We start from the raw sequence: 111,312 nt of genomic DNA on the forward strand, positions 1-111,312 counted from the left end.
CCCTTGGGGCCGAGGGTCACCTTGACGGCGTCGGCGAGCTGGTTCATACCGCGCTCGAGACCGCGCCGGGCGTCCTCGTCAAACGCGATCATCTTCGAGGTCATTGCTGCTCCTGCTCTGGTCGAAGTGTCTTTCGAGCTCTGGTCGAGCTCCTGTCGGGTACGGGTACGCCAAGGAACGCTTCTGCTGCGCTGCGTGCCGCGGACGCTTCTGCTGCGCTGCTCCGTCTGCCGCGCCGCTTCTGCCGCGCCGCTTCTGCCGCGCCGCTTCTGCCGCGCCGTTTCCGCCGCGCCGTTTCCGCCGCGCCGCTTCCGCCGCGCCGCGTGCCACGACGCTCTTGCCGGGGTGCGGCCGGGACGGAGCCCGCGACGGATGGCCCGCAGTGCGGGCATGAGAGCCTGCCTGCGGGGCCTCGCCGCCCCGGCGCACGCCAGATGGTCGGCACTCCGCTGGGGAAGTGCCAGGCGCTGCATCGCACTCTACCCACAACTTGCGTGTCGCGCACAAGTTGCGTGGTGCGCATCTCGGGGTAAGCTTCCAGCCATGAACGACGACGCCATGGATCTGCGAGCCCGCAACAAGCAGGCCACCCGGGAGGCGATCGGTCATGCCGCGCTGCGGCTGGCCATCGAGCAGGGCCCGAACGGGCTGGCGCTCGTCCGCGTCCATGACATCGCCACGGCCGCGGGCGTCTCGCCGCGTACGTACAACAACTACTTCTCCAGCAGGGAGGAGGCGATCTGTGCCTTCCAGGCCGACCAGTCGCGGCGCGTGGGGCAGGCGCTGCGTTCCAGGCCCGCCGGTGAGCCGCTGGAGGAGGCCGTGCTCGCGGCCGTGATCGAGCTCTACACCGATCCCGAGCCCGACCGGGCCGGCCTCGCCATGATCATGTCGACGCCCGCGCTGGAGGGCGAGGCGCTCAAGGCGTTCAGCATGGCCGAGGGTCCGCTCGCCGAGGCCATCGCGGAGCGCACCGGCACCGACCCCCGCCGCGACCTGTTCCCCTCCGTCACGGCCGCCGCGGTCGCGGGCGCCATCCGCGTGGCGGGGCGCCACTGGCTCCAGCCCGGCGTCACGGCCTCCTTCGCCGCGACCCTCCGCAACGCGCTGTCGTGCGTCTTCACTCCTGCGCCGTTGGCCGACTCGGGGAAGGACGCTGGGAACGGCGGCGACTCCTGACGCGTAGCTTCCCGGGCCTGCACGGCTTCGGATCTTCCGATGGATTGGAGCTTCGGACCCGAAGACGGCGCTCCGAAGGTGAAGGCCTGCGAGGTGGGTTCCGAGAGTCTTGCCGAAGTGGAAGGACGGCGTGCGCCATCCCTCGATCCGATCGATGCAGCGTTCCGCTCCGGCGATGCGCTTGTGGCCACCGGCGGGCACGCTACGCCGTCCCCCCTCGAGAGAGCCCGGTGCGGCGGTGGCCGGGGTCGACCTCGCCAGGCCGACCACCGCCGGAACGTGCGGATGGCAGTCCATTTCTGCGCAATGCGATGACCCGTCGCGCGGGAAGCTGAGCCGAAAAGCGCGTCCGGCGGGCCGATAATCGCTTTTCGACGCCCCGAATTATCGAGCACCCGAGGAGTCGCCGCAGCCGGGGCCGAGCTGCTGGGTTGCGCGCCCGGCCTGCGGGATTCACGAGAGCGCTTCGGGCCGATGTGCCGCTGCAAAGAATACGGGCATGATGAATATGAGCCCCTCTTGCCTTTTCTTCCCGCAAGACGCATTATTTCGATCATCGGCTGGGGCGCCCACGAAGCCGCGAAAACCTTTGTGCTGTTCAGTACTCAGGAAGGACCGTCGATGATCCGTCGTGCGCTCCTCGCCGCAGCTCTGGCCGCCGCCACCCTCGCGGTCCTGCCGGTCGGCGCGGCCAACGCCAGGGCCTGCAAGATCGACCACTACTGCACCACCACCTACTACTCCGACCCCGCCCTCACCAACGCCGTCGGCGGCAAGCAGGAGGACTGCGACGGAACCACCCGCACCTGGGGAGTCCGTGGCCCTTACCAGACCTGGTACGAGAGCCCCTGCTTCTGATCGGAGACTTGGCGCGTGCGCCCTGCCCGCGAGGGATCGAGGTGTGCGCCCTGCCCGCGAGGGGCCGAGGCGTGCGCATGGTCTGCGAAGGGCTGAGGTGTGCGCCCTGCCCGCGAAGGGCCGAGGCGTGCGCATGGTCTGCGAAGGGCCGGGATGTGCGCATGGTCTGCGAAGGGCCGAGGTGTGCGTATGGTCTGGGGGCCGAGGTGTACGCATGGCCTGCAAGGGGTTGAGGCGTGCGCCACCGTCCGTCGAAGACCGAATCGAACGCCTGCGGCCGACCCCGCCGTTCCCCGCGCTCAGGAAGGACGATTCATGATCCGCCGTGTGCTGGCCGTCGCCGCTCTGGCGAGTGCCGCGCTCGCCACCGTACCGGCCGCCGCTCAGGCGGCCCCCAGTTGCCGGGCCGGCTACCTGTGCAACACGCAGTACTTCTCCGATCCCGCCCGCACCAACCTGGTCGGAGTCAAGACTGAATTCTGTGACGGTGAGGTCTCGACCTGGGGCAGGGTCACCGGCTACATCACGTGGTCCGCGAGCCCCTGCGCCTGACGAAAGGCAGCCGGCAGGGCACGCAGTCGCGGCTCTGCCGGCTTCCTGGCGACGGCGACCCGATGCCTGAGCGTGGGTAAGTGGTCGCCTTGATGCGCGAGGCTCAGTGAGACGCGAGCCCGACAGCGCTGTTCGGCAGCACGTGTCGCGTCCTCAACGTGCGAGGGCGCTCAACGTGTGAGGGCGCTCAACGTGTGAGGGCGCTCAACGTGCGAGGGCGCTCAACGTGCGAGGGCGCGGGCGATGGGCCAGGCGCCGGGGGAGGTGTTGGAGAGCACGGTGCAGGTGGTGCCGGTGTGCGGGTCGTGCGTGGACTTGAACGACGCGCCGGCGTCGTACCCGACCAGCATCACCGTGTCGGTGCTCTCGTGCAGCCAGAAGCCGAGACCGTAGCGCATCGACTCCTGGGGTACGGCGCAGCGCGGCCGTACCACCTCCTCGACGGAATCCACGATGTCGCCGGCGAAGAACGCACGCCAGAAGGTGGAGATGTCGGCGGCGGCGGTGTGGATGCCGCCATCGCCGGTGGCCAGCACCGGCAGGTGGAAGACGTTGGAGCGGTTCACCCCGTCCAAGGGCAGGTAACCCACGGCCGCATCGGCGGGCAGCTCGTCGGAGCGGAGGAAGTCGGTCCTGGTCATGCCGGCCGGGCGGAGGACCCGTTCCCGGACCAGGTCGTGGTAGCCGGCGCCGCCGGCCCGCTCCGCCAGCAGGGCGAGGACCACGAAACCGCCGTTGCAGTAGCCGAACCGCTCACCGGCGCGGAACTTGGTGGGATGCCCGTCCAGCAGCGGCAGGAACGCCTCGGTGGTGGTCAGCTCGTGCGCGGCGCCGATGAAGTAGTCGGTGATCTCGGTGTCGACCTCTTCGTCCAGGTAGTCACCGATGCCGGAGGTGTGGGTGAGCAGATGTTCGACGGTCACGTCGTCCGCGATCAGCGGCAGATCCCTGCCGAGCAGGGAACGGGCGGTGGTGTCCAGCCCCAGCGCGCCGTCACGGACCAGCGAGAGCACGGCCAGGGCGGTGAACCCCTTGCTGCCGCTGGCGATGCCGAATCTGGTGTCCACGGTGTTGGGGACGCCGTAGGTGCGGTTGGCCAGCCCGTAGGCCTTCGCGAACTCGATCTGCCCGGCCCGGTCGATCCAGACCACACCGGAGAAGCCGGTCTCCTCGGCGATCTTGTCGATGTCTCCCTGCGGCATTGGCGCAGCCTAACCCAGGCCCGCCCCCAGGCTGAACCTATTTAAGGCGACCCGAAGCTGCCTGGGCGGCAGGGCGTGACGGTGCGGAACCGGGTCGGGGGCCCGGGTGTGGTGTGGGTCAGCGCGGCAGGGGCGTGACGGTGCGGAACCGCGTCGGGGACCTGCGCACGGCATGAGTCCGCACCGCAGGTCCTCGACGTGTCAGAACGTGCTCACATCTCCAGTCCGGCCGTGTCCATCAGCGGCCGCACCTCCACACCCCAGGCATGGCCGCCGGCCATGAGCCCGGCCAGCTCGACGGCGCGCTCACGGCTCTCGCAGTCGAGCAGGTACTGGCCCGCGACATGGTGAAGCGCCTGCCGGTACGGGCCCTCGCTCACCTCCACCACACCGTCGCGGACGCGTACGAAGGCGCTGATCGAGGGGTCGGCCAGGGCGTGGCCGCTGATGAGCTCCCCCGACCGTGCCGCCGTGGCCAGGATCCGCTCGTGGTCGAGGCCTTCCCCCGGCTGCGCGGCAGCGGTCACGTAGACGTTCAGCAGGAACTTCACCGTGCTCAGCCGTCGGCCGTGCCCGCGAAGACGACCGGCCGCACCTCGATGCCGAGACCTTCGACGCCGGCGTCCGGGATGAGCGCGGCCAGCTCCAGGGCGCGTTCCCGGCTGTCGCACTCCACCAGGTAGTAGCCGCCGAGGAACTCCTTGGCCTCCAGGTACGGCCCATCCGTCACGACGGGGGCACCACGCCGGACCCGCACCACGGCGCTCTGCGACGGGTCGGCCAGCGCCGTGGTGCTGATCATCTCGCCGGACTTGGTGATGGTCTCCATGAACGCGCCGTGGCCGCTCATCACCTCGTTGCGCTGCTCCTCGGTCAGCGCGTCCCACACCTGCGGGTTCGAGTGCATGATCAACAGGAATTTCATGTCGTCTCCTCAAGGGCCGGGCGGCACCCTCCGTGGGCGCCGTTCACCATGGGGTCGGAGCCGGTATCGGATTCTTGCGCCGCTGCCGTGAAATATTTCCTTCCGCCGCGAACTCCCAGCGGAAGGGTGCCTGACCTCGTCGAACGGCCAGGACTGGAGTATAGGGATGAAGCCTGTCCCGTAGGCCGGCCCTTCACCCTCGCAGGCCTGCGGTTCCCGAGTCCCTCCGAGGAAGCCGGGCGGAGAACCGCCGTGGATAGGGTTGCGCAATGATCGAATCATCGAGGTACGACGCCGCCGTCGAGGTGGGGATCGCCGCGTTCTGCGGGGGTGAGGAGGCCCCGAGTGACGAGGAGGTGTGGCAGCGGCTGGTCGATGCCGGTGTCGAGCCTTGGCTTGCCGAGCGGCTGCTGATTTTCCTGCCGATGGCGTACACGCGGCGGTTACTGCCGGACCTGTCGTACCCGGACGGGGTGGCGACCCCCAGCGGGCGGGTGAGCCTTCCGGCCGAACCGGTGTTCGTGGCCGCGCTGGATCGCGCGCAGCGCGCCGGGCGCGGCGAGATCGAGCGGATCGCGCTGCGCAGCGCCGAGTTCAACGCGATCAACAACGCGCTGAACGCCGGGTCGCAGCTGCATGATCTGATGCTCGGTGAGGCAAGGCTGATGAACGACCTGGAGCCGGCCGGGCAGGGCGACGGCGGCGTGCCCTCGCCGAGAGCCGTGTTCGAGGGCTTGCTGCGCGGGCACGGCGTAGCACTCGACGGCGAGACGAAGGCCGGCGCGGAGCTGTTCGTGCACCCCGCCTCGGCCGGCGCGGTGATGGCCCAGGTCGACTTCGCCGTGTCACACCCGGCGCTGGCCAGGCCATGGCTGGTGGAGAGCTTCGCCGGGTACGGCGCCACCTGGCGCGAGGCGATCGGCGAGGCGGTGAACCGGTTCAGCCTCGGCGCGCTGCACCCGATCCTCGACGGCCTGCTCCTGCCCGGCGCCGCCCCTGGACAGGTCGAGCGGGAGCGTTACGACCATCCGAGCGGCGCGTACGAGCTGGTGCTGGGCGCCCAGCTCAACCTGTTCGCCGACCGGCCGGTGCCGTCCGCCGGATCCCTGCTCGACCGGCTGCTGCAGGCGCTGCGCGCCGAGCCGCTCACCCGGAAGGTGCACGGGCTGCGCCTGTTCACCTCCCACCACGACGGCCGGTTGCAGATCAACGAGGTGCTGCTTGACAGCGAGCCGTGGCCGGGTGGCGAGCAGGTGGTCGCGGACAGCCGGGCACTGCTGCCCGACGGGAGGGTCGCGGTGCGGATCTTCGGCCTGCTCGTGCCTGTCGAGGACGCGTAGCGTTCGCAAAACGTGAAACCTGTCCGATCCAGCAGGCCGCGGTACCTTTGCGGAAGGGTCGCACTCGGTTCCCCACCCTGAGGCGGCCGTATACCGATCACCGCGCGCCGAACCCGGCGGCACCGCCTTCTCGATCTCGGCGAGATCGTCCGCGGTGAGGGGCAGTCCCAGCGCGGGCAACGCCGTGGCCCGCCGCTCCCGGGTGCGCGCCGACCAGCGGCACGATGTCCTCGCCCCTGCGCGGCCACTCGGACTCCATGAATATCGACTGGGGTGACGCCCCTGCCTGGGCTGCAACAGCCGTATCCGGGCCCTTGGCTCTGGCCGCGCTCATCGTGTCCATCAAGGCGCTCCGATCGCAGCGCCGCAACGCGGCTGCAGCCGAAGTCTCGGCAGACGCCACCATCCGCTCGGCCAACGCAGCAGAGCGACCGGAGCTGGTCGGGCTTGCGGACACTGTTCGGCATGGTTCGGCGCCAGCTTGATGGGGCCGCCCGTTCGGGTTGAGGGCGCGGGTGATGCCCGAGCGGGGACCGGTCGATGGCCTGCTCAGGGCGGTCTCGCGGCCGTTTGCACGCCGTGACCTTCTGGAGCACGACCGTGGCGTGACCTTCCGCGGACCCCGGTTGAAAATGACAATGGTTTTCATTGTAGAGTCCTGTCCATGGACTGGTTGTTTGATCCCTTTCAGGTGTCGTTTGTCCGGCAAGCGCTATGGGCGGGCATCCTCGTGTCGTTGCTCTGCGCGCTCGCCGGGACATGGGTGGTGCTGCGCGGCATGGCCTTCCTGGGCGACGCGATGTCGCACGGGATGCTCCTCGGAGTGGCGCTCGCCTCGATGGCCGGGGTGAACATCCTGATCGGCGCGCTGCTCAGCGCGGGCGGCATGGCGTACGGGGTGAGCGTGCTCAGCCGGTCCGCCCGGCTGTCGCAGGACACCAGCATCGGCCTGCTGTTCGCGGGGATGTTGTCCCTGGGCGTGATCGTGGTCTCGCACTCCCGGTCCTTCGCGGTGGACCTGACCGCGTTCCTGTTCGGCGATGTGCTCGCGGTCACCGGGCAGGACCTGGCAGGGCTGGGCGTGGCGCTCGCGGTCACGGCCGCGGTCGCGGTGCTCGGCCACCGGCTGTTCGTCGCGCTCGTCTTCGATCCGCGCAAGGCCCACACGCTGGGGATGCGGCCCCGGCTGGCGCACGTCCTGCTGCTCGGGCTGGTCACGGTGGCGATCGTGGCGTCGTTCCACATCGTCGGGACGCTGCTGGTGTTCGGCCTGCTGATCGGGCCGCCGGCCGCCGCCGCACTGTGGGCCCGCCGCATCCCGACGATCATGCTCGGGGCGGCGCTGCTCGGGATCGTCTCGACCGTGGCGGGACTGATCGTGTCCTGGCACGCGGCGACGGCGGCCGGCGCGACCATCGCGGCCGTGGCCGTGGGCCTGTTCTTCCTGTCGGCACTGGGCGACGCCCTGCGGCGCCGGCCCGCGCGGGTGGCGGGGGTGGCGAGTTGAACAGGGCGATCCTCGCGATCCTCGCGACAGGGGTCCTGCTGGCGGGCTGCGCCTCGGAGGGTCGTGCGCCGGTATCGGGTACCGCGGGCCCGGAGGCGTCCCCGCCGGGTCCGGGGGCGTCTGCGGCGGTTCCGGGCGCGTCGGAACCGGTGCCGCACGGGTACGTCGAGGGCGCGGAGGAGATGGCCGAGCCGCAGCTCCGCCTCGTCGTGTCCGACGGCGAGACGGACAAGGCGCACGTGCTCGACCTGCTCACCGGACAGGCCACCGAGGTACCCGCCGCCGCGGCGGCCGCGGCGGCACGCGACAACCCGCCACGTGGTGATGCGCCGGGCGGCGCGTCGCGTGGTGATGCGCCGGGCGGCGCGTCGCGTGGTGATGCGCCGGGCGGCACGTCACCTGCCGGCGTGCGCGAGATCGTCGGGGACGGCCGCCACGCCTTCCTCACCACGGGCTCGGGCGCGCTGCGCGTGATCGACAGCGGCGGCTGGACCGTCGATCACGGCGACCACGTGCACTACTACCGGGCCGCCACGCGCGACCTCGGCACGATCGCCGGGCGCCCGCCGTACGACGTGACAGGCGATGCGGCGATCACCGCCGTCCGGTCGGGTGACGGCACGGTCAGGCTGTTCGACCGCGCCCGCATGGACGAGGGCGAGCTCGCCGAGACGGGCCGGCTGAGGGCCGAGGCCGTCGTGCCGTACGGGGAGCGGCTGCTGGTCGCGCAGGACGGCGCCGTACAGGTCAGGGCCAGGACGGGCGAGCCCGGCACCACCGTCGGGAGCTGCGCGGACGCCGCGGGAACGGCGGTCACCCGGCGCGGCGCGGTGTTCGGCTGCGCCGACGGGGCGCTCCTGGTCACCGGGAAGGACGGCGCGTTCGAGAGCGTGAAGATCCGCTACCCGCGCAGGACGCCGGAGGGCGAGCGCGCGCGGGCGTTCCGGCACCGTCCCGGCAGCGCGACGCTGGCCGCCGAGGCGGGCGAGAGCGGGATCTGGGTGCTCGACGTGGTCGGCAGGACGTGGCGGCTGCTGAAGACCGGCCCCGCCGTGGCGGTGAACGCCACCGGCGACGACACGCCGGTCCTGTCCCTCACCGCGGACGGCGTCCTGCACGCCTACGACCCGCTCACCGGCAAGGAGACGGCGAAGACCGAGCTGCTCGCCGGCCCGCCGGCCGGCGCGGTCCGCATCCAGGTGGACACCGCCCGCGCCTACGTCAACGACCCGGCGGGCAAGGCCGTCCACGAGATCGACTACAACGACGGCCTCCGGCGCGCCAGGACGCTCCGGCCGGGGCCGGCACCCGCGTACATGACGGAGACCGGCCGGTGAGCGCGCTGTTCAGGATCCTCGCGGCGCTCGTGCTCGCGACGGCGGCGGCAGGCTGCACGGCCCCCGGCGGCTCCGCGCCCGGCGTCGTGGTCACCACCGACATCCTCGGCGACGTCACCCGGGCCGTGGTCGGCGGCGAGGCCGAGGTGACCGTGCTGATGAAGCCGGACTCCGATCCGCACTCGTTCGGCGTCTCCGCCCAGGAGGCCGCGCGGATCGAGGCCGCCGACCTCATCGTCTACAACGGGCTCGGCCTGGAGGAAGGCGTGCTGCGCAACGTCGAGGCCGCCCGGCGGGCCGGCGTGCCCGCGCTGGCGGTGGGGGAGCGGGCCGACCCGATCACGTTCACCGCCGACGAGACGGCGGGGCAGCCCGACCCGCACTTCTGGACCGACCCGGCGCGCATGGCCAGGGCCGTGGACGTCATCGCCGAGCAGGTCGTCGCGCACGTGGACGGCGTGGACGCCGCCGCCGTCAGGGCGGCCGCCGCGGCGTACCGGAGGCAGGTCGAGCAGTTGGACGCCTGGGTCGGGCAGCAGGTCGCCACCGTCCCGGCCGAGGCCCGCCGCCTGGTGACCAACCACCACGTCTTCGGCTACTTCGCCCGGCGCTACGGCTTCGAGGTCGTCGGCGCCGTCATCCCCAGCGGCACCACGCTGGCCTCGCCGAGCGCCTCGGACCTGAAGTCGCTCAGGGACGCGATCCGGCGCACCGGCGTCAAGGCGATCTTCGCCGACTCCTCGCAGCCCGACCGGCTCGCCCAGGTGCTCGCCTCGGAGGTGGGCGTGGACGTCGAGGTCGTCCCCCTGTTCTCGGAGTCGCTGAGCCGCAGGATGCCGGGCGCGGCCACCTACCTCGAGATGGTCCGCAGCAACACGAAAGCCATCATCGACGGTCTCCACGGCCGCTGACACCCCCTCCAACAGAAAGGTGCACCACCCATGACCCGGACCGCCGCCCCGGCGACGCTGCTCGCCGGAGCCCTCCTGCTCACCGCCTGCGGTTCCGCCCAGGAGCCCGCGACCGAGGCCGCCGCGCCCGCCGCCGCCACCCAGCCGCGGACGACTGCCCCTCAGCGGACGGTGACGGACCCCGTCGTGCTGACCTACGACGGCGGCCTGTACGTCCTGGACGGGCAGAGCCTGGAGCTGGTCAAGGACATCCCGCTCGCCGGGTACAACCGCGTCAACCCCGCCGGGGACGCCCGGCACGTGCTCGTCTCCACCGCGACCGGCTTCCGGGTGCTCGACGCCGCCTCGGCGACGCTGAAGGACGACGAGTTCAAGGCCGCCAAGCCGGGGCACGTGGTGCGGCACGCCGGCACCACCGTCCTGTTCGCCGACGGCACCGGCGAGGTCACCCTCTTCGACCCGGCCGAGCTGGCCGCCGGCCTGCCGGAGGGCGAGGTGTACAAGGCCGCGACGGCCCATCACGGCGTCGCGATCGAGCTGGAGAACGGCGAGCTCGTCGTCACCCTCGGCACCGAGGAGAAGCGCACCGGCATCGCCGTCCTGGACAAGGAGCGCAAGGAGATCACCCGCAGCGAGGACTGCCCCGGCGTGCACGGCGAGGCCACCGCCCAGGACGAGGCCGTCGTGCTCGGCTGCGAGGACGGCGTCCTGCTGTACAAGGACGGGAAGATCAGCAAGATCGACAGTCCCGACGAGTACGGCAGGATCGGCAACCAGTCCGGCTCGGACCTGTCCCCGGTCGTCCTCGGCGACTACAAGAAGGACCCGGACGCCGAGCTGGAACGCCCCACCCAGGTCTCCCTCATCGACACCACGACCGGCACGCTGAAGCTGGTGGACCTCGGCACGAGCTACACCTTCCGGTCCCTGGCGCGCGGGCCGCGCGGCGAGGCCCTCGTCCTCGGCACCGACGGCGCCGTCCACGTCATCGACCCGGCGGCGGGCAAGGTCGTCAGGACCGTCAAGGTGCTCGACGAGTGGAAGGAGCCCCTGGAGTGGCAGCGGCCCAGGCCGAACATCTTCGTGCGTGACCAGGTCGTCTACGTGAGCGACCCGGCGGGCAGGCGGCTGCACGCGGTGGACCTCGCCTCCGGCAAGGTCACCAGGAGCACGCCCCTGCCGCAGCCGCCGAACGAGCTGACCGGCGTCGTGAGCTGAGACCGGTCACCCGTGGCTCAGCGGCGCCAGCGGGCCGGTCAGGTGCTCGGGACGGATGCCCAGCCCCACGACCCGGCCGAGCAGGTGGGGGAGGCCGCGCCAGTGCCGCAGCGTCCGCAGCGGTTGCGGCAGGCGCAGCGGGGCGCCCCCGGCCTCCTCGGTGATCGAGGCGGCCACGAAGCGGTCCTGCGCCGTGCGCTGGAGGGCCTGGGTGATCACGGTGGGCCACTGGCGCCGCCGCTGCACCCGGGCCAGCTCCCGCTCGCTCACCCGGCCGCGCCGCAGCGCGGGCACCAGGACGCGGGCCGCCGCGACCGCGTCCTGGACGGCCAGGTTGACGCCCACGCCGGCGATCGGGGACATGGCGTGCGCGGCGTCGCCGATGAGCAGCGCCCCTGGCGTCCACCAGCGGGCGAGCCGGTCGATGCGGATCTGCAGGACGGCGATGTCCGCCGCGCCGATCGCGGCCATCCGCGCGGCGGTGTACGGGGCCAGCCGGCTGATCGTCCGGCGGGTCCACGCGCCGTCGTCGGCCCGCGCGGCCTCCGCCATGCCCTTGGCGATCAGCAGGGCCCCCTGCCAGTAGTCGCCCCGGTTGATCATGATGAGGCCGCCGGTGGCGGAGAAGCGCAGGAACGTGCCGTCGGGGTCGCCGGGCAGGCGGGGGATGCGTACGTAGAGGCAGTCGTGCGGCGCGGCCGAGGCGCGCGGGCGCAGGCCGAGCAGGTCGCGCACGGTCGAGTGCCGCCCGTCGGCCGCCACCACCAGCGGCGCCCTCAGCTCGTGCGTCCGGCCGGTGTCCTTGTCGGTGTACCGCACCCCGCACACCCGCCCGCCGTCGCGCAGCAGGCCGTCGACCTCGGCGCTCTGCGCGAGGTGGAAGTGCGGCGACTCCCTGCCCGCCGCGGCGAGCAGGTCGAGGAAGTCCCACTGCGGCACCAGCGCGATGTGCTGGTGGGCGCCCGGCAGGCGGCTGAAGTCCTCGATGATGGCGCCGTCGTCGAACGCCATCGTCAGCCGCCGCTCCCGCTGCTGCGGCAGCGCCGCGAACCGCTCGCCGAGCCCCAGCTCGTCCAGCAGCCCCAGCGTGGAGGCGTGCACCGTGTCGCCGCGGAAGTCCCGCAGGAAGTCGGGGTACTTCTCCAGCACCGCCACCTCGACGCCCGACCGGGCCAGCAGCAGGCCGAGCACCATCCCGGCGGGCCCGCCACCGGCGACGACACAGGCGACCGAGGTCCTCGTGATCGATCCCATCCGATCCCTCCCATGGAGATAAGCGGGGAGAAACTCCCCATTTGCTCGGCACACTAACATAACCGGGGAAAGTGTCCACGGTTATGTCTGGAGAGGTCCTGTGAAAGAGCTGCGCGCCGATGCCCGCCGCAACCGCGAGCAGATCCTGCACGCGGCGCATCTGGCCTTCCTCGACCAGGGGCCCGACGCGCCGCTCGACCAGATCGCCACCCGTGCGGGCATCGGCAACGCCACGCTCTACCGCCACTTCCCTACCCGGGCCGACCTCATCCGTTCCGTGGTGGTGGACAACATGGCGCAGGTGGGCGCGCTCGCCACCGAGGTCCTGGCCGCCGGGCAGGCGGCCGGTGAGGCGCTGGCGGCGTTCGCGGCGGGCGTCGTCGAGCGGCGGATCGTCGCGATGCTGCCGATCCTCGGCGACCACGTCGAGCCGGGCCCCGAGTTCCACGAGGCGCGCGCACGCCTCCTGACCGCGCTCGACGCCCTGGTCGGCGCCGCCCGCGCGGAGGGCGCGCTGCGTGCCGACGTGAGCGCCGCCGACCTCGTCATGTTCCTCACCGTGCTGACCCGGCCGCTGCCGTCGGTGCCGCCCGCGCTCGACGACGCCGTACGCGCCCGCCTGCTGGCCACGCTCCTGGACGGCCTGCGCCCCGCCGCCGCCACCCCGCTGCCGGGCGTGCCGCTCAGCGCCGACCGCATCACCGCCGACCTGACCGCGGGCGGCCCCGGCCCGGACGCGTAGGCCGCGGGGCCTCGTCGAGGGGTGGCCTGTACGTGCTCATCGGCGGCGCGGGCTGCCTGCACGTGCTCATCGGGAGCGGGGGCTGCCTGTACGTGCTCATCGGGAGCGGGGGCTGCGTGCACGTGCTCATCGGGAGCGGGGGCTGCGTGCACGTGCTCATCGGGAGGCGGGGGCGACCTGCACGCGCCAGGTCCCCCGGTGGTCGAGGAAGGAGGCCAGGGACGAGGCGAGTTGCCTGGCATGCGCGGGGAAGCCGGCCTCCGCCGCCCGCCGTGCCGCCGCGAGCAGCACCAGGTGCTCGGCGGTGAACCACGTCCTGGCCTCGCTCCTGCCGGCCGGCGCCTCCGGCGTCACCAGCGGCAGGGCGGGGTCGAGGCCGGCGTCGGCGCCCTGGCCCGGCTTCAGCACCCGGCCGGCCTGGTGGGCGCTGTGCAGGTAGTGGTCGAGCAGGCGGTGCAGGGTCGTCCGCCGCTCGTCGCGGGTGTCCTGCGCGTCGCTCAGCTCGCACGCGTACGCGCGGAGCAGGCCGTGGAAGGCGAACCGGCCGGGGACGCGCTCGCTCAGCATGTTCGTCCTGGCCAGCTCGGCCACCAGCGGCCGGACGTCATGCGGCGGCAGACCGGCCAGGCTGGCGGCGGCGGCCTGGCTGAAGTCCGGGCCCGGATGCAGCCCCAGCAGCCGGAACAGGCGGGCGGCCGGTGGGGTGAGCCGGCCGTAGGAGCAGGAGAACACCGCCCGCACGTTCGTGGCCTGCTCGCCGCCGTCGAACGGGTCCAGGCGCGCACGCGCGCCGCGCAGCTCCGCGGCCAGGGCGGCGAACGGCAGGCGCGGGCTGGTGAGGGCGCGGGCGATGGCGATGGACAGGGCGAGCGGCAGGCGGCCGCAGTACGCGACGATCTCGTCCACGGCCGCGGTCTCGCCGGCTGATCGGTGTTCGTCCACGGGCACGGTCTCGCCGGCTGATCCGTGCTCGTCCCCGGCCGTGGCCTCGCCGGCTGATCGGTGCTCGGCCCCGTTCGCGGTGCCGTCCGGCGCCGTGGTCGCGGCCGGGCCTCGAACCGCCGCGCGGCGGGCGCCGGATCGAGGGCTGCGGGGCTGGAGGATGCCCGGTTGGAACGTTCCGGGCAGGCGGATCCCGGAGCGGCGGGTCAGCAGGAGACGCGCCGCCTCCTTCGGCAGCAGGTCCACTGTGAACGCGTGCGCTCCCTCGGCCGCCACCAGGCCGGTGAGCTGGTCCCGGCTGGTCACGACGACGAGACAGCCGGGCGCGCCGGGCAGCAGGGGGCGGACCTGCTCGGCGTCCCGGGCGTTGTCGAGCACGATCAGCATCCGGCGGCCCGCGAGCAGGCTGCGCATGAGCGCGGCCCGCGCGTGCAAACCCCCGGGGACCTGGTCCGGCCTGACCGCGAACGCGTGGAGGACCTCCTGGATCGCCTCCGCCGCCTCCATCGCCGTCCCCGTCGGGTCGAATCCCCGCAGGTTCACGTACAACTGACCGTCGGGGAACCGGTCCCGGATCCGGTGCGCCCAGTGGATCGCCAGGGCGGTCTTCCCCACGCCCGCCATGCCGGTGAGCACCACGGCCGCGCTCAGGTTCCGGTCATCGGCCAGCAGCGCATCGAGCCGCTCCAGCTCCGCCTCCCGGCCGACGAACTGCGGCACCCCGTGGGGGAGCTGCGCCGGCGTCGGCCAGTGCCGCAGCGCACCCGCCGCGGCCCGCCGCCCCCGCCCGGCCGCCGAGCCGCCAGCCGCCGCTGAGCCGCCTGCCTTCGCGCTGCCCGCCGCCGCCCGGCCACGTGCCGCCTCGCCACGTGCCGCCTCGCCACGCGCCGCCGAGCGGCGTGATGCCGCCGGGCCGCCCGCTGCGGCGTCGCGTGGTCCGCAACCGTCCGGTTCCTCATCCTTCGCTGGTGAGGCGTGTGCGGGTGGTGGTGAGGCCGGGCGGGGCGGCGTGAGGGAGGGGAAGGACGCCGGTGCGGAGGGGCAGGTCATGAGGTCGGGGTCGGCGGCGAGGATGCGCTGGTGGAGGGTTTGGAGCTGGGCCGATGGCTCGACGCCGAGCTCCTCGCGCAGCCGCCCCCGGGCGTCACGGAAGGCGGCCAGCGCCTCCGCCTGGCGCCCGGACCGGTACAGGGCCAGCATGAGCAGGGCGTGCAGCCGCTCGCGCAGCGGATGGTGGGCCACGAGCCAGCGCAGCTCGGCGACGAGGTCGGCATGACCGCCCAGAGTCATGTCCCCGTTCATGTCCACCTCCATGCTCTCCTCGATCGCGCCGATCCGCCGCTCGGCGAGCTGATCCCGCACCATGTCGAGGAACGGGCTGCCCAGACCGTCGCAGACCGGTCCCCGCCACAGGCGCAGTGCCGTGTGGAACGCCTGCGAGGCCCCCTTCAGATCTCCGGCGGCGTGCGCCTCCCTGGCACGGCGGACCTCCCGCTCGAACACCTCCAGGTCCAGCCCTCCCGGGGACACACGCAGCACGTACCCGGCCTCCGTCCAGGTCAGCGGGCCGGACGGCACGCCACCGCGCCGCCGACCCGGCTCCAGCCCCGCGCGCAGGCTGGACACGTGCTTCTGCAGCAGGTTCACGGCGTACGCGGGCACGTTCGCGCCCCACAGCTCGTCGATCAGCTTGTCGCGGCTCACCGGGCGGTTGGCGTGCAGCAGCAGGACCGCCAGAAGGGTCCGCCGCCGCCCCGAGCCCAGGGCCAGGCCGGTCCGCGCACGCCACGCGCGCAGCGGCCCCAGCACCTCGAACCGGACATCCTCTCCATGCTCTTCGGGCATCCCGCCTCCTCAGAAGTAACACGAGTGTTGCTGTCCGCGAGGTGTGGCCGGACCGCCCCGGGCTTGATCCGCCGGGGACGCCCCCTCATTCGTCGTCCAGCCGGACAGGGATGACGCGGACGGGTCCGAGTTCATGACAAATCGGGAAATCTCCGTGTCCAGTGTCCCGTTCCAGCGCCCCCTCCAACGATGTCCCAGGCGATCGACCGGCACCAGGTCCAGTACTCGTTCCAGGGCCGCGGCCAGCGTGACGTCCATGGGCAGGTCCAGCGCCCCGTCCAGCCCCCACGACGAAGCTTCGGTGGCAGCGGAACGGATCCAGCCATCACGGCAACGGAGGGGAGCCGGACAGTGTCCAAGGTCGCGAGGTCTTCGGGAGTCATGGACACGGGTTCCGTACCGGCAGCCCGCCCGGCGGCACGGAGGGACGACGTACGGGAACTGCTCGGCGGACGCGAGGTCGCCGACCCGTACCGGTGGCTGGAGGACCCGGACACGCCCGAGACCCGCGACTGGCTGGCGGCGCAGGCCGACCTGTTCGCCAGGGCGAGGGACGGCTGGCCGGCCGGCGGCTGGTTCCGCGAGCTGCGGCACCTGACCTCGTTCGAGCGGCTGTCCGTGCCCCAGTGGCGCGGCGGGCGGGCCTTCTACACCTGCCTGCGGCCCGGCGCGGAGCACCACAGGCTCATGGTCCGCGACGCCGGGGGCGACCGCGCCCTGTTCGAGCCGGACAGCGCGGATCCGGAGCGCCGTACGGTGCTGGGCTACTGGTCCGCCTCCACCGACGGCCGGCTGATGGCCTACCAGACCGCGGTGGGCGGCTCCGAGCGGTTCACGCTGCGGGTGCTCGACGTGGAGACCGGGGCGGACGTGGACGAGCCCATCGCCGGCTGCCGCTACTCCGCGGTCGCGTGGGTGCCGGGCCAGGACGCGTTCTACTACACGCGGTACGACGAGCGGTCCGGCGCGCGGATCCACCTGCACCGGGTGGGGCAGCCCACCGGAGCGGACCCGGTGATCTTCGGCGCGGGCTCCGACCGTACCGCCGAGCTGGACGCGCTGGTGGGGGCGGACGGGCGGCTGCTGGTCGTCCAGGTGGCCTCCGGACTGTCGGCGGCCAACGAGGTGTGGGTGGCCGTCCTGCGCGAGGGCTCGATCGAGCAGCCCGGCCTGCGCAGGCTGCCGCTGCTGGAGGACGGCTGGACCTCCGCCTGGCCGGCGCCCGACGGCCGCCTGTACCTGCTGACCGACGCCGGCGCGCCCCGCGGCCGCCTCCTCGTGGCCGGCCCGTCGGCAGACGGCCCGCCGGAAGACGCCTCGCTGGAAGACGCCTCGCTGGAAGACGCCTCGCCGGCAGACGGCCCGCCGGTAGACGGCGCGCCGGAAGACGGCGTGCTCACCCCGCGCCTGCTGATCCCCGAGGACCCCGAGGCGGTGCTCGACGGGTTCGCGGTGCTCGACGGGCTGCTGCTGGTCCACTGGACGGTCGCCGGGCGCGGCGCCGTGACCCGTCACGACCCGGCCACCGGACGGCTCCTGGGCCAGGTCGAGCTCCCCGGCCCCGGCATCGTCGCCGAGCTGGCCCCCGGCGGGCAGGGCGGCGAGGCCTGGTACGAGTACTCCGACCGCGTCACCCCCGAGACCGTCTACCGCTACGAGGCCCGCACCGGCTCCAGCACGCCATGGCGCCGCCACCCCGCCCCGGTCACCCCGCCGGTGATCGCGTCCGAGACGGTCTGCACCGCTCCCGACGCCACCCCCGTACGGATCCTCCTGCTCGCCCCGGCCTGGCACAGGGCAGGGCCGCTGCCCACGATCCTGGAGGGGTACGGCGCGTTCGGGGAGCCGCGCATCGCCGACTACTACGCCGCGGCCCTGGCCTGGGCAGGGCGGGGCGGCCTGTTTGCGGTCGCCTGCGTGCGCGGCGGCGGCGAGGGCGGCGAGGCCTGGCACCACGCGGGCCGCCGCGAGCACAAGCAGCGCGGCATCGACGACTTCATCGCCGCGGCCGACCATCTGGTCACGGCCGGGCACACCACCCGCGACAGCCTGGGCGCGTTCGGGACCAGCGCGGGCGGCCTGCTCGCGGGCGCCGCGATGACGCAGCGTCCGGACCTGTTCGCCGCCGTCGCCTGCACGGCGCCGCTCCTCGACATGGCCCGCTACGAGCTCACCGGGCTCGGCGAGTACTGGCGCGAGGAGTTCGGCAGCCGCGAGGACCCGGACGAGCTCGGCTGGCTGCTCGGCTACTCGCCCTACCACCGGGTCGTGCCCGGTACCCCGTACCCGGCCGTCCTGCTGTCGGCCTTTGGAGAGGACACCCGCGTCGACCCCCTGCACGCGCGGAAGATGACCGCCGCGCTGCAGTTCGCCACCACCTCGCCGCGCCCGGTGCTGCTGCGCCACGAGGCGGGCGCGGGGCACGGCGAGCGGGGACGCACCGGCCGGTTGTCCTACTTCGCAGACGTGCTCGCGTTCTTCGCCCACCAGCTGGGACTCGCGAGCATCACCCCGACCGAACCGAGAGGAGGTGAACTTCCATGATCAAGAAGTCGACCAAGCGGTACAGCGTCGCCGGTGGTACCCAGAAGGGCTGATTCCGTTGCAGGTGGGGCGTCCTCAGGGGCGCCCCACCCCCGGGGCCGATCATTGAAGGAATGCCATGACACATCCCGTGCTCAAGACGAGCATCCCCTACTTCATCGCCGACGGGTCGGTGCACTTCAGACTGTGCGGCGAACTCACCTCGCTGGAGGATGCCGACGGCCGGGTCAGCAGGCTGCTGTCCTTGCTGGACGGCACGCGGACCCCTGAGGAGGTCCACCGCGACCTGCACGCCGTGCACCCCGACGTGACGGCGGACGACGTCCTGGAGGCGATCGACGAGCTCGACGGGCTCCGGCTGATCCAGAGCGCGGACGACGCCGGCGAGGACTTCGACCGGCTCGCCCGCGAGCGCTGGTCGAACAACCTCGGCTTCTTCGAGACCTACGCCTCGCTGAACGCCTCCAAGTACGACTTCCAGCGCCGCATCCGCGACGCCCGCGTCGCCGTGCTCGGCGTCGGCGGGATCGGCAGCCACGCGCTGATCGACCTGGTCGCCATCGGCTTCGAGGACATCCGGATCGTCGACTTCGACCGGATCGAGCTGTCGAACTTCAACCGGCAGATCCTCTACGGCGAGCCGTACGTGGGCAGGGTCAAGGTGGAGGTGGCCGCCGAGCGGGCGCGCGCCCTCAACAGCGCCGTGCGGATCGACCCGGTGCAGCGCAAGCTGATGTCCGGCGACGACGTGTACGAGGTCGTCCGCGACCGCGACATCGTCATCGCCGTGGTCGACCGCCCCAAGGTGCACATCGCCCACTGGCTCAACGAGGGCTGCGTACGGGCCGGCACGGCGCTCATCATGGGCGGCGTGGACACCCAGCGCGCCCTGCACTACACGATCGTGCCCGGGGTGTCCGGCTGCATCGAATGCTGGTACGAGCAGGTGCGCGGCAACGACCCCACCTCGCTGGCCGTGATGAACGTGCTGGACGACATCGACAGGGAGGGCGGGACGTTCGGCGAGGACACCGCCGCCTTCAACGGCCTGGTGCTGTTCGGCGCGGGTTTCCTGGTCGCCGAGATGGTCCGGATCGCCAGCCGGGTCTGCCCGCCGCTGTCGGTGGGCCGGATGCTGGAGATGACCTTCCACGACCCCCGCCTGCGCGAGGCCGAGACGTGGAAGCGCGACCCGCGCTGCGCGGTGTGCGGCGACGCCCGGCCGAAGCCGAGCCTGGAGTGGCTCGCCGGCGACCTCGGGCCGCTGCCCCTGTGAAACCGCTCGCGCCGCCCGGCCCGCGGCCCGGGGCCGCGAGCCGCCACTCCCAGCGGAACCTGGAAGGAGTTGAACACCATGATCAAGAAGTCGACGAAGCGCTACAGCATCGCCGGTGGCACGCAGAAGGCCTGATTCCGCCACCAGGTGGGGCGCCTCCGGGGCGCCCCACCCTCGCCTGGAGACGTTCCGCGCGGTTACCGTCGCCCGTGAAACCCCTGTCAGCCCGTGGGAGGACCCTGCCATGGCACGCTTGTTGTCACGCACGCCCTCCGGCCCGGGGGGCATCCGGCTGCGCAGCGCGTTCCTCGTCTCGTCGGTCGGCGACTGGATCTACCGGTTCGCCGCGCCCACCCTGATCCTGCAGATCACCGGGTCCGCGCTGTCGGCGGCGCTGGCGTACGTGCTGGAGTTCATCCCCTACATCGTGGTCGGGCTGGTCGCGGGGGTCATCGCGGACCGGTGGGACCGCCGCAGGATCCTCATCATCTGTGACTGCCTGTCCTTCGCGATCGCGCTCGTGATCGTGTTCGTGGCCGCGGCGGACCGGCCGTCGGTGGCGCTGCTCTACCTGTGCGCCTTCCTGCTGGCCAGCGTGCGGCCCTTCTACTTCCCCGCCTTCCAGGGCTTCGTCGTCGACACCGTGCCGAAGGAGCGGCTGTCCAGGATCAACGCCTGGACGCAGACCGTCGACAGCTCGCTCGCCTTCGTCGGGCCCGTCGTGGGCACCGCCTTCATCGCGGCCCTGGGCGTGCCGCTGGCCACGCTGGTCAACGCGCTGACGTTCGCGATCTCGGCGCTGCTCATCCTCCAGATCGCGAACGTGCACACGCGGGTGGCGCCCGCGGGCGGCGTGCGCGCCGAGCTGTCGGGCGTGGGCAGGGACTTCCTGCAGGGCCTGCGCATCCTCCGCTCGATCAGGCCGATCTGGTGGGGCACCCTGCTCATGGCCGCCGCGAACTTCGCCGGCTTCGTCGTCGAAGGCAACCTCGTCTACCTCATCCTCGAGGTCGAACACCTGCCCGGCGTGGCCCTGGGCGTCGTGTTCGGCGCGCAGGGACTGGGCGCGGTGCTCGGCGCGCTGGTGGCGCCCCGGCTCATCGACCGCCATCCGACCGGGAGGCTGCTCGCGTACGGGATGGCGCTGTCGGCGCTGGCCATGGCCCTGCCCGTGGTCCTACCCGCCGTCTGGGTGATCGCGGCCGCCTGGGCCGTGGAGGGCGTGGCCACGTCGGTGATCGTGGTCTCCTGGTTCACCGCCCGCCAGACCGTCGTGCCCGCCGACGCCATCGGCCGCGTCGCCTCGGTGAGCAGGGCGGCGGCGTACGCGACCATCCCGGCCGGCGCCGTGGTCGGCGGGGCGGTCGTCGGCGGCGCGCTGGCCGCGTGGGGCGGGCCCGGGCGGATGCTGTTCCTGTGCGCGGCCCTGGTGCAGACGGCGGTCGCCGTCGGCACCGCCCTGTCACCGCTGCGGGACATCGACCAGGCCGCACCCGCGGCCACCACTTCGGGGGATACATGAGCGTCATCACCGCACCGGCCGCCACCGTCTGCCAGGAGGCGGAGTCGTTCCTGAGCCTGTGCGCCGAGGAGCTCGACTGGGACCGGGAGCGGCACGCGCGCCGCCGCGCGGCCGTCCTGGACGAGCTCGCCCGGACGGGCACCTACCGGCACACGCCCGCCGAACTGCTGCTCGGCGCGAAGCTCGCCTGGCGCAACCACACCCGGTGCATCGGCAAGCTGTACTGGAAGACGCTCATGGTCCGCGACTGCCGCAGGCTGCACCACCCCGACGCCATCGCCGCCGCCCTCACCACCCACCTGGTACGCGCCCACAACGGCGGCGCCGTCCGGCCGATCATCACCGTGTTCCCGCCCGACACGCCCGCCGCTCCCGGCCCGCGGATCGTCAGCCCCCAGCTCGTCCGGTACGCCGGCTACGAGCGGCAGGACGGCACCCGCCGCGGCGACCCCGCCAACGCGGGGCTGACCCGGCTGGCCCGCGAGCTGGGCTGGAGCGGCCAAGGCGGCGACTTCGACCGCCTGCCGGTGCTGATCCGCGACTCGCGCGGCCGTCTGACCCGGCACGACCTGCCCCACGACGCCTGCCCCGACGTGCCCATCACCCACCCGGACCATCCGTGGTTCGCCGAGCTGGGGCTGCGCTGGTACTCCTGCCCCACGGTGTCGGACATGCGTCTCGAGATCGGCGGCGTCACCTATCCCGCCGCGCCGTTCACCGGCTGGTACGTCGGCACCGAGATCGGCACCAGGAACTTCGGCGACTGCGACCGCTACGACCTGCTCCCGGTGGTCGCGCGGCGGCTCGGGCTCGACACGGGCGACGACCGTACGCTGTGGAAGGACCGCGCGCTGACGGAGCTGAACGTCGCGGTGCTCACCTCCTACGAGCGGGCCGGGGTGCGGATGCTCGACCACCACACGATGGCCGACCACTTCCACCGGTACGTGGGGGCGCGGCGGCGGGCGGGGGAGGAGGTGCACGCCGACTGGAGCTGGATCATCCCGCCCACGGCGGCCTCGGCCACGCCGGTCTTCCACGACTCCTACGATCCGGCCGTCGTCTCGCCCAACTTCTACCGTTAGCGGCACAGGGCCCGGTCTTGAAGAACGCTGTTCAGTTGTTTTCTGGCCGGCCGATCTCGTGCGGGGTACGCGATCGTGGCAAGTGACGCTCACTTCGTGACGTGGCCGACGCGGAAGAAGCCGTCCGGGTCGTAGGCGCGCTTGACCTCGCGCAGCCGCCCGTAGTCCGCCCCCGTGTACGCCGCCGCCGTCCGCGACGGGTCCGCCAGGAAGTTCAGGAACGTCCCGCCGTTCGCGTACGGCCGCAGCTCCTCGGCCAGCCCCGGCACCACGGTGTCCACGATCACCGAAAGCCTGGTGGAGCGGTGGCTCACCGGCCCGGCGTCCGGCCTCGGCCGGCTCATCGCGCCGCCCCAGTGCCTGATCTCGATCGTCTGCGCCTGCTCCGAGGCGCGCACCAGCGCGTCGACGACCTCGCCGGGCACGGTGTCGAACATGTCCATGTGCCGGTTCGGCGTCCCGCCCATGGCCGCGGCGGCGTAGGTGGTGGTCAGCGTCTCGTCCAGCAGCGCCGGCCCGGCCGCCAGGAACAGCGGCGCGAGCAGCCGCCGGGCCTCCTCGGCCGTCCCGGCGTGCAGGACCTTGAGCAGCACCACGTGCCTGCCGCGCACCGCCGCCGGCACCTGCTCGTCGTCGGGCATGCGCTTGAGCACGACCGCCGTGCTGATCTCGTCGGGGGCGTCGTCGATCCAGGTCCGGTACGCCTCCAGCGTCCGCGCCGCCGCCTCGATCGGGAAGTACACGAACCCCGCGTACACCTCCGGGACCGGGTAGAGCCGGAACTCCAGCGAGGTCACCACGCCGAACCCGCCACCGCCGCCCCGCAGCGCCCAGAACAGCTCGGGGTGGCTGTCGGGGCTCGCGGTCACGTGCCGGCCGTCCGCCAGCAGCACCTCGGCCCGCAGCACGCTGTCGGCCGCGAAGCCGTGCTTGCGGCCCAGCCACCCGAGGCCGCCGCCGAGCGTGTAACCGGTGACGCCGACCGACGGCGCCGAGCCCGACAGCGGCGCCAGGCCGAACGGCGCGGCGGCGGCGATCACCTCGCTCCAGCGCGCCCCCGCCCCCACGCGGGCGATCCGGCGGGCCGGGTCCACCAGCACCGACGCCATCGCGGAGGTCCTGACCAGGATGCCGCCGTCGCAGGGGGCGTGCGTGCCGTGCCCGGTGGCCTGGACCGCGAACGGGACCCCGTGGGTGCGGGCCGCCAGCAGCGCGATCCGGATGTCGGCGACGCTCTGCGCCTCGGCGATCAGCGCCGGGCGGGAGTCCACGGCCGGGTTCAGCGAGCGGCGGGCCTCGTCGTAGCCGGGCTCGCCCGGCAGGTGCACGGTCCCGGTGAATCCGGGGAGGCGGATCTCGTCCTGGATGCTGTACGGCTGGCTCATCTCTCTGGCCCTTCTCTGCTCTGCTCTGCTCTGTGATCTGAGATCAGAGTGCTGGAGGGCGCTTACGGTCGCGTTCCTGTCGCCTTACCGCCGCCCTTAAGGTCTCCAGGATCTTGCCGCCGGGCCGCTCGCACATCGGCCGGCCGTCGCCGCCCCGGCTACGCCGCCCGTTGTACGGGGCGGGGTCCGTACTCCACCAAGAGGACTTTTTGGTTAGGTAAGGCTAAGCTAATATGCCGACCATAAGGGCAAAGCTTGTCCCATGAGGAGAATCCATGGCCAATGTCCCGCGACGCACCCTTGTCGCCCTTGGTGCCGCCGCTCTGCTCGGCGTCAGTGCCTGTGGCGGGACCGCCTCGCCGTCCGCCTCCTCTCCCGGCGCACAGCCGTCCTCGCAGGCCGCCTCGCAGGGCCCGTGGACCTGGACCGACGACCGCGGCAAGAACATCTCCCTGCCGCAGCGCCCCCAGCGCGTCGTGGCCCAGTCGGCCGCCGCCGCCGCGCTGTGGGACTTCGGCGTGCGGCCGGTCGGGGTGTTCGGCCCGCACAAGCTCAAGGACGGCGGGCGCGACCCGGAGGTGGGCGAGGTCGACATCACGAAGGTGGAGTCGATCGGGAACGTGTGGGGCGAGTTCAACGTCGAGAAGTACGCCTCCCTCCAGCCGGACCTGCTGGTGTCGGGCATGTATCAGAAGGACGTGCTCTGGTACGTCCCCGAGCAGTCGCTCGCGACCGTCGACCAGATCGCCCCGACCGCCGGCGTGCAGCTCAGCGGCAAGCCCCTGGTGCGGATCATCGAGCAGTACGGCCGGCTCGCCGCCGCCCTCGGCGCCGACCTGAACGCGGCGCCCGTGGCCGAGGCCAAGAAGCGCTTCGAGGACGCCGGCGCCGCGCTGAAGGCACTCGCCGCCGCCAAGCCCGGCCTCAGCGTCATGATCGTCACGGGCACGCCCGAGTCGCTGTACGTGGCCTACCTGCCGGACCACCCCGACATCAAGTACTGGGGCGACGACCTGGGCCTCAAGATCGTCTACCCCGAGCGGCCGACGGAGAGCGAGGGCGGCTTCTGGGAGGTTCTGAGCTGGGAGAACGCCGACAAGTACCAGGCCGACGTGATCCTCGTGGACGCGCGCTCCCAGTCCATGAAGATCGAGGAGATGGCCAAGAAGCCCACCTGGGCCAAGCTGCCCGCCGTCAAGGCCGGCCAGCTCTACCCGTGGCACGCGGCCGAGCGCTACAGCTACCTCGGCTACGCCAAGGTCATGGAGGAGCTCAAGGCCAACCTGGACAAGTCGCGGGACGACGTCGTCAAGGAGTGACGGGCACGATCTCGGCCCTCGTCAGGGCGCCGTGCTCGATCGTGAGCAGGCCCAGCGTGCCGTGCGGCTGGCGGCGGCGGTCGGTGGGGGAGCCCGGGTTGAAGATCCGCAGGCCGCCGCCCGACTCGTCGAGCGGGATGTGCGAGTGGCCGAAGACCACCAGGTCCGCATGCGGGAACCGGCGCCGCATGCGGGCCAGCCGGCCCTTGGCCGGGCCGCTGTCGTGGATCATGCCGATCCGCAGCCCGTCCAGGGTCAGCTCCAGCGTCTCCGGAGCCACCACGTCGGGGCCGTCGTTGTTGCCCTTCACGACGTGGACGGGCGCGTACGCGGCCAGTTCGGCCAGCACCGAGGGCACGCAGACGTCTCCGGCGTGCAGGATGACGTCCGCGCCGCGCAGGTGCTCGGCCACCCGGGGCGGGCACGCGCGCCAGCGCCTGGGCGCGTGCGTGTCGGAGATCGCGACGACCTTCACCCGTCACTCATGCCCTCTCGCCGCGCCCCCTCACCTCGGGAGCCGCGCCCCCACACCTCGGCGGTCCCGCCCCCCACACCTCGGGATGCCGCGCCCCCGCACCTAGGCGGTCCCGCCCCCTCGCGTGGGGAGCCGAGCGCTCTCACCTCGGGATCGGCAGTTCCCGCAGCGGATCGCCCCCGTCGATGAACAGCCTGGCCCCTACCCTGGTCGCCAGGGCGACGCGCTGGAGCAGGCGCTGCCCGGCCTCGGGATGCCGGCCGTCGAGCGCGCCGACGCGGACGGCGAACACCAGGTCGTACGGCTCCTCGCCGGGCAGCAGGACGAAGTCCTCGCCCGCGACCTGGCGGACGCTCATCCGGCCGGCGGCGATCTCGCCGGCCGCCGCCGCCCGCGCCTGCGCGATCGCGGTGGCGGACCTGTCGATGGCCAGGATGTGCCCGGCGCCGAGCCGGGCCGCCACCGCCCGGGCGGCGGCCCCCGGACCGCATCCGATCTCCAGGACACGGAAGTGCGGCTCCAGGGGGAGCGCGTCCACGATCGCGGCGAGGCGGGGCGACAGGCGGGTCGGCATGCTCAGCAGGATAGGCCGCGACCGGAGAACCCCGGAATCGCTAGGCTACTGTCATGATCACAGTCGTCGACTACGACCCCGCATGGCCCGAGCGGTTCGAGGCGCTGCGCGAGGAGTACGCCGCCGCGTTACGGGCCGCGGCCGTGCCGGTGATCTCCATCGAACACGTCGGCAGCACCTCGGTGCCCGGCCTGGCCGCCAAGCCCGTCATCGACTGCGACATCGTGGTGGCCGAGCCCGATGTCCAGGCCGCCGGAGACGTCCTGATCGGCCTGGGTTTCTCGCCGCTGGGCGAGCTGGGCATCCCCCTGCGGTGGGCGTTCAGGGAGCCCGCGCGGCTGGCCGCGACCAACACCTATGTCATCGTCGAGGGGTCCCTGTCGCTGCGCAACCACCGCGCTGTCAGGGACACGCTGCGAGCCGATCCGGAGCTTCGCGACCGGTACGCCGCGGTGAAGAAGCGCGTCGGCGCGACGGCCGCCGACTTGCTCGCGTACGGCCGGGGCAAGAACGCGATGGTGCAGGAGATCCTCGCCGCGGCCGGTCTGACGGAGGCCGAACGGGCCTCGATCGACGGCAACCAGGTGCCGTCGGCCGAGGAGGTGCCCAGGTGAGGTTCGCGGGGTGCGCCGCGGCCGGCTGAACGAGCCGGAGCAGGCGATGATCCGTCGGGGCGGGAGCCGGTCCCGCGCCGATCAGCCGGCGTACAGTTCCTCCAGCCACGCCCGCCACCGCGGCCCCTGGTCCGCCCCGCCCTCGAACAGCAGATGCGAGGCGATCATGGACCCGCCGAATCCCTGCAGGAACCGGTACATGCCGTCACCCGATCGGAGGCCGAGCGTCTGGGAGTTGCGGTGGTACACGACCCCCTCGACCCCGCCGGCCCTGGCCCGATCGCCCACCTCGGGCGCCCCGCCGAGCGCGGCGTACAGCCGCTCCCACGCGACCGCCCAGTCGGCGACCGGCGGCCCGAACTCCGTGAGCGGCGTCGCCACCCGCCCCGCGAAGTGGCCGAGGTACTCCACCAGCGTCGCGAAGTACATCTCCAGGCCCTCGGACATGGCCTCGAACTCGTCCTGCCAGTCGTCCCCGGGCAGGAACCCGCTGGTCACCATGCGGACGAGCGTGCTGCCCCGCTCCCGCCCCTCGATCATGAACTCGTAGGCCACGAACCTTCCGTCGCCGGCCTTGTCGCTGGAGTGGGCGAAGCGCCGGAGCGGCTCGGCGGCCGTGACGGCGGACGGCGGCAGCTCGAACCGGCCGAACGCGGTGCGAACGACCCCCTCGGCCACCTCGGTGCGCCCCATGAACCACGAGTCGATGCCCGGCCCCGTCGAGATGGCCTCCCAGACCTCCTCCGGGGTGGCCTCGACCATGGCCTCCAGCGGCATCTCGAAGTCGCGGCCCACCTCAGCGCTCCCTCTTCGCGGTCACGGAGGGGTGGACCGCCACGACCAGCCGGTGATCGCGCCCACCCTCAGCGGACTCGTCATGATATTTGCTGACCAGGGAGGTCACGCACTGGGCCAGCTCCTCGGCGAACGCCGCCCGGTCCGCCGCCGACGCGAAGCGCACCTCGCCGTCGATGGCGAACGTCGCCACCCGCTTCTGCGCCTTCGCGGCCCCGGTGATCAGGGTGCCGACATCCCGTACGAGCTGCGCCGCCAGCGCCAGCAACCAGCGGGCCGACAGCCGGTCGGGCGACCTGGCGGGGTCGGGCTGCACCGAGGCCAGCGCGGTGGGGGAGATCACGAACGAGGCCGCCGTGGCCTGCATCACGCGCTCGGTGACGTTGCCCTTCCTGCGCTCCTCGACCAGCTCCACCAGGCCGTGCCGCTCCAGCGTGCGCAGGTGGTAGTTGACCTTCTGCCTGGCCAGGCCGACCTTGGCCGCCAGCGAGGTCGCCGAGCCCGGCTCCACCAGCTCGGCCAGGAGTCTCGACCGCATGGGGTCGAGCGACGCCTCGGCGGCCGCGGGGTCCTCGATCACCGCCACTTCGTGCATGGTCAAACGATCGCACCGACAAAAATCATTGTCAAGACAGGCGAGTCGCCCGGTCCTCCAGGTAGCGCCGCTCGGGCAGGCTGGTGGTCAGCCTCGCCGCCTCCCGGTACGCGGCCACGGCCCCCTCCGCGTCGCCGTCCATCTCCAGCAGGTGCGCCCGTACGGCCGCCAACCGGTGGTGCCCGGCCATCCGGTCGTCGGCGGCCAGCTCGTCGAGCAGGCCGAGCCCGGCGCGCGGCCCCTGCACCATGGCCGTGGCCACCGCCTGGTTGAGCCTGACCACCGGATTGTCCTCGACGCCGGACAGCACCCCGTACAGCGCCAGGATCTGCGGCCAGTCCGTCTCCCCGGCGGTGGCCGCCTCGTCGTGCACGGCCGCGATGGCCGCCTGGAGCTGGTACGGCCCGAGCGCCGTCGTGGACAGGGCCTTGGTGACCAGCTCCACGCCCTCCGCGATCAGCCGCCGGTCCCACAGGCTCCTGTCCTGCTCGGCCAGCGGGATCAGCCGCCCGTCGCGGTCCGTACGCGCGGGGCGGCGCGCCTCGGTGAGCAGCATGAGCGCCAGCAGCCCCATGATCTCCCCGTCGTCGGGCAGCAGCCGCAGCACCGCCCTGGTCAGCCGGATCGCCTCACCCGTCAGCTCCGCCCTGTGCAGCTCGGGCCCCGAGGTGGCGGTGTAACCCTCGTTGAAGATCAGGTACAGCACGTGCAGCACCACCCGCAGCCGGTCGCCGCGCTCGGCCTCCGGCGGCATCCTGAACTCCGCCCCCTTGGCCTTGATCCGCTGCTTGGCCCGGCTGATGCGCTGCCCCATCGTCGCCTCCGGCACCAGGAACGCGCTGGCGATCTGCGCCGTCGTCAGCCCGCCCACGGCCCGCAGCGTCAGCGCGAGCTGCGAGGCCTCCGACAGCGACGGATGGCAGCACAGGAACAGCAGTGTCAGCGTGTCGTCCCGGTCCCCGGACCGCTCCTCGCCCGGCGCCGGGGCCACGAGCTCGTCGGCCGCCACGGTGACCGCCACGCTCTCCTCGCGGCGCCGGCGCGCGTGCTCGCTGCGAATCTGGTCGATGACCCGGCGCGCGGCCACGGTCACCAGCCAGCCGCGCGGGTTGTCCGGCACGCCGTCCCTCGGCCACTGCACGGAGGCGTCGAGCAGCGCCTCCTGCACGGCGTCCTCGCACATGTCGAACTGCTCGTAGCGCCGCACGAGCGTGCCGAGCACCTGCGGCGCCAGCTCCCGCAGCAGCCCCTCGACGGCGACCGGCATCAGCCCGCCACCTCGTCGGTGTAGATCACCAGCATGTACGTCACCTCCCCCATCCTAGGGGTGCCCCACCATCCGGACATCAGGGAAATACCAGCTCAGCGGCCCGGATGGGCGATCGCCTCCGGCATCCTCGGCAAGGTCCCCTAGGCTCGTACCGTGCGAAACCCTGATCTGCACGCCATCGCCGGCCGGCTGGTCGAGGTGCCCGGCGTGGTGGCCGTCGCTCTAGGAGGCAGCCGCGCCCGCGGCACGCATCGGCCCGACAGCGACATCGACCTCGGCCTCTACTACCGCGGCCGGCTCGACGTGGCCGGGCTGCGCGCGCTCGCGCGGGAGGTGACGGGCGAGGACACCGACGTGACCGAGCCCGGCGGCTGGGGCCCGTGGGTGGACGGCGGCGGCTGGCTCACCGTTGACGGCCTGCGGGTGGACTGGATCTACCGCGACCTCGACCGCGTGCACCGGATCTGGCGGGACTGCCGGGACGGCCGCTACGAGATCGGCGTCCAGGCCGGCCACCCGCTGGGCTTCTACTCCCACGCCTACGCCGGGGAGGTGGCGCTCTGCCAGGTGCTCGCCGATCCGGCCGGCGAGCTCGCCGCGCTGCGGCAGGAGGCCGCGCACTACCCGCCGGCCCTGCGGAAGGCGCTGGTCGCAGGGCTGTGGGAGTGCGACTTCGCGCTGATGACGGCCCGGTACGGGGCAGCCGGACGGGACCCGGCGTACGCGGCGGGGGCGCTGTTCCGCGCGATCGGCGTGGCCTGCCACGCGCTGCACGCCGCCGACGGGGCCTGGTTGATCAACGAGAAGGGCATGGTCGCCGCCGCCGACCGGCTGCCGTCGGCCCCGAAGGGGTTCGGGCAACGGGCGCAGGCGCTGCTCGCGGGCGTAGGGAGCACGCCGGAGGAGATCACCCGCACCATCGACGCGGCGGCCGAGCTGGTCGCCGACGTCCGCGCCGCCTGCGGCGCCTGAAGCCGGCGATCAGGCCGGGCACTCGGGCGGCCACTTGAGCACGGAGAACTCCAGCCGCAGCGAAGCGTCCGCGGGAAGGGCGATCGCCCGGGCCCACGGGTCGGTCGCCCAGCAGGCGGGCAGCAGGAAGTACCGCTGGTTGGAATGGAGCAGCAGGTGCAGGCCGGTGTACCGGTAGCGGTACAGCGCCCCGGGGTCCGGCAGCGGGGTCTCCGCGATCCCGAGCCCCTCCAGATGCAGCCGCCGCGGCGCGTAGATCACCGTGCTGGGCAGCGCTCCCGGATCCGAGCGGTACTCGTGGGCCGCCTCCATTCCCTGCCGCTGTGCGAGCTCGCTGACCGTCCACAGCAGCAGGATCAGGAGGAGCACCACGCAGAGGGTGCGCTGGAGGGCCTGCTCGGCGGGGGAGACGACGGAGCGCGTACTGACCCTCTGGTACAGGGAGAGGCCGTAGACGAGCACGAAGACGCCGAGCCCCAGGCAGAAGGGCACGGCGTAGGACGGCAAGCTCAGCCGGCCGTTCATGGCCGCCAGTCCCGCGACGACGCTCGCGACCCCGAGCACGGCCAGGACCACGATCGCCCGCTGCACGGCGGTACGGTGCCTGCTCGCGGACCGGACCACCCACCCGTGCACCAGCGGCGCGATCATGGCCAGCACCAGGAGCAGGATCAGCGGTTCTATCGTCAGGGTGACGCTGCGCAGCACGTAGTCCTGGAAGGACAGGCCCAGCATGCTCTGGTCCACGCCGAGTTGCCCGTACATGGTGTTGGCGCGCACCGCCCCGAAGTACATCATGATCGCCGCGACGAAGGTGGTCGGCGTCACGACGTGCGCCAGGACGGCCCACGCGCGGGTGAAGTCCTGGCCGGCGCCGCGGCCTTCGTCCGGGGACGTGCTCACGACTCGTCGGGGGCCGGGCCGTCGTCCTCCTGCGGGGTGGAGCCGTCTTCACCGGGTGTCCCGGCGGGGCCGCCGGTGTCCGTGGGGCCGGGGCCGGACCCCGTGGGCTCCACGGGCTGGGACGTGTGCTCGTTCGACGGATGCTCGCCGTCCGACGGGGACCCCTCGCCGGAGGGGGTTCCTCCGTCCGGCGAGGACTCGGTCGTGGCGGGCGGCGACGTGACGGTCGCGCACTCCGGCAGGATGGCCGGATCGGACGCCACCGAGCAGGCGTTCCTGAGGAACTCCGGCGGGATGCCGCCGCGCTTCTCGAGCTCGGCCCAGGCCTGCTTGGCGCTCTCGGCGTCGCCCACGGCCAGGGCGCTGGCCAGTTTCGATTGGCTGAGCATCCTCAGCATCGCCGGGCGCATCGGAGCGGGAATGTCTTCGGGGTGCTCCTCCACCTCGCGAATGGTCCGGCGCGCCCTCCGCCATTGTCCCTGGTTGGCCTGTGCCGCCGCTTGGCACACCTTCGCGACCGCCTTCTCTCCGGCGGTGCCGCCGCCGGTCGCCACCCGGCCCATCCTCTGCTCCGCACCCGCGAAGTCGCGCTCCTTGAGCATCTTCTGGCAGTCCAGCCCCACCTTGGCCGTGGCTTCGGGGAGGTCCCCGCTGCCTTCGGTCGGGAGTTCGTCGTCCGGGGTGATGATCGGCCGTGCCTGTGCCGGTGTCTGTGTCTGTGTCTGTCCGGGAGCGCCTGGTCCCGCCTGTCCTGCCCCGCCCTGGCCGTCCGCGCAGCCGCCCGCCAGTACTGCGGCGGCGGCGAACGCGGTCGCCACGGCCGGCCAGGTCCTCTTCACCGTTCCCCCGAGAGCTCGCCGCCATCAGGCCAGGTCGTACCGCGCCGGGGCATGACCTACGCACGTGGAACGCGCCGATAATCAATTCCTGGGGAATCCTTGGCATGAAACATCAGATGTCTGAGGACCTGATAAGTTGGGGTGCATGACCGTAGTCTCGCGCCCCGCCGACAGCGGCCCCGTGTTGCGGGCCGACGCCGTGGAGCTCGTCCGCGACGGGCGCCACCTGCTGCGCGCCATCTCGCTCACCGTGCACCCCGGCGAGCACTGGGCGCTGCTCGGGGCGAACGGCGCCGGCAAGAGCACCCTGCTCAGCCTGCTGGGCGCCGTGACCCATCCCAGCCGTGGCGTGGTCGAGGTGCTCGGGCGCACCATGGGCCGGGTGGACGTGCGCGAGCTGCGCTCGTACCTGGGGCACGTCAACCCCCGCCACACCCCTGACGGGCCGCTGCGGGCCCGGGACGTGGTGCTGACCGGGCTGACCAACACCGCCGCGCCCGTGCCCCGCTGGACGCCCACCGCGCAGGAGAGCGACCGGGCCGACCGGCTGATCGCCATGCTCGGCATGAGCCACCGGGCGCAGGCCACGTGGGCCACCCTCTCCCAGGGCGAGCGGGGCCGCGCCCTCATCGCCAGGGCGCTCATGCCGCAGCCCCGGCTGCTGCTGCTCGACGAGCCGGCGACCGGGCTCGACCTGGCCGCCCGCGAGCAGCTGCTGGCCAGCATCGACGCGCTGCGCGCCCGGCACCCCTCGCTGGCCACCGTGCTGGTCACGCACCACCTGGAGGAGCTGCCCGCCACCACCACGCACGCCATGCTGCTGCGCGACGGCCGCCGCCTGGCCGCCGGGCCGGTCGCGGACGTGCTGACCAGCGAGCTGGTCAGCGCCTGCTTCGAGCATCCGGTCCGCCTGGTCCGCAGCGACGACGGCCGCTGGGCCGCCCGCGCCGAGCCCGTCCCCATGAGCGTTCCCGTGTGAGCCGCCGGGCCGCCCGCGCCGAACCTGTTCCCATGAGCGCCCCCGTGTGAGCCGCCGGGCCGCGGGCGTGAGCGTCCCGAGCCCGGTCAGGCTCTGAGGAGCCGGGCGGACGGCGTGGCGGGCGCCCGGGGCCGTCCCACCCGCGCCACGTGCAGCAGCGTGCGGGGATCCGCCACGCCGAGGCGCCGCGCCAGCTCCCGCCGGGTCCCCTCGCAGTCGATGATCTGGCTCAGCGGGTGCGTCGTGTACCCGAGCTCCGACAGCGTCAGCCAGTGCCGCATCAGCAGCCGCCCCGCCTCCACCTCCTCGTCCACCGGCCCGACCAGGACGAGCACGTCCCCGTCGTAGTCCAGCAGCCCTCGCGACGCCCCGGCCAGTACCCGGGGCAGGCCTAGCCGCCGCAGCGCCGGGTAGAGGGCGAGCGAGGCCCGCAGCGCGAGCGCCTCCACCTTGGTCAGCGCCAGCGCCCGGTCGCTGAGGCCGTCGAGGAAGTAGCGGCGGTGCCGCCGGGTCAGCCGCAGCCAGGCCCGCAGCTCCCGCGTCACCTCCCGGTCCCCGAACTGGTGCAGGTCCGCGGCGTGCAGCAGGTCCGCCAGGTCGCGGCAGGGCAGCCGGCGCGTCCCCTCCAGCGCGCCGGCCACCTCGTCCGGGAGCCGCCCCGCGTGGTACTCGCCGCGGTTGGCGCCCCGGGCCCGCACGTCCGCCGTGGTGAAGGGCGTCCTGTACGGCTCCTCGGCCCCGTACAGGAAGCCCACCCGCAGCGGCCCCGGGTCGGGCCGGTAGGCGACGGACAGGCCCGCGTCCGCGCACACGATCAGGCAGCACTCGACGAACGCCCCCAGGCTGAGCCGCAGGTCACGCCCCGTGGGGTCGCTGATGGGCAGCGCCCTGGCCGGGTCCCAGCCGACGGCTGCCTGGCCGTCGGCGTAGGTGAGCGTCCACGGCTGCGTGTTGTGCGCGCTGGGCGCGCGCCAGAAGTCGGGCTCCAGCGCCCGGAGCTGTCTCACGCGAGCTCCTTGTCATAGAAGGTGTAGCCGTGCAGCGGCCGCCCGCCCATCGCGACGTACTGGGCGGCCGAGCCGGGGTTGTCGCGCTCCACGTACGTGCTGCGCAGCGTGTGGTAGCCGCCCCGCCGCAGCCCGTCGTGTAGCTCCCCTGACAGCAGCCGCATGTAGCCGTGCCCCTGCTCGTCCGGGACCGTGCCCTTGATGATGAGCACGGCCTCGCGGCGGTAGCGGGAGCGGGTGGCGAGCAGCCGGAGCTGGTGGACGAGGTGCAGGTTCCCGCGAATGCCCGCGATGAAGCGGGAGATGTCGGGCAGGCACAGCACGAACGCGATGGGCCGTCCCGCCTTCGTCAGGTACAGCAGCAGCGCCTCGTCCAGCAGGTACGCCAGCCCGTCCGTCTGCTCGGCGAGCTGCTCGGCGGAGATCTCGGTGTAGTAGCCGAGCTGCGCGAAGCTGGTATTCAGCATCTCCCGCAGGATCGGCAGCTGCTCGCGCACCCGGCGCCGGTCCCCGCGGTGCACCCGCAGCTCCTCGGCGCGGACCCGCGCGTCGTCGAAGGCGAACACCGGCTCCTGCGGCACCGGGCAGATCCAGGTGTCGGACTCGAACCGGCGGCTGAACCCGCACGCCTCGTAGGCGGCCGGATAGTACGGCCGGTTCCAGGCGCTGTCGATGAACCCGCGCTCCCCGAACCCGGAGGTGATCACCCCGCCCGCCTGGTTGGGCAGCAGCGACACCGGCCCGAACGCCGCCTTCCTGCCCGCCGCGGCCCCGGCCGCGCAGATCGCCTCGAACAGCTCCTCGGCCGCCTCCTCGGCGAACTCCGTCAGCCCGAACAGCTGGGTGTCGCGCCCCAGCCTGGCGTCCAGCGCGGCGTCGGTGTGCAGCGTCGTGCGCGCGACCACCCGCCCGCCGCGCCGCAGCAGGAACAGCCGCACGCCCCGCCGGTGCCACCCGCGCACCGTGGCGTGCAGCGGCGGCACGAACCGCTCCTCGCCCGCGTACAGGTGATCGGTGAAGGCGAGGAAGTCGCGCAGGTCGCGCCGGGTCTCGACGGGCCGCAGCCCGGTCACGAGCGCTTCACCCGGGGCCCCTCGCCGTCCTCGGTGGACAGCGGCGTGAACGTCTCGATGTGCGCCATCGGGCCGCCCTCGGCTCGCCAGATGCCGTTGCTGTACCCCTCGGGCTCGGCGTTGTAGAGCCGGATGTAGCCGCCGGTGGCGTTCTTCGTGCCGTCCGTCACCCACTGCATGAGCTTGCGGTGGTGGCGGCTGCGGGCGAAGCGCAGCAGCGCGTCACGGTCCTCGAAGAAGGCCAGGGTGCCCAGCGTGTACGGGAACTCCCAGTAGATCTTGTGCCAGCGGTAGCCGCGCATCCGCTTCATGTCGCGCACCATCCGGAACCACGTCAGCGTGAGCGTCAGGATCGACAGCGGCCCCCGGTAACGGGTCGCCCCGACGAACATCGCCGTCGCCTGCCCCTGCGGCGGCGTCCTGCTGAAATCGGTGGTCCTCATGCGTCCTTCACCAGATAGACGTTCTTCATCTTCGTCAGCCGCGCGAACGGCCCCTCATCCAGCCCGAACACCTTGATCCGCAGGTCGGCGGCCGTCGGGTCCTCCTTCAGCGACTCGGCGAAGTCGCGCGAGACCGCGCTCAGGTGCGCCACGACCCCCTTGCGGCAGATCTCCGCCAGCGCCCCCTGATCCACCTCGCCGCGTACCTCCAGGTTGATCACCGGCCGGTACTCCAGGCCGGGCAGCTCCTCCAGCGACAGGCAGAAGCGGTTGATCGCGGCGGCGTACGGGTTGCCCTGGTAGAGGCCGTACTCGACGTCCTGCGGATAGAGGTTGGCCCCCATGTAGGAGATCGTCGAATCCTTGCGGCCGAACAGGAACAGCAGCGGCAGGTTCATCCGCTCGTCGGTCCACATGGCCGCGTAGTCGTCCTCGCCCAGCGCCTTGCGGACCTCGGCGAGCGTGTACAGCCGGGCCTCGTCGCCGACGTTGTAGCGCAGCTTGGGCTGCAGGCAGCTCTTGGTGTTGATCGTGCACAGCAGCTCGCCGCCGGCGTTCACCTCCAGGAACGTCTCCAGCGGGTTGTAGTGGAAGATCATCGGCAGCCGCTGCTCGCCGGGGCCGAGCAGGGCGTCGCGCAGCCGCCGGTCGGTGGCCAGGCGCTTGCGCAGCCGTACGCTGAAGCCGCTCTCCGCGCCCATCCCGATCGTCAGGTCGCTGGCGCCGTAGCCGGAGCGCACCTCCTCGAAGCGCTCCTCCAGGTAGTCGCGCAGCGCCTCCGTCATGCCCTCGCCGCCGACCATGCCGCGGATGCGGTAGTCCTCCCACGGGAAGCCCGCCTCGTCGAGGCGGTCGCGCAGGTGCTTGAGGAACGGCGGGTACGCCGCCACCACGTAGTCGTAGCCGGGGCCGAAGTGCTCCAGCGTGTCGGAGATCTTCTCCAGGTCGGGGCCGGTGTTCTTGACCATCGCGATGCGGGCCATGGCGGCCCCGGTGGTGGTGCCGGTGGCCCACGCGCCCATCGAGTACGCGTTGATCACGAACAGCCGCCTGCCGGGGAAGACCAGCTCGATGTACCCGGCGGCGTTGCGGTAGATGCCCTGGAGCTCGCGCGGCCCGCGTACCCAGTTGTACGGCTTGCCGCTGGACCCCGACGACTCGTCCACGATCACGCCGGGCCGGTGCAGCCTGCCCTCCTGGCAGCGGCTGGCCTCGTCGTACGCGCCGGCGTAGTTCTGCTTGGTCGTCTCGGGGAAGTCGGCCAGCCGGCGGGCCCGCTCGGCGCCGTGCGCGCGCAGGAAGTGGCGGTAGGCGGGCACGTCCACGGCCGCGAACTGGCAGGCCACCCTGGCGTGCCGGGCCGCCACCCGGTCGAGCGCGGGGTGGTAGCCGCGGGCGACCATGCGCCAGATCGCGGGGTTCAGGGTGCCCAGCCGGTACGCGCCGGTCAGGGTCCAGGAGTAGGCCTGGAGCCGGGCTCGGCGCCAGCGCTGACGGGGGGTGAGCGGCCCGAGGGCGGGACTGAGGCGGATCATGACCCGTGAGACTAGTGGGATCGACTGGAAGATCACTTGTCGTCCACTTTCAACGCATTCGCCCTTGCGGAAGAAAGCTTTCCGCATTGGGCCGTAGCGTGGGTGCCGTCGAACGGAAGAGAGGCGCATTCCCGTGATCGAACTGTCGTGGCCGCAGGTCAGCGCGAGGCGGCTGGAGCGCGCCGGGCTCGTCACCGCAGCCGGCGGCCCCGAGGAGACCGTGGCCGCCATGTGCGGCGCGCACGCCCAGGTCATGTCCGCCGCCGAGCTGTCCGTCGGGCTGCGGCTCGACAGCGTCACCCGCGTCCACGTGCGCGAGGCGCTGTGGAAGGAGCGCGGTCTGGTCAAGACGCACGGCCCGCGTGGCACCGTGCACCTGCTGCCCGCCCGCGACCTGCCCAGGTGGGTCGCCGCCCTGTCCACGCTGCCCGCCACGCCCGCGCCGGCGCCCCTGCGGATGACGGACGAGCAGAGCGACCAGGTGGTGGCCGCCATCCACCAGGCGGTGCAGGGCGCCGAGCTGACGATGGACGAGCTGAGCGAGGCGGTCGTCGCGGCCACCGGGCCGTGGGCGGGCGACCTGGTCATGCCGCGTTCCAGACCTACTGGCCGCGGTGGCGGCAGGTCATGCACCTGGCGGCGCACCGGGGCGCGTTCGTCTTCGGCGCGGGCCGCGGGCGCAAGGTCACCTACACCGCCGCGCCGGAGGCCCCGCCTGCGACGGACGGGCCCGCCTGGCTGGCCAGGAGCTACCTGCGGGCGTACGGGCCCGCCACGCCCGCGGAGTTCGCCCAGTGGGCGGGCGGCTCCGTCGGATGGGCGAAGGCGGCGTTCGAGGGGGTCGAGCTGGAGGAGGTGCGGCTGGAGGGGCGGCCGGCCTGGGTGCTCGCGGGCGACACCGCGGTGCCCGGCGAACCGCCCCGGGGCGTGCGGCTGCTGCCGTACTTCGACGCGTACGTGGTGGCGGGCCGGCCCCGCGAGCTGCTGTACGCCGGGGCCGCCGCGCAGCGGGCGCTGGCCGGCGGCCAGGCGGGCAACTTCCCCGTGCTGCTCGTGGACGGGAACGTGGCCGGCGTCTGGCACCAGCGGCGCTCGGGCAGCCGGATCGACGTCACGGTCGAGCCGCTGCGCGACCTCACGCCGGCCCAGCTCGGCGAGCTCCAGGAGCAGGTGCTGCGGGTGGGTGAGGTGCTGGAGGGCCCCCCGCGTCTCACGATCGGGCCGGTCACCGTCGGGGCGCACGCCTGATCCTTCCCTTTCACTCCCTCAGCTAGGGCATAATGGGGAGTGTTATGGAGCAATACACCGTGGAACAGGTGGCGGACCTCCTGGGCCTGCACGTCAAGACCGTGCGTAACTACGTACGGGACGGGCGGCTGCCCGCCGTGCGCATCGGCAGGCAGTACCGCATCGCCAAGGAGGACCTCGCGGCGTTCACCGGCCTGCCCATCGGCGCGCCCGCCAGGGCCCGCCACGCCGAAGTGTCCAGCATCGTGCAGATCGACGGCATCGCCAGGCGCGACATGGACCGCGTCAGCACCATGGTCATGGGCTCCCTGACGGGCCGGCCGCACGGCCTGCGCGTGCAGTTCGTCTACGACGAGGACCGCGAGCACCTCAAGGTCGTCGTCCTGGGCGGGCTGGAGGAGAGCGCGCAGGTGCTGCGCATCCTCGACGCGCTGGTGCGGGACTGAACGGCCGGGCCGCCCCCCCCGCTGAGACATCATGGACTTCCTGGAGAGCTTTCATGCCTGACGGCTATCACTACGCGGACGGCGAGCCCCTGAACGGGACCGCCGACGTGCTCGACCTCATCGGCGAGACCTGGGGGCGCGACGTCACCTGGGTGGCCGTGCCCATCGAGCGGCTGCCCGCCGACTTCTTCACGCTGAGCACCGGCGTGGCCGGCGAGATCACGCAGAAGTTCGCCAACTACCGGCTCGGGCTGGCCATCGTGGGCGACACCGGCCCTCAGGCCGCCGCCAGCAACGCGGTGCGCGCCTGGATCGCCGAGGCCAACCAGGGGGAGCACCTCTGGTTCGTCCGCGACGAGGCCGAGCTGGCGGCCCGCCTGTCAGGCCGTGGCTAGCCGCGCCATCCTTTAGCGGCCGGATCAGCCGGAGGCTCGTCCTTCGGCGGCAGGGGCCAGCCGGCCGCTCGTCCGTTCAGTGCCGGGGCCAGCCGGATGCTCATCCCTTCGCCACCGCCGCCTCGATGCCGTCGAGCAGCACGTTCAGGCCGATCGCGAACGTGTCGGCCGCGCCGGGCCCGCCGTCCTCCGACTCCACCCACGCCACCATCGGGTACTGGTCGGTGAAGCCCGGCGCCACCTCCTCCAGCAGGTGCGAGCGCGTCCGCCACCACTCCTCGTCCGACACCCCGGTCGCCGAGGGCGCCAGCCGCGACTCCGTGACGGTCCTGGCCGCGCCCCGGACGAAGTCGAACAGCAGCGCCACCACCCCGCGCGTCCGCCGCGGCCCCAGCCCCGTGCCGCGCAGGATCGACACCACGCTCTCCAGCGTCGCGAACTCGTTGGGCCCCAGCACCGGCCGGGCCTGCGAGACCTGCAGCACCCAGGGGTGACGCAGGTAGAAGGCCAGCGTGTGCTCGGCCCACGAGGCCACGGCCGGGCGCCAGCCCGCGCTCGCGTCGTACGTGGTGGGCAGCTCGGCCAGCACGCGGTCGTACATCAGGTCGACCAGCTCGCCCTTGTTCGGCACGTACGTGTAGAGCGCCATGCCCGTGCGCCCCAGCCGTTCGCCGACCTTGCGCATCGACAGGGCCGCCATGCCCTCGCTGTCGGCCACCTCGATCGCCGCCTCGACGATCACGTCCACGCTCAGCCCCGGTTTGGGGCCGGGCCGCACCTCGCCCGGCTCCTCGCCGCTGCGCCACAACAGCGCCATCGACCGTCGCGCATCACCCTGACCTGCGAAGACGACCAACGCGGAACTCCCGGGGCGGACAATTCCTTACAGCATAAGGCTATCAGCCGTGCCGATCATGCGATGGCGTCCAGGTGGGTCGAGAGTACTCGATGAGGCTGTGGGCCGGGCCGTCCGACGGACGCCGCCGGCGGCGAAGGGGCCGGAACGGCGGCTGTCCCGGCCCCCGCGCAGAGCGGGTACCGGGACAGCCGTACGCCGAGAGCTCAGCTCTCGTCAGCCGTCGCCATCGTCGCCATCGTCGCCATAGCCATAATCGTCGTCTTCGTGGCCCGACCAGTCTTCCTTGTAGTCCTTGGACTCGAACTTCTTGCAGACGTCCGCATCGCGGGTGCCGAGGAAGACGCCGTGCTTGGTGATGTGCGAGTAGGTCGAGTCGTCGTTCATGCCCAGGCCGCAGTGCTGCGGGTGCTTGTTCCAGCGCTCGGCCCAGGCGTGGTCCTTCTTGCCGTCTGCGGACGCGGAGCCTGCCGTGCCGAACAGTACGGCCGCGGCGAGCAGCGCCCCGCCGGTGGCGGTGAGGCTCTTTCTCATGATCTCCCCCTGTAATCACGGAGTGCCATCGGCCATCACTATACGTATCGATCTTGGCGCTTCCAGTAGCGCCACACCGACTTTTCCCTCAATAGACCGCCGACGACGAGCCCGGCCGCGAAGAACCCGATCATCACCGGGGCCGGCAACCCCGCCTCGACGTCGTGGAACCCGCCGGCCAGGCTGCCCTGCGCCGCCCCCGCACCGCCTGAGCGGAGGCCGGCGGCCGGGGCCGCCGTCGTCGGCTCTCGGATACGGCCCGCTGCGCGATGGGATGCGGGTGGCCGGTCAGGTGGCGAAGACCTCCCGCAGGAAGGCCGTCAGGGCGTCGGTCACCTCCCGCGGGCGTTCCAGGGGTGGGAGGTGCCCGGTTTCGGGCAGGTCGAGGCGGCGCGCGCCCGGGATCCCCGCCGACAGCAGCGCGGACACCTCCTGGATGCCCGGCACGTCCGACAGCCCGTTGATCACCAGCGTGGGGGCCGTCACCTCGTGCAGGCGGGTGGCGGCGGGCGGGGTGAGCTGACGCTCGCTGGACCTGGGGCCGGTCCAGGCGCGTTCGAACACCAGCCGGCACATCTCCACGGCCGCCTCCCACACCGGCTCCGGCAGCGCGTCGCGGCTCCGATCGGGCCCCGCGACCTGCCAGAGGGTGTGTGCCTCCGCCATCGCCCGCACGTCGGCAGGGTCCACCCGCTCGGCCGTACCTGCGCGGTAGCGGGCCAGGCGGTCGGGCGGCACCGAGGAGTGCACGCGCTCGGCCGCCTGCTCCAGCATCGCGCGCGGCCACTGGTGACCGGCCAGGCCCGAGCAGATCAGGGCGAGCGCGGCGACCCGGCCGGGTGCGGCGAGAGCGGCCTCGACCGCGTACGCGCCGCCCATCGAGCAGCCCACCAGGGCCGCCCGGTCCACGTCGAGAGCGTCCATGAGGGCGAGCAGGTCCTCGTGGTGGCAGACCTCGCCGGCGGCGTCGCCGGACCTGCCGTGGCCGCGCCAGTCGTAACGGATCACCCGGTGACGCCCGGCCAGGGCGGCGAACTGGTGCTCCCACATGCGCATGTCGGCCACCCCCGCGTGCAGGAGCACGACGGTGCCCGCCGGCGCTGGGGGCCCCGCCTCCTCGTACGCGATGTCGAGATCGTCCACGGCTTGCACGTTAGCGGGGTGGCGGGGACTGCGGGGCGGGTGTTCGCCACGGGCACAGCTCCCGCAGGGGAGGGGCATCCCCCGTGCGGGGGAGCCCGGTGAAGGGGGGTGGGCGGCAGGGTCGAGGTCGTGAGATACGCGGATCTGGGAATCGGGTGGACCGGGCTGTATGTGGCCTCCAAGGTCGTTTACGCCTGGGAGGGGCGGCTGGGGGTGACCGGCGGGCCGGTGGTGTCGCCGGAGAGCCACCTCGCGTACGGGCCGGGCGAGGTGGCGCTGGCCCAGTGGGGGAACGCCGGGGCCGGGGCGCTGGTCATGGTGGTCCTGCTCGCGGGACGGTTCCGCGTTCGCCGGCGGTGGGCGTACCGGACGTTGCTGGGCGCGCACTGGCTCTGCGCCGCGATGGCGGCGGCCGGTGCGGTGGGCATGCTCAGCGGCGCGCTGCTCACGGACCGGGGCGGCGCGCTCTTCGGCGGGTACTGCGCCGTGTGGGCCGCCCTGCTCCTCCTCGCCACCCGCGACCTGCGGCAACGGCACCGGCCCGCGGTGAGCCGCCGCGCGTGACTGTGGTGCAGACCCCGTCCGGCCGTGGACGCGCGCGTGACGTGGCGCAGGCCCCCGGCTCGGCCGTGGACCCGCGCGTGACTGCGGTGCCCGCATCCGGTCGGGCGTGGGCCGGCGCGCGTGTCAGTCGTTCCCGTAGTCCGGGGTCATGACGGCGGCCAGGGTGAGGTGGGAGGCGGCCTCCTCGTGCCGGCCCTGGCGCTGGAGGGTGCGGCCCAGCAGGTGACGGGCGTAGGAGTCGTCCGGTGACTCGGCGACCAGGGACTCCAGTGCCGTGCGCGCCCGGTTGAGCTGGGCCGAGGCGAAGTACGCCCGCGCCGCCAGCAGCCGCACGCCCCGGTCATCGCCGTGCTCCTCCATCAGCGGACGCAGCAACGTCAGCGTGCCGAGGGGGTCGCGCTGGTCGAGCAGCGACTCCGCGTACCGCAGCCGCTCCACCTCGGCGGGCAGCTGCCGGGGCGTGTGCCGCGCGGCGTCCTCCAGGAACTCCCGCAGCGCCTCCGGCGGCTGCGCGCCCTCCAGCGCGAGCCCGTTCGCCACGATCGTCGGCGAGGTCCGCACGCCCTTAGCCTTGCCGACGAGCAGCAGCTCGCGCACCAGCTCGGCCCCCGGGAGGGTCTCCAGGGCGGACTCGCCGGTGTAGCCGGCCTCCTCGGCCAGCCCTGCCTCGGCGGCGATGGCGGTCAGGACGGCGAGGTCGCTGATGTCCTGCACGTCCACGAAATGTGCCCGCAGCACCCGCTCCACCACGCGGTCCTGCAGCTCGGACCCGCCCTTCTCGTACGCCAGCGCGATCAGCCGGTGCGCCTCCAGCGTGCCGGCCCGCCATCCGGAGCCCCACTGCTCGCCGAGCCCTTCGGCGGCGGCCACCTCGGCCACCCGCGCCCGGTTCTCCATGGGGGACAGCCCGGGCGCGCAGGCGCGCAGGGCCTCGTCGGCCATCGGGTCCCGCAGCAGCTCCGCCATGGGGACGGCCCGAGCGGGCGCCGACGGATCGATCTGGTACGGCCGCCAGACCACCTCGACCGGCTCCCCCTCCCAGGAGGCCAGCGCCTTCTCCAGCCGGCGCTTCCCGATGTGAGCCCACCCGCAGACGACGTCCGCCCAAATCTCCACTCTCATGCCGCCAAAGTATGCGACAAATGTTGAATAGTCAACACATGTCGCATAAGCGATGGCTGTCGTATAGTGGGTGGCGTGAACCCCGATGATCCACGCGCCCAGCGCACCCGCGCCCGTCTCAAGGCGGCCGTGCTGGAGCTGGCCCTGCAGCAGGAGCTCGCCACCATCACGATGTCCGCGCTGGCCAAGCGCGCCGAGGTGAACCGGGCGACGGTCTACCTGCACTATCCCGACGTCGACTCGCTGGTCACCGACGCCATGGAGGACGCCGTCGCGGCCGTCGCCAGGGCCGCCGCCCTGTGCCCGCTCGACGCATCCCGTGACCAGGCGCCCGGCCCGCTGGTGGAGCTGTTCGAGCACGTGGCCGTCAACGCCGGGATGTACCGGCGCATGCTCGGGTCCCACGGCAGCGCGCGCTTCGGCGCCCGGATGCGCGAGCGTCTGACGGCCGAGCTCGCGCAGCGCTTCGCCGATGGCCGGCGCCCCTCCGGATGGGATGACGTACCGGTGGACATGCACGCCGCGTACCTGGCCGGCGCCCTGGTTGGGGTGATCGCGCACTGGGTCGCGGACGGGGGGGCCGCCGAGGAGGCGGCGCTGGCGTTCTGGCAGCTCTTCCGCACCGGTTGCCAGGCCGCCGGCGGGTGACACCCTGAACGGGAGGGTGACACCTCCCGCTGGGCGCCACCGCCGTAGGACGACGCAGGCGGAGGGTGGCGCAGGCGGAGGGTGATACCGCCGACCGCGCCGCATGGCCGATAATGTCCACGGTTGTCTTCGCGCGATTGATGGGGGTTCGTATGCGCCTCGCCAAGGTCTGTGCCACCGCTTCATGGCGAGGGCGCCGCACGCTCTAGCCGGTCAGCCGGTCGCCGCTGCACTCATGCAGGCGTGCTCGTCGGCCGTGTTCATGCCGGCGTGCCCGCCCGGCGTGCCGTCCGGCGGCGAATGCTCCTCGTCTGAAGCGGTCGTTCGCATAACCGACCGTTTCCCCCTCCCTTCGAGGAGTCCCTTTGCGTGCCTTCATGTCCGCGCGCCCAGCGCGGATCTCTCCAAGCCATGTCCAGACCTCGCCCCTTCTCCCCACCCCGCGCGTCAGGTGAACCCCAGCCATGCTCCCCGATGACCTCAGAACCGCCCTCGACCAGGCCGTGGCCCGCTTCTCGCCCCAGGAGCTGTCGGACTCGGTGACCCGGCTCACCGAGCGCTACCGCGTCGCCGGCGTCTCCACCGGCGGCAACCACCTGCGCTCGCGCGCCGACATCGCCGCCTACGCGGCCTACCGCATGCCCGCCACGTACGCCGCCGCGTCCACCGCCATGCGCCAGGCGGCGACGCTGACCCCCGGCTTCGAGCCCACCAGCCACTTCGACGCCGGAGGCGGCACCGGCGCGGCGATCTGGGCGGCGGCCGGGATCTGGCCGTCCATCGAGCGGATCACCGTCGTCGAGCACGACGCGCACATCATCGACCTGGGCCGCCGCCTGGCCAGGGGCGGCCCGGAGCCGCTGCGCGGCGCGACCTGGCGTCAGGCGTCCATCGGCGCGGGCCTCGACCGGCCCGCCGCCGACCTGGTCACCATGTCGTACGCCCTGGGCGAGCTCCCCGAGCCCGACCGTCCGGGCGTCGTCACCTGGCTGGCCCAGCAGGCCGCCATGGTGATCATCATCGAGCCGGGCACCCCGGCGGGCCACGCCACCGTCGCCGCGGCCCGCGACGTCCTCGCCGCCCAGGGCCGCACGATCGTCGCCCCCTGCCCGCACGACGGCGCCTGCCCGATCCAGCAGGGGCGCGACTGGTGCCACTTCTCGGTACGCCTGCCCCGGACGTCCCTGCACCGCCGCATCAAGGCGGGCACGCTCAGCTTCGAGGACGAGAAGTTCTCGTACGTGGCCGCCATCACCGGCTCCTGGCCGCGCCCCGCCGCCCGCGTCCTGCGGCACCCGCACAAACGCAAGGGCGTGGTCTCGCTGCGCCTGTGCACCGACGGCGACGGCCTGCGCGACGTGATCGTCTCCAAGCGGCAAGGCGAGCTCTACCGCCAGGCCCGCGACGTGGACTGGGGCGACGCCTGGCCTCCATCACCATCTAAATCAAATCTGCATTGACATAGAAGGTGGAGGGTGGTTGGCTCCGGGGGACACCGACCCCCGGAAAGGGCTGCCCTCCGTGAGCATCGAGTTCCTGCTGACCTCGCTCGTCATCGTCGCCACCCCCGGCACGGGCGTGCTCTACACGCTCGCGGCCGGGCTCACCCGCGGCGGCCGGGCCGGGGTCGTGGCCGCGTTCGGCTGCACGCTCGGCATCGTCCCGCACATGGCCGCCGCCGTCACCGGCCTGGCCGCCCTCCTGCACGCCAGCGCCGTCGCCTTCCAGGTCATCAAGTACGCGGGCGTCGCGTACCTGCTGTACATGGCCTGGAACACCCTGCGCGAGCGCGGCGCGCTGAACGTCGAGGGGAAGGCCGAGCCGCGCCCCGCGCTGCGCGTGATCACCGACGGCGTGCTGGTCAACATACTCAACCCCAAGTTGTCGATCTTCTTCTTCGCGTTCCTGCCGCAGTTCGTCAGCGCGGGCGAGCAGACCGCGGTGGCGCGCATGCTGGAGCTCAGCGCCGTGTTCATGCTGCTGACGTTCGTGGTCTTCGCCGGGTACGGGCTGTGCGCCGCCGCCGTCAGGAACCAGGTGATCTCCCGGCCCAAGGTGCTGACGTGGCTGCGGCGCGGCTTCGGCGCCGCCTTCGTGGCCCTCGGCGCGAAGCTGGCGTTGACCGAGCGCTGAGCCCGCGTCCTCCCGGACGAGGCGCTGAGAGCCGGGGCGAGTGCCGTCCACCTCGCCTGGGCAGGTGTCTGAACCGCCTGGCCGGTCCAGAACGGCGGAGGAGGGTGTGGTTGCATGATCCACGCCGTCACGTCGTCGATCGTGACGGCGAGAAAGGACACCCTCGCAGTGAAACCTCCCTCCCACGTCTCCGCTCTGATCGACGGCGCCCACCCGGCCCGATCCGTCGCCCGGCTGCTCGCCCGCCGGCCCGGCCGCATGTCACTCGCGCTCCTGGCGTTCGCGCTGAAGGAGATCCCGCTCTGGTTCCTCCCCGTCATCACCGCCGCGATCATCGACGTCGTCGCCGACCGCGGGTCCCTGACCGCCGTCCTGTGGTGGTTCGCGCTCGCGGGCGTCCTGCTGCTGCAGAACTATCCGAACCACATCCTGTACACGCGCAGCTTCATGACGGTCGTCCGCGACATCGGCGCCGACCTGCGCAACGCGCTGGCCGCGCGGCTGCAGAGCCTGTCGATCGGCTACCACACCCGCATGAGCTCGTCGATCGTGCAGAACAAGGTCGTGCGCGACGTCGAGAACGTGGAGCTCATGCTCCAGCAGGTGACCCATCCGCTGCTGTCGGCGACCATGGTGCTCATCGGCGCGATCTCGATGACCGCGATCGCCGTGCCGCAGTTCCTGCCCGTCTACGCGCTCACCGTCCCGATCGCGCTCGTGCTGCGCACCGCGCTCGGCAGGCGTTCGCGCCGCCGCAACGAGGCCCTGCGCCGCGAGATGGAGGGGCTGGCCGCCCGGGTCGGCGAGATGGCGTCCCTGATTCCCGTCACCCGCGCGCACGGCCTGGAGGAGACCGCGGTCACGCGCGTCGCCTACGGCGCCGACGGCGTCCGCAGGGCCGGCCTGCACCTGGACATGCTCAACGGGCACGTCGCCTCCCTGTCCTGGGTGACGATGCAGCTGCTGGGGGTCGGCTGCCTGGTGCTGGCCGCGGTGTTCTCCCTCACGGGGTTCCTCCCGATCACCGCGGGCGAGGTGGTGCTGCTGTCGAGCTACTTCGCGCTGCTCACGCAGGGGCTCACCCAGTTGCTCCTGCTCATCCCGGTCGCCGCGCGCGGCGTGGAGTCGATCCGGTCGATCGCCGAGGTCATCCAGGAGCCCGACCTCGAGCAGAACGAGGGCAAGCGGGTCGTCGCCGCCGTGGACGGCGCGATCCGGCTGGAGCGCGCGTCGCACCGCTACCCGGGAGCGGACGAGGACGCCCTGCACGGCATCGACCTCGACATCCCCTCGGGGACCACCGTCGCGTTCGTCGGCTCGTCGGGCTCGGGCAAGTCGACGCTGCTCAACCTGGTGCTCGGCTTCGTGCGGCCGACCGGTGGCCGCATCCTGCTCGACGGCGCCGACATCCAGGAGCTCGACCTGCGTACCGTGCGCCGCTTCGTCTCGGTCGTCCCGCAGGAGTCCGTGCTGTTCGAGGGCACCATCCGGGAGAACATCGCCTACGGGCTGCCGGAGGTCCCCGACGAGCGGATCGTCCAGGCGCTGCGTGACGCCAACGCGTGGTCGTTCGTCCAGGACCAGCCGAACGGCTGGGACACGGTCGTGGGCGAGCGGGGCGCGCGCCTGTCCGGCGGCCAGCGGCAGCGGCTCGCGATCGCCCGCGCGCTCGTCCGCGATCCGCGGATCCTGCTGCTGGACGAGGCGACCTCCGCGCTGGATTCCGAGTCCGAGGAGCTGGTCAAGGACGCGCTCGCCCGCCTCATGCGGGGGCGGACGACCCTCGTCGTCGCACACCGCCTGTCCACCGTGCGGCAGGCCGACCGGATCGTCGTGCTCGACCGCGGCCGTGTCGTCGAGCAGGGCACGCACGACGAGCTCCTGGCGGCCGGCGGCCGGTACGCCCAGCTCCACCTCACGCAGGCCGGCCACGCCTGACCCGCCCGGCCCGAGCCCGAGGGCTCCGGCTCACCCTCCCGGGCCGTCCAGCAGGTGGGCCAGCAGCAGGTCCAGCGGCCTCGGCACCCGATCGAGGTCGAGTGCCGCGACGAGCAGGCTGGAGTAGCGGATCTTCCGCCCGCTCCCCGCTCCCATGAACCGGCGCAACTGGTCGTGAGCGGCCCTTCCGCGCCATGCGGGCTGCATCTGCATCGTGCGGAAGGAGCCGAGCTCGCCCTCGGCGTCGACGACACGCTCGACCGCGTCGGTGCCGAGGGCGCGGATCAGCTCGTCCTCCAGGTCGGCGACGCAGACGAAGAACCCGAGCTTCTCCAGGTCGCCCGGGCCCATCCCGGAGCCGAGGCCGGCGCGCTCCAGGGCCCTGCGGAAGTCGCCCTCCTCCCGGGCGTCGCACAGGCCGGCCAGCCGGAGCCGGCGGCCGGAGGGGCCGAGCTCGCCGACGTAGGTCCCGATGTTGGTGGCGCCGCCCATCGCCACGAGGGAGATGCCCTCGGCGGCCAGGTCAAGGCCCCGGCGCTGGGCCAACGTCTCGATGGCCGACTTGTCGCTGGCTCCCTCGACCAGGACCACGGTTCGCGTGTCGATCACGACTCCAGCCTCGCACACCGGGCTGAACGATCGTCCGACTGCCCCTGGCCGGTGAACGGCTCGCCACCGCGCCGGAGCGGCCCGCCCGGCGCCGAGGCCCCGGCGTACCTCATGCCTGAGCCGAGGCGGCCGGGCAGGCCAGTTCGGCCCAGGGGGCCGGCGGGGACGAGGCGAAGAAGCGGAGCAGGCCCAGGAGGCGGCCGGCCGGAGGGGCGGTCCAGTGGCGTTCGCCAGGACGCGGCACCGGAGCGGCCAGGCGGCCCAGCGCCCAGGTGAGGTGGAACCAGAGCACCCGGGCCTCCCAGGCCGGCGCGCCCGCCGGGGTCTCCTCCCGGTAGCCGTCGAGCATGGCGGGGACGCATTCGAGCGGCATCTTGGCGAAGTCGGCGGCGGGGTCGGCCCAGGCGGCGTCGCCCCAGTCGACGATCCCGCCGAGCCGGGCCGTCCCGGAGTGGACGAGCAGGTTCTGCGGCGCGATGTCGCCGTGGATCAGGGCCGGCGGCGGGCTCGCCGGCAGGTGCGCCGAGAGGCGGTCGAACCAGCCGCCGAGCCACCGGCCGGCCTCGGCGTCGATCCAGCCTTCCTCGACCAGCCGGCCGGTGAGCGCCCACGGGTCCGCCCCGCCGTCGTCCACCGGCACGGCGGCGAGGGCCGAAGGGGTGGACGGGGCCGATGCGGCCGCGTGGCCAAGCCGGGCTGACGGGGCCGGCGGGGACAGCCGGTGCAGCTTGGCCAGCTCCCGCCCCACCTGCCGGAGCACCCCGGCCATCCCTGCCGAGCGCGGGTCGAGCCGGGTGAGATCCACCCCCCGCGTCCGGGTGAGCACCATGTACGGCACGCCCACCTCCGAGCAGGTGCCGTCGAAGGCGACGACCTCCGCGGTGCGCACGCCGGCCCGCAGCGCGACCGGGATGACCGCGGCCTCCTTGACCAGGTCCGGCAGGAACCGTTCGGCCCGCGGGATGCGCAGGACCAGGCCGTCCCCGAGCAGGAAGACGCGGTTGGCCACCCCTTCGCGCAGGGGCCGCACCTGCTCGGCGGCGACACCGTGCCGGGCGGCGATGGCGGCCAGGGTCTCGTCGCTCGTCTCGTACTCAGCCATGATCGAGATGCTGGCACGGACGCCAGGGCGCCGTCTCACCCTTTTCCCCCGGCCGGGAGGGCCCGGCAGCCCGGGCCGCTCGGATCGCGAGCTCGATCCTGTACGCGGTCGACCTGGAGGAACCGCTCCAGCGCCGTGCCGGACCGTCCAGAGCTCCTCGCCGTAGGGGCCGCTGCCGGGTGGATCGTGCTCGGGCTGGGGCGAAGGTCTCAGGAACGGGTCTTGGCCAGGGCCTTCTCGAGCTCCTCCTTGCTCATGCGGGAGCGCCCGGGGATGTCGGCCTTGCGGGCCCGCTCGTACAGCTCCGTCTTGGTGAGGTGGCCGCCGTCGGAGGTCGTGCGGGCCTTCCGGGGGGAGGTCGCGCGGGCCTTCCTGGGGGTGGTCAGCGCGCGCAGCTCCTGTTGCCGGCGTTGCCGGAACGTCCGGCCCAGGTCGCGCAGCTCTCGCTCGCTCGCCGTGCGGGCCAGCAGCGGCAGGAGGGTGCTCTCCTCCTCCTGCACGTGGTGGCTCACCGTGAGAGCCAGCAGCGCGTGGGCGCTCGTGAACTCCGTGCCGCCGGGCTGGGCCCGCTTCAGGCTGTCCAGCAGCACCTCGGCCTCCTTGTGCTGCTCCAGGCCGTGGTGGGCGTCGAGGCGGGGGTAGACCACGTCCTCCTCGGCCCGGGCGTGCGCGGTGAGCAGGGCGTACAGCGCGGCCACGATGGCCCGCGGGTCGCCCCTGCCGCTGGCCAGCTTGGCGAACAGCTCCTCCACCTTGCGGTGGTCGGCCTTGATGAGGGTGATGACGTCGGCTGCCATGGCCGCTCGCTACCCCGCTCGCGCAGTGCCAAGCGCGGCGGCTTCACCCGGGAGCCCGAGGGCAGCCACGGACCTCGTACTGGTGCTGGACGGCACGCCGTTCCTGCTGCTCGAAGGCTGCGCCCGGCGTGCGACGGCGCCGCCACCGCGCCCGCCCGGGATCCGGCGCCGTTCAGGCGCGCCGCCGGATAGCCAGGAGGGCGACGCCGGCCAGGAGCAGCGCGAGGACGAGATAGGCGGCCGTCTCGATCCACTGCGCCGGCCAGTAAGGCAGGTCGAGACGGCCCCGCAGCGCCCGCCCCGCGAGCTGGCCGAGGCCCACCAGCAGGACGGACAGCGGCATGGCGACGCGGGTGTGCCTGGTCACGGCGCCGATCGCGACGCCGAGCAGCAGGGCGAACAGCACCCGGGCGAACGGCACCGGGCCGTGGCTCTCGTAGTACGGCCAGGCCATCGGATCGCCTCCGGCGGCGGGCACCGCCCAGGCCAGCAGCGCGGCCGGCACCGCCGCCGCGGCCAGCGCGCCGGCGACCGGGACGGCCACGACCGCGGCCAGCCAGCGGCCGCGCGTCAAGCTCTGCGTCCAGGCGAGCCTGTACGTTCCCGTCTCGAACTCGCGGGAGATCAGCGGCGCGCCCCACACCAGGCAGACCGCGCCCGGCAGCAGCCCGGCCAGTTGCTGGGTCAGCCCGGACAGTCCGGGCTCCGCCCGCTCCACGGCGGCGGCCAGGCCGTACATCAGCACGACGGCGGCGATCGCGGCGGCCTGGGCGCGCTGCCCCCGCCAGGCCGCCCACAGCGGCCCCGCGACAGGCCCGGTCATCGGGCGGGCCCGGGGTTGCGCAGGTGGTCGAGCACGAGGTCCTCCATGGTGGTGTCCGGGCGGGAGGCCAGCAGGTCGGTGAAGGTGCCGCACAGCCGGATCCGGCCGGCGCCGAGCAGGATCAGGTGATCGCACACCCCGGCCAGGTCGGCGAGGATGTGCGACGACAGCAGGACGGTGGTCCGCAGCGCGCGCACCGCGTCCATCACCTGCACGCGTGCCAGTGGATCCAGCTCGGCCAGCGGCTCGTCCAGCACCAGCAGGTCGGCCCGCTTGCCGGCGGCCAGGGCGAGCGCCACCAGGGTGCGCTGCCCGCCGGACAGGCGATCGGCCCGCTCCCGGACGGGGATGTCGTGGTCGTGCAGGAACGAGGTGGCGGCGTGCCGGTCCCAGCGAGGGTTGGTCGCGGCGCCGAAACGCAGCAGGTCGGCCACGCTCCACCGCCGGTACAGCGGCTTGTCCTGCGCCACGAACGCCACCCTGGACACCTCCAGCGGCCGGCCGAGGACGCGGACCCGGCCGGTGGTGGGCGCCAGCAGCCCGGTCACCAGGTTCAGCAGCGTGGTCTTGCCCGCCCCGTTCGGCCCGACCAGCGCGCACCGGGCCCCGGCGGGCAGCTCGAACGTGGCCTCGCGCAGCGCCCAGCGCGTGCGGTACCGCTTGCCCAGCCCGTCGGCCTCCAGCGCCTTCATGCCCGGACCCTGCCCGCCCGCGTGTCCGCGACCGCTCCTCGCTCGACCATGGCCGTTGCCCCCTTCTCGGGTTCGTCCTTCCGTCACCTGGCTCAGTCGGGCGGGAGGCCGCTCCGGTTCACGGACGCGCACGGGTTAGGCTCGCGTGCATGAGAGCCGACGACACCGGGCCGGAACCGCGGGCCCACGGCGGCTGGGAGGTGGCGGCCCCCAGCGCGGCGCACGCGGTCCCCGGCGTCAGGATGGCCGGCTTCCGCGATCGCTCCGGCGGGACGTTCGAGGAGCGCATTCCCCCCGGTCCGGCGATCGCGATCGTGATCGACTGCACGCCTGGCAGCCTCGAGCCCTTCGGCAGCGGTGCCATCGAGGGCGGCCTCGTCGCCGGCATCGCCCCGGCGGCCGTCAGGATGGCCGGCCGCGCCATCGACTGCATCGAGCTCCAGGTGGATCCGCCGGCCGCGCCGGGCCTGCTCGGCGTGCAGCCGGCCGAGCTCAACGGCGCGCCGCTGGACCTGGCCGAGGTCTGGGGGCGCGACGCCGCCCGGCTGCGCGCGCGGCTGATCGAGACGCGGTCCTGGGACGGCCGGTTCGCGCTGGTCCGCGCCGCGCTCGCCCGGCGGCGCCGTTCCACGGCCCGCCTCGACCCCGAGGTGGCCGACGCCTGGCGGCGGATCAGGGCCGGCCACGGGCGGGTGCTGATCGGTGACCTGCCCGGCCTGTACGGCTGGAGCCGCACACGCTTCTGGAGCCGGTTCAAGTCGCAGATCGGTGTCTCGCCGAAGCGGGCGGCGACGATCGTCCGGTTCGACCTGGCGCTTCGCCGGCTCGGCACGGCCGCCGGCGTCGCCGAGGTCGCCGCGGAGCTCGGCTACGCCGACCAGTCGCACCTCCACCGCGAGGTGCTGCGGTTCGCCGGCCGCACCCCGGGCGCGATCGCCGCCGACCCGCTGTGGACGGTCGACAGCGTCGCCTGGGCGCAGGCGCCCGCCGCCTGAACATTCCTTCAAGACCGCGGCCGCGGTGCCGGGGCACGCTGCCTGCATGACATCACTGATCGGAAGGCCGGCGTTCCGGCTGCGCGGGGAAGGCCCCGCGGCATGAGCCAGGAGACCTGGGCGATCGAGACCCGCGGCCTGGTCAAGGTCTTCGGCGCCACCCGGGCGGTGGACGGCGTCGACCTCGCGGTGCCCGCCGGGTGCGTCTACTCCGTGCTCGGGCCCAACGGGGCGGGCAAGACCACCATGATCCGGATGATCGCCACGCTGATCCGTCCCGACGGCGGCGCTGCTCGCGTGCTGGGCCACGACGTCGCCACCGAGGCGGCCCGGGTCAGGGCCCTGCTGGCGCTCACCGGGCAGTTCGCCTCCCTGGACGAGGACCTGACCGGGCTGGAGAACCTCATCCTGCTCGCCCGCCTGCGCGGGCACCGGGGCAGGGCGGCCAGGAAGCGCGCCACCGACCTGCTGGAGGCCTTCGACCTGGGCCCGGCCGCCGGGCGGGCGGTGAAGACGTACTCCGGCGGCATGCGGCGCCGGCTCGACATCGCGGGCTCCCTCGTCGTCCGCCCGGCCCTGCTGATGCTCGACGAGCCGACGACCGGCCTGGATCCGCGTACCCGCGGCCAGGTGTGGCAGAGCGTGCGGGCGCTCGTCGGCGCCGGCACCACCGTCCTGCTCACCACGCAGTACCTGGAGGAGGCCGATCAGCTCGCCGACCGCATCGCCGTCGTCGACCACGGCCGCGTCATCGCCGAGGGCACGAGCGGCCGGCTCAAGGCGCTGGTCGGCGCGGGCGCGCTGCGCGTGCGGGTCACCGACAGCGCCGACCGCCCGGAGGTCGCCCGCCTCCTGGCGCAGCTGCTCGGCGCGGATCCCGTCCTGGAGCCGGATCCCGCCGCGCTCTCCCTGCGGGTGCACGAACCGTCCGCGGTCGCGAGCGCGCTGGCGGCCGTGACCGGGCGCGGGCTCGGCATCGGCGAGTACGCGCTGGCCCAGCCGAGCCTGGACGAGGTGTTCCTGGCTCTCACCGGCAAACCGGCCGACGCCGCCGCGCCGGGCCGCGAGGAGGCATCGACGTGACCATCCACCAGGCGGCCGAACGCCCCGCGCTCGACACCCGGCTCATCTCCGCCGTCGCCGGCGCGCCACCACCGGACAGGGGCGCCGGCCCGCTCGGCGCGACGCTGACCTTCGCCTGGCGCGTCCTGCTGAAGATCAGGCACGTGCCGGAGCAGCTCCTCGACGCCACGCTGTTCCCGATCATGTTCACGCTGATGTTCACGTACGTGTTCGGCGGGGCGATGATCGGATCGCCGGAGGCGTACCTGAGCTACGCCCTGCCGGGAATCCTCGCCCAGACGATCGTCTTCATGACGATGTACACGGCCGTGACGCTCAACACCGACATCGGGCAGGGCACGTTCGACCGCTTCCGCTCGCAGCCGATCTGGCGGCCCGCGCCGCTCGTCGGCGCGCTGCTCGGCGACACGCTGCGCTACGGCATCGCCTCCGGGTTCGTGCTCGGCATCGCGACGCTGATCGGATATCGCGCGCCCGGCGGGCTCGGGGGCCTCGCCGGGGCCGTCGCGCTGCTCCTGGTCTTCTGCTTCGCGCTGAGCTGGCTGTGGCTGATCGTCGGCCTCACCGTGCGGACCCCCGCCGCCGTCATGGGGGCATCCACCATGATTCTTTTCCCGCTGACGTTCGTGAGCTCGGCGTTCGCGCCGCCGGGGACCATGCCGGCCTGGGTACGCGAGTTCGTGACCGTCAACCCGGTGACGCTCCTGGTCGAGGCGGCGCGCGGCCTGCTCGGCGGCGTCCCGGACGCGGGGGACGTACTGCTCGTCCTCGGGATCTCGGGCGTCATGACGGTCGTGCTCGCGCCGATCGCGCTCCGGCTCTACAGCCGCGGGGCGTGACGGACCCGGCCTTCTAAAAAAACATCTGTTGGTGATAGAGTCCGGGTGCGACGAAAGGATGATCATGACGTTGCTGGATCAGGCGGCCGACACGATGCGCGCCCTGGCTCTTGACGAGGACCTCAAGGAGCGGGTCGCGTCCGACCCCGCCCTGCGCAGCCTGGCCTGGCGGGTGGCCGAACGCTACGTGGGCGGGCGAACCGCGGCCGAGGCGCTCGACCGGGTCGCCCGCATCAACGCCCGAGGGCAGGCCGCCACCATCGACTACATGGGGGAGAGCTGCCGCGACGCCGCCCGCGCCACGGCCGAGACCGAGGTGTTCGCCGAGCTCGCACGCGAGGTCGCCGCCCGCCGGCTGAACTGCTCCATCTCGCTCGACCTCTCGCACATCGGCTCCGTCGTGGACCCCGACCTCGGCCTCAGGAACGCCACCCGGCTCGCCGCCGCGACGGCCGCCGCCGGCCAGGAGATGATGATCTCCATGGAGGGATCGGGCCGAACCGACCTCATCCTGTGGACGCACGAGCGGTTGTGCGAGCGCTTCGACCACGTCGGCGTCACCGTGCAGGCACGGCTGCACAGGACCGCCGACGACCTGCCCGCGCTGCTCGGCCGTCCCGGACGCATCCGCCTGGTCAAGGGCTCCTACCTGGAACCCGAGACGGTCGCCCACCCGCGCGGCAGCGCCGCCCTGCGCACCGCCTTTCTCGACCAGGCCACGACCCTGCTGGACAGCGGCCACCCGTGCTCGATCGCCACCCACGACGCGGACCTCATCGGCGAGCTGACCGCGCGCCTGCCGGCCGGCGCCCGCCACTACGAGTTCGAGATGCTGCTCGGCCTCGGCACGGAGCGGCTGCGCGCGGCACAGGACGGCGGGCACCCGGTCCGCGAGTACGTCGTGTTCGGCACCGAGTGGTGGCTCTACGTCTGCAACCGGATCGCCGAGGACCCCGCGCGCCTGTTCCAAGCCCTCCTCGACGCCGCGGCCCCGCCGGCCACGGCCGTCAGAGGATGAACGTGAACAGCGGCGAGCCCGGCGGGATGCGCTCCACCGCCAGCGGGCCGGCCTTCATCCTGAACAGGAGATCGTCGAGGTCGCCCGCCCGTTCCAGCTCGATGCCGACGAGGGCCGGGCCGGTCTCGCGGTTGTTCTTCTTGATGTACTCGAAGGCGATGATGTCCTGCCCCTCGCCCAGCACCTCGTCCAGGAAGTGGCGCAGGGCGCCGGGGCGCTGCGGGAAGGTCACCAGGAAGTAGTGCCTCAGCCCGATGTGCACGAGGGAGCGCTCCAGCACCTCGTTGTACCGGCTGACGTCGTTGTTCCCGCCCGACACCACGCACACCACCGGCCCCGCCGGGGCGTAGGGCAGCACCTCGCGGGCCGCCGCGCCCGCGAGGGCACCGGCGGGCTCGGCGATGATGCCGTCGGTCTGGTACAGATCCAGCATCTCGGTGCAGATCGCGCCCTCATCGACCGCGACGACCTCGTCGACCAGCTCCTTGACCAGGGGGAACGTGGCGTCTCCGACCCTGCCGACGGCGGCACCGTCCACGAAGGTGTCCAGCTCGGGCAGGGCGAGAGGGCCGCCGTGGTCGAGCGCGGCACGCATGCTGGCCGCTCCGGCCGGCTCGGCGCCGACGATGCGGGTGCCGGGGGAATGCTCGCGCAGCCAGACGGCCAGGCCGCTGATCAGCCCGCCCCCGCCGACCGGGACGACCACGGTGCCCGGCCGCTCCCCGGACTGCTCCAGGATCTCCAGGCCCACCGTGCCCTGCCCGGCCATCGTCCTGACGTCGTCGAACGGATGCACGTAGACCGCGCCTGTGCGCTCGCTGTCGTCGTGCGCGGCGCTGCTCGCCTCGTCGTAGGTGCCGCCGCCGACCACGATCTCCACCCGGTCGCCGCCGAGCGCCGCGATGCGCTCGCGCTTCTGCCGCGGCGTGGTGGACGGGACGTACACGCGGCCGCTGATCCCCAGGCGCGCGCAGGCGAACGCGACGCCCTGCCCGTGGTTGCCTGCGCTCGCGCAGACCACGCCGCGCCGCCGTTCCTCCCGCGTGAGCGAGGCGATCAGGTTGAACGCGCCGCGCACCTTGTAGGAGCGGCAGACCTGCGCGTCCTCGCGCTTGAGCAGCACCCGGCCGCCGAGCAGGCCGGACAGCCGCTCATTCGGCTCCAGCGCGGTACGGCGGATCACCGGCCGCAACCGTTCGGCCGCCTGGTTGATCATCGTGGCGGTGAGGCGGTTGCTCATGCACACTCCTGGCACAGCGGCGGATCAAGGGACGGCGCAGGGCATCTCATGATGGCGACCGCACGAATGATCACCGGGAACGGTGCCCGCCGCGTGAGCGGCACACCGGCCACAACGACCCCACCAAGCCATGGTATGCCCGCCGCACCCCTACCCGAGCCGGCCCGGCCCGCCCCCGCACCGGCCCCGTCACCCGGCGGAAGGGGCCGGCGGGCCGGCCAGCCGCGCGAGGGTCTGGGCGGCGATCTCCCACTCCTCGTCGGTGGGGATGACCAGGACGGGCACCTCCGCCCCAGCCGGAGACACCGCGCGCTCCCCGCCCGAGGCCGTCTCGTTGAGCGCGGCGTCCACGGTGATGCCGAGCCGCTCCAGCCCCGCCAGCGACTCGGCGCGGGTGGCGGCGTCGTGCTCGCCCACGCCGCCGGTGAACACGATGGCGTCCACCCGGCCGAGCAGCGCGTGGTAGGCGCCGACGTACTTGCGGATGCGCCTGGTGTAGATCCGCAGGGCCAGCCGGGCGCCCTCGTCGTCACGGGAGCGGGCGCGCACCTCGCGCATGTCGCTGGAGCCGGTGAGCGCCAGCAGGCCGCCCCGGTGGCTGAGCCCGTGCTCCACCTGCTCGGCGTCCAGGCCGCCCGTCCGGGCGAGGTAGCCGGCGAGGGCGGGGTCCACGTCGCCCGAGCGGGTGCCCATGACCAGCCCCTCCAGCGGCGTCATGCCCATGGAGGTGTCGACGCTGCGCCCGCCGGAGATCGCGGTGGCGCTCGCGCCGTTGCCCAGGTGCAACACGATCAGGTCGAGCCCGGCGAGGTCCCGGCCGAGGAACGCCGCGGCGCGGCGGGAGACGTAGGCGCAGGACGTGCCGTGGAAGCCGAAGCGCCGCACGCCCAGCTCGCGCCACTCGCCCGGCACCGCGTACGTGTACGCCTCCGGCGGCAGCGTGCGATGGAACGCGGTGTCGAACACGGCGACCTGCGGCACGTCGGGGAACACCTTGCGGGCGAGCCGGATGCCGGTGAGGTTGACCGGGTTGTGCAGGGGCGCGAGCGGCGCCAGCTCCTCGATGGCGGCGACCACCGAATCGTCGATCAGCACGGCCTCGGCGAACCGGTCGCCGCCGTGCACCACCCGATGCCCCACCGCGACCGGGGCCGGCTCCGGCCCCGCCGCCACGAACGCCTCCATCATCGCCGCCAGCCCCTCGCCGTGATCGGCGAAGGCGCGGTCACGGACGTACGGCGGCCCGTCCCCGCTGCGGTGCGTCAGCCGACCCTGCTCCTGCCCGATCCGCTCGACCAGGCCCTTGGCCGAACGTTCGCGGGTGTGCGGGTCCACGAGCTCGTACTTGATCGAGGAGGATCCCGTGTTCAGGACGAGGATGGGGTCGGCCATGCCCACGAGCCTAGGCCCTGCGTACCGAAGCCCCGCGCCTGGGCCCGGACCCTGCGATGAGGGGACCGCCGGAGGCGAGAACAATGAGGGACATGACACGTGCTGTGTACGTCGCCGCGGGTGAGGCGGGAAGCAACAAGGGGACCGTCGCGCTGGGCCTGGTGGAGCTGCTGTCCCGGCAGGTGGAGACCGTGGGCGTGTTCCGCCCGGTGGTACGCGCCGGCCGCGCGGACGCCCTGATCAACACCATCCGCAGCAGATTCCAGCTCGCCCTGCCCTACGAGGCGTACGCGGGCGTCACCTACGACGACGTGCACGCCGACGTCGAGCGGGCGGCGGGGGACGTCGTGGCCCGCTTCCGCGAGCTGGCCGGGCGGTGTGACGCGGTGGTGGTGGTCGGCACCGACTACACCGACGTGGGCGCGCCCACGGAGTTCGGGTTCAACGCCAGGCTGGCCGCCGACCTGGGCACGCCCGTGGTCAACGTGGTGAGCGGCCGGGGCCGGACGGCCGCGCAGATCGCCGCGGCGGTCGAGCTGTCGGCCAGGGAGCTGGCCCACCACCACGCCCGCGAGCTCGCGGTCGTGGTCACCCGCGCGGCCGAGCAGCTCACGATCGCGCATCCGACGCCGGTGTTCGTGCTGCCGGAGACCCCCTCGCTGCGCGCGCCGACGGTGGCCGACCTGCTGGACGCCTGCGACGGCCGGTTCTTCCTGGGCGAGCGCGACGGGCTCGGCCGGGAGGCGAGCGCGCTGATGGTGGGCGCGATGTCGCTACCGGGCATCCTGGACCGCCTCACCGAGGGCGCGGCGGTGATCATCCCGTCCGACCGGGCCGCCGCGCTGCTGCCCGGCCTGATCGCGGCGCACACGTCGCCGGGGTTCCCCGCCCTGTCGGCCGTGCTGCTCACCGGCGGCACCGACCTGCCCGCCCCCGTCGAACGCCTGCTGCGCGGCATGACGATCCCCCTGCCGGTGATCGCCACCGACCACGACACCTTCGACACCGCGACCCGCCTGTCGACGGTGGAGGGCCGGTTCACGCCCGAGGCGGGCGGGAAGATCGACACGGCGGTGCGGCTGTTCGCCGAGCACGTGGACGGCGCGCTGCTGCTGGAGCGGCTGGACATCGCCAAGACCGACGTCGTCACGCCGCTCATGTTCGAGTACGAGCTGCTGGACCGGGCCCGCGCCCGCCGCAGGCACATCGTGCTGCCCGAGGGCGAGGAGCCGCGCATCCTGCGCGCGGCCGACATCCTGCTGCGCCGCGGCGTCGCCGAGCTCACCCTGCTCGGCGACGAGGAACGCATCCGGGTCCAGGCCGCCCAGCTCGGCCTCGACCTGGACGACGCCCGGGTGCTCAGCCCGTTCGACCCGGAGCTGCGCGAGCGGTTCGCCCGCGAGTACGCCGCCGCCCGGGCGCACAAGGGCATGAACGTCGAGCTGGCCCGCGACACCGTCACCGACGTCTCCTACTTCGGCACGCTCATGGTGCACACCGGGATGGCCGACGGCATGGTGTCGGGCGCGGCGCACACCACCGCGCACACGATCAGGCCCGCGTTCGAGATCCTGCGCCTGGGCCTGGTCTCCAGCGTGTTCTTCATGTGCCTGGCCGATCGGGTGCTGGTCTACGGCGACTGCGCGGTCAACCCGGATCCGAGCGCCGAGCAGCTCGCCGACATCGCGATCGCCTCGGCCGGCACGGCGGCGCTGTTCGGCGTCGAGCCGAGGATCGCCATGCTGTCGTACTCGACGGGCGCCTCGGGCGCCGGCGCCGACGTCGACAAGGTCCGCGCCGCCACCGAACTGGTCCGCGGGCGCCGCCCGGACCTGCAGGTGGAGGGGCCGATCCAGTACGACGCCGCGATCGACCCCGGCGTGGCACAGGCCAAGATGCCCGACAGCCGGGTGGCCGGGCGCGCCACGGTCTTCGTGGTGCCCGACCTCAACACCGGCAACACCCTGTACAAGGGCGTCCAGCGCAGCGCCGGGGCCGTCGCGGTCGGGCCGGTGCTGCAGGGGCTGCGCAAGCCGGTCAACGACCTGTCCCGCGGCGCCACGGTGGCCGACATCGTCACCACCGTCGCCGTCACGGCCGCCCAGGTGGCCGACGGCGCTGTGCCGCCGGATGCCGGCGACAGCCGCTGAGGGCACGCACGTGGGACGGTGACCTCGTCCGGCACAGGCGTGGCCGTCCCGCCCCCACGACGGTGGCCCGGTTCTACCTCGAACCGTTCAGGAGCGGGCGGTCATCGCCTGCGGTCGGCGCGTAGCCGCGCCGCCAGGGCGGCGGCCTGGGTGCGGCGTTGCATGTCGAGCTTGGACAGCAGGTTGGAGACGTAGTTCTTGACCGTTTTCTCGGCCAGGAACATGCGCTCGCCGATCTGCCGGTTGGTCAGCCCTTCCCCGATGAGGTCGAGGATCTGCCGCTCCTGCTCGGTCAGCGCGGCGAGCGGGTCCTTCCTGGCGGCCTGGTCGCGCAGCCGCTGCAGCATGGCGGCGGTGGTCTGCGGGTCGAGCAGCGACTGGCCGGAGGCGACCGTGCGTACGGCGCCGACCAGGTCCGAGCCGTGGATCTGCTTGAGCACGTAGCCGGCGGCGCCGGCCATGACCGCGTCGAACAGGGCGTCGTCGTCGGCGTACGAGGTCAGCATCAGGCAGGCCAGCCCCGGCACCCGCGAGCGCACCTCGCGACAGACGTCCACGCCGTTGCCGTCGGGCAGCCGCACGTCCAGCACCGCCACGTCGGGCATGAGCGCCGGGATGCGCGCGACAGCTTGTCCATCACGGTCATGACGGTCGTGTAGGCGATGGTGCGGCCCTGCTGGAGGTGCTCCAGCACGTCCCGTACCGAGGCCGGTCGCCTGATCGCCCACATCCGTTCCATGATCGTGGACTCCAGCTCTCCCGGGCCACGCGCCATCTGCCGGCCCCTCCTCCTATCTGCCATCATCTACGATGAATGATAGTACGCTTGCGAGCGTCCTGACGTGCTGCTTGGCGATGGGAATGGTGGGGCCTATGCGGCTGGTCCGTGGATGGCGGGTGGCGCGCGGTCCTGCTCGTGGCCCTCGCCCCGGGCGTGGGCGGCATGCACACCAGCGCGGCAGATGATCGCCCATCCCCAGGGCGCGATCGAAATGGCCCGCACCGAGCAGGCCGCCGGCTCGAACCCGCAGGCCAAAGAGCTGGCCGGCGCGATAGCGGCCACGCAGCAGGCAGAGGTGGAGCAGTTGCGGAAGATCCTCGACAGGCGCTGACCCGTGGGCCCGTCCGTGCGCCGGCCGCGCTCGGGCGAGGCCTTCCGGCATTGCATGTATACCTGGTGGGGGTATATGTTGGGACGCGCTGAAATGCGAATGATTTGCCTGGAAGGTGGCAATGTCCGGATCTATGCATCACGGTGAACATGGCGAGCATGCCGAGCACGCCGGGCATGCGGAGCACGCCCACGGCTCCTCTGCTCATCGTCCCGACGCGGACGACGCGCACGGCGAGCATCAAGGCGGAGCTCACGGGCCGATGAAGGCGACGTGGGGAGTGGCGGCGTCCGCGACGCTGCACTGCCTCACGGGGTGCGCCATCGGCGAGGTGCTCGGCATGGTGATCGCCACCGCCCTGGGCTGGCACGACCTGCCCAGCATCCTGCTGGCCGTCTTCCTGGCGTTCGTCTTCGGCTACGCGCTCACCCTGCGCGGCCTGTTCCGCGCGGGCCTGAAGTGGCGTACGGCGCTGCGGCTCGCGCTGGCCGCCGACACCCTGTCGATCCTCGTCATGGAGATCGTCGACAACGGCATCATGCTGATCATCCCCGGCGCGATGGACTCCGGCCTCGCCTCCGTCCTGTTCTGGGGCGCCCTGGCGTTCTCGCTGCTCGTGGCCTTCCTCGTCACCACGCCCATCAACAAGTGGATCATCGGGCGGGGCAAGGGTCACGCGGTGATCCACGCCTACCACCACTGACCGCTCAGGTGGAGCGCGGCTCGCGCCGGTACGCGTCCAGGACGAGGCCGATGTCCTCCGCCTGGAGGATCCCTCTTCCCGAGCCGCTGTTTCACCGGTGATATCGGCGGCGTGCGTAATTTTCAGCAGTTGTTTCCCGGGATCCGGTTCACGCTGGGGGCGCAACTACGTCAACAGGCCTGGGAAATGGGAGTGACCTATGCCGCCGGTGATCGTGGGGCGTGACGGCCCGCTGTCCGGACAGCGTTATCCGATGGACGACCGGCCGATGACCTTCGGCCGCAGGAACGACAGCCGCATCGTCATCGCCAGCGGCCGGGCCTCGCGCGCGCACGCCGAGGTGCGGCACGAGGCGGGCCGGTACGTCCTGCACGACCTGGGCAGCCGCAACGGCACCCTGGTCAACGGCGTCCGGGTAACCAGGCACGAGCTCCGGCCCGGTGACCTGATCGCGATCGGCGACGAGGTGTTCCGCTTCGAGGCGTCCGACGACGCCGAGACGATCATGGATCCGGCGCTCATGCGGGAGATCGGCCGGCGGGCGGCGCGCGCGGTGGACCCCGCCGCGGTCCTGCGCGTCACGATCAGCGGCGGCGGCCCCGTCGGGCTCGGCTTCGCCCTGCTCCTCGACCACCTCATGGGCGAGCGGGTGGCGGTCACCGTGTACGACGGCCGCTGGATGCGCGACGGCGACCGGGTCGTGTGGAAGGGCAAGGAGCAGGGCAACGTCCGGCGGCAGCAGGTGGTGACGGTGCAGAGCCGCCAGTACCTGAACCTGCCGGAGAAGGTGCAGGCACGGCTGTTCGGCCCCGGCGCGTACACCGAGATGTGGCCGGCCGGCCCCGACTCGATCCGCGGCCGGAGCCCGCGCAACCTGCGCATCGCCCACATCGAGGACACGCTGCTGGCGATGGCCGGCGAGCGGCCCGGCCGGATCCGGCTGGTCCCGGAGCGGTTCGACGCCGGCGAGCACCCGGAGGCCGCGGCGCGGGACCACGTGCTGGCCATCTGCGAGGGCGGCCGGTCGCGCACCCGGGAGCACTTCGCCGCCAAGTTCGGCAAGGCCGACACCTCCATCTACTCGCTCGACGGCCACCACGTGCGGGACGTCGTGCTGGGCCTGCGGGTCAAGTCCGACCTGCCGGACCCCATGACGGTCCTGCTCACCGTGGCGCAGAACCGCTTCCTGCTGAACGCCCTGCGCGGCGAGGGCTTCCTCAACATGCGGCTGACCGACGCCGAGGCCGAGGAGGTCATCGGCATCGACCCGGTCCGGCGCGTGTTCGAGCAGTGCGTGGCCGCCAGCCCGTGCCTCATGGACCGGACCGAGCACGGCGAGTTCCGCTGCTCGACGCACAGCACGCTGTTCCTGCCCGCCCTGGTCAAGGGCTCGCCGCTGTGGGGGCGGGTGATGGAGGGGCTGCGGTTCTTCGGGGTGGCGGAGGAGAACCTGAGCGCGGTCACCGCGTTCCGGCTCGACATGGTGCAGCGGCCCCGCTTCACCGCCCAGCTCCACCCGCCCACCGCCACCACGCCCGGCACGTACGGGTTCCTGCTCGGCGACGCCGCCAACGCCATCCACTTCTGGCCGGGCCGTGGCCTCAACAGCGGGCTGGCCTCGGCCATCTCGCTGGCCAGGACGCTCAGCCAGGGCTGGCGGGCCCGGCCCTTCCGGGACGCGGACTTCATCCGGCACGAGGCGGCCATGTCGATGCTGCAGTACCGGCACAAGAGCCGCGCCTGGAAGGCGATGGTCACCACCGACGGGCACGGCGTCACTCGGGCGATCAAGGATCAGATCGCGCAGGGCATCGCCGAGACCTCCGCGCGGAACGACCTCCAGGTGCGCGACGACGCCGACCTGGACGCGCTCATGGACCGGTTACGGCAGATCCGCGACCGCCTGGCCCCGCGCATCCCCGGCATGCCGGACGACGCCACGCTCCGCCGCCACCTGCGCGGGCTGAAGGCGGAGACCCTGCGCGCGCTGCTGGTCAGCGGGGCGTGGGACACGCTGATCATGGGCGGTGAGGAGGTCGACATCGACCTCTTCTACCGCCAGGACCCGCCCGACGTGCTGGTGTCCGCGGCCCCGCGGGGCCCGGCGGCGCAGGCGGGGGAGCCGGGGGAGGGTCAGCAGGCCACCAAGGTCATCCGTCGCGGCCAGGCCTAGGACCCTGGGAAAGGCGGCGCCTCGCCGGATGCTCAGGCGATGCGGCGCAAGGCCCACTCGACCCCGGGGCAGCGGTCCATGACGACGTCGAGGCCGGCGTCCAGCGCGCGCCGGCCGGCCGCCTCGTCGATCACGCCCAGGGGCAGCCAGACCGCGCCGGCGCCCATCGCGATGGCCTCGTCGATCACCTGCCCGGCGTGCTCGGAGCGGCGGTACACGGCCACGACGTCCACCTTGCCCGGCACCTCGGCCAGCGACGCGTAGCCCGGCTCGCCCAGCACGGGCTCGGCGGCGGGGTGGACGGGGATGATCCGCCGCCCCCGCGACTTGAGCAGGCCCGCCTGGTCGTAGGCCGTACGGCCGGGATTGTCGGACAGTCCGACGAACGCCCACGTGCGCGCCTCGGTGAGGAGACGACGGATGACGGTCTCGTCCGCGAAACGGTTCCCCATGTCCCGGCTAACGCCCGGGGCGGGGCGGGCATTTCCTCCGGGTAGAAGTCACCACCCGCCACATCATGGCGGCAGGGGGCATACCTCGTGCCTGGTGGGCAGGAGGACAGAGGCGGCCCGGCCGGGCCGGGCCGGCAGGGGGATCTGACCGTCGAAGGGCTAGGAGGAGACACATGGATCCGTCAAGCCAGGAGACTGGCAAGGTCACCGGCACTCAGGACAAGGACTACAACCTGATCTGGTTCGTGGAGCAGTGCCTGAGCAACGTGCTTCGGCTGGAGAACTACATCGCCGACGCCGAGCGCACCGGTGATGGGGAGCTGGCGAGCTTCTTCCGCCGCGCCCAAGCCGAAAGCCGGAAGGGAGCCGAGCAGGGCAAGGAGCTTCTGAGCAAGCGCCTGGTCAAGTAAGCGCCCGGTTCTCCCGCGAAGGCGGCCGCCCGCACCGGGCGGCCGCCTTCGCGACGTGCCGCCTTCGCGACCGCCTTCGCGGACCGACGGGGGACAAGCGCGGGCTAGGCTGCCTGGCCCAGGTTCTCGCCGAAGAACCCGGCGATCCTCTCCACGGCGACGTCCACGTACTGCTTCCTGTCGTAGAGATCGACGTGGCTGGCGCCGTCGATCCAGCAGATCTCCTTGGGGCCGGTGGCACGCTGGAAGGCCGCCACGCTCATCCAGGACGTGACGGCGCGGCTGCCGACGACCATGAGCAGCGGCCGCCCCCCGATCAGCGGGATCGGCGCGAAGGCGTCGAAGGCAGCCATTTTGTCGACGCTGTCCCAGGTGAGGAAGCCCGCCGAGCGGGGGTGCAGGCCGCGTTCGGTGCGGTAGTACTCGAAGCCTTCGGCGCCGTGCTCCCCGCCGAGCGCGTAGGCCTGCTCGACGGTGCCGGGGAAGAGGGTCAGCACCGGCGGCTCCTCGCCCCGGGCCGCCACGGTGCGGGCGTGCGCCGCGGCGTCCAGCATGCCGAGGAACACGGCCGGGTCCTGGGTGCCGTCGGCGCCCAGGCGGAACTGGCGGGCGACGTCGACGGCGCTGACGGTGGCCAGCGCCCTGACACGGCGGTCGCCCGCGGTGGCCGCGAGGGCGTAGCCGCCTGAGGCGCAGATGCCGAGCACGCCGATGCGCTCAGGATCGACCTCGCTTCGGCCGCTCAGGAAGGAGACGGCGGCCTTGATGTCCTCGACGCGCTGCGCGGGGTTCTCCAGGCCACGGGGCTCGCCACCGCTCTCGCCCTGGTAGGCCGCATCGTAGGCGAGCGTGATGAACCCCCTCGCGGCCAGGTCGCGGGCGTAGAGGCCGGCGGCCTGCTCCTTCACCCCGGTACCGGGGTGCCCGACGACGATCGCCGGGCGGGGCCCCTCGGCCGGGGCGTCGGGGAGGTGGAGGTGGGCGGCGAGCGGGATGCCGGCGCTGGGGAAGGTGACGTCGATCTTCGACATGGGATTCTCCGTTGGGGTGGTCAGCCGGCGCGGTGCCGGGCACGAGTCCACAGTCGTCGTATCCCGGGGCGGGCAAAAGCGGCGGGTTCTTGCCTGGGAAAGAACCTGCCCCCTCAACTTCGGCACCCCAAGCCCGACAATGGATGACATGAGCACCACATCCGGACCGGGGGAACTCGGCGCCTTCCTCAAGGCCCGCCGGGCACAACTGGCCCCGCAGGACCTCGGGCTGCCCGAGCAGGACTCGCGGCGCAAGGTCGCGGGGCTGCGCCGTGAGGAGGTCGCCCAGCTCGCCGCGATCAGCGTCGACTACTACACGCGGCTGGAGCAGGGCCGCGTCCGCGCGTCCGCCTCGGTGCTCGCCACGCTCGCCCGCGCGCTGCGCCTCGACGACGACCAGCAGCGGTACCTGTACGAGCTGGCCGGCAAGACCGACGCCCGGCCACGCAGGCGCCGGCCCGCGCAGCGCGTGCGCCCCGCCATGCGGCGCCTGCTCGACCAGCTCACCGCGACCCCCGCCATCGTGCTGGGCAAACGGCTGGACGTGCTGGAGTGGAACGCCGGCGCCGTCGCCCTGTACACCGACTTCTCGCAGCTCCCCGCGGACGGGCGCAACTACCTGCGGCTGCTGTTCACCGACCCGGTCATCCGGGACATGCACCTGGAGTGGGAGCACGACGCCCGCGACGCCGTCGCCGCCCTGCGCATGGAGTCCGCCGCCAGTCCCGACGATCCCGAGCTCGCCCGGCTCGTCGGCGAGCTGTCCGTACGGGACGCCGACTTCCGCACCTGGTGGGCGGAGCACCGCGTCAACACCGCCACCTACGGCACCAAGCGTTACCGGCATCCGCTGGTCGGCGAGCTCACCCTCGACTGCGACACGTGGAGCAGCCCCGACGGCTCCGGCCAGCGCCTCATGGTGCTCACCGCCGAACCCGGCTCGCCGTCGTACGACGCGCTGCGCATCCTCACCTCGTGGACGCCCGCGCCGCCGAGCCGTACCCTGACGCGCTGACCCCGGCCCCGTTCGACCTGCCGGAGGGGCCGGAGGAAGGCGGGGCTCAGCCCGCTCGCGTGGCGTGGACCGCGGTGAAGGCCAGGAGCGGGGCGGCGGCCCGTGGCGGGTCCTCCAGGATGGGGGAGTGCCCGAGACCGGGCAGCAGCTCCACCGTCGCCCCGGGAACCGCGCGGTAGTCCGCGGCGGACGAGGACCGCCATCTCCGGTCGTCCGCACCGAAGATCACCAGCAGCGGCTTGCCGAGGGCCACCAGCCGGTCCGGGAGCGGCCGCTCCTTCAGGTACTCGGTGGTGCCCAGCATCGTCATGGCGAGCGTGTGGTACGTCATGAGGCGCACCTCGTCCAGGAGCTCCTGCGGGACCTGGTAGCCCGGGCGGCTGAAACCCGTGCTCGCGAACAGGCGGATCTGCTCGTCGGACGGCGGCCACTGCTCGGGCGAGATGGCGGCGGACCGCGGCGCGAGGTAGGAGTCCAGGCTGGGGCCGGTGTTGACGAGCGCGAGCGCGGTCACGAGGCCGGGCCGTAGCTCGGCGAGGGCGGTGGCGACCGCGCCGCCGCTGGAGTGCCCGGCGACGACGGCGTGCCGGACGCCGAGCCGGTCCAGTGCTTCGCCGACCCTGCGTGCCTGGTCAGGGGTCGCGTAGCTCCGGTCGTCCGGTTTGGCCGACCGGCCGTGCCCGAGCAGGTCGATCCGGATGACGCGATGGGTTCCGGTCAGCAGCGGGACCACCTGGTCCCACGAGCGGGCAGAGGAGGCGGACCCGTGGATGAGCAGGAGTGCGGGGGCGTCGGGCGGGCCGTCCAGGCACACGTGGAGGTCGCCGTCGTCCAGGGACAGGGTCATGGTCCCGGTCGTGTCAGAAAGGGGCATGAGATCACTGTCGCCGTCGGTGCGCGGGGACGGCTTGGACAAATGTTCCCTCGACCGGCCCGCGTAGCATGGGGCCGTGCGGACGTTCGTGCACGGTGAGGCTGTGTGGGGCGTCGTGTGCCCGCGGCGGCCCAGCCGGATGGCCGGGGTCGCGATGGCCGGGTTCCGGGTCCGGGCCCTGGACGCGCTCCGGATGGTCCCGCACCCGGCCGTGACGTTGCTGCTGGACTTCGGCGCCGGCTCGCCCGTCCTCGACGGCGCCGCCGGGCGGCGGCACCTGGGAAGCATCGTCGCCGGGCCCGGGTTCGGGTCGGGAGGAGCGGTCTGGGCGCGGGGCGAGAACGTCGAGTGCGTGCAGGTGCGCCTGTCCCCGGTGATCGCCCGCGCGGTCCTGGGCGTCGGCCTCGCCGAACTCGACGGCGCCGTGGTGACGCTCGACGACCTGTGGGGCCGGGAGGCGTCGCGGGTCCGTGAGCGGCTGGCCGAGGCCTCCTCCTGGGAGGACCGGTTCGCGCTGACAGAGGCGCTGCTCGCCCGACAGCACGAGGCACGGGCGCCGGTGGACCCGGAAGTGGCCTGGGCCTGGGAACGGATCGCCGGCAGCCGCGGCCTGGTCCGGGTCGACGGGCTCGCGGGGGAGGTCGGGTGGAGCCGCAAGCGGCTGTGGTCCCGGTTCCGCTCGCAGCTCGGCCTGCGGCCCAAGCAGGCCGTGAAGCTGGTCCGCTTCGACCACGCCGTCCACCGCCTGGTCGCGGGCGAGAGCGCGGCCCGGGTCGCGGCCGACGCCGGCTACGCCGACCAGTCGCACCTGCATCGGGATGTCATGGCGTACATCGGGGTGACGCCCACGGGTGTGGCCGGCGAGCCGTTCCTGGCGGTCGACGACCTCGCCTGGCCCGGCCTCCCGCTCACCAGGTGACCGGGAGTCCGCGAACGCCGTGGACGATGGCGTCGTTCTCGTACGGCCCTCGATCACACCGGGCGAGAGTGGCGCTCCTGCGGTGAGGAGGCCCGGCGCACGGCCGCCGCCACGCGGCTCCCCGGGAAGAAGCCCTGGCCGGCGCACGGGACGCCGCGCCCTGCTCGCCCGGACGTCAGCGCCCTGCTTGCCCGGACGTCAGCGCTCTGCTCACGCGGGCCTTCAGCGCCCTGCGACCTCGCGTACGGCGCCCTTGTCGGCCGACTCGGCCAGGGCCGCGTAGGCGCGCAGGGCGGTGGACAGGGGGCGGTCGCGATGCCGGGGCCGGTAGCCGGTGTGCTGTTCCAGGCGGTGGCGGCGGGCCGCGAGTTCCTGCTCGGGGACGTCCAGGCGCAGGTCACGGGCGGGGATGTCGATGGTGATGGTGTCGCCGTCCTGGACGAGCGCCAGCGGCCCGCCCGTGGCGGCCTCGGGCGACATGTGGCCGATCGACAGGCCGGAGCTGCCGCCGGAGAAGCGGCCGTCGGTGATGACCGCGCACACCCCGGCCAGGCCCCGCCCCTTGAGATAGGCGGTCGGGTACAACATCTCCTGCATGCCGGGCCCGCCGCGCGGCCCCTCGTAGCGGATGACGAGCACGTCCCCCGGCGACAGGCGGCCGGACAGGATCGCCTCCACGGCCTCCTCCTGCGACTCGGTGACCACCGCCGGGCCGGTGAAGACGTGCATGCCCTCCGGTACGCCGGCCGACTTCACCACGGCGCCGTCGGGGGCGAGGTCGCCGCGCAGCACCGCGAGGCCCGCGTCCGGCGAGTAGGCGTGGGCGGTGTCGCGGATGCAGCCGGTCGCGGCGTCCAGGTCGAGGGAGTCCCAGCGGGCCGACTGGGAGAACGCGGCCGGCGAGCGGACACCGCCGGGTGCGGCGTGGAACAGCTCCACCGCCTCGGGCGAGGGGGAGGCGCCGCGTACGTCCCAGGCGGCCAGCCACGCGTCGAGCGAGTCCGCGTGCACGGCGTGCACGCCGGGCCGCAGCATCCCGGCGCGGTGCAGCTCGCCCAGGATGGCGGGGATGCCGCCGGCGCGGTGCACGTCCTCCATCAGGTACGGGCCGTTGGGGGCGACCTCGCACAGGAACGGCACCGTGCGGGAGCGGGCCTCGATGTCGGCCAGCGTGAAGTCGAGGTCGGCCTCGCGGGCGGCGGCGAGCAGGTGCAGCACGGTGTTGGTGGAGCCGCCCATGGCCAGATCCAGGGCCATGGCGTTGTCGAAGGCGGCGCGGGAGGCGATCGCGCGGGGCAGCACGCCGGGGTCGTCCTTGCCGTAGTAGCGGGCGGCGAGCTCCATCACGGTCCGGCCGGCCTGCTCGTACAGGGCGCGGCGGGCGGTGTGGGTGGCCAGCGTGGTGCCGTTGCCGGGCAGGGCCAGGCCGAGCGCCTCCAGCAGGCAGTTCATGGAGTTGGCGGTGAACATGCCGGCGCAGGATCCGCAGGTGGGGCAGGCCGCCTCCTCGATCCTGGCCAGGTCCTCGTCCGGCATGCCGGGATTGGCGGCCTCGGACATGGCGGTGACCAGGGTCAGCCCGGTACGGGCCGTGCCGTCGCTCAGGACCGCCCGGCCTCCCTCCATGGGGCCGCCGGAGACGAACACCGTGGGGATGTTCAGCCGCAGCGCGGCCATCAGCATCCCGGGGGTGATCTTGTCGCAGTTGGAGACGCACACCAGCGCGTCGGCGCAGTGCGCCTGCACCATGTACTCGACGGAGTCGGCGATCAGCTCCCGCGACGGCAGCGAGTACAACATCCCGGCGTGGCCCATGGCGATGCCGTCGTCGACGGCGATGGTGTTGAACTCGCGCGCGATCCCGCCCGCCGCGGTGATCGCCTCGCAGACGATGCGGCCCACCGGCTGCAGGTGCGTGTGGCCGGGCACGAACTCGGTGAAGCTGTTGGCCACCGCGACGACCGGCTTGACGCCGATGTCCGCCGCCGGGACGCCGGAGGCGCGCATCAGGGCGCGGGCGCCGGCCATGTTCCGCCCGTGGGTGACCGTACGTGATCTCAACTGTGGCATGCCGCAATGCTGGTGGCTCGCGAGCGTACGGCGAAGACGCCCGTACTGCTAGCACTCCCGCTACCAGCACTACCCTTGTCCGGGTGAACACGGCGGCCGAGCGACGCAGAGAACTGGGCAGCTTCCTCCGCGCCAGACGCGCGGCCCTGGACCCGGTCTCCGTCGGCCTGCCCCCGCCCGGGCCGCGCCGCAGGGGCGGCCTGCGCCGCGAGGAGGTCGCCACCCTCTCCGGGGTCAGCGCGACCTGGTACACCTGGCTGGAGCAGGGCCGCGACATCCAGCCCTCCCGCCAGGTCCTCGACGCCCTCGCCCGCACCCTGCACCTGACCTCCGCCGAGCACGCCTACGTGCTCTCCCTGGCCGGGTACGCGCCGCTGCCCGCGGCCACCGCGGGCGCCGGGCGGACGGCGCCCGGCCACGTGCGGCGGCTGCTGGACGCGCTCGCCGGCTTCCCCGCCTACGCCATCGCCCCCGACTGGACGATCACCGGCTGGAACACCGCCTACGCCGCCCTGTACCCGAACGTGGCCACGGTGGACCCGGGCGAGCGCAACCTGCTGTGGCTGGTGTTCACCGACCCCTACGTCCGCGACCTCCTGCCCGACTGGGAGACCACCAGCCGCCGCTTCCTCGCCGAGTTCCGAGCCGAGGCCGGCCCCCGCCTCGGCGACCTGGCCCGCACCCCGGTCATCCAGCGCCTCCTGGCGGCCAGCGAGGTGTTCAGCGCCGCCTGGCAGGACCACCACATCGAAGGCTTCACCTCCCGCGAGCGGCTCTTCCACCACCCCACCGCGGGCGTCCTGCGTTACGAACACCACCGCCTGGCCCCCGCCGACCACCCCGACCTGCACGTGGTGATCTACACCCCGGCCTCGACGCACCCGTGAGCGACCACCCGAGGGGCGATCCTGATCGCCTCGGCGCCGACACCTGGTCAGGACCGGTACGCGGCTGCGCATACCGGTCGCCATGAAGGGAGCACGCCTAACCGAGGGCGTGATCGAGGTTGAAGGCCGCGCTGATGAGCGCCAGGTGGGTGAAGGCCTGCGGGAAGTTGCCGAGCTGCTCGCCGGTGTGCCCGATCTGCTCGGCGTACAGGCCGAGGTGGTTGGCGTAGGTGAGCATCTTCTCGAAGGCCAGGCGGGCCTCCTCGACGCGGCCTGCCCGGGCCAGCGCCTCGACGTACCAGAACGAGCAGATCGAGAACGTGCCTTCCGGGCCCTCCAGGCCGTCCGGGCTGAGCTCGGGGTCGTAGCGGTAGACCAGGGAGTCGGAGACCAGGCTGCCGCCGAGCGCGTCCAGGGTGGACAGCCACTTGGGGTCGGTCGGCGAGACGAACTTGGCCAGCGGCATCATCAGCACGGCCGCGTCGAGCAGCTCGTCGTCGAAGTGCTGGACGAACCCCTGCAGCCGCTCCGACCAGCCGTGTTGCATGATGTCGCGGTAGATGGCGTCGCGGTTCTCGCGCCAGCGCGGGATGTCGGCGGGCAGGCCGCGCTGGCCGGCCACGCGCATGGCGCGCTCGATCGCGACCCAGCACATCAGGCGGGAGTAGGTGAAGTTCCTGCGCCCGCCGCGGGTCTCCCAGACGCCCTCGTCGGGCTGGTCCCAGTTGTCGCAGACCCAGTTGACCAGCGTGCACAGCTCGTCCCAGCGCCGGCTTGAGATGGGCGTGCCCCACTTGTTGTACAGGTACACGGAGTCGATGAGGGCGCCGTAGATGTCGAGCTGGAGCTGGTCGACGGCGGCGTTGCCGATCCTGACGGGCCGCGAGCCGCGGTAGCCGTCCAGGTGGGGCAGCTCCTCCTCGGGCAGGTCGCTGCGGCCGTCGATGCCGTACATGATCTGCAGCGGCCCGCTCGGCCCGGTGCCCTCCATCCGGACGTGTTTGTCCAGGAAGCCCATGAACGCCTCGGCCTCCTCGGTGAAGCCGAGCCGCAGCAGCGCGTAGACGCAGAACGCGGCGTCGCGCACCCACACGTACCGGTAGTCCCAGTTGCGCCGGCCGCCGATCTGCTCGGGCAGGCTGGTCGTGGGCGCGGCGACGATGCCGCCGGTCGGCGCGTAGGTGAGCAGCTTGAGCGTGAGCGCGGAGCGGTGCACGATCTCCCGCCAGCGGCCCCGGTAGCGGGAGGCCGACAGCCACCTGCGCCAGAACGCGACCGTGGCGGTGAACAACCTCTCGGCCTCCTCCAGCGGGCAGCCGCGGGGCTCGACGCCGGAGACGAGCCGGTCGAGGGCGAACACGGCGAGCTCGCCCTCGCGCAGCACGAACCGGCTGCGGACGTCGCGGCCGTCGTGCTCGACGGGAACGCTGGAGACGAGCTCCAGGGTGAGCGACGGCGACTCGAAGAACGTCAGCCCGCCCTCCTGCGTGACGCTGTGCGGCTGGCGGGCGTAGTCGAAACGGGGAGCTACCAGGGCGCGGAACGGCAGCGTGCCGCGCACGCAGGTGACGCGCCTGATCAGCCGGTGCCGGTCGGCCTCGGAGGTGTCGCCCTCGATGGGCATGAAGTCCTGGATCTCGCCCACGCCGTCGTCCGCGAAGAAGCGCGTGATCAGGACGTTCGTGTCGGGGAAGTAGAACTGCTTGGTCGTGTACGGGACGTCCGCGGCCAGCTCGAAGGAGCCGCCCCGGCCGGCGTCCAGGAGCGAGCCGAACACCGACGGGGCGTCGAAACGGGGGCAGCAGTACCAGTCGATGGTGCCGTTGGTGCCCACGAGCGCGACCGTGCGCAGGTCGCCGATCAGCCCGTGCTCGCCGATCGGCAGGTAGCGGGGGTCGCCGGGTTGGTCGTGCCCGTCGTTCGCCGGGGCGGTGCTGTCTGGCTGCATGTTCTCAACGTAAGCAGCGACGGGCGCGACGTCGCGGGGACGCGCCAGAAGGGCTCGGCCGCGGGTCAGGGCGGGGGCGGCTGGTGCTTGAGCAGCAGCAGCGCGATGTCGTCGCAGCGCTGCTCGGCGCCGGGGGCACAGTCGAGCAGCGTCTCGCTGAGCAGGTGGAGCGGCTGGTCGGCGGCCTGCGTGAGCTGCGCGGCCAGGCCGGCGATGGCCTCGCCCAGGTGCGTGTCCGGCCTCTCGACGAGACCGTCGGTGTACAGGGCGAGGACGGCGCCCGGCGAGAACGGCACCTGCACCGGGTGGTACTCCGCGTCCGGATCGATGCCGAGCAGCGGACCGGGCGGGACGTCGACGGGCTCGGCGCTGCCGTGGGGGACGCGCAGCAGGGGCGGCATGTGGCCGGCGTTGGCGGCGGAGAAGGCGCGCAGGCGCAGGTCGAGATGGACGACCAGGCAACTGGTGAACAGGTCGGTGTCCAGGTCCAGGAGCAGCCGGTTGGTGTGCCGGAGCACCGCGCCCGGATCGGCGCCGAGATCGGCGTCGGCGGCGACGGAGGTGTGGATGGCGGTGCGGACCTGCCCCATGAGCGCCGCCGCCGCCATGTTGTGGCCCTGGACGTCTCCGATGACGGCCACGGCGGCCCTGTCGTGCAGGCGGATGAGGTCGTAGAAGTCGCCGCCGACGCCGGCGCCGCGCGTGGCGGGCGTGTAGCGGGCGGCCGTCTCCAGGCCCCGGATCTCGGGGAGCCGGCGGGGCAGGAGGGTGGTCTGCAGGCTGTGGGCCATGTTGTCCTTCGCCTCGTACAGCAGGGCGCGGTCCAGGGCCTGGGCCATCATGCCGGCGAGGGAGGTGAGCGTGGCGCGCTCGGCGCCGGCGAAGCGGCGCGGGTGGTCGAAGGCCAGCACGCACACCCCGATCACCCGGTCGGCGAAGGCCAGCGGCAGGAACGCCCAGGCGGCCATGCCGCCTGGTATCGCGTCCAGGCCCTGGCCGCCGGGATCCTGCCCGTCGCCGAGGAACGCCGGCCGGCCCGTCCGGGCGACGTCGCCGACGGGACCCACGGACGTCAGGGGCAGGCAGTCGAGGTGGCTCAGCAGCTCGGGGCTGCAGCCGTGCGAGCCGATGATCCTCATCCTGCCGCCCTCGGCGACCAGGATCGTCATGGCCTGCACGCCGCACATGGGCAGCATGTGATCGGTGACCACCTCGATGACCTGGTTCGTGGTGAGCGCGCTGGTCAGCGTCGCGGCCATGTGCAGGAGGTTGTGAACGCCGTGCGGCTGCGCCGACGCGGGAGAGCCGTCCGGCTCGTGCGCCGCCTGATCGACGCGCGTGAGCTGCAGGCTGACGCCGGACAGGCCGGGATGCAGCCGGATCTCGATCGGGTCGCCGTGCGGGGGAGCCAGGGTGCAGGAGGTGAGGCGCTGGCCGACCACCGCGGCCCGGAAGCGGTCCTTGAAGTACGGGTCGCGCAGCCACCCCACGGCCTCCCACAGCACCCGGCCGCAGATGGCCGGCACGCTGCCGCCGAGCAGTTCGGCCGCCGGCGGGTTGACGTAGGTGACGCGGCCGTGCAGGTCGACCGCGACGCAGCCGTCCCGCAGCCGCTCGGCGAAGCCGGCGGCCGCGGTGGCGATCCCGGGCTCCGGCGCGGCGGACGGGGTCAGGATGCGGGGCGGCGCGGCGGCCAGGACCGGCGGTCCGCCGTCCCGCAGCAGCTCGCTCATCCGCCGGGAGGCCCGATCGATGGCCTCGCCTTCGTGCGAGCCGGGCTGCGGCGTGCGCGGCGCCGGCCAGATGAGCGCCCAGGTGCCCTTGACCTGCCCGTCGACGGTGATCGGGGAGGCCATGATGGCGAAGTGGTACGGCGCCAGCAGCGAAGCGGCGGGGAAGCGGTGGGCCAGTTCCTCCGGGTCCGCGACCCAGATCCGTTCCCCCTGGCGGACGGACGCGGCCACCGGCGTGTCGCTTCCGCGCCGCATCCTGGACCACGGCTCCACGACCGGGCCGGGCAGCCCCAGCTCGGCCTGCATCAGCAGGAGCTGCTCGGTGTCGTCCAGCAGGTACAGCACGGCGATGTGGGCCGCGGTGGCGCGTGCCGCCCACATGAGCGTCTCGTCCAGCGCGGCGGTGAGGTGCGCCCTGGACATGCTTGATGGGGGAGAGGTGCTGGGCTCGTTGTTCCCCGGCGAGGGCGTCGGCCTCTGACCCTTCCCTGCGTCGGCCATGCGGTCACGCTATCCGCCATGTTCGGGTGTCATGTGGCTGTTTGTCCTAATATGGCCGCGTGCGGGGCGGGCGATGGGCATCCTCAGGCGATGTCATGGCGAGGCCGCCGGATCGGCCTCACCGGCCGGGCCGTAAGGAAAATCCCGGCAACGCTCCCGGTGCCCGTGCCGGCTATTCAGGGCGGGTCGCGCGGACGTAGTACAGCAGGTGCGGCAGCGGGCCTTCGGCCGCCACGCGGAAGCCGGCGTCGGGGATCATGGTGCCGAGCAGGTCGCGCGGGTCATGCCGCATGGCGGGGCCGCTGAGCAGGCCGACGAGGTGGCGGGCGAGGCGGCCGGCCGGCGGGCGGAACTCGGCGATGAGCAGCCGCCCGCCCGGCCGCAGCACGCGGAACATCTGCCGCAGCGCCTCCGGCCGGGCCTCGCGCGGCATGTGGTGCACGGCGAGGCTGGAGACCACCAGGTCGAACGAGCCGTCGGGGAAAGGCAGGTGCTGGCCTTCGCCGACGACGTAGGCGCAGTTCGCGGGGGCCCGGCCGGTGGCGTGGTCGATCATCGCGGGGGACGGGTCGAGGCCGGTGACGTGGCCGCCGGGGCCGGCCACGGGGGACAGGATGCGGGTGAGGTAGCCGGTGCCGCAGCCCACGTCCAGGATCCGGTCCCCGGGGCGTGGCCGGGCGGCGGTGGCCAGGCGGGTGAAGGCGGCCCGCCGGCCGCCGAGGTAGGCGATCGAGGCGAAGGCCTCGTAGGCGCGGGGGCGGTCCAGGGTGCCGCCCGCGTCGGCGTGCTCGTCGTGACTGTGCAGCAGTTTGCCCAAACCCATGGCTGTTCCTTTGATTCCGAACGATGTGTTCGGTTATGAATGATGCGTTCATAATGGGAAGCGGTCAACGAGCAGATCGGTCGCGGTGTGCCGTACCGAACGGAGGGCGGGTAAGTGTCCGGAGACCGGCGGGTGCGGCGGACCCGGCGGCTGATCCAGGAGGCGCTGGTGGCGCTGATCCTGGAGAAGGGGTACGACGCGGTGACCGTCACCGACGTCATCGACCGCGCGGACGTGGGCCGGTCCACCTTCTACGCCCATTTCACCGACAAACAGGACGTGCTGTTCAGCAACCTCGAGCAACTGGCGTTCCTGCACCCGGCGCCGGCGGGCGAGGCGGGGGACCTGCTCGCGTTCAGCCGGCCGATGTTCGAGCACGTGCGGGAGCAGGAGCGGCTGGTGCGGGCGCTGATGGGCCGGCGCGGCGGCGGGCTGGTGCACGCGCGCGGCGAGCAGCTGCTCGCCGCCGTCGTCAGAGCCGAGCTGGTGGCGGCGGGCGGCCGGGCGTCGGCCTCGCTCGACCTGCTGGTGGTCTGCGTGGTGGGGGCGTTCATGGGGCTGTTGCGGGCCTGGGTGGACGGCGACACCGACGCCTCGCCGGCGGAGCTGGACGCCGCGTTCCGCGCGGCCGTCCTTCCCGGAGTGCGAGCGGCGCTGGCCGGCCCTACCTCCGCCGAAGGATGACGTCCCTGCCGTAGTCGGCCTCATGATGGGCGGCCCCCACCGCCCACAGCTCCGGCGTGCCGGGAACCGCCGTCACGGCCACGCGGCCCAGCGGGTAGTCATGGATCCGCTCGCGGGTCCAGGCCCGGCCGTCGAAGTGCAGGGCGACGGTGGTGTCGCCGCTGCCGGACCCGGCCGCCCACACGTCGCCGGGCCCGGACGCGGTGACGCTCACCAGTGGCCCGTCACCGCCGGGCACGGCCACCCGCTGCCACGATGACCCGTCCCAGTGCATGACGAGCGCCTCCGCCCGCCCGGGCTCCGCTCCCCCGGTCCGGCAGGCGAACCACGGCGTCGTCTCGCCCCCGATCCCGCCGACGGCCCACACGTCGTCCGGCGAGATCGCCCAGACCTGGCCGAGGTAGCCGCCCGGCACGTCAGGAAGGGGCATCTCGGCGTACGTCCCGTCCGGGCCGGCGTGCCAGACCCCGGGCCTGACGCCCGAGCACCCGTCGCGCAGGCCGGCGCCGACCACCCACACCTGACCGTGCCTGGCCGTCACCGCGGCGAACTGGCCCTGGACGGTGGCCCTCTTGACGAACTTCCGGCCGATCCACTCGACGGCGAAGGAGGTCTGCCTGGCCGGGTCCGTACCGACCAGCACCGCTCGCCCCCTGCCGGCCGACACGTCGGTGAACCGGTGCTCTCCCAGCCCGGACAGGCGCGGGTACGACCAGCGCCGCCCGTCCCCGTGGATGGCCACCCCATCGCCCACGATCCAGATGTCGCCGGGCCCGCCCACGTCGAACCCGCTCACGTAGAGCTCTCGATCGAGCGTGGTCTTCTTCCACGCCGTCCCGTCCCACCGCTCGACGACCACGGTCCCCTCACGGTCCTCGGCGCCGTCCTCGAAACCCACCGCCCACGCCTGCCGAGGCCCTTCGGCGACCACGTCGACGAGCTCCGCCCGCGCCCGCAGCCGCGGACCCGCGACATCCTTCCACCGCTGCGAGCGGGGCTGCACCTGCTGGGTGGTCACCGAAGGGGTGACGATCGCGGGGGCCGATCGCACGGTCTCCGGCTCTGAACACCCGGCCGTCGCACCAAGACACACCACCACGGACGCCGCCAGCCGCGCGATCTTCATAAGAGCCCAGTATGACCGAGCCGGACGCCCCCGGACCGGTCGGCGCTGGTGCCGGCGGGGCTACCAGGGGATCTGGAGGGCCCAGAGCTGGTTCGACTGGAAGCAGGTGTACCAGGGCCACATGCCGGTGCTCCGGCCCTGCTGGCCGACGTGGTGGCAGCTCTCGGCGGTGGGGTAGTAGCCGTAGATGCTGACCGGCGCGGGGGCGGCCGTGGCGCTGACGGGGGCCGTGCCGCCGAGGAGCGCGGCGACCCCTAGGCCGGTGACGACGAGGCGTAAGGCTGCTCTTCTCATGACTCTCCTCACCTGCGGATTCATGCGTAACTGTTAGTTAATTTTACTAATAGAAAGCGGGGGTGCAAGGCTCGTCAGCCTCCCGCCGCCGTGGGCTGGACAGGGCCGGGCATCACGGCTCCAGGTCGGCGAGGTCGAGCCGGGCCAGCCGGTCGGGGTCGGACAGGATGTCGATGGTGGCGATCTTGCCGTCGGAGATGGTGAAGCTCATGACGGAGAAGAGCTGGTCGTCGATGGTGTTGACCAGGCCGGCCAGGCCGTTGACGAGCGCGGGGTGGGTGGTGGTGCTGGTGGCCATGCGCTGGAAGGTGGCGAGCTGTCCGGCCACGGCCGCGACGCCGCGGAGGACCTTCAGGCCGCCGGTGAGCATGCCGCCGTCGGCGCGCAGCACCACGTCGGGGTCGAGAATGGACACCAGCGCGGCGAAGTCGCCGCCGCGGGCGGCGGCCAGGAAGGCGTCCACCACGCGGCGCTGACTGCTCAGATCGGGATCGGGGTTCGGGGCCGCGCCGCGGACGCGCTGGCGGGCGCGGCTGGCGAGCTTCTTGGCGGTGGCCGGGGTGCGGTCCACGATGGGCGCGATCTGTTCGAACGGCAGGCCGAACATGTCGTGCAGCACGAACGCCAGCCGCTCGGCAGGGGTGAGGGACTCCAGCACGACCAGCAGCGCCAGCCCGACCGAGTCGGCCAGCAGCACTTCCTGTTCGGGGTCGGCGACGTCGGCACGGCTGATCACCGGGTCGGGCAGGCGTTCCTCCAGCGATTCCTCGCGCCGGGACTTGCGGCTGCGCAGCATGTCCAGGCAGACCCGGCCGACCACGGTGGTCAGCCAGCCGCCTAGGTTGTCGATGTCGGCCGAGTCCGAACGTGCCAGCCGCAGCCACGCCTCCTGGACCGCGTCCTCGGCCTCGGCCAGCGAGCCGAGCATGCGGTAGGCGACCGCCTTCAGATGGGGGCGGTGGCCCTGGAACTGGTCGGCCAGGAAGTCATGGGGCGTCACGGTCTCGGTCCTCTCACTTCGGCAACGTCATACCGCTGACGCAGTAAAGCAGTGAAAGGTGACCGCGAACGTGCCCGGTCGTCCTCCTCCAGGCCATCCGTCACGCCGGCGACCGCGGGACGGTCACGGGCGGCTTCTGCCGCCACTTTCACCATATATCAGATTCGCGAGCCTCATGAGGCGCCAGAAGGTGCTTCATAATTGCCCGTTGCGAACCAGCCGGGCGAACGATGGAGCAGTGGAATTGCGCTACGTGATGGGTTTTGAGCAAATCGGGTCGTCGGATATCGCGGAAGTCGGCGGGAAGGGGGCGCACCTGGGCGAGCTCTCGCGCATCGACGGCATCCGCGTGCCGGACGGCTTCTGCGTCACGACGGACGCCTTCCAGCGGGTCGTGGCCGCCGCGCCGTCGATCGACGCTCAGCTCGGCCTGCTGTCACGCGTGAGACCGGACGACCACGCGGCGATCCGCACCCTGAGCGCCGAGATCCGCCACGTCATCGAAGGCGTCACGGTTCCCGACGATCTCGCGGCGGAGATCGGCGCGGCGCTCGCCCGGCTCGGGGAGGGGGCCTCCTGCGCGGTGCGGTCCAGCGCCACGGCGGAGGACCTGCCGACCGCGTCCTTCGCCGGCCAGCAGGACTCGTACCTGAACATCGCGGGCCTGGCGGAGATCCTCCGCCACGTCCGGCGGTGCTGGGCCTCGCTGTTCACCGAGCGGGCGGTGACCTACCGGTGCCGCAACGGCTTCGACCACCGGAAGGTGCGGATGGCCGTGGTCGTCCAGCGGATGGTGTTCCCGGACGCGGCCGGGATCCTCTTCACCGCGGACCCCGTGACCTCGAACCGGAAGGTCGCCACCGTGGAGGCCGGTTGGGGGCTCGGCGAGACGCTGGTCTCCGGTCTGGTGGCCGGCGACGTCTACACCGTGCGGGACGATCAGGTCATCGCCGCGACGGTCGCCACCAAGCCGCGGTCCGTCCAGGCGTCACCGGGCGGCGGCACGCACGACACGCCCGTCGAGCCGCGGCGGCAGAGCCAACCGGTGCTGACGGATGCGCAGGCCGTGCGCCTGGTGCGGCTGGGCCGGCGCATCGAGGCGCACTTCGGCCGGCCCCAGGACATCGAATGGTGCCTGGCCGGCGACGACTTCCACATCGTCCAGAGCCGGCCGATCACCACCTTGTTCCCGATCCCCGCCACCGATGACCAGGACAACCACGTCTACGTCTCCGTCGGTCACCAGCAGATGATGACCGACGCGATGAAGCCGCTGGGACTGTCCGTGTGGCAGCTGACGACCCTGCGACCGATGCACGAGGCGGGCGGGCGGTTGTTCGTCGACGTGGCCCCCACACTGGCGACGCCCGCGGGCCGCGAGTGGCTCATCGGGACCCTGGGAAGGTCCGACCCGCTGATCCGCGACGCGCTCCAGACCGTGGTCGATCGCGGCGACTTCATCCGCTCCCGTCCGGACGAGAGCCCCGGAAAGGTACCCGCCGGTGGCCCGCCCACCCCGATCGAGGCCGATCCGGACGTCGTCACCGAGCTGATCCGGCACAACCAGGAGTCCGTCGCCGCCCTGCGGAGCGAGATCCGGGCGCTGTCCGGCCCGGCGCTGCTCGACTTCATCGTGGCCGACCTCGCGGAGCTGCGGCGCCTGCTGTCCGATCCGCGCAGCATGCAGGTGATCACGGCGGGGATGGAGGCGACCTGGTGGCTCAACGACCACCTGGAGGCGTGGCTGGGCGAGAAGAACGCGGCCGACGCGCTCACGCAGTCCGTCCCCCACAACGTCACGTCGGAGATGGGGCGGGCGCTCCTCGACGTCGCGGACGCCATCCGGCCGCACGCCGACGTCGTGGCGTTCCTGCACCGCGTCGTCGACGAAGGCCGGGCGGGCGACGGCTTCCTGAACGAGCTGGCCGAACTGCCCGGCGGGCGGGAAGCGCATGACGCCGTCCGGGGCTTCCTCGACGAGTACGGCATGCGCTGCGCGGGCGAGATCGACATCACCAGAACGCGCTGGAGCGAGGATCCCGCCACGCTGGTGCCCGTCATCCTCGGCAACGTCAGGAACTTCGAGCCGGGCGCGGGCAAGCGACACCTCGAACAAGGTCGTCAAGAGTCATGGCGGAAGGAACAGGAGCTGCTGACGCGACTGCGCGACCTGCCCCGCGGGCAGCAGAAGGCCGAGGAGACCAAGCGGATGATCGACCGCGTCCGCACCTTCGCCGGATACCGCGAGTACCCCAAGTACGGCATGGTCAGCCGCTACTTCGTCTACAAGCAGGCGTTGCTGCGGGAAGCCGATCGCCTCGTCCGGTCCGGCGCCCTGCGCGAGAAGGAGGACATCTTCTTCCTCCGGTTCGAGGAGCTGCAGGAAGTGGTGCGGAGCGGCGAGGCGGACGCCGGGCTCATCCTGGAAAGACGGGAGGCGTTCCGGTCGTACGAGGCGCTCACCCCGCCCCGGGTCCTCACCTCGGACGGCGAGGCCATCACCGGCCGGTACCGGCGGGACGACACCCCGCCCGGCGCGCTGCCCGGACTCCCGGTCTCGGCCGGCACCGTCGAGGGCCGTGCCCGTGTCGTCATGGACATGACGCGGGCCGACCTGGAGTCGGGCGACATCCTGGTCACCGCCTACACCGACCCGAGCTGGACTCCCCTGTTCGTCACCGTCGCCGGGCTGGTGACGGAGGTGGGCGGCCTCATGACGCACGGCGCGGTGATCGCGCGGGAGTACGGCTTGCCGGCCGTCGTGGGGGTGGAGCAGGCCACCCGGCTGATCCGGGATGGGCAGCGGATCCGCGTTCACGGCACCGACGGGTACGTGGAGATCCTCGGCTGAGCCGCCGCCCCGGCCGCGGAGTCCCGCTCATGACGAGGCGCCGGGCAAGATCCGGTACTTGAGGTGGGTGACGCCGGGCGCCTCGACAGCCCTGACCTGCTCCAGCCGCACATCCGCGCCCCCGAGCTCGTCCAGGAGGCGAGAACCGCCGCCGAGCAGCACCGGGACGACGTGTCGCCGCCCTCGCCGAGCGGGTTCCGCTCACTCTGGTTCGGGCCGGCGACGAAACCGTCCAGCGAGATCGAGATGTGACACCTGAGCTTGCTCATCCTGCGCTCCTCAGCCGGCGGAACCTGATCCACCTCAAGGTGCTGGCCGCGGTGGCGCGAGACGGGTCCGTGACCGAAGCGGCCAGAGAGCTGCACTACTCGCAGCCGTCGGTGAGCCACTACCTGTCCCGCCTGGAAGCAGCCACCGGTGTCAAGCTCATCCAGAGAGTGGGGCGCGGGATCCGGCTGACCCCGGAAGGGCAACTGCTGGCCACCAGGTCCGCCGAGATCGTGGGCCGGGTCGAGGCGGCGACCAGCGAGCTGGCGGCGCAGGTCGGTTTGCGGGCAGGGCGGGTCCGCCTGGCCGCCAACGCCTCATCGCTGAGCACGATCGTGCCGAAGGCGGCCACCGCCCTGACCCGGGCGCATCCGGGGCTGGAGCTGATCCTGCTCGACCGTCACCCGGTCGAAGCGCTGCAGCTGCTGCGCCAGGGCAAGATCGACGTCGCGCTCGTCTACCGGTACGCCGGCGCCCCGGTCGAGGAGGAGGAAGAGGGCCCGCCTCGTCCACGTCGGCGACGACTCGATCCGCCTCGTGAGCCGTCGGCCCGAGGACAGCATCGCCAACCACCTCCACTCCGCCTGGATCGGCGGCTGCGAACGGTGCCAGAACGAACTGATCACGCTGTGCCGGCACGCGGGGTTCACTCCGCGCATCGCATCGCTCAGCGACGACATGGTCGTCGTGCAGGCCCTCGTCGCCGCCGGCGTGGGCGTCACCACCCTGCCCGGTCTCTCGCTGCGGGCCCACCGCAATCCCGGCGTGCACACCACCGAGCTCACCGGCTTCACCCGCCGCCTCCACGCCGCCACCTACGGCGATCCACCCGATCCACCCGCCACCAGCGCGCTGATCCAGGCCATCCAGGACGCCGCCCGGTAGCGATCTCGCGCCCACCATCCGACCCCGGCTCAGGCGGTGACCCGGGCCAGCACGATGCCGCCGACGATCAGGGCGAGCGCCGCCATCCTGCCCACCGACACGGGGTCGTCGTTGAGCACGATGCCCAAGGTGATCGCGCCGACGGCGCCGATGCCGGTGAAGACGGCGTACGCGGTGCCGACCGGCAGCGTGTTCATGGCCTGGGACAGCAGCCAGACGGCGGCGGCCATCAGGACCAGGCAGATCAGCGTGGGCAGCGGCCGGGTGAAGTTCTGCGTCGGCTTGATGGACTGCGACCACGCCACCTCGACGAGGCCGGCCAGCAGCAGGATCAGCCAGTTCATCGCGCCGCCTCCTTCAGCGCCGCGGCCAGGGACTCCTCATGCTGGTCCCGCAGGTGCGCCAGCGCCGGGTCGAGGCGGGCGTTGACGAGCTCGGCGTGGATGAACGTGACGTCCTCGACCCTGAAGTGGCCCTTGAAGAAGTCGCGCAGGTAGCGCTCCTGATGGTCGTACGGTTCGCGCGGCGTGCCGGGGCCGTACGCGCCGCCGCGCGCGCTGGTCACCACGAACGAGCGGCCTTCGAGCGACATCTTGGGAAAGGTGATCTGGTCCAGCCAGGCCTTCAGCGCCGAGGGGATCGAGTAGTTGTACATCGGCGTGCCGATGAGGATCACCTCGGCCGCGACCACCTCCTCCAGCAGCGGCTCCACGACGGCCCACGCCTGGCGCTGGGCGGGGGTGCGAACCGCCTCCCGATAGCGGGAGAGGTCGGTGATCTCGTGCTCCAGGATGTGGTCGCACAGCTCGGTCCACGCCTCGCCGATGTGCGGCACGGGTTGCGCGGCCAGGTCGCGGTAGACGTAGCCCGCCTGCGGGCGGGCCGCTCGCCAGGTCTCGGCGTACACGCCCGACAGCCTCCGCGAGAACGACGCCCGGCGGGCGCTGGCGTCCAGGTGCAGCAGCATGATCTCTCCTCGTCGCAGATATGTGGACACGCTGTCCACTTCACTATAACCGGACGCCGTGTCCGGATACAATCGGGTGCATGGAGAGAGCCGACGCCGCACGCAACCGCGCCCGGATCCTGGAGGCGGCCGCCCTGCTGTTCGCGGAGCGGTCCCCGCAGGAGGTGACGATGGACGACATCGCCAAGAGGGCCGGGGTGGGCCGGGGCACGCTCTACCGCCGCTATCCCGACCGGGCGTCGATCGCCGTGGCACTGCTCGACGAGCACGAGAGGGACCTGCAGGAACACCTGCTGCGCGGCGAGCCGCCCCTGGGCCCGGGAGCGCCGCCCGCCGAGCGGCTGGCCGCCTTCTACGCCGCCATGGTCCGCCTGCTGGAGGGCCACTCCCACCTGGTGCTCGGCTCGGAGGTGGGCCGCTCCCGCTTCGAGACGGGCGCGTACGGCTTCTGGCGCGCCCACGTGCGCGCGCTCCTGGCCGCCGCGGGCACACCCCGCCCGGACGCGCTGGTCGACGTCCTGCTCGCCCCCCTGGCTCCCGAGGTGTACGGCTACCAGCGCACGGTGCTCGGCCTCACCCCCGAGCAGATCACCGAGGCGCTGACCAGGCTCACGAGGACCCTGGAGCCAGGGGCCTGCTGAGCCCGGCCCCGATGGCGGCGCGCGCCACGCCGGGGCGCAGGCGCCGGACCGCGCTGCCGTCGCGGGACGACGAGAGATCCGGCCCGGCACACCGCAGGCAAAGGATCACGATTCCGATACGTTGGGCCATATGTCGCTGGCCCTTCCTGGAGCTCACGGTGTCGCGCCCCAGACTCCGCCCCGGCTCGCCTGGCTGGACGCCCTGCGGGGCATCGGCGCCCTCGCGGTGGTGGGGGAGCACCTGACGACCTGGGCCATGCCCTGGCTGCGGCCCACCGCGTTCAACCTCGGCGTCTACGGCGTGCTGGTGTTCTTCCTGGTCAGCGGCTACATCATCCCGACCTCGCTGGAACGGCACGGCGACGTGCGGGCCTTCTGGATCGGGCGGTTCTTCCGCCTGTACCCGCTCTATCTCGCGGTCATCGCCCTGGTCCTCGCGCTGGCCTGGTGGATCCCGGTCCGGCCCGAGGTGTCCAGGGACCTGTCGTCCGTGGCCGCGCACGCGACGATGCTCCTGGACGCGGTGGGGGCGGCAGGGGTGCTGAACACCATGTGGACGCTGTCGTACGAGATGGTCTTCTACCTGCTGGTCGTCGCGCTGTTCACGGCCGGCGTGCGTGACCGCCTGGGGCTGCTGCCGGCGCTGTTCGCGCTCGTCGCGGCCTTCGCCGCGCTGGCGCTGCCGGGGCCGCCGCTGTCGGGCGGGTGGCCGGCCTCGGTCTCGTGCGGTGTGTTCGTGGTCGGGCTCGCCTGCGTGGTGGCGGGCCGCGGGCGCACGCCGGCCGCGTACGCGCTGGGCGTGATGGCGCTGGCGCTGGTGTTGTCGAGCAGCCGGGTTCCCTGGTTCGGCGTGGCGATCCTGGCCGTGATGTTCGCCGGCACGGCGGTCCATCGATGGGAGCGCGGCCATGGGCCGCTGTGGCCGGTGGCCGCCGCCGTGGCGCTCGTGGCCGCGACGCCCCTGTGGGCGCTGAACGCGGGCTGGTGGTGGGTCCGGCCGGACGTGTGGAGCCTGACCGTCCTGCTCGCGGCCCTCACCTTCGCCGCCGCCATGGCCTGGCGGGCCCGGCTCATCCCCGCCGTGCTCACCTGGCTCGGCACGATCAGCTACTCGCTCTACCTCGCGCACCTGCCGATCCTCCTGGTCGTCATGCAGGTGGCCGGGGAGATGCGGTGGGCGCCGCCGCCGTTGCAGATCGGCGTCAGCGTGGCGTTCCTGGGCCTGCTGATGCCGGCGAGCTGGCTGAGCCACCGCTTCGTCGAACGCCCGATGCAGCGTCTCGGCCGTCGGCTGGCACGCGGGCCCGCCGCGAGACCGGATCGCAAAGTTTAGGGCGAGATAAACGCATATCGGATGATTTGGGAAGTCTCGTTATACCCGCCGTGTTGTCGCGAGTACTGGCCGAAAAGGAGAAAAGCCGAAAGGTCGGTATACAACACGGGAGGACATCATGCAGACCAGGCAGTATCTAGGGCTACTGGGGCTGCGGCCTTCGCTGGCCCCCTACCCGGATCCCCGCGCACCCGGCGGGGGCGGCTCGGACACCAGCCGTAGCGCGCGCAGAAGGAGGCGTCGCCGCTGACCCTGGGCGAGCCGGTCGGCGAACGCCTTGATCGCTGGGCGAGTGACGCCCGGCCTGATCAGGGCATCGCCGGCAACCCCGATCCGAACGGCGGTCGGGACGTGCTCCTGCTCCGGGCAGGCCCGCGGCTAGCTGACGCCACCGCCGACCGGGGACGGCTGTGCCGCCTGCAACGCGGCGCGGATGGCCTGTTCCACGGTGTCGTGCACGTTCAGCATGCCTTCGACCTCGGTGGCGTGCAGCAATTGCGCGGGCCCGCGCGCCAGCGCCGCCAGGTGCAGGCTGGCCCGGTTGCGGCGGGCCGTGATGTGGGTCTGCAGCAGGACGGGCAGCGCCGAGGTGCTCATGTACGGCACCTCGCTCAGGTCGAGCACGACGTGGTCGCCCTGGTGGCGGCGGGTACGGCTGATGTAGTCGGCCAAGAGGTGAGCGGTGGTGATGTCCACTTCCCCGGCCACCGCGATCACGGTCACGCCGGGCAGGTACTGGGAACTGAACGTCAGCGACGGCACAGCAGCGGACCTCCATCAGAGCCCAGGGGGGACGGGCATGTGTCCGAGTACCGCCCACACTACGCCCTCTTCACGCCCCCGGCGCTACCCGGCGGCAGGCGCGAGACCCGAAGAATTCCAGGTCATCCGGGTATGTGCGGAAAGTCCTTGCGGATGGACCGGCAGGCGTCATCGGCCGGAGCCGGGCCGGTGAGCCGTTGGCGGCCGGCACGGCCGTCCCCCCGCATCGCCGGCTCGTCAGCCCAGGAGGCGATGGCATGCGAGGTTGCGCACCCCGAGTTCCTGCCTGTGCGGCGGGAACATCTCATCGCACTTCACTCCGAGCAGCGAAACGCCTTCACCGCGTCCCGACGGCGCCGGCGAGTGCGGGGCTGAGGCGCTCGACCCGTGCTTTGCCCGACGGCCCGGCCGGGAAGGGTGGTGATCGCCCGCGGGGCCGGCCGGCGGGCGTGGCCGTACGAGTTCGCGGCGACCACGCGGCTCGTCGGCGCGCCCGCGATCGCTGACCGTACCCTCCTGGTTCGTGCCGCCGGCTCGATCGCCTCGTCCTGCGGTCTTCGCCCGGGGGAGAGCCTCCGGAGCCGGAGAGGCGGAGGCGGCCGGGGCGCTCGGCCCGGGCCGGAGCTGCGCGACTGCGGGAGGGGCACCATCGCGAGCGACGTCCTGCCGGGCGTCCGCGCCCTCGTTCTGCCGCCCGGCGGACGTGGTCGGCCCAGCCCCGCCCACGGCCACCGCGATGGCCACGATGGCGGCGGCTCCCCCCACCAGCATCAGAGCCTTCGCGGACACCCGTCCACGAGCCCGCTCAAGCTTCTTGCGCATGTCCTGCCCCCCGGAAGCGTCTGATCACTACGCGTGCGCAACGTATCGGCGCCTCTCGGCGTCCGGCCCGGACTTTGATCTTTCATGGGTAGTTCCTGGACGGCTCGTTCAGGTGGACGCCGCACCCCCTCGGGTAGTGGTGTGAACCGGCCGGCCTGGCAAGACTGGCGGGATGAGATGGAACGTCTGGGTCGACGACTGGCAGATGCAGTGTTGCGGCGAGCCCTTCCAGGTCGGATCAGCGGTCTCCTGGACCCTCATCCCGGCTGACCGCGACTGGCTGACCCGCGTCCTGGGCGAGCAGACCGCCGCCACGATCGAGTGGAGCGAGGAACACCACGGCGACCCGTCTCCTGACCAGCTCCGTGTCCAGGCCCAGGTCACCCGGATCGCGGCGGTCCACGCTCGGATGGAACCCCTCCCCGGCGAGAACGCCTATCACCCGGTCGATGGCGTGCTCTCTCAGCAGACCTCCGCCGACGGGCAGGATCCAGATGCCGGTGACCGCAAATTCGTCGGGTACGTCGTGACCCTCGCGGTCGACCGGTAGGCGCCGTCCCCGCGTCGCTCTACCTGGGCTGCCAGCGGCCGATCTTCTTGCTGATGAGGGTGGCGCCGATGCGCGTGTAGAAGCGCTGTGCCGCCTCGTTGGCCTCGGCGACCTCCCAGCGGATCACCTTGCCGCCGGCGGCTTCGGCTGCCGCGTGCATGAGTCGCTCGCCCACGCCGTGGCCGCGCTCGGCGGCGGTCACGTACAGGTCGTCCAAGTGAAGGTAGTCCTGGCCGGACCAGAAGCTGATCCGCTCCAGCCAGGAGACGTAGCCGACGGCCTGGCCGTCCCGCTCGGCGATCAGGTAGGTGATCTCGGGGCGGGTCAGCAGGTGCTTCAGCTCGTCGGCGCTCACCGTGACGCCCCAAGCCTGGTCCTGATGCTCGGCCAGCTCGCGGATGAGGCCGTGCACGGTGGTGGCGTCGTCGGGGGTGGCGCGACGGATGTTGATCACGGTGGTCCTTCCAGGTAGGGGCTCGATGAGCCGGCATGTTGTCAGGCCGGGCGGCCGACATGCCCGACAAACCATACCGCGGTTGGGTATGAAGGCCGCGTTCTGCGGTACCGGTTCGGTGGCGTGCAGAGGGAGGGGGTCAGCCGTGTTCGGCGTGCCGGCCGTGGTCGGAGACCTGGGCGTCGAACCAGGCGTGCAGCGCCTTGATCAGGGACGCGTCCGAGGTGGTGTAGGTGATCTGCGCGCCGGCGGGGGAGTCGGCGTAGCGGACGTCGATCCGGTCATGGCCGGCCGCGAGCTCGCGCAGGCCGGGCATCTCGCCGCCGTGGATGGAGGCGGGATCGCCGAAGTCGCCTCCGCCGAAGCGCTTGACCTCCTCGCTCAGGTGCCGGCGGATGAGCGTGACCTGCTGGGCGTCGGCGGGGTCTTCGGCGGTGACGGTCTGCTCGCCGCCGGTGCCGGTCTTGGTGAAGCGGTGCATGGTGCGTTCCAGGTCGAACGGCATCACCTGGCGGCTCTTGGCCGCGATCTCCGCCTGCCGCTCCGCCGCGCTCCGGGTGGCCTGGCCGTTCTGATCGCCCGTGGCGCATCCGGCCGACGCGGCGGTGACCACCGCGAGTCCGGCCAGCAGCAGGGGGATGCGTCGCTTCCTAGGGTTCATCCATGGCCTCCGTGAGGATCTCCAGGGCGTGCAGGACGCCCGTGCGTTCGTTCTCCGGTACGCGGTCGAGAACCGCGGCGAAGCGGGCCGCCCTGGCCCTGGCCAGTTGTCCGGCGGCCTCGGTCCCGGCGGGGGTGAGCTGGACCAGCACGCCGCGCCCGTCGTCCGGGGCCGGGACGCGTTCGGCCCAGCCGCGGTTGATGAGCTGGGTGACCAGGCGGCTGGTGGTGCTCTTCTCCAGGCGGAGCCGATGGCTCAGCTCGCTCTGCCGCAGCGCCCCGTCCCGGGCCAGCTCGCCCAGGGCGTGCGCCTCCGACACCGGGATGGGCCGCCCGCACGGGGTCTGGTCGGGCTGGTGCAGGCCGAAGGCTCGGACGAACCGGGCCACGGCGTCCTGGAGGTCGCGCTCATCCGCCATGGTTCGACCATACAACCATCAAGTTGTGTCATACAACTAGATGGTCCGACCCTTACGTCGGGAACCACGCCCTCCGCAGGCTGAGCGACATCCTCACGGTGCGGCTGGTCGGCAGGAGAGACATCGATCGTGGTCATACCCCTGTCCCGCACCGGAGGCCATCGAGCACGCCGCGAGCTCCTGCTCCGTCAGCGCCAGCCGAGGGCCGGGGCGACGTGGGTCAGGACCGATGAGAGCAGGTGGGCGTTGTAGTCCACGCCGAGCTGGCTGGGCACCGTCAGCAGGAGCGTGTCGGCCGCGGCGATCGCCTCGTCGGCGGCCAGTTCCTTGACGAGCACGTCGGGCTCGGCGGCGTAGGTGCGCCCGAAGATGGCCCTGGTGGTGGCGTCGATGAAGCCGATCTGGTCGGAACTGGCGCGCTCGTGACCGAAGTACGCGCGGTCCGTCTCGTTGACGATCGGCATGATCGAGCGGCTCACCGACACCCGCGGCTCGCCCTCGTGGCCGGCCTCCTTCCACGCCTGCCGGTAGGCCGCGATCTGCTCGGCCTGCTGCACGTGGAACGGCTTGCCGTTCTCGTCGTCCTTGAGCGTGGAGCTCATCAGGTGCATGCCCAGCCCGGCGGCCCACTTCGCGGTGGCGTTCGAGCTGGAGCCCCACCAGATCCGCTGCCGCAGCCCTGGCGAGTGCGGTTCGAGGCGCAGCAGTCCGGGCGGGTTGGGGAACATCGGCCGCGGGTTCGGCTGGGCGAACCCCTCGCCTTCCAGCACCTTGAGGAAGACCTCCGCGTGCCTGCGCGCCATGTCCGCCTCGGTCTCGCCCTCGGCCGGCTCGTGGCCGAAGTAGCGCCAGCCGTCGATCACCTGCTCGGGTGATCCGCGGCTGATGCCGAGCTGCAGCCGCCCGCCCGCGATGAGGTCGGCCGCGCCGGCGTCCTCGGCCATGTAGAGGGGGTTCTCGTAGCGCATGTCGATCACGCCCGTGCCGATCTCGATCCGGCTCGTCCGCGCGCCGACGGCCGCCAGCAGCGGGAACGGGCTCGCGAGCTGCTGGGCGAAGTGGTGGACGCGGAAGTAGGCGCCGTCGGCACCGAGCTCCTCGGCGGCCACCGCCAGCTCGATCGACTGCAACAGGGTGTCGGACGCGCTGCGCGCCTTCGAGTATGGCGACGACGACCAATGCCCGAAGCTCAGGAAACCGATCTTCTTCATATGCATGCTCAACCTTCCTCGCGTCAAGGACATTCCGTACGTCCGAGACGGGAAGCGGCCCAGTTGAAGCGCACACGATCCGTCCCGCCGGCGAGGCCGCCCATCGCCGGGATCAACCCGCCGCGCGAGCCCGAGCCGAGGCGGCTTCGGCCGCCTCCTGGAAGTCGACGATGGCGCCGCCGTGGTCCCTCGCCCAGTCCGTCAGGACCTCGATGGGCCCGACGAGGGTGCGGCCGAGGTCGGTGAGGCTGTACTCGACCCGCCGGGGCGCCTCGGCACGGCGTTCGACCAGACCGTACTGCTGGAGCCGGCGCAGCGTCTGGGTGAGGACCTTGCGCGAGATGCCACCGATGAGGTCGACCAGCTCACCGTGCCTTCGAGGCTGGAGGCTGAGCCCGAAGACCACGAGCACGGCCCACTTGTCGGAGATGATGTCGACCGCCAGGCGCGTGGGGCAGTCGGCGAGGAAGGCTGGTCCAGCCACGTTCTGCATGAGATTCGAAGGTACCAGGAGGTAACCCACGGCTCCGTAACGTCTTTCGCGAGCAACGAAACCAGCACCAGCTGCGAAGGAGCCACCATGCCACGAGTCGTCGTGTTCGACGAGTTCGGCGGGCCGGATGTCATGCACGTCGTCGAGGAGCCGGCCGTCGAGCCCGCGGCCGGGGAGGTAAGGGTCAGGATCGAGGCGTTCGCCGTCAACCCGCTCGACCTGATGATGCGTTCCGGCGCCTTGCCCGCGACCGTCTCTCCGCCCCACGCCCGCCTCGGCGTCGAAGGAACCGGCGTCGTCGACGCGCTGGGCCCCGAGGTCACCGGGCTGAGGCTCGGCGATCCGGTCATCCTCACGGCCGTCCCGGACGCCGGTGTCAGGGGCAGCTACGCCGAATACACCACGGTCCCCGCGAGCCAGGTCGTCGCCCGGCCGGCCGGGCTCGCGATCACGGAGGCGGCGGCGATCTGGGTCGCCTACTCCACCGCCTACGGCGCGCTCGTCGAGAAGGCGGGGATGCGGCCCGGCGACCACGTCCTCATCACCGCCGCGTCCGGCGGCGTCGGCCGGGCGGCGATGCAGATCGCCAACCAGCTCGGCGCCGTGCCCATCGCCGTCACCCGGCACACTGCGCGGAAGGACGACCTGCTCGCCGCCGGTGCCGCCGCGGTCATCGCCACCGACCACGCGGACGTCGCCGAAGCCGTCCGCCACCACACCGGCGGGGCCGGCGCCGACATCGTCCTCGACCTCGTCATGGGCCCCGGCCAGCAGGAGCTGCTGAAGGCGGCCCGCCCCGGCGGGACACTGGTCGCCGCCGGCTTCCTGGACCCTCGGCCCACCCCCTTCCCGGGCAGCACGCCGCTCACGATCTTCAGCTACCGGAGCTTCGAGCACACCCTCGACGCCGTCGTGGTGAAGCGCATGGCGGCCTTCCTGAACGCCGGTGTACGCCTGGGCGCACTGCGGCCCGCCGTCGGCAGGGTGTTCGCCCTCGACGACGTCGCCGAGGCACACCGCCACCTCGAGAAGGGGCTCCACGCCGGGAAGAAGCTCGTCGTCACGGTCCAGGAACCCTAGGAACGGACCAGGACCGAGCCGGCCCAGCCCGCTCCCGCCCGCCGGGCCGCCGCCGCGGCGACCAGGCCCAGACGGTCACCCGCCAGAGGGCCTCGAACAGGACGCCGGCGCTCATCTTGCTCGTCCCGTTTGCCCGGTCGACGAAGGTGATCGGCACCTCCGCCACCGTGTACCCGTGACGGACGGCCCGCAGCGTGAGATCCACCTGGAAGCAGTACCCCCGTGACTCCACCCCGCCGAGCAGGAGCTCCTCCAGCGCGGCGGCCCGGTAGACGCGGAACCCGCCCGTGGCGTCGGCGACGCGCAGGCGCAGCGCCCGCCGTACGTAACGGTTGGCCAGCCGTGAGAGCAGCTCCCGCCTGCGCGGCCAGTTCGCCACGCGGCCGCCGGGCACCCAGCGTGAGCCGATGACGAGGTCGGCCCGCTCCGCCGCGCGCAGCATGGCGGGCAGCCGCTCGGGCGGGTGCGAGCCGTCGGCATCGATCTCCACCAGCAGGTCGAAGCCGCGCTCGAGCCCCCACCGGAAGCCCGCCAGGTACGCGGCGCCCAGCCCCTGCTTGCGCTCCCGATGCAGGACGTGCACGCCGTCGAGCCCGGCCGCGAGCTCGTCCGCGACCAGGCCCGTGCCGTCGGGGCTGTTGTCGTCGACGACGAGGACGCGGGCGGCGGGCACGGCCGCGCGGATCCTGGCCACGATGCCGGGCAGGTTGTCCCGTTCGTTGTAGGTCGGCGTGATGACCAGAACGGTGCTCATGATCGCTCCTCAGCTCGCGTGCTGGAAGTCGGCCCAGGCGCTCGTCCATGGAGTTCGCGGCCCCGAGCAGACCGTGATGGGCAGGCCCTGCTCCTCGTTCGCGACTGCGGTGCCGTGATCGACGACCCCGGCGGATTCACAGGCGGTGAAGCGCGTCCGCAGCCGCTCGGGCGGCAGCCCCACGGCGACCACCGTCCGCGCCGTCCGCGGCGGTGGCCCCTGGTGCCACAGCTCGTTGTGCCCGCTGTAGACGGGGATGCCCGGCGCGAACCGGTTCAGTGCACCGGCCTCGCCATAGTTCGAGGTGATCACGATCGTCCCTGGTGGCAGCGCCCGGTGCACCGCCGCCACCTGCGCGGCGAACTGCGGCCAGCCCACCGACTCCCTGGACACCTCGTTGGGCGAGAAGCTGAGCGCCGGCAGCGGGAGCAGCGGCAGCGCCACGGCGATCCCGATGACCGAGGTGCCGAGCAGCCCCCACCACACCGTCCGCAGCCGGGCGCGGCGGGCCCGCATCCACGTGGCGGCGGGCACGCAGCCGGCCACGAAGGCGAAGATCAGGCTCCCCGTGACGTAGTCCGCCCGCCCTCCTGACGCCCAGCCGAGCAGGATCGTCACCAGGGCGGCGATCGCCAGCGGCCGGGTCTCCGGCCGCCGGTACGACCACGCCCACCCGGCGACGGCGATCACGAACGCTCCCATGCTGAGCAGCGCCACCAGCATCGGCACGAACATGATCCGGTTGACGGGCTCGCTGAGCGTGGCGGCCATGGTGAGCTGGGGCCAGCCGTTGACCGCCTGGTAGACCACGTTCGGCGACGCGAGTACCGCGGCCAGGAGCGCCCCGGACCAGAACCACCTGCCGGCGAAGACGGCACGCGGCCCCTTCGCCGCCGCCCCGGCGGTGACGAGCAGGCCGGCGGCCAGCCCGGCGAGCAGCAGCAGGATGAGGTGCTTGTTGTACGTGGCGGCGCCCGCGACGGCCCCGGCCGCCGGCCACCACCGTCCGTCGCCGCGCAGCAGGGCGCGCAGCACGCACAGGAGGCACGCCGTCCAGAACACGAAGTCGGCCGACTGGGTCAGCAGGGTGTGCCCGGTGAGCAGGGGGAACATCCCGGTGCCGAGCCCGGCGGCGGCGAGCGTCTGCGCGCCGCGGTGGCCGCCGAGCTCCCGCGTGATCGCGGCGCCGAGGAGGATCAGCGCCCCCGTGCACAGGGCGGGCACGACCCGCAGCCCGACGATGGTGTCCCCGAACAGCTCCGTGGACAGCCTGGCCAGGAGCGGGGTCAGCGGAGGCTGGTCGAAGTACCCCCAGGCGGGGGTCTGACCGAGCAGCCGGAAGTAGAGCTCGTCGCGGTGGTAGCCGTACCACGGGCTCAGCAGGAGCAGCGTGACCACGACGGCGGCCGCGACCGGCCCGATGGTCCGCCAGGCGATCGGCGGGAGCGGGGGAGGGGCGGCGCGCTGGCGGCCGGGCGTCTGAAGAAGCATGCCTTCACGGTTGCCGACGACCTCCCCGCCCGTCGTCCGACCAGGGACGGAACCTGGAGTCAGCCCCCAGGCATAGGCCGCGGCTCCCCGGGGCGGACCACGCCGTGGTCGAACGCGAAGACGACGGCCGCGGCCCGGTCGCGTACCGCCAGCTTGGTGAAGATCCGGCCGACGTGGGTCTTGATCGTGCCCTCACCGATGACGAGATGGCGGGCGATCTCGGCGTTGGTGAGCCCCCGGCCGATGAGCTTGAGCACGTCGAGCTCGCGGGAGGTGAGCTCGCCGAGCCGCCGGACCGCGTCGGGGTCGGTCACCGGATCCGTACGGTAACGCCGCAGGACCCGCCCGCAGACGGCGGGATCCAGCCAGCCGTCACCCGCCGCCACCGCGCGCACGGCCCGCTGGATGTCCTCGGCCGGAGCGTCCTTGAGGCAGAACCCCGACGCGCCGGCCCGCAGCGCCGCCGCGAGCACGCCGTCCTCGCCGAACGTGGTCAGCACCAGGACGCGGGCGGCCGGATCCGCGGCCAGCAGGGCACGCGTGGCCTCGACGCCGTCCATCCGCGGCATGCGGATGTCCATGACCACGGCGTCGGGCCGGACGCGCGCGACCTCCGCCAGCGCCGCCTGGCCGTCGGCCGCCTCGCCGACCACGTCGAACCCGTACGGCCGGCGCAGGATCGTGCGCAGCCCCGCCCTGGCCAGCTCCTGGTCGTCGACCAGCACCACCGAGATCATGCCGGCAGCTCCGCCCGCACGACCCACCGGTCGTCCTGGGGGCCGGCGGTGACGTGGCCGCCCACCATGCGCACCCGGTCGGCCATCGCGCGAAGTCCCATGCCGCCATTGTGCCGGGACGGGCGGCCGGGCAGGGGGTTGGAGACCGTGGCCAGCACGGCGCCCTCCTCCGAGATGCGCAGCCGTACCTCGACGGAGCACCGTGGAGCGTGGCGGCTGGCGTTGGCCAGGGCCTCCTGCACCAGCCGGTAGAGCACCATCCCGGTCGTCAGGCCCACCGCCGGCAGCTCGCCGTCGACGTTCGAGTCCAGCTGCAGCCCCGCCGTCCGGTACTCCTCGAAGAGCTCAGGCAGCCGGGGCGCGGTCGGCTGGGGGGCGACCACGGCGGGGTCGGGGCCTTCCTCGGCGAGCACGCGGACCACCTTGCGCAGCTCCGCCATGCTCTGCCGGGCCAGGCGCTCCGCCTCGGCGATGCCCGCCGCCGCCTCCTTGGGGTCGTGTTCGAGCGCCAGCCGTACACCGCCCAGGTGCAGCACCGTCACGGCGAGGGTGTGCGCGACGATGTCGTGCAGGTCGGCGGCGAGCCGCTGCCGCTCGGCCAGGGCGGCGGCAGCGGCGGCGGCGCTCTCCGCCCGGTGCAGCCGCTCGCCCACCGCGATGCGGTATCGCACGGCCCAGCCGCCCCAGAAGACCAGCGTCACGGCGGCCAGCCAGTTCGGCCATCCGGGGTCCGGCGTGGTGAACGCCGCCGCGCCCACCACGGCGAGCGAGGCGAGCCACATGACGACGCCCGGCCACAGCCGCAGGGTCAGCGCGACGAGCCCCATGTAGAGAACCAGGATGAACCAGCCGATGCTGTTGACGGCGAGCGTCGTGAGCGCGGCGATGGCGGCGGGAGCCAGCAGACCGGCCACCTCGGCAGGGCGGCCCGGCGCCGTACGCACGATGACGAGGCAGGCGACGACGAAGGCGGCTCCTCCGGCGAGCGACCAGGCCGTGGCGAAGGGCCACGCACAGTCGCTGCCGCGCGTGCTGGTCTGCGCCCACGTCAGCCCGATCAGCAGCACGAGCAGCCCGAGGCCGGCGGGTAACAGCCAGCGGGGAGTCATCACCACATCGTAGGAACAGCCGGTGCCGCGCGCATCCGCCCCCAGGGATACCCGCCCTCTGACCACGGTCAGAGGGCGGAGGCCGGGTGTCTGCCGGCGGCCTGGTGCTACGGTTGGCTGTCTACTGTGCGCATAAGGGGACGTATGTTCGGCATTGTCCGCCCGTGTCGGCACGTCCTGTGCAAGGGGCTCTACACGGACTGGATGGGGCACCTGTGCGGGCTCTGCCTGGCGCTCCGCGAGGAGCACGGACACCTGTCCCGTCTGGTGACCAACTACGACGGCTTGCTCGTGTCCGTCCTCACCGAGGGGCAGGCGCCTGCGTCCGCGTCGCGCCGGAGGGCCGGCCCGTGTGCGCTGCGCGGCTTCAAGGGCGCGGACGTGGTGCAGTCCGAGGGGGTACGGCTCGCGGCCTCGGTGTCGCTGCTCCTGGCGGCCGGCAAGGTGAACGACCACGTGGCGGACGGGGACGGCGTCTACGCCCGGCGCCCGGTGGCCGCAGGCGCCACCCGCCTGGCGGGCCGCTGGTCCTCGGCCGGCACGGCCATGGCCGGCACACTGGGCTTCGACCCCACCCCGCTGACGGCGGCGGCCGGCCGCCAGGCCCTCCTGGAACGAGTCCCCGCCCAGCTGTCCCCCGGGTTGCGAGAGCTGACGGGGCCCACCGAGGACGCCGTGGCCGCCGCGTTCGGGCACACGGCGGTGCTCGCGGGGAAGCCGCATAACCGGGAGGCCCTGGAGGCGGCCGGTCGCAGTTTCGGCAGGCTGGCACACCTGATCGACGCGGTGGAGGACCTGGCCGGCGACCAGGCGTCCGGGGCGTACAACCCGCTGGCCGCCACCGGCACCGGCCTGGACGAGGCCCGCCGCCACTGCGACGCCGCGCACGCGGAGCTGCGCGCCGCCGTGGACGAACTGGACCTGCCCCGCCCCGGCCTGACGCGCGCCCTGCTGGTGCGGGAGACCAGCAGCGCCGTCTCCCGAGCCTTCGCCACCGCCGACCACGCCTCTGCAGGCCCGCACGCCTCCGCAGGCCCGCGCGGCACCATCGGCCCGCACGGCACCACCGGCTCGAACGGTACCGGCCACCCGCCCGGCGATCCCGGCGCGCCGCCCCGGCAACGCCCTCCGAAGCAGGACCCCGGCGGGCTGCTGTCGCTGGCGTGCACCGCGCTGTCCTGCTGCACGTGCGGCCTGTACCGGCCGGCCTGGGACGAGGATCGTGAGAGCTCCTGCTGCGAGCGCTTCGACTGCTCCGGCTACGACTGCTGCGGCAACTGCAGCAACTGCTCCTCCTGCTGTCCGGGTGGGGATGGCTGTTGCTGCGACGGCTGTAGCTGCGACTGACCGGAGAGCCGATGGACGTGCCGGCGGCCGCATCCCAACGATTTCGAGCGGCCGGCCAGATCTTGCAAACCGGCGCCCGCACGTGAATCCCTAATGCTGGGGATTTCTCTTCCTTGGTCGATTTCCCATCCTGAGAAGGCAAGGAACGGGAAACACACGGAAGGACATCTCCAGAATGTCGCAATTCACTGCCGATGAGGCACAAGGGGTCGCCGCCGCCCTCCGCGAATGGGACACCGCGGCGAACGTGCGCGCATCCGTCGGCGCCTCGCTGCACATGCCGGAGTCGCCTCCCAAGGGCGGGCTCGGGCAGCGCGTCGCCAGCGCGTCCGGGATCGGACCGCCGATGATGATGGACAGCCAGCAGCTCGGCCCGTGGAACGCGAGCATCGGGTTCAAGGACGGCGTGGCCGTGGGCGGCTGGGCCAACCTGGGCCTGAGCGACACGGGATCGGTCAACTTCAGCGGGCACTTCCACGTGTCGGGCGCGATCAGCTACGACACGGCCTTCGTCTGGGCGGTCAAGGACGCCGTGGGCAACATCTACACCTTCCAGCACACCGGCAGGGTGCACGGAACCTTCGAGCCCGGCTCGCGGGATGACGACTGGGGCAAGTCCGAGATCAACACCTTCATGCACGATCACTGGGGGGAGCTGTACCGGAGCTGGTCCTGGCGCTGGGAGGCCCGGGTCAACGCCGACTTCGTGCCCTTCCTCGACGCCGTCATCAAGCTGGTCGCCGCCGGGCAGGCGATCGGCAAGGTCATCTCGATCGTCGCCTGAGGGGGCGCTCAGCCGGAGAGCGCCGCGATGAGCTCGTCCCTGCCCTGGGCACGGGTCTTGCCGTACACCGATTTCAGGTGGTCGTTCACGGTGTAGGCGGACACGCCCAGGGCTCGGGCGATCTGTTTCGGGGCCGCCCCGTCGTAGAGGTGTTCGAGGACGCGGCGTTCCCGGGTGGTGATGCCGTACCAGTCGCAGAACGACGGCAGCAACAGGCCGCCGCCGGCCGCCTGGATGACGATGGCGACGTCACCGTCGCCCTTGTCGTCCAGCGGCTGGCCGTGCATGAGGACCGAGCGCCCGAAGTTGGCGGTCGGCGTGCAGAGCAGCGGCTGCCAGGCGCGGGGGTCGCGGGCGTGGGCTCGCGCGTGCAGGGACAGCCCGACCCAGAAGGCGTCGGCGATCCAGTCGGGCACTCCGCTGCCCAGACCCGGCCACATCTGCCGCATCCAGCTTCGCGCCTGGGGTGAGACCGACCTGACGGCGTGGTCGGGACCGACCGTGATGACGCCGGTCGGGAGCGCGGGGATCGAGGGGGCCAGCGGTCCCGCCGTGACGTAGCGGCGCAGCGCCGCCAGCAGCGCGGGGACGAGCTGCTGCGCCCGCCGGCGGTCCTGCGGGCCGAAGGGCCTGACGTCCGTGGCGCGCAGCAGGCCCAGCATGCCCCACGGCCCGTGCCGGTCCGTGATCAGGAGCCGTAGTTCGGCGCCCACGCCGTGCGACGCCAGCAGCCGCCGCATGCGCGTGCCGCCGCAGCCTCCGGCTCCCACCACCGCGACCGGCTCGGTGCGCCGCGCGAGCAGCGGTGGCGGGCAGGGGTCGCCGTCCAGATGCCTGTTGAGCACCAGCTCGCTGACGAGCGCGGGCTGGTACGCGTGCCAGAAGCTGAAGGTGCCCAGGCCGACCCCGGTCGCCGGGTTCAGGCCGACCAGGCGCAGCGCGTCGTGGGGCACCTTGCGCCGGATGATCCGCGAGATGGCCGCTCCTGCCGCGGCCGGGCCGCCGGCCGATTCGACGGCGGCACACAGCTCTTGAGCAATGCGCCCATCACCGGCCTCGATCTCGGAAAGCGTGCTTACCACTTCATCATTCTGAGCCCGCGCATCCTGGATGCTCAACGGCTTTATTTTCTGCCATTTTTTTCGCGTTATTCCGTGGAAAGCCGCCATATTTTATGGATTTGTGCGGTCGCGGCAGGAGGCCGGGTGCCGCCGGGAGAAGCGGCCGGGCCCGGCGCGGTACGCGGTGCCGTCCGGGAACCTGATCCGCGCCTGGGAGCCTCCAGGGACGTCGGCGGAGATGGTCAGGTGGCCGTCCTGGACGCGCCAGTCGACGGTGATGCTGCCTTGGGGGCTGTCGAACGTGCCTTCCGCCCACGTGATCGACCCGTCGAGCACGGGCGCGACGACGAAGGACTCCCAGGCGATGGAACCGGGCGCCTGGTACAGGCCGAGGGTGTGGGTGTGCAGGAAGCGGACGACCGCGCCCTTGCTGTAGTGGTTGAGCGAGGCGGTGGCGGTGCCGTTCTCGTCCACGCCGTCCCAGTCCTCCCAGATGGTGGTGGCGCCCCGGTCGAGCATGCCCAGCCAGGAGGGGGAGGTGCGCTGGTACAGCAGCCGGTAGGCGACGTCGGCGTGGCCGGTGTCGGCGAGGACGGGGAGCAGGTCCGCGGTGGACAGGAAGCCGGTGGTGAGGTGGCCGCCGGCCGCGTCGACGAGGTCCACGAGGTGGCGGGCGGCCTTGTCCCGCACGTCCTCGGGGACGAGGCCGAAGGCGAGGGCGCGGACGTAGCTCGCCTGGGTGCCCGCCTCGGTGCGGCCGTCGTCGTCGAGGAATTCGCTCTGCCAGGCGTGGCGGACCTTCTCGGCCGTGGCGTGGTAACGGGCGGCGTCGCCGGTGTGGCCGAGCACCCGCGCGACGGCGGCGAGGGTGCGGGTGGAGCGGTAGAGGTAGGCGGTGCCGACCTCGCCCTTGTCGGCGGTGTACCAGGCGACGGGGTCGCTCAGCACGGGATCGATGAATGAGCCGTCGGCGGCCCGCTGCCTGGGCTCGGTCCATTCGCCCCAGTGGAAGGAGCCGTCCCAGAGGTACTCCTCGTGGGGGAGCGGCTCGGCGGAGCGCTCGACGCGGGAGGGGTGGCGGGCGGTGCGGGCGGTCGTGAGCGCCCAGTCGACCCACCGGCGCATGGCGGGCCAGTTCTCGGCGAGGGCGGCGGTGTCGCCGTAGGTCTCGTAGAGCACCCAGGGGACGTGGACGATGGCGTCGCCCCAGCCCGCCGAGCCGGTGATCGCCTCCGCCATCGGGTCGGCGCGGGTCTTGAGCCGGTTGGCGTCCGGGGAGGAGTTGACCACGCGGCCGTCCGGGAGCTGGTCGTCGCGTACGGACCGCAGCCACTTGCGGCTGAAGCCGTCCACGTCGAACAGGCGGGCGGCGGTGGCGGCGAAGATCTGGTAGTCGCCGGTCCAGCCGAGGCGCTCGCGGGTGGGGCAGTCGGTGGGGATGTCGACGGCGTTGCCGCGGAAGCTCCAGCGGGCCGCCTCGTGCAGGCGGTTGAGGTCGTCGTGGCTGCAGGTGAAGGTGGCCGTGGGGCGCAGGTCGGTGTGGACCACCGCCATGGTCACGCTCGCCGGGTCCACGGCGCGGGAGAGGCGGGCGTAGCGGAAGCCGTGCACGGTGTGCCGGGGCTCGAACACCTCGCCGGGCCTGCCGGCGGAGACGACCTCGTCGCGCTGCACGAACGGGATCGGCTGCTCGCCCGGCTTCTGGCTGTCCAGGTGGGAGGTCGTCAGGTCGCCGGCGGGGGAGAGGTGCTCGCCGTGGTCGATCACGGTGCGGGTGCCGGACGGGCCGAGGTCGGCGAGGCGGATCCAGCCGGAGGCGTTCTGGCCGAAGTCCACGACGCAGCCGCCGTCGTCCAGGCGGGTCACCGAGTGCGGGGCGAGCCGCTCGACGCGGCGCACGGGCGGAGCCGGTGACCAGCCGATCGGCGGCGCGGTGACCGCGTCCACCAGGACGGCACGGGTTTCGCCCGGCGGGGCGGTGAAGTCGGTCGTCTGGCCGTCCATGAGGTCGGCCGCGACGACGGGGCCGCGGCGTGAGGTCCAGCTCCCGTCCGTGACCGCCACCGTCTCGGTGCCGTCGGCGTGGCGGACGTGGAGCTGGAGCCGCGCCGCGGTGATCGTGCCCCAGGAGTCGCGCCTGCGCCACGTGCCGACGCTGCCCCGGTACCAGCCGTCCGACAGCAGGATCTCCAGGTCGTTGTCCCCGTCGCGGAGCAGCGCCGTGACGTCCATGGCCTGGGCGTGGAGGGTGTCGGCGTACGACGTCCAGCCCGGGGTCAGCTCCGCCGTACCGGCGCGCGTGCCGTTGACGAACGCCTCGTAGACGCCGAGCGCGGTGGCGTAGAGCCGGGCCTCGGCGAGGTCGCCGCGCAGCCGCACGCTGCCGGAGAGCACGCGGGGCGAGGCGCCGTCCTCCTGCGGGGAGATCCAGCGGGCCGACCAGTCCCCGTCCAGCAGCCCCGACTCGAACGTGTGCCACGGCGACCACCGCGACGACGAGCCGTCCAGGTGCGTGCGGACCCGCCAGGCGACGCGCTGCCGGCTGCGCAACGGCGGCAACGGCCACTCCACGAACAGGTGCCGCGCCGAACCGGCGCCGTCAACTGCCTGCTCGGCGCCGTCCACGCGGACCTGCAGGTCGTAGCCGTCCTGGCGGCTCCACTCGCGCGGCAGCTTCCACGACAGCCGGGGCACGGGGCCGGAGACGGGGAACTGGTCTCCGCCGCTGTCGATCCGCAGGTCGTAAGGCGATTGGCTGATCATGATCTCTTTCTGCCTCATCGGACGGACTTGACCTTGAGGAGGATGAGCAGGCCGCCGGCCAGGGCGAGCACGGCTCCGGTGAGGTAGAGCAGGGTGTAGTTCCTCTCCGCGCCGGTCATGCCGGCGGTGATGATGAACGGGGCGGCGAGCGGGGCGATCGCGCTGGGGATCTTCTGCGCGAACGCGACCACCGCCATGTACCGGCCCGCCTGCGCCCGGTCGGGCAGCACCGCGAAGACGATCGCCTGGTCCACGGCGGCGAACACGGCGATGGCGAGCTGCATCAGCACCGCGCCCGCGATCAGCGGCGGCAACGAGTACGCGAACGCGTCGACGCACGCCCCGGCGACGAACAGCAGCGAGCCGATGAACGTGAACAGCTTGCGCCGGCGGAGCTTGTCGGACAGGAAACCGCCGGCCAGGGCGCCCACGGACGCCGCCACGACGCCCAGGATCCCGATGGACGCCACGACGCCCGCGACCTCCTTGACGGGCAGGTCGAGGCGCTGGGCGTAGAAGAACGTGCCGAAGGTCGTGTTGAAGTACAGGCCCATGAAGAAGATGAAGCGGCCGAGCCAGTTCCACCCGAAGTCCGGATATTTCCTGGGATTGAAGACGAAGCTGGCGAACAGCTCCTTCGCGCCGACGTGGGTGGAGCGTACGAGATCGTACGAGCTGCCCTCCGCCTTGAGGAACGGCAACAGGACGATCATGAAGAAGCCGATCAGCCCGGGCACCATGAACACCAGGAACGTGCTCGACGAGACCGCGTAGGCGACGCCGATGCCGATCACCGGGGCGATCTGCGTGGTGAGGCCGGTCAGGGCCGACACCCGGCCGCGCTGCTCCTCGGGGACATGATCGGCCTGCAGCGTCTGGATCGCTCCACCCGCCACCGACCAGCCGATCATCCCGAACACCCAGCCGAGGCCGATCAGCGGAACGGTCGGGGCGACGGCCACGACGGCCAGCGCGGCCAGGCCGAGCAGCGCCCCCGCCACCATGAAGGGCGCCCGCCGCCCGTACCGCGACCTGGTGCGATCGCTCCACATGCCGATCAGCGGGCTGAGCACGAGGTAGACGAGCTGTGCGGTGCCGGTGACGTAGCCCAGCATCTCCTCCTGTCCCGGTGCGATCTCCGAGATGCGTACGGCGAGCGCGTACGTCAGCGGCACCATGAGCGCGATCGACGCCCCGAAACCGGCGGTCATCAGCAGCGCGAGGTAGCCCGCGCCGATGCGCTGCAGCGGCGGCGCCGCGAGGTCCGCCTGCTCGGTGCCGGGCGCCGTCACGGGCCGGGACGCCGCGGCTCCGACGGGGAGGGCATCACTGTCCGGTCGTTCTTCGACCACTGGGGCTCCTCTGGGGTTGGGGTGGTGCTGTCGGCGCGCAGGCCCCACGAGATACAGCGCGCGTTCGAGATCTCTAGCGGTCGCGTCGATGCGCGACTCCCCCGCACAAGGCAAAAGTAACCACAGTGGAAACTTTTTAGCAATACTAGAATCTGGATCAATCGCCGCCCCGGGCGCGACAGCAGACGGAGGACGTTCGTGACCGCTCCTGAACAGGGCCCTGAACAGGGCAAGGAACCCGCAAGACGCCGCCGCGGCCCGAACGCCGCCACCCCGGCCCGGCGTGCGCAGATCGTCCGGGCGGCGCTGGAGAGCTTCGCCCAGCACGGCTACGAGCGGGCGTCGCTGCGGGACATCGCCGCCCGGGCGGGCGTGACGCACGCGGCGCTGCTGCGGCACTTCTCCGGCAAGGACGAGCTGCTCCTGGCCGCCCTGGCCCAGCGGGAGGCGGACGAGGAGAAACTGGCCGAGCAGATCCTCCACTCCGGGCTGACGGGGGGCAGCGTGCTGTCCGCGGTGCTGCGCGAGGAGTTCGAGAACCCCGGCTACCAGCGCAACTGGCTGGCACTGTCGATCGCGGCGACCGACCCCGCGCATCCCGCGCACGAGTTCTTCGTCACCAGGCGCGAGCGCATGCGCACCCGCTTCAACAGCAGCCCGCTGCCCACCTCGCGGGACAGCGCGTACCTGTCGGCCGACGAGAAGGTCACGCTGGTGCTGGCCATGGTCGACGGCCTGCGCATCCAGGCCCTGCTCGACCCGTCCCGCGAGCCCCTGGGGCTCCTCGAGGTCTTCATGAAGCTGGTCGTCACCCCGGAGGAGGGCGCCACCGCCGAGGTGCGTTAAGCTACATGTGTAAGAAAACTTGCAGTTGTAGTTTTTCGACGGATGGGATGCGCCGTGGCCGCCAGGGAGAACACCGACCGGCGCGTGCGCCGCACCCGATCCGCCCTGGCCGGGGCGCTGATCGAGCTGGCCGAGGAGCGGGACCTGTCCCGGATCAGCGTCTCGGACGTGGCCGAGGGCGCGGGAGTGAGCCGTTCGGCCTTCTACGACCACTACCGGGACGTCCACGAGCTGGCCGAGGACGCCTGCACCACGATGATCGACGAGCTGATCGAGTCCCTGCCCGGCCCCGCCCTCGACTCGGCGGACCTGGTGCGGGAGGCGATCGCGTCGCTGACGGCGTTCTTCGAGAGCCTGGCCGGGCACGCCGGCCTGTACCGGGCGCTGCTCGGCTCGCAGGGCAGCGCGCGCGTCGCCGGGCACATCCGCCGCCGCATCGCCGCCGTGATCCATGACCGCCTGAGGCAGGCCGACGCCGGCGCGTGGCCGGAGCGCGTCCCGCACGACGTGACGGCGGCGTTCACCGGCGGCGCGCTGATCGGGGTGGCCATGGACTGGCTGGAGCGCGGCTGCTCCCGCCCCCCTGCCGAGATGGCCGAGGTGACCTGGCCGCTGCTGAACGCGCAGTACCGCGTCAGCGCTAGCCGGGGCTGAGCGCCCGAGCGCCACCACTGGTTCCTGAGCTGAAGGAGATGTTTCATGTCCACTGCTGATGTGTCGGGCAAGTCCCTTGCCGAGCTCGTTTCGCTGAAGGGACGGCGCGCGGTCGTCACCGGCGGCGGTCGCGGCCTGGGCAAGGCCATCGCCGCGCGGCTGGCCGAGGCCGGGGCCGACCTGCTGATCGGTGACCTCGACGAGGAACTGGCCGCGGCGGCGGCCAAGGAGATCGCCGAGCGCCACGGGGTGCGTGCGATCGGTGCCGCCATGGACGTCACCGACGCGTCGGCCGTGTCCGACGCGGCCGACCGCGTGGTCGCCGAGCTCGGCGGCCTGGAGGTCTGGGTGAACAACGCGGGGATCTTCCCGGCCGTCCCCCTGCTGGAGATGACCGAGCAGACATGGGACCAGGTGTTCGCGGTGAACGCGCGCGGTGTGTTCACCGGTGCGCGCGAGGCCGCCCGCCGCATGGCGGTGGCCGGCACGGGCGGCGTCATCGTGAACATCGTCTCCACCGCCGGCTTCCGCGGCAGCGCCCCCGGCCTGGCCGCCTACGTCGGGTCGAAGCACGCCGCCCGCGGCCTCACCCGCGAGCTGGCCCTCGAACTCGCCCCCATGGGCATCCGCGTGCTCGGGGTCGCGCCCAGCTTCGTCCCCACGGAGGGCAACCTGGCGATGGCTGCCGCCGCGGGCGTGGACCTCGCCGGACTCCCGCCGACCGACCTCATGCTGAACAGCCCGATCGGCCGCGTCGGCACGCCGGACGACATCGCGCGCGTCGCCCTGTTCTGCGCCTCGGACCTGTCGGCGTTCATGACCGGCAGCACCCTGCTCGCCGACGGCGGCGACACCGCCTGAGCGGCGGCACCGCCCGCCTGAGCGACACCGCCCGCCTGAGCGGCGGGCGGCCGGTGCGGCGCGAGCGAGCCGCGCCGGCCGCAGGGGGAGCGGATGCTCAGCCGGCGCTCGGTGGCCTGCGGCCGGCCAGGGGCCTCCACCGGTCGCGCAGCGCGTGGGCGGCGGCCTTGGGGCGGCGGTCGCGGGTGAAGACGCCCTTCTTGTTGCCGTCCACGCGGTGGATGCCGTGGGCGGTCTGGAAGTCGGCGAAGTTCCACACGTGCTCGCCGACGAACGCCTCGATCCGGTCGAACACGCGGTGGTGCATCTCCAGGTAGGCCTGCTGGTACTCCTCGGTCCACGGGGTGTCCCACACCGAGTGCAGGCCGGGCTGCGTGTCGGCGCCGTACTCGCTCATCATGATCGGCTTGCCGAACGTCTCCGCCCAGCCGCGCAGGTCCGCCTCCAGGTAGGTCTCGGCTGTGGCGAGGTCCCCCGTGGCGATGTACCAGCCGTAGTAGCGGTTGACGCACACGACGTCGAACAGGTCGGCGATGCGGTCGTTGTCGTGCGTGGCGAACATGACGGCGGAGTAGGTCACCGGGCGGGTCGGGTCGAGCTCGCGGGTCAGCTCGACCAGCGGCTCGAAGTACTCGCGCGCGCCCTCCTCGTTGGAGGCCGGCTCGTTGGCGACGCACCACATGACGACGCTGGGATGGTTCTTGTCCCGGGCGACCAGCTCGCGGATCGCCTGGGCGTGCGCCTCGCGGGTGGCCTCGCCGAAGGTCTCGGGAGAGAACGTGCGACGGGGCGGCGCGCCCAGCAGCCCGGAGGCGACGGCCAGGTTGAGCCCGACGGCGGCCGTTTCGTCGATGACGACGATGCCGTGCCGGTCGGCGAAGTCCAGCACCTCCTCGGCGTAGGGGTAGTGGGAGGTGCGGAAGGAGTTGGCGCCGATCCACTCCATGAGCTGGAAGTCGTGCACGAGGTAGGCGTCGTCGTGGCCCTTGCCGCGTACGGGGCTGTCCTCGTGCCTGCCGAAGCCGGTGAAGTAGAACGGCTCGCCGTTGATGAGGAACTGCGTGCCCCGCACCTCGACGGTCCGCACGCCGAACGGCTGCGGGTAGGAGTCGCCGTCGATCTCGGCCACCAGCTCGTACAGGTACGGCGCGCCGGGCCGCCACAGGGTGACGTCGTCGATGCGCACGGTTCCGGTGGCGCCCTCACCCGCCGCGACCTGGGCGCCGGTGGCGTCGAGCACGCGTACTCGGACGGGCGCGGGTTCGCTGGTCCGCACGGTGTACTCCACCGTCCCGTCGAGGGCGGTGACGACGGTGATGTCCTGGACGTGCACGGGCGGGCGGCTGTAGAGCCAGACCGAGCGGGCCAGCCCGGCGTAGTTGTAGAAGTCGTGCAGGTACGTCTGTTTCCTGCCCCCGTCGGCGGTGACGGTGATCGTCCCGGGCGGGATCGTGACATCGGTCAGCTCGTTGCCGACCGCGATGGTGAGCCGGAACTCCTGCCCGGCGCGCACGTGCTCGGTGATGTCGGCCTCGAACGGCGTGTAGCCGCCTGCGTGCTCGGCCACCAGGACGTCGTCCACGTAGATCCGGCCCTGATGGGTGGCGGCCTCCACGCGCAGGACGACACGTTCGCCCGCCCAGCCGCGCGGCACCCGCACCTGTCGCTGGTACCACACCCAGCCCACGTGGTCGCGGATGGCGGGATCGGTGAACAGGTCGTTGTAGCTGGCCGGGACGGCGGCCTCCAGGGTGGTGTCCAGCGGGCCGGGGCCGCCGTCGAGGGCGAACCGCCACAGGCCGTCGAGGTTCACCAGCTCGCGGGTGGGGGTGGAGCGGGGCTTGAGCATCAGATCCCCCCGCGGCGGGCGACCTCGCCCAGCCAGGCCAGGCTCGGCTTCGGACGGCGCTCGAACGTCTCCCGGTCCACGGCGATGAGGCCGAAGGTCGGCTCCCAGTGGCCCCACTCGAAGTTGTCCAGCGCGCTCCAGTGCAGGTAGCCGCGCACGTCGATGCCGTCGTCCATGGCGGCGAACAGGTGGCCGAGCGCCTCTGCGGTGTAGGCGACGCGGCGCGTGTCGTCGGGGGTGGCGATGCCGTTCTCGGTGACGAGGATCGGCGTGTGGCCGGTCGCCTCCCAGGCGTGCCGGACGGCGATGCCGAGGGCGTCGGGGCGGTAGGCGTTGCCGGTCATCGTGTTGTCGGGGTGCTGCGGGTGCGGGACGACGCCGTTCTCGTCCACGGCCTGGCTGGTGTAGGACTGCACGCCGATGAAGTCGTCGTCGCGGGCCGCCTCTAGGTAGAGGTCCTCGCGCACCTGGCGCACCTCGCGCAGCTTGGCCTCGTTGCCCGGCGTCGGGGTGAGCGCCTGGCAGGCCACCGTCCAGCCGACGGCGGCCCCCGTCCGCTCCTTCAGCACCTCGCGGGCGGCGTGGTGGGCCTCGGCCAGCCGGGCGCCGATCTTCGGGTCGGGGTCGGGCAGCACCGGACGGGCGGCGCCCTCGACGGTGGGGCTCATCCACTCCTCGGTGGACCGCTGCTCCTGCGCGTCGCGGGCCATGCCGATCATGAGGGCGAGCATGTTGGGCTCGTTGATCGTGCACACCCATGAGACGCCGTCGAGGATGCTCGCGGCCTCGCCTGCGTAGCGCCGGAAGCGCTCGATCGCCTCCTCGCCCAGCCAGCCGCCGGACTCGGCGAACCAGCGCGGGTTGGTGAAGTGGTGCAGGGTGACGACGGGGGTCAGGCCCAGGTCGAGCGCGGTGTCGATCATGCGGCGGTAGTGGGCCAGCTCGGCCCGGGAGAACTCCCCGGGGATCGGCTCGATGCGGGCCCACTCGAGGCCGAAGCGGTAGGCGTTGAGACCTGCCTCGGCCAGCAGGCGCATGTCCTCGGCGTAGCGGTGGTAGCTGTCGATGGCGTCGCCGCTGCGCTGCATGCCGGGCATCGCCTGTTCGAGGGCCCACCAGTCGCTGTTGAGGTTGTTGCCTTCGATCTGGTGCGGGGCGGTCGCCGCACCCCAGAGGAAACCGGAGGGGGTTTTGGGCATGGTTGAGTTCCTTGCTCGAGACCATGGGGGTGACGCTGGCGACACGCTAGCATGAAAACCGAATCGCGATACTAATTTGGAGGGGCGTCCATGACGGCATCCGGCAACCGCGGCCCGTACGCGAAGACCGCGGCGGTACGGCGCCGCGTCCTCGAAGCCTGCGTGGACGCCTTCGGCGAGACCGGCTTCTACGGCGCCACCATGAAGGACATCGCCAAGCGCGCCGGCATCAGCCACACAGGCCTGCTGCACCACTTCCCGCGCAAGGAGGACCTGCTGCTCGGCGTGCTGGCACTGCGCGACGAACGAGGCACCGAGTTCCTGCAGTCGGCCAAGGTGCTGGACCCGGCGGCCGACCCCGTCGAGATCCTCGACGGCATGATCGCCGTCATCGTGGACAACGAGCTCCAGCCCGGCCTCATGGAGCTGCACTGCGTCGTCTCCGGCGAGGCGACCTCGGCCGACCACCCCGCGCACGCCTACTACGCCGACCGGTACCGCAACCTGCGCCGCTTCTACGCCGAGACGTTCACCGCGCTCGCCGAGCGGGGGCTGCCCCCGGCGATCGACC

Annotated in this window: 105 protein-coding genes and 4 pseudogenes (1 of these 109 only partly in view); 52 read left to right on the forward strand and 57 right to left on the reverse strand. The window is 72.6% G+C overall.

The annotated features are described in order from the left end of the window. Positions 1-543: 543 nt before the first annotated feature. From AB0I79_RS32685 to AB0I79_RS32695, 3 genes are all read left to right on the forward strand, one after another. On the forward strand, positions 544-1,179 hold the full coding sequence (locus AB0I79_RS32685; protein WP_357881180.1) for a TetR family transcriptional regulator: 636 nt from the start codon (positions 544-546) through the stop codon (positions 1,177-1,179). A 621-nt stretch (positions 1,180-1,800) separates the two neighbouring features. Continuing rightward, positions 1,801-2,037: a DUF6289 family protein gene (locus AB0I79_RS32690; protein WP_357881183.1), complete on the forward strand. Its 237-nt coding sequence runs from the start codon at positions 1,801-1,803 to the stop codon at positions 2,035-2,037. Between the two features lie 315 nt (positions 2,038-2,352). After that, a complete protein-coding gene (locus AB0I79_RS32695; RefSeq protein WP_357881186.1) occupies positions 2,353-2,589 on the forward strand; it encodes a DUF6289 family protein in 237 nt (78 codons plus the stop codon). 221 nt (positions 2,590-2,810) lie between these two features. On the opposite strand, the gene AB0I79_RS32700 is transcribed toward AB0I79_RS32695, so the two are convergent. The 3 genes from AB0I79_RS32700 to AB0I79_RS32710 form a co-directional block, all read right to left on the reverse strand. Further along, on the reverse strand, positions 2,811-3,791 hold the full coding sequence (locus tag AB0I79_RS32700; protein WP_357881189.1) for a serine hydrolase domain-containing protein: 981 nt from the start codon (positions 3,789-3,791) through the stop codon (positions 2,811-2,813). 212 nt (positions 3,792-4,003) lie between these two features. Further along, positions 4,004-4,342 (reverse strand): hypothetical protein, encoded by a 339-nt coding sequence (locus AB0I79_RS32705; protein ID WP_357881191.1) that lies wholly within the window; start codon positions 4,340-4,342, stop codon positions 4,004-4,006. Positions 4,343-4,347: 5 nt separating this feature from the next. Further along, the gene (locus AB0I79_RS32710; protein WP_357881194.1) at positions 4,348-4,716 is read right to left on the reverse strand and encodes a YciI family protein; all 369 of its coding nucleotides are present in this window, start codon (positions 4,714-4,716) and stop codon (positions 4,348-4,350) included. Between the two features lie 269 nt (positions 4,717-4,985). Here AB0I79_RS32710 and AB0I79_RS32715 point away from each other — a divergent pair, with 269 nt between their 5' ends. The 5 genes from AB0I79_RS32715 (at position 4,986) to aztD (ending at position 11,029) form a co-directional block, all read left to right on the forward strand. Beyond that, positions 4,986-6,056, forward strand: coding sequence for a DUF6348 family protein (locus AB0I79_RS32715; protein WP_357881197.1), 1,071 nt, complete (start codon positions 4,986-4,988; stop codon positions 6,054-6,056). Positions 6,057-6,720: 664 nt separating this feature from the next. Continuing rightward, the gene (aztB, locus tag AB0I79_RS32720; protein ID WP_357881200.1) at positions 6,721-7,563 is read left to right on the forward strand and encodes a zinc ABC transporter permease AztB; all 843 of its coding nucleotides are present in this window, start codon (positions 6,721-6,723) and stop codon (positions 7,561-7,563) included. 149 nt (positions 7,564-7,712) lie between these two features. Then, positions 7,713-8,900 (forward strand): hypothetical protein, encoded by a 1,188-nt coding sequence (locus AB0I79_RS32725; protein WP_357881203.1) that lies wholly within the window; start codon positions 7,713-7,715, stop codon positions 8,898-8,900. 29 nt (positions 8,901-8,929) lie between these two features. Then, positions 8,930-9,811, forward strand: coding sequence for a zinc ABC transporter substrate-binding protein AztC (gene aztC / locus AB0I79_RS32730; protein ID WP_357881912.1), 882 nt, complete (start codon positions 8,930-8,932; stop codon positions 9,809-9,811). Between the two features lie 30 nt (positions 9,812-9,841). Beyond that, on the forward strand, positions 9,842-11,029 hold the full coding sequence (gene aztD, locus AB0I79_RS32735; RefSeq protein ID WP_357881206.1) for a zinc metallochaperone AztD: 1,188 nt from the start codon (positions 9,842-9,844) through the stop codon (positions 11,027-11,029). 6 nt (positions 11,030-11,035) lie between these two features. Here the strand turns inward: aztD and AB0I79_RS32740 are convergent, their stop codons facing one another. Next, the gene (locus tag AB0I79_RS32740) at positions 11,036-12,283 is read right to left on the reverse strand and encodes an FAD-dependent oxidoreductase (RefSeq protein ID WP_357881209.1); all 1,248 of its coding nucleotides are present in this window, start codon (positions 12,281-12,283) and stop codon (positions 11,036-11,038) included. Between the two features lie 100 nt (positions 12,284-12,383). Here AB0I79_RS32740 and AB0I79_RS32745 point away from each other — a divergent pair, with 100 nt between their 5' ends. Then, on the forward strand, positions 12,384-13,025 hold the full coding sequence (locus tag AB0I79_RS32745) for a TetR/AcrR family transcriptional regulator (RefSeq protein ID WP_357881212.1): 642 nt from the start codon (positions 12,384-12,386) through the stop codon (positions 13,023-13,025). A gap of 156 nt (positions 13,026-13,181) precedes the next feature. Here AB0I79_RS32745 and AB0I79_RS32750 read toward each other — a convergent pair whose 3' ends face one another. After that, positions 13,182-15,812: a BTAD domain-containing putative transcriptional regulator gene (locus AB0I79_RS32750; RefSeq protein ID WP_357881215.1), complete on the reverse strand. Its 2,631-nt coding sequence runs from the start codon at positions 15,810-15,812 to the stop codon at positions 13,182-13,184. 381 nt (positions 15,813-16,193) lie between these two features. Between AB0I79_RS32750 and AB0I79_RS32755 the strand changes: the two genes are divergently transcribed. From AB0I79_RS32755 to AB0I79_RS32770, 4 genes are all read left to right on the forward strand, one after another. Beyond that, a complete protein-coding gene (locus AB0I79_RS32755; protein WP_357881218.1) occupies positions 16,194-18,356 on the forward strand; it encodes a prolyl oligopeptidase family serine peptidase in 2,163 nt (720 codons plus the stop codon). 118 nt (positions 18,357-18,474) lie between these two features. After that, positions 18,475-19,632 carry a ThiF family adenylyltransferase gene (locus tag AB0I79_RS32760; protein ID WP_357881221.1) on the forward strand — a complete coding sequence of 386 codons (1,158 nt, stop codon included), beginning with the start codon at positions 18,475-18,477 and terminating at the stop codon, positions 19,630-19,632. 244 nt (positions 19,633-19,876) lie between these two features. Beyond that, entirely contained in the window at positions 19,877-21,154 is a 1,278-nt protein-coding gene (locus AB0I79_RS32765) for an MFS transporter (RefSeq protein WP_357881224.1), read from the forward strand. Beyond that, positions 21,151-22,239 carry a nitric oxide synthase oxygenase gene (locus tag AB0I79_RS32770; RefSeq protein ID WP_357881227.1) on the forward strand — a complete coding sequence of 363 codons (1,089 nt, stop codon included), beginning with the start codon at positions 21,151-21,153 and terminating at the stop codon, positions 22,237-22,239. Before AB0I79_RS32765 ends, AB0I79_RS32770 begins: the two co-directional genes overlap by 4 nt. Before the next feature lie 89 nt (positions 22,240-22,328). On the opposite strand, the gene AB0I79_RS32775 is transcribed toward AB0I79_RS32770, so the two are convergent. Continuing rightward, positions 22,329-23,624, reverse strand: a complete 1,296-nt coding sequence (locus AB0I79_RS32775; RefSeq protein WP_357881230.1) for an FAD-binding oxidoreductase — start codon at positions 23,622-23,624, stop codon at positions 22,329-22,331. Between the two features lie 275 nt (positions 23,625-23,899). On the opposite strand from AB0I79_RS32775, the gene AB0I79_RS32780 reads away from it, so the two are divergent. After that, on the forward strand, positions 23,900-24,943 hold the full coding sequence (locus AB0I79_RS32780) for an ABC transporter substrate-binding protein (RefSeq protein ID WP_357881233.1): 1,044 nt from the start codon (positions 23,900-23,902) through the stop codon (positions 24,941-24,943). Here AB0I79_RS32780 and AB0I79_RS32785 read toward each other — a convergent pair. Then, positions 24,933-25,418, reverse strand: coding sequence for a metallophosphoesterase family protein (locus tag AB0I79_RS32785; protein ID WP_357881236.1), 486 nt, complete (start codon positions 25,416-25,418; stop codon positions 24,933-24,935). The genes AB0I79_RS32780 and AB0I79_RS32785 overlap by 11 nt on opposite strands. Before the next feature lie 142 nt (positions 25,419-25,560). Beyond that, positions 25,561-25,992 carry a methyltransferase domain-containing protein gene (locus AB0I79_RS32790; RefSeq protein ID WP_357881239.1) on the reverse strand — a complete coding sequence of 144 codons (432 nt, stop codon included), beginning with the start codon at positions 25,990-25,992 and terminating at the stop codon, positions 25,561-25,563. A 53-nt stretch (positions 25,993-26,045) separates the two neighbouring features. On the opposite strand from AB0I79_RS32790, the gene AB0I79_RS32795 reads away from it, so the two are divergent. Next, positions 26,046-26,606 (forward strand): GrpB family protein, encoded by a 561-nt coding sequence (locus AB0I79_RS32795; protein ID WP_357881242.1) that lies wholly within the window; start codon positions 26,046-26,048, stop codon positions 26,604-26,606. Positions 26,607-26,687: 81 nt separating this feature from the next. Here AB0I79_RS32795 and AB0I79_RS32800 read toward each other — a convergent pair whose 3' ends face one another. The 3 genes from AB0I79_RS32800 to AB0I79_RS32810 are packed head-to-tail and all read right to left on the reverse strand — an operon-like array spanning position 26,688 to position 29,263. Continuing rightward, on the reverse strand, positions 26,688-27,401 hold the full coding sequence (locus AB0I79_RS32800) for an SRPBCC domain-containing protein (protein WP_357881245.1): 714 nt from the start codon (positions 27,399-27,401) through the stop codon (positions 26,688-26,690). Position 27,402: 1 nt separating this feature from the next. Further along, positions 27,403-27,996 carry a helix-turn-helix domain-containing protein gene (locus AB0I79_RS32805; RefSeq protein ID WP_357881248.1) on the reverse strand — a complete coding sequence of 198 codons (594 nt, stop codon included), beginning with the start codon at positions 27,994-27,996 and terminating at the stop codon, positions 27,403-27,405. 31 nt (positions 27,997-28,027) lie between these two features. Beyond that, positions 28,028-29,263: a sigma-70 family RNA polymerase sigma factor gene (locus AB0I79_RS32810; RefSeq protein ID WP_357881251.1), complete on the reverse strand. Its 1,236-nt coding sequence runs from the start codon at positions 29,261-29,263 to the stop codon at positions 28,028-28,030. A 156-nt stretch (positions 29,264-29,419) separates the two neighbouring features. Here AB0I79_RS32810 and AB0I79_RS32815 point away from each other — a divergent pair, with 156 nt between their 5' ends. Beyond that, positions 29,420-30,238: a nucleotidyltransferase domain-containing protein gene (locus AB0I79_RS32815; RefSeq protein ID WP_357881253.1), complete on the forward strand. Its 819-nt coding sequence runs from the start codon at positions 29,420-29,422 to the stop codon at positions 30,236-30,238. 9 nt (positions 30,239-30,247) lie between these two features. Here the strand turns inward: AB0I79_RS32815 and AB0I79_RS32820 are convergent, their stop codons facing one another. Both AB0I79_RS32820 and AB0I79_RS32825 read right to left on the reverse strand, forming a co-directional pair. Then, the gene (locus AB0I79_RS32820; protein WP_357881256.1) at positions 30,248-31,141 is read right to left on the reverse strand and encodes a hypothetical protein; all 894 of its coding nucleotides are present in this window, start codon (positions 31,139-31,141) and stop codon (positions 30,248-30,250) included. Next, on the reverse strand, positions 31,138-31,980 hold the full coding sequence (locus tag AB0I79_RS32825) for a hypothetical protein (RefSeq protein WP_357881259.1): 843 nt from the start codon (positions 31,978-31,980) through the stop codon (positions 31,138-31,140). Before AB0I79_RS32825 ends, AB0I79_RS32820 begins: the two co-directional genes overlap by 4 nt. 145 nt (positions 31,981-32,125) lie before the next feature. Here AB0I79_RS32825 and AB0I79_RS32830 point away from each other — a divergent pair, with 145 nt between their 5' ends. Continuing rightward, positions 32,126-32,959 (forward strand): ATP-binding cassette domain-containing protein, encoded by an 834-nt coding sequence (locus AB0I79_RS32830; protein WP_357881262.1) that lies wholly within the window; start codon positions 32,126-32,128, stop codon positions 32,957-32,959. 86 nt (positions 32,960-33,045) lie between these two features. On the opposite strand, the gene AB0I79_RS32835 is transcribed toward AB0I79_RS32830, so the two are convergent. Genes AB0I79_RS32835 through AB0I79_RS32850 form a run of 4 tightly spaced genes read right to left on the reverse strand, consistent with a single transcriptional unit; the run spans position 33,046 to position 37,017 of the window. Then, positions 33,046-33,966 carry a hypothetical protein gene (locus AB0I79_RS32835; protein ID WP_357881265.1) on the reverse strand — a complete coding sequence of 307 codons (921 nt, stop codon included), beginning with the start codon at positions 33,964-33,966 and terminating at the stop codon, positions 33,046-33,048. After that, entirely contained in the window at positions 33,963-35,039 is a 1,077-nt protein-coding gene (locus AB0I79_RS32840; RefSeq protein ID WP_357881268.1) for a hypothetical protein, read from the reverse strand. Before AB0I79_RS32840 ends, AB0I79_RS32835 begins: the two co-directional genes overlap by 4 nt. Continuing rightward, positions 35,036-35,482, reverse strand: a complete 447-nt coding sequence (locus tag AB0I79_RS32845) for a DUF4188 domain-containing protein (RefSeq protein WP_357881271.1) — start codon at positions 35,480-35,482, stop codon at positions 35,036-35,038. The genes AB0I79_RS32840 and AB0I79_RS32845 overlap by 4 nt, the downstream gene beginning before the upstream one ends. After that, complete coding sequence (locus AB0I79_RS32850) at positions 35,479-37,017, reverse strand: phenylacetate--CoA ligase family protein (RefSeq protein ID WP_357881274.1); 1,539 nt, start codon at positions 37,015-37,017, stop codon at positions 35,479-35,481. Before AB0I79_RS32850 ends, AB0I79_RS32845 begins: the two co-directional genes overlap by 4 nt. Before the next feature lie 253 nt (positions 37,018-37,270). Between AB0I79_RS32850 and AB0I79_RS32855 the strand changes: the two are divergent. From AB0I79_RS32855 to AB0I79_RS32865, 3 genes and pseudogenes are all read left to right on the forward strand, one after another. Next, a pseudogene (locus AB0I79_RS32855) lies at positions 37,271-38,265 on the forward strand (winged helix DNA-binding domain-containing protein). A 44-nt stretch (positions 38,266-38,309) separates the two neighbouring features. Beyond that, positions 38,310-38,711, forward strand: a complete 402-nt coding sequence (locus AB0I79_RS32860) for a helix-turn-helix domain-containing protein (protein WP_357881277.1) — start codon at positions 38,310-38,312, stop codon at positions 38,709-38,711. A gap of 53 nt (positions 38,712-38,764) precedes the next feature. After that, a complete protein-coding gene (locus tag AB0I79_RS32865) occupies positions 38,765-39,106 on the forward strand; it encodes a DUF4180 domain-containing protein (protein WP_357881280.1) in 342 nt (113 codons plus the stop codon). Between the two features lie 100 nt (positions 39,107-39,206). On the opposite strand, the gene AB0I79_RS32870 is transcribed toward AB0I79_RS32865, so the two are convergent. The 3 genes from AB0I79_RS32870 to AB0I79_RS32880 form a co-directional block, all read right to left on the reverse strand. Next, positions 39,207-39,962 (reverse strand): TetR/AcrR family transcriptional regulator, encoded by a 756-nt coding sequence (locus AB0I79_RS32870; protein ID WP_357881283.1) that lies wholly within the window; start codon positions 39,960-39,962, stop codon positions 39,207-39,209. A gap of 216 nt (positions 39,963-40,178) precedes the next feature. Then, positions 40,179-40,496, reverse strand: coding sequence for a hypothetical protein (locus AB0I79_RS32875; RefSeq protein WP_357881286.1), 318 nt, complete (start codon positions 40,494-40,496; stop codon positions 40,179-40,181). A gap of 288 nt (positions 40,497-40,784) precedes the next feature. After that, positions 40,785-41,639, reverse strand: a complete 855-nt coding sequence (locus AB0I79_RS32880) for an alpha/beta fold hydrolase (protein WP_357881289.1) — start codon at positions 41,637-41,639, stop codon at positions 40,785-40,787. A gap of 129 nt (positions 41,640-41,768) precedes the next feature. Between AB0I79_RS32880 and AB0I79_RS32885 the strand changes: the two genes are divergently transcribed. Next, positions 41,769-42,203, forward strand: coding sequence for a hypothetical protein (locus AB0I79_RS32885; protein ID WP_357881292.1), 435 nt, complete (start codon positions 41,769-41,771; stop codon positions 42,201-42,203). 123 nt (positions 42,204-42,326) lie between these two features. Here AB0I79_RS32885 and AB0I79_RS32890 read toward each other — a convergent pair whose 3' ends face one another. After that, complete coding sequence (locus tag AB0I79_RS32890) at positions 42,327-43,325, reverse strand: DsbA family protein (protein ID WP_357881294.1); 999 nt, start codon at positions 43,323-43,325, stop codon at positions 42,327-42,329. A gap of 75 nt (positions 43,326-43,400) precedes the next feature. Here AB0I79_RS32890 and AB0I79_RS32895 point away from each other — a divergent pair, with 75 nt between their 5' ends. From AB0I79_RS32895 to AB0I79_RS32910, 4 genes are all read left to right on the forward strand, one after another. Further along, the gene (locus AB0I79_RS32895) at positions 43,401-43,973 is read left to right on the forward strand and encodes a TetR/AcrR family transcriptional regulator (protein WP_357881297.1); all 573 of its coding nucleotides are present in this window, start codon (positions 43,401-43,403) and stop codon (positions 43,971-43,973) included. A 464-nt stretch (positions 43,974-44,437) separates the two neighbouring features. Next, positions 44,438-45,433 (forward strand): small ribosomal subunit Rsm22 family protein, encoded by a 996-nt coding sequence (locus AB0I79_RS32900; protein ID WP_357881300.1) that lies wholly within the window; start codon positions 44,438-44,440, stop codon positions 45,431-45,433. Between the two features lie 61 nt (positions 45,434-45,494). Beyond that, positions 45,495-46,106 (forward strand): LysE family translocator, encoded by a 612-nt coding sequence (locus tag AB0I79_RS32905; RefSeq protein ID WP_357881303.1) that lies wholly within the window; start codon positions 45,495-45,497, stop codon positions 46,104-46,106. 114 nt (positions 46,107-46,220) lie between these two features. Further along, positions 46,221-48,044, forward strand: a complete 1,824-nt coding sequence (locus AB0I79_RS32910; RefSeq protein WP_357881306.1) for an ABC transporter ATP-binding protein — start codon at positions 46,221-46,223, stop codon at positions 48,042-48,044. Between the two features lie 30 nt (positions 48,045-48,074). On the opposite strand, the gene AB0I79_RS32915 is transcribed toward AB0I79_RS32910, so the two are convergent. From AB0I79_RS32915 to AB0I79_RS32935, 5 genes are all read right to left on the reverse strand, one after another. Beyond that, positions 48,075-48,653: a TOPRIM nucleotidyl transferase/hydrolase domain-containing protein gene (locus tag AB0I79_RS32915; RefSeq protein ID WP_357881309.1), complete on the reverse strand. Its 579-nt coding sequence runs from the start codon at positions 48,651-48,653 to the stop codon at positions 48,075-48,077. Between the two features lie 109 nt (positions 48,654-48,762). Beyond that, positions 48,763-49,755 (reverse strand): aminoglycoside phosphotransferase family protein, encoded by a 993-nt coding sequence (locus AB0I79_RS32920; RefSeq protein ID WP_357881312.1) that lies wholly within the window; start codon positions 49,753-49,755, stop codon positions 48,763-48,765. 209 nt (positions 49,756-49,964) lie between these two features. Continuing rightward, positions 49,965-50,552 carry a hemerythrin domain-containing protein gene (locus tag AB0I79_RS32925; protein WP_357881315.1) on the reverse strand — a complete coding sequence of 196 codons (588 nt, stop codon included), beginning with the start codon at positions 50,550-50,552 and terminating at the stop codon, positions 49,965-49,967. 172 nt (positions 50,553-50,724) lie between these two features. Further along, a complete protein-coding gene (locus AB0I79_RS32930) occupies positions 50,725-51,375 on the reverse strand; it encodes an ABC transporter permease subunit (protein ID WP_357881318.1) in 651 nt (216 codons plus the stop codon). After that, on the reverse strand, positions 51,372-52,067 hold the full coding sequence (locus AB0I79_RS32935; protein WP_357881322.1) for an ATP-binding cassette domain-containing protein: 696 nt from the start codon (positions 52,065-52,067) through the stop codon (positions 51,372-51,374). The genes AB0I79_RS32930 and AB0I79_RS32935 overlap by 4 nt, the downstream gene beginning before the upstream one ends. A 149-nt stretch (positions 52,068-52,216) precedes the next feature. On the opposite strand from AB0I79_RS32935, the gene AB0I79_RS32940 reads away from it, so the two are divergent. The 4 genes from AB0I79_RS32940 to AB0I79_RS32955 all read left to right on the forward strand — a co-directional run bounded on the left by AB0I79_RS32940 (position 52,217) and on the right by AB0I79_RS32955 (position 56,002). Beyond that, positions 52,217-53,062, forward strand: coding sequence for an AraC family transcriptional regulator (locus AB0I79_RS32940; protein WP_357881325.1), 846 nt, complete (start codon positions 52,217-52,219; stop codon positions 53,060-53,062). Between the two features lie 102 nt (positions 53,063-53,164). Then, a complete protein-coding gene (locus AB0I79_RS32945) occupies positions 53,165-54,145 on the forward strand; it encodes an ATP-binding cassette domain-containing protein (protein WP_357881328.1) in 981 nt (326 codons plus the stop codon). Continuing rightward, positions 54,142-54,984, forward strand: a complete 843-nt coding sequence (locus tag AB0I79_RS32950) for an ABC transporter permease (RefSeq protein WP_357881331.1) — start codon at positions 54,142-54,144, stop codon at positions 54,982-54,984. Before AB0I79_RS32945 ends, AB0I79_RS32950 begins: the two co-directional genes overlap by 4 nt. Positions 54,985-55,048: 64 nt before the next feature. Next, positions 55,049-56,002 carry a proline dehydrogenase family protein gene (locus AB0I79_RS32955; protein WP_357881334.1) on the forward strand — a complete coding sequence of 318 codons (954 nt, stop codon included), beginning with the start codon at positions 55,049-55,051 and terminating at the stop codon, positions 56,000-56,002. Here AB0I79_RS32955 and ilvA read toward each other — a convergent pair. Together ilvA and AB0I79_RS32965 are read right to left on the reverse strand one after the other, a co-directional pair. Then, positions 55,992-57,242, reverse strand: coding sequence for a threonine ammonia-lyase IlvA (ilvA, locus tag AB0I79_RS32960; protein WP_357881337.1), 1,251 nt, complete (start codon positions 57,240-57,242; stop codon positions 55,992-55,994). The two genes, AB0I79_RS32955 and ilvA, sit on opposite strands and share 11 nt — an antisense overlap. 189 nt (positions 57,243-57,431) lie before the next feature. Next, positions 57,432-58,634, reverse strand: coding sequence for an acetate kinase (locus AB0I79_RS32965; RefSeq protein ID WP_357881340.1), 1,203 nt, complete (start codon positions 58,632-58,634; stop codon positions 57,432-57,434). A 92-nt stretch (positions 58,635-58,726) separates the two neighbouring features. Here AB0I79_RS32965 and pta point away from each other — a divergent pair, with 92 nt between their 5' ends. Further along, the gene (gene pta, locus AB0I79_RS32970) at positions 58,727-60,784 is read left to right on the forward strand and encodes a phosphate acetyltransferase (RefSeq protein WP_357881343.1); all 2,058 of its coding nucleotides are present in this window, start codon (positions 58,727-58,729) and stop codon (positions 60,782-60,784) included. 101 nt (positions 60,785-60,885) lie between these two features. On the opposite strand, the pseudogene AB0I79_RS32975 reads toward pta, so the two are convergent. Together AB0I79_RS32975 and AB0I79_RS32980 are read right to left on the reverse strand one after the other, a co-directional pair. After that, positions 60,886-61,416 (reverse strand): annotated as a pseudogene (locus tag AB0I79_RS32975) (response regulator transcription factor); the annotation flags it as partial. Positions 61,417-61,466: 50 nt separating this feature from the next. Then, positions 61,467-61,589: pseudogene (locus tag AB0I79_RS32980) on the reverse strand (hypothetical protein); the annotation flags it as partial. Between the two features lie 157 nt (positions 61,590-61,746). On the opposite strand from AB0I79_RS32980, the gene AB0I79_RS32985 reads away from it, so the two are divergent. The 3 genes from AB0I79_RS32985 to AB0I79_RS32995 all read left to right on the forward strand — a co-directional run bounded on the left by AB0I79_RS32985 (position 61,747) and on the right by AB0I79_RS32995 (position 64,772). Further along, positions 61,747-61,896: a DUF305 domain-containing protein gene (locus AB0I79_RS32985; protein ID WP_357881346.1), complete on the forward strand. Its 150-nt coding sequence runs from the start codon at positions 61,747-61,749 to the stop codon at positions 61,894-61,896. A 262-nt stretch (positions 61,897-62,158) separates the two neighbouring features. Next, positions 62,159-62,599: a DUF4396 domain-containing protein gene (locus tag AB0I79_RS32990; protein WP_357881349.1), complete on the forward strand. Its 441-nt coding sequence runs from the start codon at positions 62,159-62,161 to the stop codon at positions 62,597-62,599. 199 nt (positions 62,600-62,798) lie between these two features. After that, positions 62,799-64,772 carry an FHA domain-containing protein gene (locus AB0I79_RS32995; protein ID WP_357881356.1) on the forward strand — a complete coding sequence of 658 codons (1,974 nt, stop codon included), beginning with the start codon at positions 62,799-62,801 and terminating at the stop codon, positions 64,770-64,772. A gap of 32 nt (positions 64,773-64,804) precedes the next feature. On the opposite strand, the gene AB0I79_RS33000 is transcribed toward AB0I79_RS32995, so the two are convergent. Beyond that, on the reverse strand, positions 64,805-65,224 hold the full coding sequence (locus AB0I79_RS33000; RefSeq protein WP_357881359.1) for a CoA-binding protein: 420 nt from the start codon (positions 65,222-65,224) through the stop codon (positions 64,805-64,807). Between the two features lie 173 nt (positions 65,225-65,397). Between AB0I79_RS33000 and AB0I79_RS33005 the strand changes: the two genes are divergently transcribed. After that, positions 65,398-65,634: a hypothetical protein gene (locus AB0I79_RS33005; RefSeq protein WP_357881362.1), complete on the forward strand. Its 237-nt coding sequence runs from the start codon at positions 65,398-65,400 to the stop codon at positions 65,632-65,634. A 104-nt stretch (positions 65,635-65,738) separates the two neighbouring features. On the opposite strand, the gene AB0I79_RS33010 is transcribed toward AB0I79_RS33005, so the two are convergent. Next, positions 65,739-66,665, reverse strand: a complete 927-nt coding sequence (locus AB0I79_RS33010) for an alpha/beta hydrolase (RefSeq protein WP_357881366.1) — start codon at positions 66,663-66,665, stop codon at positions 65,739-65,741. Positions 66,666-66,813: 148 nt separating this feature from the next. Here AB0I79_RS33010 and AB0I79_RS33015 point away from each other — a divergent pair, with 148 nt between their 5' ends. Then, positions 66,814-67,680: a helix-turn-helix transcriptional regulator gene (locus AB0I79_RS33015; protein ID WP_357881369.1), complete on the forward strand. Its 867-nt coding sequence runs from the start codon at positions 66,814-66,816 to the stop codon at positions 67,678-67,680. A 46-nt stretch (positions 67,681-67,726) separates the two neighbouring features. Here the strand turns inward: AB0I79_RS33015 and AB0I79_RS33020 are convergent, their stop codons facing one another. Beyond that, positions 67,727-68,554 (reverse strand): alpha/beta hydrolase, encoded by an 828-nt coding sequence (locus AB0I79_RS33020; protein WP_357881372.1) that lies wholly within the window; start codon positions 68,552-68,554, stop codon positions 67,727-67,729. Positions 68,555-68,630: 76 nt separating this feature from the next. On the opposite strand from AB0I79_RS33020, the gene AB0I79_RS33025 reads away from it, so the two are divergent. Beyond that, on the forward strand, positions 68,631-69,473 hold the full coding sequence (locus AB0I79_RS33025) for a helix-turn-helix domain-containing protein (protein ID WP_357881375.1): 843 nt from the start codon (positions 68,631-68,633) through the stop codon (positions 69,471-69,473). A 222-nt stretch (positions 69,474-69,695) separates the two neighbouring features. Here AB0I79_RS33025 and ilvD read toward each other — a convergent pair whose 3' ends face one another. After that, positions 69,696-71,543 carry a dihydroxy-acid dehydratase gene (ilvD, locus tag AB0I79_RS33030; RefSeq protein ID WP_357881378.1) on the reverse strand — a complete coding sequence of 616 codons (1,848 nt, stop codon included), beginning with the start codon at positions 71,541-71,543 and terminating at the stop codon, positions 69,696-69,698. An 83-nt stretch (positions 71,544-71,626) separates the two neighbouring features. Here ilvD and AB0I79_RS33035 point away from each other — a divergent pair, with 83 nt between their 5' ends. Then, positions 71,627-72,430, forward strand: a complete 804-nt coding sequence (locus AB0I79_RS33035; protein ID WP_357881381.1) for a helix-turn-helix transcriptional regulator — start codon at positions 71,627-71,629, stop codon at positions 72,428-72,430. Positions 72,431-72,527: 97 nt separating this feature from the next. Here AB0I79_RS33035 and AB0I79_RS33040 read toward each other — a convergent pair whose 3' ends face one another. From AB0I79_RS33040 to AB0I79_RS33050, 3 genes are all read right to left on the reverse strand, one after another. Next, a complete protein-coding gene (locus AB0I79_RS33040; RefSeq protein WP_357881384.1) occupies positions 72,528-74,378 on the reverse strand; it encodes a glycoside hydrolase family 15 protein in 1,851 nt (616 codons plus the stop codon). Between the two features lie 65 nt (positions 74,379-74,443). Continuing rightward, complete coding sequence (locus AB0I79_RS33045) at positions 74,444-76,612, reverse strand: SpoIIE family protein phosphatase (RefSeq protein ID WP_357881387.1); 2,169 nt, start codon at positions 76,610-76,612, stop codon at positions 74,444-74,446. A 172-nt stretch (positions 76,613-76,784) separates the two neighbouring features. Further along, complete coding sequence (locus AB0I79_RS33050; RefSeq protein ID WP_357881390.1) at positions 76,785-77,435, reverse strand: class I SAM-dependent methyltransferase; 651 nt, start codon at positions 77,433-77,435, stop codon at positions 76,785-76,787. Positions 77,436-77,549: 114 nt separating this feature from the next. Between AB0I79_RS33050 and AB0I79_RS33055 the strand changes: the two genes are divergently transcribed. Beyond that, complete coding sequence (locus AB0I79_RS33055) at positions 77,550-78,119, forward strand: TetR/AcrR family transcriptional regulator (RefSeq protein ID WP_357881393.1); 570 nt, start codon at positions 77,550-77,552, stop codon at positions 78,117-78,119. Here AB0I79_RS33055 and AB0I79_RS33060 read toward each other — a convergent pair. From AB0I79_RS33060 to sigJ, 3 genes are all read right to left on the reverse strand, one after another. Beyond that, entirely contained in the window at positions 78,100-79,245 is a 1,146-nt protein-coding gene (locus tag AB0I79_RS33060) for a hypothetical protein (RefSeq protein ID WP_357881396.1), read from the reverse strand. The genes AB0I79_RS33055 and AB0I79_RS33060 overlap by 20 nt on opposite strands. Before the next feature lie 60 nt (positions 79,246-79,305). Beyond that, positions 79,306-79,539: a hypothetical protein gene (locus AB0I79_RS33065; protein WP_357881399.1), complete on the reverse strand. Its 234-nt coding sequence runs from the start codon at positions 79,537-79,539 to the stop codon at positions 79,306-79,308. A gap of 112 nt (positions 79,540-79,651) precedes the next feature. After that, positions 79,652-80,539 (reverse strand): RNA polymerase sigma factor SigJ, encoded by an 888-nt coding sequence (sigJ, locus tag AB0I79_RS33070; RefSeq protein ID WP_357881401.1) that lies wholly within the window; start codon positions 80,537-80,539, stop codon positions 79,652-79,654. Between the two features lie 256 nt (positions 80,540-80,795). Between sigJ and rph the strand changes: the two genes are divergently transcribed. From rph to AB0I79_RS33090, 4 genes and pseudogenes are all read left to right on the forward strand, one after another. Beyond that, positions 80,796-83,390 carry a rifamycin-inactivating phosphotransferase gene (gene rph, locus AB0I79_RS33075; protein WP_357881404.1) on the forward strand — a complete coding sequence of 865 codons (2,595 nt, stop codon included), beginning with the start codon at positions 80,796-80,798 and terminating at the stop codon, positions 83,388-83,390. A gap of 63 nt (positions 83,391-83,453) precedes the next feature. Beyond that, entirely contained in the window at positions 83,454-83,642 is a 189-nt protein-coding gene (locus AB0I79_RS33080) for a hypothetical protein (RefSeq protein ID WP_357881407.1), read from the forward strand. Between the two features lie 86 nt (positions 83,643-83,728). Continuing rightward, positions 83,729-84,064: pseudogene (locus AB0I79_RS33085) on the forward strand (LysR family transcriptional regulator); the annotation flags it as partial. 130 nt (positions 84,065-84,194) lie between these two features. Then, on the forward strand, positions 84,195-84,542 hold the full coding sequence (locus AB0I79_RS33090; protein ID WP_357881410.1) for a LysR substrate-binding domain-containing protein: 348 nt from the start codon (positions 84,195-84,197) through the stop codon (positions 84,540-84,542). Between the two features lie 29 nt (positions 84,543-84,571). Here the strand turns inward: AB0I79_RS33090 and AB0I79_RS33095 are convergent, their stop codons facing one another. Next, on the reverse strand, positions 84,572-84,886 hold the full coding sequence (locus tag AB0I79_RS33095; protein ID WP_357881412.1) for a multidrug efflux SMR transporter: 315 nt from the start codon (positions 84,884-84,886) through the stop codon (positions 84,572-84,574). Continuing rightward, positions 84,883-85,509: an NAD(P)H-dependent oxidoreductase gene (locus tag AB0I79_RS33100; protein WP_357881415.1), complete on the reverse strand. Its 627-nt coding sequence runs from the start codon at positions 85,507-85,509 to the stop codon at positions 84,883-84,885. Before AB0I79_RS33100 ends, AB0I79_RS33095 begins: the two co-directional genes overlap by 4 nt. Positions 85,510-85,589: 80 nt before the next feature. Between AB0I79_RS33100 and AB0I79_RS33105 the strand changes: the two genes are divergently transcribed. Both AB0I79_RS33105 and AB0I79_RS33110 read left to right on the forward strand, forming a co-directional pair. Continuing rightward, positions 85,590-86,150, forward strand: coding sequence for a helix-turn-helix domain-containing protein (locus tag AB0I79_RS33105; protein WP_357881418.1), 561 nt, complete (start codon positions 85,590-85,592; stop codon positions 86,148-86,150). Between the two features lie 130 nt (positions 86,151-86,280). After that, complete coding sequence (locus AB0I79_RS33110) at positions 86,281-87,483, forward strand: acyltransferase (protein ID WP_357881421.1); 1,203 nt, start codon at positions 86,281-86,283, stop codon at positions 87,481-87,483. A gap of 378 nt (positions 87,484-87,861) precedes the next feature. On the opposite strand, the gene AB0I79_RS33115 is transcribed toward AB0I79_RS33110, so the two are convergent. Then, complete coding sequence (locus AB0I79_RS33115) at positions 87,862-88,245, reverse strand: STAS domain-containing protein (RefSeq protein ID WP_357881425.1); 384 nt, start codon at positions 88,243-88,245, stop codon at positions 87,862-87,864. A 994-nt stretch (positions 88,246-89,239) separates the two neighbouring features. On the opposite strand from AB0I79_RS33115, the gene AB0I79_RS33120 reads away from it, so the two are divergent. After that, on the forward strand, positions 89,240-89,617 hold the full coding sequence (locus tag AB0I79_RS33120) for a DUF6578 domain-containing protein (RefSeq protein ID WP_357881428.1): 378 nt from the start codon (positions 89,240-89,242) through the stop codon (positions 89,615-89,617). 19 nt (positions 89,618-89,636) lie between these two features. Here the strand turns inward: AB0I79_RS33120 and AB0I79_RS33125 are convergent, their stop codons facing one another. From AB0I79_RS33125 to AB0I79_RS33145, 5 genes are all read right to left on the reverse strand, one after another. Continuing rightward, complete coding sequence (locus AB0I79_RS33125) at positions 89,637-90,071, reverse strand: GNAT family N-acetyltransferase (RefSeq protein ID WP_357881431.1); 435 nt, start codon at positions 90,069-90,071, stop codon at positions 89,637-89,639. A gap of 139 nt (positions 90,072-90,210) precedes the next feature. Beyond that, positions 90,211-90,732, reverse strand: coding sequence for a hypothetical protein (locus tag AB0I79_RS33130; RefSeq protein WP_357881434.1), 522 nt, complete (start codon positions 90,730-90,732; stop codon positions 90,211-90,213). Further along, positions 90,722-91,150 carry a MarR family transcriptional regulator gene (locus tag AB0I79_RS33135; protein WP_357881437.1) on the reverse strand — a complete coding sequence of 143 codons (429 nt, stop codon included), beginning with the start codon at positions 91,148-91,150 and terminating at the stop codon, positions 90,722-90,724. Before AB0I79_RS33135 ends, AB0I79_RS33130 begins: the two co-directional genes overlap by 11 nt. Before the next feature lie 188 nt (positions 91,151-91,338). Next, a complete protein-coding gene (locus AB0I79_RS33140) occupies positions 91,339-92,361 on the reverse strand; it encodes an LLM class flavin-dependent oxidoreductase (protein WP_357881440.1) in 1,023 nt (340 codons plus the stop codon). 112 nt (positions 92,362-92,473) lie between these two features. Then, the gene (locus AB0I79_RS33145; RefSeq protein ID WP_357881443.1) at positions 92,474-92,854 is read right to left on the reverse strand and encodes a helix-turn-helix domain-containing protein; all 381 of its coding nucleotides are present in this window, start codon (positions 92,852-92,854) and stop codon (positions 92,474-92,476) included. 87 nt (positions 92,855-92,941) lie between these two features. Between AB0I79_RS33145 and AB0I79_RS33150 the strand changes: the two genes are divergently transcribed. Next, positions 92,942-93,934, forward strand: a complete 993-nt coding sequence (locus AB0I79_RS33150; protein ID WP_357881446.1) for a zinc-dependent alcohol dehydrogenase family protein — start codon at positions 92,942-92,944, stop codon at positions 93,932-93,934. On the opposite strand, the gene AB0I79_RS33155 is transcribed toward AB0I79_RS33150, so the two are convergent. The 4 genes from AB0I79_RS33155 to AB0I79_RS33170 are packed head-to-tail and all read right to left on the reverse strand — an operon-like array spanning position 93,915 to position 98,025. Further along, complete coding sequence (locus AB0I79_RS33155) at positions 93,915-94,688, reverse strand: polyprenol monophosphomannose synthase (protein WP_357881449.1); 774 nt, start codon at positions 94,686-94,688, stop codon at positions 93,915-93,917. The two genes, AB0I79_RS33150 and AB0I79_RS33155, sit on opposite strands and share 20 nt — an antisense overlap. 9 nt (positions 94,689-94,697) lie before the next feature. Then, a complete protein-coding gene (locus AB0I79_RS33160) occupies positions 94,698-96,179 on the reverse strand; it encodes a glycosyltransferase family 39 protein (protein WP_357881452.1) in 1,482 nt (493 codons plus the stop codon). A gap of 59 nt (positions 96,180-96,238) precedes the next feature. Further along, positions 96,239-96,916: a response regulator transcription factor gene (locus AB0I79_RS33165; protein WP_357881455.1), complete on the reverse strand. Its 678-nt coding sequence runs from the start codon at positions 96,914-96,916 to the stop codon at positions 96,239-96,241. Next, a complete protein-coding gene (locus tag AB0I79_RS33170; protein WP_357881457.1) occupies positions 96,913-98,025 on the reverse strand; it encodes a histidine kinase in 1,113 nt (370 codons plus the stop codon). Before AB0I79_RS33170 ends, AB0I79_RS33165 begins: the two co-directional genes overlap by 4 nt. A gap of 144 nt (positions 98,026-98,169) precedes the next feature. Here AB0I79_RS33170 and AB0I79_RS33175 point away from each other — a divergent pair, with 144 nt between their 5' ends. Beyond that, complete coding sequence (locus AB0I79_RS33175; RefSeq protein ID WP_357881460.1) at positions 98,170-99,372, forward strand: DUF5685 family protein; 1,203 nt, start codon at positions 98,170-98,172, stop codon at positions 99,370-99,372. Between the two features lie 175 nt (positions 99,373-99,547). After that, entirely contained in the window at positions 99,548-100,156 is a 609-nt protein-coding gene (locus tag AB0I79_RS33180) for a hypothetical protein (RefSeq protein ID WP_357881463.1), read from the forward strand. Between the two features lie 8 nt (positions 100,157-100,164). On the opposite strand, the gene AB0I79_RS33185 is transcribed toward AB0I79_RS33180, so the two are convergent. The 3 genes from AB0I79_RS33185 to AB0I79_RS33195 all read right to left on the reverse strand — a co-directional run bounded on the left by AB0I79_RS33185 (position 100,165) and on the right by AB0I79_RS33195 (position 105,332). Continuing rightward, positions 100,165-101,238 carry a helix-turn-helix transcriptional regulator gene (locus tag AB0I79_RS33185; protein ID WP_357881466.1) on the reverse strand — a complete coding sequence of 358 codons (1,074 nt, stop codon included), beginning with the start codon at positions 101,236-101,238 and terminating at the stop codon, positions 100,165-100,167. 90 nt (positions 101,239-101,328) lie between these two features. Further along, on the reverse strand, positions 101,329-103,980 hold the full coding sequence (locus AB0I79_RS33190; RefSeq protein ID WP_357881469.1) for a family 78 glycoside hydrolase catalytic domain: 2,652 nt from the start codon (positions 103,978-103,980) through the stop codon (positions 101,329-101,331). Positions 103,981-103,994: 14 nt separating this feature from the next. After that, positions 103,995-105,332, reverse strand: a complete 1,338-nt coding sequence (locus AB0I79_RS33195) for an MFS transporter (RefSeq protein WP_357881472.1) — start codon at positions 105,330-105,332, stop codon at positions 103,995-103,997. A 198-nt stretch (positions 105,333-105,530) separates the two neighbouring features. Here AB0I79_RS33195 and AB0I79_RS33200 point away from each other — a divergent pair, with 198 nt between their 5' ends. The 3 genes from AB0I79_RS33200 to AB0I79_RS33210 are packed head-to-tail and all read left to right on the forward strand — an operon-like array spanning position 105,531 to position 107,693. Beyond that, positions 105,531-106,178, forward strand: coding sequence for a helix-turn-helix domain-containing protein (locus AB0I79_RS33200; RefSeq protein ID WP_357881475.1), 648 nt, complete (start codon positions 105,531-105,533; stop codon positions 106,176-106,178). A 42-nt stretch (positions 106,179-106,220) separates the two neighbouring features. After that, a complete protein-coding gene (locus AB0I79_RS33205; RefSeq protein WP_357881478.1) occupies positions 106,221-106,832 on the forward strand; it encodes a TetR/AcrR family transcriptional regulator in 612 nt (203 codons plus the stop codon). Positions 106,833-106,877: 45 nt separating this feature from the next. Then, the gene (locus AB0I79_RS33210) at positions 106,878-107,693 is read left to right on the forward strand and encodes an SDR family oxidoreductase (RefSeq protein ID WP_357881481.1); all 816 of its coding nucleotides are present in this window, start codon (positions 106,878-106,880) and stop codon (positions 107,691-107,693) included. A gap of 97 nt (positions 107,694-107,790) precedes the next feature. On the opposite strand, the gene uidA is transcribed toward AB0I79_RS33210, so the two are convergent. Next, on the reverse strand, positions 107,791-109,542 hold the full coding sequence (uidA, locus tag AB0I79_RS33215; protein ID WP_357881484.1) for a beta-glucuronidase: 1,752 nt from the start codon (positions 109,540-109,542) through the stop codon (positions 107,791-107,793). Next, positions 109,542-110,741 (reverse strand): family 1 glycosylhydrolase, encoded by a 1,200-nt coding sequence (locus tag AB0I79_RS33220; protein ID WP_357881487.1) that lies wholly within the window; start codon positions 110,739-110,741, stop codon positions 109,542-109,544. The genes uidA and AB0I79_RS33220 overlap by 1 nt, the downstream gene beginning before the upstream one ends. A gap of 90 nt (positions 110,742-110,831) precedes the next feature. Here AB0I79_RS33220 and AB0I79_RS33225 point away from each other — a divergent pair, with 90 nt between their 5' ends. Further along, positions 110,832-111,312, forward strand: the 5' portion of a protein-coding gene (locus AB0I79_RS33225) for a TetR/AcrR family transcriptional regulator (RefSeq protein ID WP_357881490.1). Its footprint extends 179 nt past the window's final position; 481 of the gene's 660 nt are visible here — the first part of the coding sequence; it begins with the start codon at positions 110,832-110,834; its stop codon lies beyond the right edge, outside the window.

Origin of the sequence: Nonomuraea sp. NPDC050202 (assembly GCF_040656115.1) — a bacterium.
Classification (GTDB): domain Bacteria; phylum Actinomycetota; class Actinomycetes; order Streptosporangiales; family Streptosporangiaceae; genus Nonomuraea.

Excerpts from the sequence above, each read along its gene's own strand:
- AB0I79_RS33015 (WP_357881369.1), top strand. The coding sequence starts at position 66,814 with ATGAGCACCACATCCGGACCGGGGGAACTCGGCGCCTTCCTCAAGGCC.
- AB0I79_RS32850 (WP_357881274.1), bottom strand. The coding sequence starts at position 37,017 with ATGATCCGCCTCAGTCCCGCCCTCGGGCCGCTCACCCCCCGTCAGCGC.
- AB0I79_RS33145 (WP_357881443.1), bottom strand. The coding sequence starts at position 92,854 with ATGCAGAACGTGGCTGGACCAGCCTTCCTCGCCGACTGCCCCACGCGC.
- AB0I79_RS32890 (WP_357881294.1), bottom strand. The coding sequence starts at position 43,325 with ATGAGAGTGGAGATTTGGGCGGACGTCGTCTGCGGGTGGGCTCACATC.
- AB0I79_RS32715 (WP_357881197.1), top strand. The coding sequence starts at position 4,986 with ATGATCGAATCATCGAGGTACGACGCCGCCGTCGAGGTGGGGATCGCC.
- rph (WP_357881404.1), top strand. The coding sequence starts at position 80,796 with ATGGGTTTTGAGCAAATCGGGTCGTCGGATATCGCGGAAGTCGGCGGG.
- AB0I79_RS33165 (WP_357881455.1), bottom strand. The coding sequence starts at position 96,916 with ATGATCTCGGTGGTGCTGGTCGACGACCAGGAGCTGGCCAGGGCGGGG.
- AB0I79_RS33140 (WP_357881440.1), bottom strand. The coding sequence starts at position 92,361 with ATGAAGAAGATCGGTTTCCTGAGCTTCGGGCATTGGTCGTCGTCGCCA.
- AB0I79_RS33155 (WP_357881449.1), bottom strand. The coding sequence starts at position 94,688 with ATGAGCACCGTTCTGGTCATCACGCCGACCTACAACGAACGGGACAAC.
- AB0I79_RS32990 (WP_357881349.1), top strand. The coding sequence starts at position 62,159 with ATGAAGGCGACGTGGGGAGTGGCGGCGTCCGCGACGCTGCACTGCCTC.
- AB0I79_RS32740 (WP_357881209.1), bottom strand. The coding sequence starts at position 12,283 with ATGGGATCGATCACGAGGACCTCGGTCGCCTGTGTCGTCGCCGGTGGC.
- AB0I79_RS32860 (WP_357881277.1), top strand. The coding sequence starts at position 38,310 with ATGGAGCAATACACCGTGGAACAGGTGGCGGACCTCCTGGGCCTGCAC.
- AB0I79_RS32930 (WP_357881318.1), bottom strand. The coding sequence starts at position 51,375 with ATGACCGGGCCTGTCGCGGGGCCGCTGTGGGCGGCCTGGCGGGGGCAG.
- AB0I79_RS33050 (WP_357881390.1), bottom strand. The coding sequence starts at position 77,435 with ATGGGTTTGGGCAAACTGCTGCACAGTCACGACGAGCACGCCGACGCG.
- AB0I79_RS33210 (WP_357881481.1), top strand. The coding sequence starts at position 106,878 with ATGTCCACTGCTGATGTGTCGGGCAAGTCCCTTGCCGAGCTCGTTTCG.
- aztB (WP_357881200.1), top strand. The coding sequence starts at position 6,721 with ATGGACTGGTTGTTTGATCCCTTTCAGGTGTCGTTTGTCCGGCAAGCG.
- AB0I79_RS32910 (WP_357881306.1), top strand. The coding sequence starts at position 46,221 with ATGATCCACGCCGTCACGTCGTCGATCGTGACGGCGAGAAAGGACACC.
- AB0I79_RS32865 (WP_357881280.1), top strand. The coding sequence starts at position 38,765 with ATGCCTGACGGCTATCACTACGCGGACGGCGAGCCCCTGAACGGGACC.
- AB0I79_RS33205 (WP_357881478.1), top strand. The coding sequence starts at position 106,221 with ATGGGATGCGCCGTGGCCGCCAGGGAGAACACCGACCGGCGCGTGCGC.
- AB0I79_RS33170 (WP_357881457.1), bottom strand. The coding sequence starts at position 98,025 with ATGACTCCCCGCTGGCTGTTACCCGCCGGCCTCGGGCTGCTCGTGCTG.
- AB0I79_RS32700 (WP_357881189.1), bottom strand. The coding sequence starts at position 3,791 with ATGCCGCAGGGAGACATCGACAAGATCGCCGAGGAGACCGGCTTCTCC.
- AB0I79_RS32955 (WP_357881334.1), top strand. The coding sequence starts at position 55,049 with ATGACGTTGCTGGATCAGGCGGCCGACACGATGCGCGCCCTGGCTCTT.
- AB0I79_RS32760 (WP_357881221.1), top strand. The coding sequence starts at position 18,475 with ATGACACATCCCGTGCTCAAGACGAGCATCCCCTACTTCATCGCCGAC.
- ilvD (WP_357881378.1), bottom strand. The coding sequence starts at position 71,543 with ATGCCACAGTTGAGATCACGTACGGTCACCCACGGGCGGAACATGGCC.
- pta (WP_357881343.1), top strand. The coding sequence starts at position 58,727 with ATGACACGTGCTGTGTACGTCGCCGCGGGTGAGGCGGGAAGCAACAAG.
- AB0I79_RS33135 (WP_357881437.1), bottom strand. The coding sequence starts at position 91,150 with ATGGCGGATGAGCGCGACCTCCAGGACGCCGTGGCCCGGTTCGTCCGA.
- AB0I79_RS33120 (WP_357881428.1), top strand. The coding sequence starts at position 89,240 with ATGAGATGGAACGTCTGGGTCGACGACTGGCAGATGCAGTGTTGCGGC.
- AB0I79_RS32695 (WP_357881186.1), top strand. The coding sequence starts at position 2,353 with ATGATCCGCCGTGTGCTGGCCGTCGCCGCTCTGGCGAGTGCCGCGCTC.
- AB0I79_RS32805 (WP_357881248.1), bottom strand. The coding sequence starts at position 27,996 with ATGCACGAAGTGGCGGTGATCGAGGACCCCGCGGCCGCCGAGGCGTCG.
- AB0I79_RS33160 (WP_357881452.1), bottom strand. The coding sequence starts at position 96,179 with ATGCTTCTTCAGACGCCCGGCCGCCAGCGCGCCGCCCCTCCCCCGCTC.
- AB0I79_RS33020 (WP_357881372.1), bottom strand. The coding sequence starts at position 68,554 with ATGCCCCTTTCTGACACGACCGGGACCATGACCCTGTCCCTGGACGAC.
- AB0I79_RS33150 (WP_357881446.1), top strand. The coding sequence starts at position 92,942 with ATGCCACGAGTCGTCGTGTTCGACGAGTTCGGCGGGCCGGATGTCATG.
- AB0I79_RS32775 (WP_357881230.1), bottom strand. The coding sequence starts at position 23,624 with ATGAGCCAGCCGTACAGCATCCAGGACGAGATCCGCCTCCCCGGATTC.
- AB0I79_RS32690 (WP_357881183.1), top strand. The coding sequence starts at position 1,801 with ATGATCCGTCGTGCGCTCCTCGCCGCAGCTCTGGCCGCCGCCACCCTC.
- AB0I79_RS33130 (WP_357881434.1), bottom strand. The coding sequence starts at position 90,732 with ATGAACCCTAGGAAGCGACGCATCCCCCTGCTGCTGGCCGGACTCGCG.
- AB0I79_RS32770 (WP_357881227.1), top strand. The coding sequence starts at position 21,151 with ATGAGCGTCATCACCGCACCGGCCGCCACCGTCTGCCAGGAGGCGGAG.
- AB0I79_RS33040 (WP_357881384.1), bottom strand. The coding sequence starts at position 74,378 with ATGCAGCCAGACAGCACCGCCCCGGCGAACGACGGGCACGACCAACCC.
- AB0I79_RS32780 (WP_357881233.1), top strand. The coding sequence starts at position 23,900 with ATGGCCAATGTCCCGCGACGCACCCTTGTCGCCCTTGGTGCCGCCGCT.
- AB0I79_RS33010 (WP_357881366.1), bottom strand. The coding sequence starts at position 66,665 with ATGTCGAAGATCGACGTCACCTTCCCCAGCGCCGGCATCCCGCTCGCC.
- AB0I79_RS33175 (WP_357881460.1), top strand. The coding sequence starts at position 98,170 with ATGTTCGGCATTGTCCGCCCGTGTCGGCACGTCCTGTGCAAGGGGCTC.
- AB0I79_RS33220 (WP_357881487.1), bottom strand. The coding sequence starts at position 110,741 with ATGCCCAAAACCCCCTCCGGTTTCCTCTGGGGTGCGGCGACCGCCCCG.
- AB0I79_RS32945 (WP_357881328.1), top strand. The coding sequence starts at position 53,165 with ATGAGCCAGGAGACCTGGGCGATCGAGACCCGCGGCCTGGTCAAGGTC.
- AB0I79_RS32845 (WP_357881271.1), bottom strand. The coding sequence starts at position 35,482 with ATGAGGACCACCGATTTCAGCAGGACGCCGCCGCAGGGGCAGGCGACG.
- AB0I79_RS32995 (WP_357881356.1), top strand. The coding sequence starts at position 62,799 with ATGCCGCCGGTGATCGTGGGGCGTGACGGCCCGCTGTCCGGACAGCGT.
- AB0I79_RS32920 (WP_357881312.1), bottom strand. The coding sequence starts at position 49,755 with ATGGCTGAGTACGAGACGAGCGACGAGACCCTGGCCGCCATCGCCGCC.
- AB0I79_RS33110 (WP_357881421.1), top strand. The coding sequence starts at position 86,281 with ATGTCGCTGGCCCTTCCTGGAGCTCACGGTGTCGCGCCCCAGACTCCG.
- ilvA (WP_357881337.1), bottom strand. The coding sequence starts at position 57,242 with ATGAGCAACCGCCTCACCGCCACGATGATCAACCAGGCGGCCGAACGG.
- AB0I79_RS32810 (WP_357881251.1), bottom strand. The coding sequence starts at position 29,263 with ATGCCGGTCGCCGTCGAGGGGCTGCTGCGGGAGCTGGCGCCGCAGGTG.
- AB0I79_RS32765 (WP_357881224.1), top strand. The coding sequence starts at position 19,877 with ATGGCACGCTTGTTGTCACGCACGCCCTCCGGCCCGGGGGGCATCCGG.
- AB0I79_RS33100 (WP_357881415.1), bottom strand. The coding sequence starts at position 85,509 with ATGCTGCTGCACCTGGACGCCAGCGCCCGCCGGGCGTCGTTCTCGCGG.
- AB0I79_RS32875 (WP_357881286.1), bottom strand. The coding sequence starts at position 40,496 with ATGAGAAAGAGCCTCACCGCCACCGGCGGGGCGCTGCTCGCCGCGGCC.
- AB0I79_RS32795 (WP_357881242.1), top strand. The coding sequence starts at position 26,046 with ATGATCACAGTCGTCGACTACGACCCCGCATGGCCCGAGCGGTTCGAG.
- AB0I79_RS33095 (WP_357881412.1), bottom strand. The coding sequence starts at position 84,886 with ATGAACTGGCTGATCCTGCTGCTGGCCGGCCTCGTCGAGGTGGCGTGG.
- AB0I79_RS33005 (WP_357881362.1), top strand. The coding sequence starts at position 65,398 with ATGGATCCGTCAAGCCAGGAGACTGGCAAGGTCACCGGCACTCAGGAC.
- AB0I79_RS32965 (WP_357881340.1), bottom strand. The coding sequence starts at position 58,634 with ATGGCCGACCCCATCCTCGTCCTGAACACGGGATCCTCCTCGATCAAG.
- AB0I79_RS32830 (WP_357881262.1), top strand. The coding sequence starts at position 32,126 with ATGACCGTAGTCTCGCGCCCCGCCGACAGCGGCCCCGTGTTGCGGGCC.
- AB0I79_RS32755 (WP_357881218.1), top strand. The coding sequence starts at position 16,194 with ATGGACACGGGTTCCGTACCGGCAGCCCGCCCGGCGGCACGGAGGGAC.
- AB0I79_RS32900 (WP_357881300.1), top strand. The coding sequence starts at position 44,438 with ATGCTCCCCGATGACCTCAGAACCGCCCTCGACCAGGCCGTGGCCCGC.
- aztD (WP_357881206.1), top strand. The coding sequence starts at position 9,842 with ATGACCCGGACCGCCGCCCCGGCGACGCTGCTCGCCGGAGCCCTCCTG.
- AB0I79_RS33190 (WP_357881469.1), bottom strand. The coding sequence starts at position 103,980 with ATGATCAGCCAATCGCCTTACGACCTGCGGATCGACAGCGGCGGAGAC.
- AB0I79_RS32750 (WP_357881215.1), bottom strand. The coding sequence starts at position 15,812 with ATGCCCGAAGAGCATGGAGAGGATGTCCGGTTCGAGGTGCTGGGGCCG.
- uidA (WP_357881484.1), bottom strand. The coding sequence starts at position 109,542 with ATGCTCAAGCCCCGCTCCACCCCCACCCGCGAGCTGGTGAACCTCGAC.
- AB0I79_RS33065 (WP_357881399.1), bottom strand. The coding sequence starts at position 79,539 with ATGAGAAGAGCAGCCTTACGCCTCGTCGTCACCGGCCTAGGGGTCGCC.
- AB0I79_RS33000 (WP_357881359.1), bottom strand. The coding sequence starts at position 65,224 with ATGGGGAACCGTTTCGCGGACGAGACCGTCATCCGTCGTCTCCTCACC.
- AB0I79_RS33045 (WP_357881387.1), bottom strand. The coding sequence starts at position 76,612 with ATGGCCGACGCAGGGAAGGGTCAGAGGCCGACGCCCTCGCCGGGGAAC.
- AB0I79_RS32940 (WP_357881325.1), top strand. The coding sequence starts at position 52,217 with ATGAGAGCCGACGACACCGGGCCGGAACCGCGGGCCCACGGCGGCTGG.
- AB0I79_RS32790 (WP_357881239.1), bottom strand. The coding sequence starts at position 25,992 with ATGCCGACCCGCCTGTCGCCCCGCCTCGCCGCGATCGTGGACGCGCTC.
- AB0I79_RS33180 (WP_357881463.1), top strand. The coding sequence starts at position 99,548 with ATGTCGCAATTCACTGCCGATGAGGCACAAGGGGTCGCCGCCGCCCTC.
- AB0I79_RS32985 (WP_357881346.1), top strand. The coding sequence starts at position 61,747 with ATGATCGCCCATCCCCAGGGCGCGATCGAAATGGCCCGCACCGAGCAG.
- AB0I79_RS32685 (WP_357881180.1), top strand. The coding sequence starts at position 544 with ATGAACGACGACGCCATGGATCTGCGAGCCCGCAACAAGCAGGCCACC.
- AB0I79_RS32935 (WP_357881322.1), bottom strand. The coding sequence starts at position 52,067 with ATGAAGGCGCTGGAGGCCGACGGGCTGGGCAAGCGGTACCGCACGCGC.
- AB0I79_RS33060 (WP_357881396.1), bottom strand. The coding sequence starts at position 79,245 with ATGAAGATCGCGCGGCTGGCGGCGTCCGTGGTGGTGTGTCTTGGTGCG.
- AB0I79_RS33105 (WP_357881418.1), top strand. The coding sequence starts at position 85,590 with ATGGAGAGAGCCGACGCCGCACGCAACCGCGCCCGGATCCTGGAGGCG.
- AB0I79_RS32710 (WP_357881194.1), bottom strand. The coding sequence starts at position 4,716 with ATGAAATTCCTGTTGATCATGCACTCGAACCCGCAGGTGTGGGACGCG.
- AB0I79_RS32925 (WP_357881315.1), bottom strand. The coding sequence starts at position 50,552 with ATGGCAGCCGACGTCATCACCCTCATCAAGGCCGACCACCGCAAGGTG.